The organism is Providencia sp. CIM-Carb-044, assembly GCF_033901115.1.
GTDB classification, from domain to species: Bacteria; Pseudomonadota; Gammaproteobacteria; order Enterobacterales; family Enterobacteriaceae; genus Providencia; species Providencia hangzhouensis.
The window spans coordinates 78,649-193,991 of the sequence record NZ_JAXADV010000004.1 but is presented as its reverse complement, the minus strand read 5'-3'; the positions used below and the strand labels follow the sequence as shown (position 1 = coordinate 193,991).

General features: G+C 38.1%; 109 protein-coding genes, 1 tRNA gene, 1 other RNA gene and 2 pseudogenes (1 of these 113 running past the window's edge). 45 read left to right on the top strand and 68 right to left on the bottom strand.

What is annotated here, in order from left to right:
* The first annotated feature begins 122 nt into the window (after positions 1–122).
* The 7 genes from clpP to SJ312_RS10370 all read left to right on the top strand — a co-directional run bounded on the left by clpP (position 123) and on the right by SJ312_RS10370 (position 8,451).
* Entirely contained in the window at positions 123–743 is a 621-nt protein-coding gene (clpP, locus tag SJ312_RS10400) for an ATP-dependent Clp endopeptidase proteolytic subunit ClpP (RefSeq protein WP_187710541.1), read from the top strand.
* A gap of 115 nt (positions 744–858) precedes the next feature.
* Positions 859–2,136 (top strand): ATP-dependent protease ATP-binding subunit ClpX, encoded by a 1,278-nt coding sequence (clpX, locus tag SJ312_RS10395; protein ID WP_094962144.1) that lies wholly within the window; start codon positions 859–861, stop codon positions 2,134–2,136.
* Between the two features lie 206 nt (positions 2,137–2,342).
* The gene (gene lon / locus SJ312_RS10390; RefSeq protein WP_110592391.1) at positions 2,343–4,781 is read left to right on the top strand and encodes an endopeptidase La; all 2,439 of its coding nucleotides are present in this window, start codon (positions 2,343–2,345) and stop codon (positions 4,779–4,781) included.
* 226 nt (positions 4,782–5,007) lie between these two features.
* On the top strand, positions 5,008–5,283 hold the full coding sequence (gene hupB / locus SJ312_RS10385) for a nucleoid-associated protein HU-beta (protein WP_004914513.1): 276 nt from the start codon (positions 5,008–5,010) through the stop codon (positions 5,281–5,283).
* 175 nt (positions 5,284–5,458) lie between these two features.
* Entirely contained in the window at positions 5,459–7,330 is a 1,872-nt protein-coding gene (gene ppiD / locus SJ312_RS10380; RefSeq protein WP_319867611.1) for a peptidylprolyl isomerase, read from the top strand.
* A gap of 144 nt (positions 7,331–7,474) precedes the next feature.
* Entirely contained in the window at positions 7,475–7,846 is a 372-nt protein-coding gene (locus tag SJ312_RS10375) for a ComEA family DNA-binding protein (protein ID WP_096864789.1), read from the top strand.
* A gap of 176 nt (positions 7,847–8,022) precedes the next feature.
* Positions 8,023–8,451: a thioesterase family protein gene (locus tag SJ312_RS10370; RefSeq protein WP_319867609.1), complete on the top strand. Its 429-nt coding sequence runs from the start codon at positions 8,023–8,025 to the stop codon at positions 8,449–8,451.
* A gap of 60 nt (positions 8,452–8,511) precedes the next feature.
* On the opposite strand, the gene queC is transcribed toward SJ312_RS10370, so the two are convergent.
* Positions 8,512–9,201: a 7-cyano-7-deazaguanine synthase QueC gene (queC, locus tag SJ312_RS10365; RefSeq protein WP_036958550.1), complete on the bottom strand. Its 690-nt coding sequence runs from the start codon at positions 9,199–9,201 to the stop codon at positions 8,512–8,514.
* Positions 9,202–9,478: 277 nt separating this feature from the next.
* Between queC and SJ312_RS10360 the strand changes: the two genes are divergently transcribed.
* The 5 genes from SJ312_RS10360 to amtB all read left to right on the top strand — a co-directional run bounded on the left by SJ312_RS10360 (position 9,479) and on the right by amtB (position 15,350).
* Complete coding sequence (locus SJ312_RS10360; protein ID WP_004905429.1) at positions 9,479–9,940, top strand: Lrp/AsnC family transcriptional regulator; 462 nt, start codon at positions 9,479–9,481, stop codon at positions 9,938–9,940.
* Between the two features lie 75 nt (positions 9,941–10,015).
* A complete protein-coding gene (locus SJ312_RS10355; RefSeq protein WP_004905428.1) occupies positions 10,016–11,761 on the top strand; it encodes a SmdA family multidrug ABC transporter permease/ATP-binding protein in 1,746 nt (581 codons plus the stop codon).
* A complete protein-coding gene (locus SJ312_RS10350) occupies positions 11,758–13,542 on the top strand; it encodes a SmdB family multidrug efflux ABC transporter permease/ATP-binding protein (RefSeq protein ID WP_165879142.1) in 1,785 nt (594 codons plus the stop codon). The genes SJ312_RS10355 and SJ312_RS10350 overlap by 4 nt, the downstream gene beginning before the upstream one ends.
* 172 nt (positions 13,543–13,714) lie before the next feature.
* Complete coding sequence (gene glnK / locus SJ312_RS10345) at positions 13,715–14,053, top strand: P-II family nitrogen regulator (protein ID WP_004905421.1); 339 nt, start codon at positions 13,715–13,717, stop codon at positions 14,051–14,053.
* A 10-nt stretch (positions 14,054–14,063) separates the two neighbouring features.
* Positions 14,064–15,350 (top strand): ammonium transporter AmtB, encoded by a 1,287-nt coding sequence (amtB, locus tag SJ312_RS10340; protein ID WP_004905420.1) that lies wholly within the window; start codon positions 14,064–14,066, stop codon positions 15,348–15,350.
* Positions 15,351–15,488: 138 nt separating this feature from the next.
* Here amtB and tesB read toward each other — a convergent pair whose 3' ends face one another.
* Complete coding sequence (tesB, locus tag SJ312_RS10335) at positions 15,489–16,358, bottom strand: acyl-CoA thioesterase II (RefSeq protein ID WP_036958583.1); 870 nt, start codon at positions 16,356–16,358, stop codon at positions 15,489–15,491.
* Positions 16,359–16,596: 238 nt separating this feature from the next.
* On the opposite strand from tesB, the gene SJ312_RS10330 reads away from it, so the two are divergent.
* Positions 16,597–17,055: a YbaY family lipoprotein gene (locus SJ312_RS10330; protein WP_004905418.1), complete on the top strand. Its 459-nt coding sequence runs from the start codon at positions 16,597–16,599 to the stop codon at positions 17,053–17,055.
* Positions 17,056–17,196: 141 nt separating this feature from the next.
* Positions 17,197–17,293: signal recognition particle sRNA small type (gene ffs, locus SJ312_RS10325), an RNA gene on the top strand.
* A 345-nt stretch (positions 17,294–17,638) separates the two neighbouring features.
* Here ffs and SJ312_RS10320 read toward each other — a convergent pair.
* The 4 genes from SJ312_RS10320 to gloB form a co-directional block, all read right to left on the bottom strand.
* Positions 17,639–17,842, bottom strand: coding sequence for an HHA domain-containing protein (locus SJ312_RS10320; RefSeq protein WP_004905417.1), 204 nt, complete (start codon positions 17,840–17,842; stop codon positions 17,639–17,641).
* Between the two features lie 74 nt (positions 17,843–17,916).
* Positions 17,917–18,285, bottom strand: coding sequence for an Hha toxicity modulator TomB (gene tomB / locus SJ312_RS10315; RefSeq protein WP_004905413.1), 369 nt, complete (start codon positions 18,283–18,285; stop codon positions 17,917–17,919).
* Between the two features lie 523 nt (positions 18,286–18,808).
* Positions 18,809–20,179, bottom strand: coding sequence for a murein transglycosylase D (mltD, locus tag SJ312_RS10310; RefSeq protein ID WP_110592389.1), 1,371 nt, complete (start codon positions 20,177–20,179; stop codon positions 18,809–18,811).
* A gap of 81 nt (positions 20,180–20,260) precedes the next feature.
* Positions 20,261–21,016, bottom strand: a complete 756-nt coding sequence (gene gloB / locus SJ312_RS10305) for a hydroxyacylglutathione hydrolase (protein WP_110592388.1) — start codon at positions 21,014–21,016, stop codon at positions 20,261–20,263.
* A 40-nt stretch (positions 21,017–21,056) separates the two neighbouring features.
* Between gloB and SJ312_RS10300 the strand changes: the two genes are divergently transcribed.
* Entirely contained in the window at positions 21,057–21,791 is a 735-nt protein-coding gene (locus tag SJ312_RS10300) for a class I SAM-dependent methyltransferase (protein WP_110592387.1), read from the top strand.
* On the opposite strand, the gene rnhA is transcribed toward SJ312_RS10300, so the two are convergent.
* Positions 21,788–22,258 (bottom strand): ribonuclease HI, encoded by a 471-nt coding sequence (rnhA, locus tag SJ312_RS10295; RefSeq protein WP_319867601.1) that lies wholly within the window; start codon positions 22,256–22,258, stop codon positions 21,788–21,790. The two genes, SJ312_RS10300 and rnhA, sit on opposite strands and share 4 nt — an antisense overlap.
* Before the next feature lie 54 nt (positions 22,259–22,312).
* Between rnhA and dnaQ the strand changes: the two genes are divergently transcribed.
* Both dnaQ and SJ312_RS10285 read left to right on the top strand, forming a co-directional pair.
* Positions 22,313–23,074 (top strand): DNA polymerase III subunit epsilon, encoded by a 762-nt coding sequence (gene dnaQ / locus SJ312_RS10290; protein WP_094962150.1) that lies wholly within the window; start codon positions 22,313–22,315, stop codon positions 23,072–23,074.
* 153 nt (positions 23,075–23,227) lie between these two features.
* Positions 23,228–23,304, top strand: a tRNA-Asp gene (locus tag SJ312_RS10285).
* A gap of 273 nt (positions 23,305–23,577) precedes the next feature.
* On the opposite strand, the gene SJ312_RS10280 is transcribed toward SJ312_RS10285, so the two are convergent.
* From SJ312_RS10280 to SJ312_RS10240, 9 genes are all read right to left on the bottom strand, one after another.
* Positions 23,578–23,859, bottom strand: coding sequence for a helix-turn-helix domain-containing protein (locus SJ312_RS10280; protein WP_004905402.1), 282 nt, complete (start codon positions 23,857–23,859; stop codon positions 23,578–23,580).
* A 560-nt stretch (positions 23,860–24,419) separates the two neighbouring features.
* A complete protein-coding gene (locus SJ312_RS10275) occupies positions 24,420–24,914 on the bottom strand; it encodes a FidL-like protein (RefSeq protein WP_004905400.1) in 495 nt (164 codons plus the stop codon).
* Positions 24,907–25,632: a helix-turn-helix domain-containing protein gene (locus tag SJ312_RS10270; protein ID WP_319867599.1), complete on the bottom strand. Its 726-nt coding sequence runs from the start codon at positions 25,630–25,632 to the stop codon at positions 24,907–24,909. The genes SJ312_RS10275 and SJ312_RS10270 overlap by 8 nt, the downstream gene beginning before the upstream one ends.
* Positions 25,633–26,157: 525 nt before the next feature.
* Complete coding sequence (locus tag SJ312_RS10265) at positions 26,158–26,835, bottom strand: fimbrial protein (RefSeq protein WP_110592385.1); 678 nt, start codon at positions 26,833–26,835, stop codon at positions 26,158–26,160.
* A gap of 94 nt (positions 26,836–26,929) precedes the next feature.
* Positions 26,930–28,546, bottom strand: coding sequence for a fimbrial protein (locus SJ312_RS10260; RefSeq protein WP_094962153.1), 1,617 nt, complete (start codon positions 28,544–28,546; stop codon positions 26,930–26,932).
* Between the two features lie 25 nt (positions 28,547–28,571).
* Entirely contained in the window at positions 28,572–31,067 is a 2,496-nt protein-coding gene (locus SJ312_RS10255; RefSeq protein ID WP_319867596.1) for a TcfC E-set like domain-containing protein, read from the bottom strand.
* 19 nt (positions 31,068–31,086) lie between these two features.
* Positions 31,087–31,770, bottom strand: a complete 684-nt coding sequence (locus SJ312_RS10250; RefSeq protein ID WP_096864798.1) for a hypothetical protein — start codon at positions 31,768–31,770, stop codon at positions 31,087–31,089.
* 94 nt (positions 31,771–31,864) lie between these two features.
* Positions 31,865–32,473, bottom strand: coding sequence for a common pilus major fimbrillin subunit EcpA (gene ecpA, locus SJ312_RS10245; protein ID WP_004905392.1), 609 nt, complete (start codon positions 32,471–32,473; stop codon positions 31,865–31,867).
* 97 nt (positions 32,474–32,570) lie between these two features.
* Positions 32,571–32,876 carry a helix-turn-helix domain-containing protein gene (locus tag SJ312_RS10240; protein ID WP_004905391.1) on the bottom strand — a complete coding sequence of 102 codons (306 nt, stop codon included), beginning with the start codon at positions 32,874–32,876 and terminating at the stop codon, positions 32,571–32,573.
* A 1,722-nt stretch (positions 32,877–34,598) separates the two neighbouring features.
* Between SJ312_RS10240 and tkt the strand changes: the two genes are divergently transcribed.
* The 4 genes from tkt (at position 34,599) to fbaA (ending at position 40,317) form a co-directional block, all read left to right on the top strand.
* The gene (tkt, locus tag SJ312_RS10235; protein WP_165879144.1) at positions 34,599–36,593 is read left to right on the top strand and encodes a transketolase; all 1,995 of its coding nucleotides are present in this window, start codon (positions 34,599–34,601) and stop codon (positions 36,591–36,593) included.
* A gap of 312 nt (positions 36,594–36,905) precedes the next feature.
* Positions 36,906–37,925: an erythrose-4-phosphate dehydrogenase gene (epd, locus tag SJ312_RS10230; protein ID WP_319867594.1), complete on the top strand. Its 1,020-nt coding sequence runs from the start codon at positions 36,906–36,908 to the stop codon at positions 37,923–37,925.
* Between the two features lie 92 nt (positions 37,926–38,017).
* A complete protein-coding gene (pgk, locus tag SJ312_RS10225) occupies positions 38,018–39,181 on the top strand; it encodes a phosphoglycerate kinase (protein WP_004905385.1) in 1,164 nt (387 codons plus the stop codon).
* 59 nt (positions 39,182–39,240) lie between these two features.
* Complete coding sequence (gene fbaA / locus SJ312_RS10220; RefSeq protein ID WP_094962157.1) at positions 39,241–40,317, top strand: class II fructose-bisphosphate aldolase; 1,077 nt, start codon at positions 39,241–39,243, stop codon at positions 40,315–40,317.
* Between the two features lie 65 nt (positions 40,318–40,382).
* Here fbaA and SJ312_RS10215 read toward each other — a convergent pair whose 3' ends face one another.
* The gene (locus tag SJ312_RS10215; RefSeq protein ID WP_110592383.1) at positions 40,383–41,264 is read right to left on the bottom strand and encodes a LysR family transcriptional regulator; all 882 of its coding nucleotides are present in this window, start codon (positions 41,262–41,264) and stop codon (positions 40,383–40,385) included.
* A 281-nt stretch (positions 41,265–41,545) separates the two neighbouring features.
* Here SJ312_RS10215 and SJ312_RS10210 point away from each other — a divergent pair, with 281 nt between their 5' ends.
* A complete protein-coding gene (locus SJ312_RS10210) occupies positions 41,546–42,766 on the top strand; it encodes a sodium/glutamate symporter (protein ID WP_262960661.1) in 1,221 nt (406 codons plus the stop codon).
* A gap of 54 nt (positions 42,767–42,820) precedes the next feature.
* Positions 42,821–43,786: an agmatinase gene (locus SJ312_RS10205; protein ID WP_094962160.1), complete on the top strand. Its 966-nt coding sequence runs from the start codon at positions 42,821–42,823 to the stop codon at positions 43,784–43,786.
* Positions 43,787–43,843: 57 nt separating this feature from the next.
* On the opposite strand, the gene SJ312_RS10200 is transcribed toward SJ312_RS10205, so the two are convergent.
* Positions 43,844–44,194 (bottom strand): DUF4440 domain-containing protein, encoded by a 351-nt coding sequence (locus SJ312_RS10200; protein ID WP_165879170.1) that lies wholly within the window; start codon positions 44,192–44,194, stop codon positions 43,844–43,846.
* Positions 44,194–45,051: a LysR substrate-binding domain-containing protein gene (locus tag SJ312_RS10195; RefSeq protein WP_272574843.1), complete on the bottom strand. Its 858-nt coding sequence runs from the start codon at positions 45,049–45,051 to the stop codon at positions 44,194–44,196. The genes SJ312_RS10200 and SJ312_RS10195 overlap by 1 nt, the downstream gene beginning before the upstream one ends.
* An 84-nt stretch (positions 45,052–45,135) precedes the next feature.
* Between SJ312_RS10195 and SJ312_RS10190 the strand changes: the two genes are divergently transcribed.
* Genes SJ312_RS10190 through SJ312_RS10180 form a run of 3 tightly spaced genes read left to right on the top strand, consistent with a single transcriptional unit; the run spans position 45,136 to position 47,467 of the window.
* A complete protein-coding gene (locus SJ312_RS10190) occupies positions 45,136–45,822 on the top strand; it encodes an ankyrin repeat domain-containing protein (protein WP_153673733.1) in 687 nt (228 codons plus the stop codon).
* Positions 45,822–46,289 carry a nucleoside deaminase gene (locus SJ312_RS10185; RefSeq protein WP_004905373.1) on the top strand — a complete coding sequence of 156 codons (468 nt, stop codon included), beginning with the start codon at positions 45,822–45,824 and terminating at the stop codon, positions 46,287–46,289. The genes SJ312_RS10190 and SJ312_RS10185 overlap by 1 nt, the downstream gene beginning before the upstream one ends.
* A complete protein-coding gene (locus SJ312_RS10180) occupies positions 46,286–47,467 on the top strand; it encodes a cyanate transporter (protein WP_319867591.1) in 1,182 nt (393 codons plus the stop codon). Before SJ312_RS10185 ends, SJ312_RS10180 begins: the two co-directional genes overlap by 4 nt.
* 290 nt (positions 47,468–47,757) lie before the next feature.
* On the opposite strand, the gene SJ312_RS10175 is transcribed toward SJ312_RS10180, so the two are convergent.
* The 31 genes from SJ312_RS10175 to SJ312_RS10025 all read right to left on the bottom strand — a co-directional run bounded on the left by SJ312_RS10175 (position 47,758) and on the right by SJ312_RS10025 (position 75,439).
* The gene (locus SJ312_RS10175) at positions 47,758–48,150 is read right to left on the bottom strand and encodes a hypothetical protein (RefSeq protein ID WP_004905366.1); all 393 of its coding nucleotides are present in this window, start codon (positions 48,148–48,150) and stop codon (positions 47,758–47,760) included.
* Entirely contained in the window at positions 48,147–48,689 is a 543-nt protein-coding gene (locus tag SJ312_RS10170) for a LemA family protein (RefSeq protein WP_153673735.1), read from the bottom strand. Before SJ312_RS10170 ends, SJ312_RS10175 begins: the two co-directional genes overlap by 4 nt.
* 1 nt (position 48,690) lies before the next feature.
* Complete coding sequence (locus SJ312_RS10165; protein WP_319867590.1) at positions 48,691–49,011, bottom strand: hypothetical protein; 321 nt, start codon at positions 49,009–49,011, stop codon at positions 48,691–48,693.
* A gap of 27 nt (positions 49,012–49,038) precedes the next feature.
* Positions 49,039–49,737: a hypothetical protein gene (locus SJ312_RS10160; RefSeq protein WP_319867588.1), complete on the bottom strand. Its 699-nt coding sequence runs from the start codon at positions 49,735–49,737 to the stop codon at positions 49,039–49,041.
* Positions 49,738–49,760: 23 nt separating this feature from the next.
* Positions 49,761–50,318, bottom strand: a complete 558-nt coding sequence (locus SJ312_RS10155) for a LemA family protein (protein WP_094962168.1) — start codon at positions 50,316–50,318, stop codon at positions 49,761–49,763.
* A 151-nt stretch (positions 50,319–50,469) separates the two neighbouring features.
* Positions 50,470–50,733: a helix-turn-helix domain-containing protein gene (locus tag SJ312_RS10150; RefSeq protein ID WP_004905357.1), complete on the bottom strand. Its 264-nt coding sequence runs from the start codon at positions 50,731–50,733 to the stop codon at positions 50,470–50,472.
* Positions 50,734–50,782: 49 nt separating this feature from the next.
* Positions 50,783–51,781: an O-antigen ligase family protein gene (locus tag SJ312_RS10145; RefSeq protein WP_319867586.1), complete on the bottom strand. Its 999-nt coding sequence runs from the start codon at positions 51,779–51,781 to the stop codon at positions 50,783–50,785.
* Positions 51,782–51,888: 107 nt separating this feature from the next.
* Complete coding sequence (locus tag SJ312_RS10140; RefSeq protein ID WP_319867584.1) at positions 51,889–52,242, bottom strand: hypothetical protein; 354 nt, start codon at positions 52,240–52,242, stop codon at positions 51,889–51,891.
* Positions 52,243–52,260: 18 nt separating this feature from the next.
* Positions 52,261–53,313, bottom strand: coding sequence for an adhesin (locus tag SJ312_RS10135; RefSeq protein ID WP_153673736.1), 1,053 nt, complete (start codon positions 53,311–53,313; stop codon positions 52,261–52,263).
* 15 nt (positions 53,314–53,328) lie between these two features.
* Positions 53,329–53,838 (bottom strand): fimbrial protein, encoded by a 510-nt coding sequence (locus SJ312_RS10130; RefSeq protein ID WP_319867582.1) that lies wholly within the window; start codon positions 53,836–53,838, stop codon positions 53,329–53,331.
* A gap of 11 nt (positions 53,839–53,849) precedes the next feature.
* On the bottom strand, positions 53,850–54,377 hold the full coding sequence (locus tag SJ312_RS10125) for a fimbrial protein (RefSeq protein WP_096864809.1): 528 nt from the start codon (positions 54,375–54,377) through the stop codon (positions 53,850–53,852).
* Positions 54,370–54,720 carry a hypothetical protein gene (locus tag SJ312_RS10120; RefSeq protein ID WP_004905343.1) on the bottom strand — a complete coding sequence of 117 codons (351 nt, stop codon included), beginning with the start codon at positions 54,718–54,720 and terminating at the stop codon, positions 54,370–54,372. The genes SJ312_RS10125 and SJ312_RS10120 overlap by 8 nt, the downstream gene beginning before the upstream one ends.
* A 28-nt stretch (positions 54,721–54,748) precedes the next feature.
* Entirely contained in the window at positions 54,749–55,477 is a 729-nt protein-coding gene (locus SJ312_RS10115; RefSeq protein WP_096864810.1) for a fimbria/pilus periplasmic chaperone, read from the bottom strand.
* A gap of 13 nt (positions 55,478–55,490) precedes the next feature.
* Positions 55,491–57,980: a fimbria/pilus outer membrane usher protein gene (locus tag SJ312_RS10110; protein ID WP_272574844.1), complete on the bottom strand. Its 2,490-nt coding sequence runs from the start codon at positions 57,978–57,980 to the stop codon at positions 55,491–55,493.
* Between the two features lie 34 nt (positions 57,981–58,014).
* The gene (locus SJ312_RS10105; RefSeq protein WP_319867580.1) at positions 58,015–58,584 is read right to left on the bottom strand and encodes a fimbrial protein; all 570 of its coding nucleotides are present in this window, start codon (positions 58,582–58,584) and stop codon (positions 58,015–58,017) included.
* Positions 58,585–58,626: 42 nt separating this feature from the next.
* Complete coding sequence (locus SJ312_RS10100; protein ID WP_004905332.1) at positions 58,627–59,178, bottom strand: fimbrial protein; 552 nt, start codon at positions 59,176–59,178, stop codon at positions 58,627–58,629.
* Positions 59,179–59,578: 400 nt separating this feature from the next.
* Complete coding sequence (locus SJ312_RS10095; RefSeq protein WP_004905330.1) at positions 59,579–60,061, bottom strand: FidL-like protein; 483 nt, start codon at positions 60,059–60,061, stop codon at positions 59,579–59,581.
* Positions 60,051–60,869, bottom strand: a complete 819-nt coding sequence (locus tag SJ312_RS10090; RefSeq protein ID WP_319867579.1) for a winged helix-turn-helix domain-containing protein — start codon at positions 60,867–60,869, stop codon at positions 60,051–60,053. The genes SJ312_RS10095 and SJ312_RS10090 overlap by 11 nt, the downstream gene beginning before the upstream one ends.
* A gap of 363 nt (positions 60,870–61,232) precedes the next feature.
* Positions 61,233–61,751: a 4-hydroxyphenylacetate 3-monooxygenase, reductase component gene (gene hpaC, locus SJ312_RS10085; protein WP_004905327.1), complete on the bottom strand. Its 519-nt coding sequence runs from the start codon at positions 61,749–61,751 to the stop codon at positions 61,233–61,235.
* Between the two features lie 19 nt (positions 61,752–61,770).
* Complete coding sequence (hpaB, locus tag SJ312_RS10080; RefSeq protein WP_004905326.1) at positions 61,771–63,333, bottom strand: 4-hydroxyphenylacetate 3-monooxygenase, oxygenase component; 1,563 nt, start codon at positions 63,331–63,333, stop codon at positions 61,771–61,773.
* Between the two features lie 518 nt (positions 63,334–63,851).
* Entirely contained in the window at positions 63,852–64,742 is an 891-nt protein-coding gene (hpaA, locus tag SJ312_RS10075) for a 4-hydroxyphenylacetate catabolism regulatory protein HpaA (protein WP_004905325.1), read from the bottom strand.
* Positions 64,743–65,050: 308 nt separating this feature from the next.
* On the bottom strand, positions 65,051–66,418 hold the full coding sequence (gene hpaX / locus SJ312_RS10070; protein WP_004905323.1) for a 4-hydroxyphenylacetate permease: 1,368 nt from the start codon (positions 66,416–66,418) through the stop codon (positions 65,051–65,053).
* A gap of 164 nt (positions 66,419–66,582) precedes the next feature.
* A complete protein-coding gene (hpaI, locus tag SJ312_RS10065; protein ID WP_165879147.1) occupies positions 66,583–67,389 on the bottom strand; it encodes a 4-hydroxy-2-oxoheptanedioate aldolase in 807 nt (268 codons plus the stop codon).
* A 10-nt stretch (positions 67,390–67,399) separates the two neighbouring features.
* On the bottom strand, positions 67,400–68,203 hold the full coding sequence (gene hpaH / locus SJ312_RS10060; RefSeq protein WP_004914311.1) for a 2-oxo-hept-4-ene-1,7-dioate hydratase: 804 nt from the start codon (positions 68,201–68,203) through the stop codon (positions 67,400–67,402).
* 120 nt (positions 68,204–68,323) lie between these two features.
* On the bottom strand, positions 68,324–69,787 hold the full coding sequence (locus SJ312_RS10055; RefSeq protein ID WP_187710539.1) for an NAD-dependent succinate-semialdehyde dehydrogenase: 1,464 nt from the start codon (positions 69,785–69,787) through the stop codon (positions 68,324–68,326).
* Complete coding sequence (locus SJ312_RS10050; RefSeq protein WP_004905316.1) at positions 69,784–71,010, bottom strand: Bcr/CflA family multidrug efflux MFS transporter; 1,227 nt, start codon at positions 71,008–71,010, stop codon at positions 69,784–69,786. Before SJ312_RS10050 ends, SJ312_RS10055 begins: the two co-directional genes overlap by 4 nt.
* 40 nt (positions 71,011–71,050) lie before the next feature.
* Positions 71,051–71,434 carry a 5-carboxymethyl-2-hydroxymuconate Delta-isomerase gene (locus SJ312_RS10045; protein ID WP_004905302.1) on the bottom strand — a complete coding sequence of 128 codons (384 nt, stop codon included), beginning with the start codon at positions 71,432–71,434 and terminating at the stop codon, positions 71,051–71,053.
* A gap of 9 nt (positions 71,435–71,443) precedes the next feature.
* The gene (gene hpaD, locus SJ312_RS10040) at positions 71,444–72,325 is read right to left on the bottom strand and encodes a 3,4-dihydroxyphenylacetate 2,3-dioxygenase (RefSeq protein ID WP_004905296.1); all 882 of its coding nucleotides are present in this window, start codon (positions 72,323–72,325) and stop codon (positions 71,444–71,446) included.
* Between the two features lie 239 nt (positions 72,326–72,564).
* Positions 72,565–74,031: a 5-carboxymethyl-2-hydroxymuconate semialdehyde dehydrogenase gene (hpaE, locus tag SJ312_RS10035; RefSeq protein WP_096864816.1), complete on the bottom strand. Its 1,467-nt coding sequence runs from the start codon at positions 74,029–74,031 to the stop codon at positions 72,565–72,567.
* Positions 74,031–74,810: a fumarylacetoacetate hydrolase family protein gene (locus SJ312_RS10030; protein ID WP_094962175.1), complete on the bottom strand. Its 780-nt coding sequence runs from the start codon at positions 74,808–74,810 to the stop codon at positions 74,031–74,033. Before SJ312_RS10030 ends, hpaE begins: the two co-directional genes overlap by 1 nt.
* Positions 74,810–75,439: a fumarylacetoacetate hydrolase family protein gene (locus SJ312_RS10025; protein ID WP_096864818.1), complete on the bottom strand. Its 630-nt coding sequence runs from the start codon at positions 75,437–75,439 to the stop codon at positions 74,810–74,812. Before SJ312_RS10025 ends, SJ312_RS10030 begins: the two co-directional genes overlap by 1 nt.
* 430 nt (positions 75,440–75,869) lie before the next feature.
* Between SJ312_RS10025 and hpaR the strand changes: the two genes are divergently transcribed.
* The 4 genes from hpaR (at position 75,870) to cdiI (ending at position 84,267) form a co-directional block, all read left to right on the top strand.
* On the top strand, positions 75,870–76,319 hold the full coding sequence (gene hpaR, locus SJ312_RS10020) for a homoprotocatechuate degradation operon regulator HpaR (RefSeq protein ID WP_110592370.1): 450 nt from the start codon (positions 75,870–75,872) through the stop codon (positions 76,317–76,319).
* A 542-nt stretch (positions 76,320–76,861) separates the two neighbouring features.
* On the top strand, positions 76,862–78,622 hold the full coding sequence (locus SJ312_RS10015; protein ID WP_319867574.1) for a ShlB/FhaC/HecB family hemolysin secretion/activation protein: 1,761 nt from the start codon (positions 76,862–76,864) through the stop codon (positions 78,620–78,622).
* Between the two features lie 24 nt (positions 78,623–78,646).
* Positions 78,647–83,842 carry a DUF637 domain-containing protein gene (locus SJ312_RS10010; protein WP_319867573.1) on the top strand — a complete coding sequence of 1,732 codons (5,196 nt, stop codon included), beginning with the start codon at positions 78,647–78,649 and terminating at the stop codon, positions 83,840–83,842.
* A gap of 11 nt (positions 83,843–83,853) precedes the next feature.
* Positions 83,854–84,267, top strand: a complete 414-nt coding sequence (cdiI, locus tag SJ312_RS10005) for a ribonuclease toxin immunity protein CdiI (protein ID WP_136134808.1) — start codon at positions 83,854–83,856, stop codon at positions 84,265–84,267.
* 109 nt (positions 84,268–84,376) lie between these two features.
* Here the strand turns inward: cdiI and SJ312_RS10000 are convergent.
* Positions 84,377–84,634, bottom strand: a pseudogene (locus SJ312_RS10000) (choline transporter); the annotation flags it as partial.
* On the opposite strand from SJ312_RS10000, the gene SJ312_RS09995 reads away from it, so the two are divergent.
* Positions 84,615–84,893 (top strand): hypothetical protein, encoded by a 279-nt coding sequence (locus tag SJ312_RS09995; RefSeq protein WP_110592367.1) that lies wholly within the window; start codon positions 84,615–84,617, stop codon positions 84,891–84,893. The pseudogene SJ312_RS10000 and the gene SJ312_RS09995 sit on opposite strands and share 20 nt — an antisense overlap.
* Positions 84,894–85,189: 296 nt before the next feature.
* On the opposite strand, the gene SJ312_RS09990 is transcribed toward SJ312_RS09995, so the two are convergent.
* Positions 85,190–86,113 carry a tetratricopeptide repeat protein gene (locus SJ312_RS09990; protein ID WP_165879152.1) on the bottom strand — a complete coding sequence of 308 codons (924 nt, stop codon included), beginning with the start codon at positions 86,111–86,113 and terminating at the stop codon, positions 85,190–85,192.
* A gap of 13 nt (positions 86,114–86,126) precedes the next feature.
* Complete coding sequence (locus SJ312_RS09985) at positions 86,127–86,432, bottom strand: hypothetical protein (RefSeq protein WP_004905280.1); 306 nt, start codon at positions 86,430–86,432, stop codon at positions 86,127–86,129.
* Between the two features lie 720 nt (positions 86,433–87,152).
* On the opposite strand from SJ312_RS09985, the gene SJ312_RS09980 reads away from it, so the two are divergent.
* Both SJ312_RS09980 and SJ312_RS09975 read left to right on the top strand, forming a co-directional pair.
* Positions 87,153–87,368: a hypothetical protein gene (locus SJ312_RS09980; RefSeq protein WP_004905277.1), complete on the top strand. Its 216-nt coding sequence runs from the start codon at positions 87,153–87,155 to the stop codon at positions 87,366–87,368.
* Positions 87,369–87,377: 9 nt separating this feature from the next.
* Complete coding sequence (locus tag SJ312_RS09975; RefSeq protein ID WP_094962181.1) at positions 87,378–87,686, top strand: hypothetical protein; 309 nt, start codon at positions 87,378–87,380, stop codon at positions 87,684–87,686.
* Positions 87,687–88,149: 463 nt separating this feature from the next.
* Here the strand turns inward: SJ312_RS09975 and SJ312_RS09970 are convergent, their stop codons facing one another.
* Both SJ312_RS09970 and SJ312_RS09965 read right to left on the bottom strand, forming a co-directional pair.
* Complete coding sequence (locus SJ312_RS09970) at positions 88,150–89,109, bottom strand: hypothetical protein (protein ID WP_036958546.1); 960 nt, start codon at positions 89,107–89,109, stop codon at positions 88,150–88,152.
* Positions 89,109–89,588 (bottom strand): Hcp family type VI secretion system effector, encoded by a 480-nt coding sequence (locus tag SJ312_RS09965; protein ID WP_153673744.1) that lies wholly within the window; start codon positions 89,586–89,588, stop codon positions 89,109–89,111. Before SJ312_RS09965 ends, SJ312_RS09970 begins: the two co-directional genes overlap by 1 nt.
* 514 nt (positions 89,589–90,102) lie before the next feature.
* Between SJ312_RS09965 and SJ312_RS09960 the strand changes: the two are divergent.
* Positions 90,103–90,195, top strand: a pseudogene (locus SJ312_RS09960) (hypothetical protein); the annotation flags it as partial.
* A gap of 115 nt (positions 90,196–90,310) precedes the next feature.
* On the opposite strand, the gene SJ312_RS09955 reads toward SJ312_RS09960, so the two are convergent.
* From SJ312_RS09955 to SJ312_RS09940, 4 genes are all read right to left on the bottom strand, one after another.
* Positions 90,311–92,317: a BCCT family transporter gene (locus SJ312_RS09955; protein WP_004905267.1), complete on the bottom strand. Its 2,007-nt coding sequence runs from the start codon at positions 92,315–92,317 to the stop codon at positions 90,311–90,313.
* A 423-nt stretch (positions 92,318–92,740) separates the two neighbouring features.
* Positions 92,741–93,007 carry a DksA/TraR family C4-type zinc finger protein gene (locus SJ312_RS09950; protein ID WP_096864748.1) on the bottom strand — a complete coding sequence of 89 codons (267 nt, stop codon included), beginning with the start codon at positions 93,005–93,007 and terminating at the stop codon, positions 92,741–92,743.
* Positions 93,008–93,082: 75 nt separating this feature from the next.
* Positions 93,083–93,520 carry a GNAT family N-acetyltransferase gene (locus SJ312_RS09945; protein WP_004905264.1) on the bottom strand — a complete coding sequence of 146 codons (438 nt, stop codon included), beginning with the start codon at positions 93,518–93,520 and terminating at the stop codon, positions 93,083–93,085.
* 143 nt (positions 93,521–93,663) lie between these two features.
* Positions 93,664–93,987 carry a hypothetical protein gene (locus SJ312_RS09940; protein WP_036958543.1) on the bottom strand — a complete coding sequence of 108 codons (324 nt, stop codon included), beginning with the start codon at positions 93,985–93,987 and terminating at the stop codon, positions 93,664–93,666.
* 299 nt (positions 93,988–94,286) lie between these two features.
* Here SJ312_RS09940 and SJ312_RS09935 point away from each other — a divergent pair, with 299 nt between their 5' ends.
* Entirely contained in the window at positions 94,287–94,973 is a 687-nt protein-coding gene (locus SJ312_RS09935) for a DUF421 domain-containing protein (RefSeq protein WP_004905262.1), read from the top strand.
* Positions 94,974–95,022: 49 nt separating this feature from the next.
* Here SJ312_RS09935 and cptA read toward each other — a convergent pair whose 3' ends face one another.
* Positions 95,023–96,732 carry a phosphoethanolamine transferase CptA gene (cptA, locus tag SJ312_RS09930; protein WP_153673745.1) on the bottom strand — a complete coding sequence of 570 codons (1,710 nt, stop codon included), beginning with the start codon at positions 96,730–96,732 and terminating at the stop codon, positions 95,023–95,025.
* A gap of 360 nt (positions 96,733–97,092) precedes the next feature.
* On the opposite strand from cptA, the gene SJ312_RS09925 reads away from it, so the two are divergent.
* The 7 genes from SJ312_RS09925 (at position 97,093) to SJ312_RS09895 (ending at position 103,114) form a co-directional block, all read left to right on the top strand.
* Positions 97,093–98,271 carry an ion channel gene (locus tag SJ312_RS09925; protein ID WP_096864750.1) on the top strand — a complete coding sequence of 393 codons (1,179 nt, stop codon included), beginning with the start codon at positions 97,093–97,095 and terminating at the stop codon, positions 98,269–98,271.
* Between the two features lie 32 nt (positions 98,272–98,303).
* Positions 98,304–98,936 (top strand): cytochrome c biogenesis heme-transporting ATPase CcmA, encoded by a 633-nt coding sequence (ccmA, locus tag SJ312_RS09920; RefSeq protein WP_004914240.1) that lies wholly within the window; start codon positions 98,304–98,306, stop codon positions 98,934–98,936.
* A complete protein-coding gene (gene ccmB, locus SJ312_RS09915; protein WP_004905254.1) occupies positions 98,921–99,586 on the top strand; it encodes a heme exporter protein CcmB in 666 nt (221 codons plus the stop codon). The genes ccmA and ccmB overlap by 16 nt, the downstream gene beginning before the upstream one ends.
* Before the next feature lie 447 nt (positions 99,587–100,033).
* Complete coding sequence (locus SJ312_RS09910) at positions 100,034–100,318, top strand: hypothetical protein (protein WP_004905253.1); 285 nt, start codon at positions 100,034–100,036, stop codon at positions 100,316–100,318.
* Between the two features lie 381 nt (positions 100,319–100,699).
* On the top strand, positions 100,700–101,047 hold the full coding sequence (locus SJ312_RS09905) for a thioredoxin family protein (protein WP_096864752.1): 348 nt from the start codon (positions 100,700–100,702) through the stop codon (positions 101,045–101,047).
* Between the two features lie 42 nt (positions 101,048–101,089).
* Complete coding sequence (locus SJ312_RS09900) at positions 101,090–101,884, top strand: sulfite exporter TauE/SafE family protein (protein WP_319867568.1); 795 nt, start codon at positions 101,090–101,092, stop codon at positions 101,882–101,884.
* Between the two features lie 222 nt (positions 101,885–102,106).
* Positions 102,107–103,114 carry a LacI family DNA-binding transcriptional regulator gene (locus SJ312_RS09895; RefSeq protein WP_004905247.1) on the top strand — a complete coding sequence of 336 codons (1,008 nt, stop codon included), beginning with the start codon at positions 102,107–102,109 and terminating at the stop codon, positions 103,112–103,114.
* 156 nt (positions 103,115–103,270) lie between these two features.
* On the opposite strand, the gene SJ312_RS09890 is transcribed toward SJ312_RS09895, so the two are convergent.
* The 6 genes from SJ312_RS09890 to SJ312_RS09865 form a co-directional block, all read right to left on the bottom strand.
* The gene (locus SJ312_RS09890; RefSeq protein WP_004905244.1) at positions 103,271–104,242 is read right to left on the bottom strand and encodes an ABC transporter permease; all 972 of its coding nucleotides are present in this window, start codon (positions 104,240–104,242) and stop codon (positions 103,271–103,273) included.
* Between the two features lie 10 nt (positions 104,243–104,252).
* Positions 104,253–105,737, bottom strand: coding sequence for a sugar ABC transporter ATP-binding protein (locus SJ312_RS09885; RefSeq protein WP_094963062.1), 1,485 nt, complete (start codon positions 105,735–105,737; stop codon positions 104,253–104,255).
* 156 nt (positions 105,738–105,893) lie between these two features.
* The gene (locus SJ312_RS09880) at positions 105,894–106,754 is read right to left on the bottom strand and encodes an ABC transporter substrate-binding protein (RefSeq protein WP_370661211.1); all 861 of its coding nucleotides are present in this window, start codon (positions 106,752–106,754) and stop codon (positions 105,894–105,896) included.
* A 151-nt stretch (positions 106,755–106,905) separates the two neighbouring features.
* Complete coding sequence (locus SJ312_RS09875) at positions 106,906–107,979, bottom strand: erythritol/L-threitol dehydrogenase (RefSeq protein WP_004905239.1); 1,074 nt, start codon at positions 107,977–107,979, stop codon at positions 106,906–106,908.
* A gap of 733 nt (positions 107,980–108,712) precedes the next feature.
* On the bottom strand, positions 108,713–110,014 hold the full coding sequence (locus tag SJ312_RS09870; protein WP_110592362.1) for an anaerobic C4-dicarboxylate transporter: 1,302 nt from the start codon (positions 110,012–110,014) through the stop codon (positions 108,713–108,715).
* A 70-nt stretch (positions 110,015–110,084) separates the two neighbouring features.
* On the bottom strand, positions 110,085–110,813 hold the full coding sequence (locus tag SJ312_RS09865) for an aspartate/glutamate racemase family protein (RefSeq protein ID WP_110592361.1): 729 nt from the start codon (positions 110,811–110,813) through the stop codon (positions 110,085–110,087).
* A 460-nt stretch (positions 110,814–111,273) separates the two neighbouring features.
* Between SJ312_RS09865 and hypT the strand changes: the two genes are divergently transcribed.
* Positions 111,274–112,182 (top strand): hypochlorite stress DNA-binding transcriptional regulator HypT, encoded by a 909-nt coding sequence (gene hypT, locus SJ312_RS09860; RefSeq protein ID WP_004905229.1) that lies wholly within the window; start codon positions 111,274–111,276, stop codon positions 112,180–112,182.
* 104 nt (positions 112,183–112,286) lie between these two features.
* On the opposite strand, the gene SJ312_RS09855 is transcribed toward hypT, so the two are convergent.
* Together SJ312_RS09855 and SJ312_RS09850 are read right to left on the bottom strand one after the other, a co-directional pair.
* Positions 112,287–112,535 (bottom strand): hypothetical protein, encoded by a 249-nt coding sequence (locus SJ312_RS09855; protein ID WP_240704980.1) that lies wholly within the window; start codon positions 112,533–112,535, stop codon positions 112,287–112,289.
* Between the two features lie 56 nt (positions 112,536–112,591).
* Entirely contained in the window at positions 112,592–113,110 is a 519-nt protein-coding gene (locus SJ312_RS09850) for a ClbS/DfsB family four-helix bundle protein (RefSeq protein ID WP_319867566.1), read from the bottom strand.
* A gap of 621 nt (positions 113,111–113,731) precedes the next feature.
* On the opposite strand from SJ312_RS09850, the gene melR reads away from it, so the two are divergent.
* Together melR and nhaC are read left to right on the top strand one after the other, a co-directional pair.
* Positions 113,732–114,694 (top strand): transcriptional regulator MelR, encoded by a 963-nt coding sequence (melR, locus tag SJ312_RS09845; protein ID WP_110592359.1) that lies wholly within the window; start codon positions 113,732–113,734, stop codon positions 114,692–114,694.
* A gap of 59 nt (positions 114,695–114,753) precedes the next feature.
* A protein-coding gene (gene nhaC / locus SJ312_RS09840; RefSeq protein WP_110592358.1) for a Na+/H+ antiporter NhaC crosses the window boundary here: on the top strand, positions 114,754–115,343 show its 5' end (the start). The gene runs 859 nt beyond the window's last position; only the first 590 of its 1,449 coding nucleotides appear in the window; its start codon is at positions 114,754–114,756; its stop codon lies beyond the right edge, outside the window.

Here is a 115,343-nt window from a genome sequence, read left to right as displayed (position 1 = left end):
GAAAGAGCCTGCAGACACAGGAATTTTTTAAAACCGTTGTTTGTGGCATGATCTCTGCTCAAAATAGCAGGCAGACAGCAAATTAGGCGCAAGCACCGGAACGTTTTTAATAGGAGATTTCGATGTCACATTTTGGCAGTCAGGAACAATTAGCATCTCAAATGGCCCTTGTGCCTATGGTCATAGAGCAAACTTCTCGTGGTGAGCGCTCGTATGATATTTACTCACGTCTATTAAAAGAACGTATTATCTTCCTGACTGGTCAAGTGGAAGACCATATGGCGAATTTAATCGTCGCTCAGATGTTATTCCTTGAAGCAGAAAACCCTGAAAAAGATATTCATTTGTATATTAATTCACCGGGTGGCGTTATTACCGCAGGAATGTCAATTTACGATACGATGCAGTTTATCAAGCCTGATGTAAGTACTATTTGTATGGGACAAGCTTGTTCCATGGGGGCTTTTTTATTGACGGCGGGCACCAAAGGTAAACGTTTCTGCTTACCAAATTCACGCGTGATGATCCACCAACCATTAGGGGGTTATCAAGGCCAAGCGTCAGATATCGAAATTCATGCTCAAGAAATTCTTAAAGTGAAATCTCGAATGAACGAGTTAATGGCTCTACATACTGGTAAATCCATCGAAGAAATTACTCGAGACACAGAGCGTGACCGCTTCTTATCTGCAACTGAAGCAAAAGAGTATGGTTTAGTCGACCAAATTTATAGTAGCCGTTAATGGCTTAACTTTTGGTATAATTGGTTCATACCATAAACTATTTTAAAGAAAATCGTTGTTTTGTTTTCTTAACTGAATGAAAACAAAACAATATGGATAAAAGTGAGGTCAACTGATGACAGATAAACGCAAAGAGGGAACAGGAAAACTGCTTTACTGCTCTTTCTGCGGAAAAAGTCAGCATGAAGTGCGTAAGCTGATTGCCGGTCCGTCAGTCTATATTTGTGATGAATGCGTAGATTTATGTCTCGATATCATCCGTGAAGAAATAAAAGAACTTACGCCGCATCGCGAGCGTAGTGAGCTGCCTACGCCACATGAAATCCGACAGCATCTTGACGATTATGTCATCGGTCAAGAAAAAGCGAAGAAAGTTTTAGCGGTTGCGGTATATAACCATTACAAGCGCTTGCGTAATGGTGATAAAACCAGTGATGGTGTTGAATTAGGCAAAAGTAATATTTTGCTAATTGGCCCAACCGGTAGTGGTAAAACGCTTTTAGCTGAAACTTTAGCACGTTATTTGGATGTACCATTTACAATGGCTGATGCAACGACATTAACTGAAGCTGGTTATGTCGGTGAAGACGTTGAAAATATTATTCAAAAATTACTACAAAAGTGCGATTACGATGTTGAAAAAGCTCAGCGTGGTATCGTATATATTGATGAAATTGATAAAATTTCACGTAAATCAGATAACCCATCAATTACCCGTGACGTTTCTGGTGAAGGTGTGCAACAAGCCCTTCTGAAACTAATCGAGGGAACGGTTGCAGCAGTGCCGCCACAAGGGGGGCGTAAACACCCTCAGCAAGAGTTCTTGCAGGTTGATACCTCAAAAATCCTCTTTATTTGTGGTGGGGCATTTGCAGGGCTCGATAAAGTAATTGGCCAGCGTTTAAATACCCGTTCAGGTATCGGTTTTGCTGCCGAAGTGAAAGGTGAATCAGATAAAGCAACGGAAGGTGAGTTATTAACTCAGGCAGAGCCAGAAGATTTAATTAAATTTGGTTTAATTCCTGAATTTATTGGCCGTTTACCTGTTGTTGCAACATTAACTGAATTAAGTGAAGAAGCATTAATTCAGATTCTGCAAGAGCCTAAAAACGCTTTAACTAAACAATATCAAGCCTTATTTAGCCTTGAAAATACTGAACTCGAATTCCGTGAAGAAGCACTAAAAGCAATAGCTAAGAAAGCTATGGCACGTAAAACCGGAGCTCGTGGTTTACGCTCTATTGTTGAAGCTGCATTGTTAAATACGATGTATGACCTTCCTTCAATGAGTGATGTTGAAAAAGTTGTCGTTGATGAAAACGTCATTAACGAACAATCAGAACCGCTATTGATATATAGCAAACCTGATGCTCAAGCTTCTGGCGATAACTAATCCCATATAAAACGTTCAATAGTTAATCAAACGAAATGAGGGGTTTCCCTCATTTTGTTTTTTATGTTCAACTAGCCATTGAATGCTAAAATCTTGTCCCCATATAGTTTATATTCTGAGGTGTGGTTTCCTTGTTCTAAAAAGTAATTTTAAAACAAGAGATAGAAACCCTTAAACTAGCGTGAGCTAAACGAAGAGAGAGCTTTATGAATCCTGAGCGTTCCGAACGCATTGAAATACCAGTATTGCCTCTGCGTGATGTAGTGGTATACCCACATATGGTGATCCCACTGTTTGTTGGACGTGAAAAATCCATTCACAGTCTGGAAGCAGCGATGGATCATGACAAGCAGGTAATGCTGGTTGCGCAAAAAGAAGCCTCGACTGATGAGCCAGGGGTGAATGATTTATTTGCTGTCGGTACAGTCGCATCCGTTATTCAGATGCTAAAACTGCCTGATGGCACCGTTAAAGTCCTCGTTGAAGGTCTACGACGCGCACGTATTACCAGTTTGACAGATAATGGCGAATATTTCTTAGCGCAAGCAGAATATTTAGCTGCAGAGCAAAATAATGAATCTGAACACGCAGCGTATGATGAAGCGACAGCGGGTTCTCAATCATCAGACGCACTTGATGAAAAAGAAAACGAAGTGTTGTACCGCACTATCGTTAGTCAGTTCGAAAGTTATATAAAACTGAATAAAAAGATTCCACCTGAAGTATTAACCGCGTTACATGCGATTGAACAAGATCAGCTAGACAAATTGGCAGATACCATTGCCTCTCACATGCCACTAAAATTAGCGGATAAACAACGCGTTTTAGAAATGGCAAATATCGCAGAGCGTGTAGAGTTTTTGATGGCCATGATGGAGTCAGAAACTGAGCTGCTGCAAGTGGAAAAACGTATCCGCAATCGTGTTAAAAAACAGATGGAAAAAAGCCAGCGTGAGTATTATCTGAATGAGCAAATGAAAGCCATTCAGAAAGAGCTGGGTGAAATGGACGATGCGCCAGACGAATATGAATCGCTAAAACGTAAAATCGAAGAAGCGAAAATGCCAAAAGAGGCACAAGAGAAAGCAGAAGCAGAATTGCAGAAGCTGAAAATGATGTCGCCAATGTCAGCAGAAGCTACTGTTGTCCGTAGCTATATTGATTGGATGGTGCAGGTACCATGGCATAAACGTAGTAAAGTCAAAAAAGACTTAGTTAAAGCTCAAGAAGTGTTAGATACCGATCACTACGGTTTAGAGCGTGTGAAAGACCGTATTTTAGAGTATCTGGCAGTGCAAAGCCGCGTCAGTAAAATTAAAGGGCCAATCCTCTGTCTGGTTGGGCCTCCGGGCGTGGGTAAAACCTCTTTGGGGCAATCTATTGCCAAGGCTACTGGTCGTCAATACACTCGTATGGCATTAGGTGGGGTGCGTGATGAAGCTGAAATTCGCGGTCACCGTCGTACCTATATCGGTTCAATGCCAGGTAAGCTGATTCAAAAGATGGCAAAAGTAGGGGTCAAAAACCCACTATTTTTATTGGATGAAATTGATAAAATGTCATCTGATATGCGTGGTGACCCAGCCTCTGCATTATTAGAGGTGCTTGATCCAGAACAAAATATTGCCTTTAACGATCACTACTTGGAAGTGGATTACGATTTGTCTGATGTGATGTTTGTTGCAACATCCAACTCGATGAATATTCCAGCACCATTGTTAGATCGTATGGAAGTCATCCGTCTTTCTGGCTATACAGAAGATGAAAAACTGAATATTGCGAAAAAACATTTGCTGTCTAAGCAGATTGAACGTAACGCATTGAAAAAGAATGAGTTAGCTATCGATGATAGTGCTTTAATGAGCATTATTCGTTATTACACTCGTGAAGCTGGAGTTCGTGGTTTAGAGCGTGAAATCTCTAAATTGTGTCGTAAAGCGGTTAAAGCGCTGCTCATGGACAAAAAGCTTAAGCACATTGAAATCAACGCTGATAACCTGAAAGATTATCTGGGTGTTCGCCGTTTTGATTATGGCCAAGCAGACACAGAAAACCGTGTTGGGCAAGTTACAGGCCTTGCTTGGACTGAAGTTGGTGGTGACTTACTGACTATTGAAACTGCATGTGTGCCAGGCAAAGGCAAACTAACTTATACCGGTTCTTTAGGTGAAGTCATGCAGGAGTCTATCCAAACGGCATTAACGGTTGTTAGAGCTCGAGCAGAAAAACTGGGTATAAATAGTGATTTCTATGAAAAACGTGATATTCATGTTCACGTACCAGAAGGCGCTACACCAAAAGATGGCCCGAGTGCGGGTATTGCGATGTCAACCGCTTTAGTCTCTTGCTTAACGGGTAATCCAGTTAGAGCTGATGTAGCAATGACAGGTGAAATTACTTTAAGAGGTTTAGTTTTCCCGATAGGCGGCCTGAAAGAAAAATTATTGGCTGCACACCGCGGAGGGATTAAAACCGTATTAATCCCTAAAGAAAACGAACGTGATTTAGAGGAAATTCCTCAAAATGTGATCGCGGATCTCGAAATTCATCCGGTGAAAACAATTGAAGAAGTTCTTTCTTTAGCTTTAGTTAACCCTCCTTTTGGGGCAGAAGTAGTTAAAAAGAAAGCTAAAAGAGTGAGCTGAATCAAGAAGTTTGTATAAAATTAAGACTGACAGCTAATTTAGGGCTTGTCAGTCTTTTTTTTCATCGCTAATTTAACGATGATTCTGATAATTGTTTGTATGCAATCTGTTCTCTTGCCATTGGTAATCAGGATTGATATAACGGCTGCATCATTAATTAACTATACTAATAACTGCTATAGTTAATTAAGAGATTTATAGTCCAACTAATATGGGGATGATAAGAGTGAATAAAGCTCAACTGATTGATCAAATCGCTTCTGATGCGAATATTTCTAAAGCTGCAGCAGGTCGTGTTGTTGACGCGTTCGTTGCTACTGTAACAGGTTCTCTGAGTAAAGGGGATGATGTTGCTCTAGTTGGCTTTGGGACTTTCTCTGTTCGTGAGCGTGCAGCACGTACAGGCCGTAACCCTCAAACGGGTAAAGAAATTAAAATAGCTGCGGCGAAAGTTCCTGCTTTCCGTCCAGGCAAGGGTCTTAAAGACGCTGTAAATAGCTAATTAGGTATTTAAGTTTGTCTTTCTCGTAATTTTGCGAAAACTCAAACTGACGGAATGTCTTTAATCAGCTAATATATAAGCGCACCATTGAAATGGTGCGCTTTTTTTTCTTTCTGAGTTAAGATTAGCGTATTATCAGGAAATTGAATTCAACAAAGCGGAGTTAAGCCTTTTTATGATGGAAAATTTACGCACAAAGGCGAATAGTCCTTTGCTCAAAATAATACTGGCGCTGATTATCCTTTCATTCGTGTTGGGTGGCGTTATGATGGGGGGCCTCGGTGGCAACAATGCAAATAATGCAGCTGAAGTTAACGGGCAATCAATAAGCCGCGAACAGCTACAGCAGGCTTTTCAACAAGAACGCCAATCATTACAAGAGTACCTAGGGGATAAATTCTCAGAAGTCGCTAGTAATGAAGAAAGTATGAATTTACTGCGTCGTCAAGCTCTTGATAACTTGATTAACAATGAACTGATTAATCAGTATGCTAATGAATTACAGCTCTCAGCAAGTGACCAGCAAATTGAGCAATATATTTTCTCAATGCCTGTTTTCCAGACAGATGGCCGGTTTGATAGCGAAAAATATCGTGAGATCTTAAGTCGTAACAACATTAACGCGGATAGCCTTGCGGCTCAAATTCGCCAAGACCTTACACGAGCTCAGTTAGGAAAAACCTTTACTGGAACGGATTTCGCTTTACCATCAGAAGTTAAAGCATATGCTGAATTATTTATGCAAGAACGTGAAATTCGTACTGCAATCTTAGATTTAGCAGAGGTTCAAGCAAAACAAACAGCTTCTGAAGAAGAATTAAAAGCCTACTATGATGCCAACCAAAATAGCTTTATCTCACCTGAGAAAGTACAAGTAAGCTATGTTGAAATGGATGCAGCATCAATGCCGCCAGCGACAGTGTCAGCTGAAGAAGTAAAAGCGTATTATGATCAAAACCTGAAAAATTATACTCAGGCAGAGCAAAAACAGTACAGCATGATTCAGGTAGCTTCAGAAAAAGAAGCAAATGATATTCTGAATGAATTAAAACAAGGTGCGGACTTTGCAACACTGGCAACTGAAAAATCAACGGATAAATTCAGTGCAGGACAAAAAGGCTTGATTGGTTGGATGGAAGCGGCATCAACGCCAAGCGAAATTGTGGACGCAAAATTAACAGAAAAAGGGCAACTTTCGGCACCTGTTAAATCACAAAATAGTTATGTTATCTTTCGCTTAGATGATATTAAACCTGAATCTATTAAACCGTTTGAGCAAGTTGAAGAAAGTATTAAAACTAGCTTACTTCAAGATAAAAACATTAAACAATTCTATGACTTGCAGCAGAAGGTTAGTGAGGCTGCCACGAGTGATATGGAATCATTAGTTTCGGTTGAATCTGTATCTGGTTTGAAAGCTGTGACAACGGATTGGTTTGATAGAACAAATCCGCCTGCCGCACTTAATTTCCCTAAAGTGGTCAGTGAAGTATTTAGCGACCGTTTAGTGGATAAAAATGGTTCTAAAGGGATCAACTCAGATGTTATTAACGTTGAAGGGGACCGTGCATTTGTTGTGCGTGTAACAGAGTACAAACCTGAAAGCGTTGAACCTTTTGATAAGGTTAAGTCCGAAATTGAAACTCTGGTTAAGCGCCAAAAAGCGGATGCAGAGTTGAAAGCTACGAGTGATAAACTTCTTGCTGAGTTAAATGCGGGTAAAGGAACTGAAGCTCTAAATGCGGCGGGTGTTAAATTTTCCGATACTCAAACTGTTTCTCGTTTAATGCCACAAACAGCGCTTATTAATGCAACGATGGAAATGCCGCAACCTGCTGATGGTAAACCAAGTTATGCACTTGCGCGTGATGAGTCCGATAACTATGTGCTTATTCAACTAGATAAAGTTACGCTAGGCCAACCGACGGATGATGAGTTAAAGCAACTGACTCGTGAATACCAAGGTGCTATGAGTTCTGCGGTCAATGAAGCTCTGATGCTTAACTTACGTGAGAATGCAAAAATTGAAGTGCTGAATATTGAGTAATTGCGAGCAGCTTCGCAAGTAAAATTGTAACTTCATGAATAGAAGGCCACCTTTGGGTGGCCTTTCGTATTTTCAGTATTATTGAAAAGTGTTCCGTATTTTTCTATGGCATCGTTGTGTCTCAACATACACAGGAGAACAAATATGTTATGGAATTCAGTCAATAAATGCAGATTAGGTATTGTTCTGCTCCTTTCTTTATTATGCTCACTCTCTTCTTTTTCTTTGGCTAAGAAAATTGAGCCAGAAAAAGCCACTGCGGCTGTCATTCAAGAAAAACAAGTAAGTAATAACTCACCATCAACGAGCCATGGCCCGTCTGACAAAGTGAATATCAACTTAGCGGGTGAAGAAGAACTTGCAGAAAAACTTACTGGTATAGGTAGGCAAAAAGCGAAAGCAATCGTTGAATATAGGCAAAAATATGGTGCTTTTAATTCCATTGAAAATATTTTAGAAGTTCAGGGGATAGGTCCTGCATTTTTAGAAAAGAATAAAGATAAGTTAACTTTGTAACTAAAATCCCCCATACAGAGTATGGGGGTAATATATTAAAGGTTAATAATTAAGCAGAAAACTAAACTTTTTATAAATAATTTGCGAGCTAAGTCTTATTATTGATAATCATTCAGCACATTTTCCGTGCATTTGTTATTTTTATGTTATTAAAAAATAAACTGGTCGGAGTAGTTATGACAAGACACATTAAAGTTCATGGTTATCATATAGATATTTTTCAACATGTTAATAATGCACGTTACTTAGAATTCTACGAAGCGGACCGCTGGGAATGGATGAATAAGCGTAATTTCATTAGTTGGGCGATAAAAAACAATTTAACAATGGCTGCGGTGAATATTAATGTAAATTATATCCAAGGCGTCTTGCTTGGTGATGAGCTGACAGTAGTGACTCGAATGGATAAAATCGGCACTAAAAGCGCAGTCTGTTATCAACAAATAATTCGCAATAAAGCAGGGGCTCAAGAGGTAGTTTCTGATGCTTATGTGACATTTGTATTTATCGATAACATAGAGAATAAAGCGATTGTTATTGATGAACAATTGCGTGAGAAACTAGAGTCATTCAAAGTAGGTTCTGAAGACTTTATTCAAAATTAGCCTACCTAGCTTGAATCGTTATGAATAAGCTAATGGCAGGCTATGTGTTTGACTAATTAATTATAACTTTTGCTTTAGTGAGAGCATGATAGCTTCTTTATCACTTAAATATTCATTTAAGCCCTTGCTCCTTAAATGGCAGGCAGCACATTCACCGCAACCATCACCTTGAATACCATTATAACAAGTCAGTGTTTGCTGCCTGATCGTTTCAAGGTGACCATAGCTGTCGGCAAGTGCCCAGGTTTGGGCTTTATTCAGCCACATTAACGGGGTTTCAAAGCGAATATTTTTGGCAAGACCGAGGTCTACAGCATGGTTGAGAGCTTTGACAAACTCATCTCGGCAGTCCGGGTAACCTGAAAAGTCGGTTTCACAAACCCCCGTTATCACTGCTTCTGCCTGTACTTGGTAAGCATAAATTGCAGCTAATGTGAGGAATAAAATGTTACGCCCTGGAACAAAAGTACTAGGTAACGCACTTGACTCACTTTCAGCGAAATCAGGGACTGGTATGTTGTCTCGGGTTAAGCTGCTGATTGCCAATTCATTGAGTAATGTGACATCTAACACTTTATGTGCTGCAGCACCTAAAGATACGCTTAATTTCTGTGCGACTTCGATTTCAAAACGGTGGCGCTGGCCGTAATCAAAAGTAACACAGTGAACTTCATCATAGTTTTGCAAAGCTTGAATAAGACAGGTTGTTGAGTCTTGGCCCCCGCTAAAAACCACAACTGCGCGTTTCATAGGTACTCCTTGGTGATATATCATTTTCAATATGTAATAAGAAGAGAGCGAAACATGTTAGCGATACTAGGATGCAATTAATAGTTCTATTTTTATCAAGCGAGTTTGATTGAGGTACTATTTATATGTCAATTTGGTTATTTGTGTAAAAATATTCTATAATCGTGGTGTTTGGTGACATTTTTATTGTTTTTTAATTATTCAATTTTGCATAATATGTTTATGCAGCTAATAAAATAACGACAAAAGTACTTACACCTAGATCAAGAGAGCATTCATGTTAGATAAAATAGACAAAAAACTGCTTTGTTTATTGCAAAATGACAGTAGCCTATCCTTAAATACCCTTGCTGAAGCTGTTAATTTAACATCTACTCCGTGCTGGAAAAGATTAAAAAGGCTTGAAGATGAAGGCTATATTCGAGGGCGAGTGACCTTACTCGATGGTGAGAAGCTAGGTTTAGGTTTAACGGTAATTGTGACAATTAAAACACAGCATCATAATAGTGAGTGGTATGAGCAATTTGTTTCTTTTGTTAGTCAACTTCCTGAGGTGCTAATGTTTTATCGCATGGCTGGTGAGTATGATTATCTTATGCAAGTCGAAGTGCATGATATGAAATCATATGATTTGTTTTATAAAAAGCTAGTCAATGGTGTCCATGGTCTAATAGATGTAACCTCAAGCTTTGCAATGGAAAAAATCAAATATACGACAGTATTGCCTATCCCTGACTAACCTTGTAATAGCTTAGATAATTACGGTCTCTCATTCTTAGGCATCAATAAATCAATATATTCAAGGCAGTATTACGTGCGATTATTTTCACAACTAGGTTGGTATTTTTTGAGTGAATGGCGGCGCTATCTCGGCGCTGTTTGCTTTTTAATTATCATTGCTATTTTACAATTAGTTCCTCCACGCATTGTTGGTGTTGTCGTTGATGGAATAAGTAAAGGAGCAATGCCGACAAAGCAATTAATCACTTATGTTTTAATCATGCTGTTGATTGCATTGGTTGTGTATGGGTTGCGGTATATTTGGCGTTTATGGTTATTTGGTGCTTCTTATAAGTTAGCTGTACAGCTACGACAAAAGTTTTATCGGCAATTAAGTCTGCAGAATCAAGCGTTTTACCATAAGTATCGAACGGGAGACCTAATTGCACGTACAACGAATGATGTTGACCGAGTCGTGTTCGCAGCTGGTGAAGGTGTTTTAACATTAGTTGACTCATTGGTGATGGGGTGTGCGGTGCTCATCATGATGAGTGTTGAAATTAGTTGGCAGCTTACTTTACTAGCACTTATTCCAATGCCAATTATGGCATTAATCATTAAACGGTATGGAGACCAGCTTCATCAGCGTTTCAAGCATGCTCAAGGGGCATTTTCGTCTTTAAATAATCATGCGCAAGAAAGTTTAACAAGTATTCGTATGATTAAAGCTTTTGGCCTTGAAGATCATCAATCAAATCAATTTGAACAGGTAGCTACTGAGGCAGGGCGTCGCAATATGCATGTTGCTAAAGTTGATGCGCGTTTTGACCCCACCATTTTTATGGCGATTGGTATGGCAAATTTACTCGCTATTGCAGGTGGAAGCTGGATGGTATTAAACGATACATTGACGTTAGGTGAATTAACGAGCTTTGTAATGTATCTAGGGTTAATGATTTGGCCGATGTTAGCGCTTGCTTGGATGTTTAATATCGTTGAACGAGGTAGTGCGGCTTATAGCCGTATTCTAAGTTTACTCAATGAACCGCTAGTCATTCAGGATGGTTCGCATTCATTACAGCCTGAAAAGGGAAACTTGAATGTGAATATTATCAACTTTAGTTATCCAGAAACTAAGCGAATAGCATTACATGATATTAAGTTTGATTTAAAACCTGGGCAATTTTTGGGGCTTTGTGGGCCGACGGGGTCTGGAAAATCAACGTTGTTGACGTTATTACAGCGTCAATTTGATGTGACGGAAGGGGCGATTTGCTATCAAGGCTTATCACTACCCGAAATCCGTTTAGATGAATGGCGTGCTCGGTTATCTATCGTAAATCAGTCCCCATTTTTATTTTCAGATACAGTTGCTGGCAATATCGCGCTTGGGCGGCCTAATGCCACTCAAGATGAAATTGAACAGGCTGCGCGTATAGCTTGTGTACATGATGATATTTTACGTTTACCTGAAGGCTATTCTACTCAGGTTGGTGAGCGCGGTGTCATGTTATCTGGCGGGCAGAAACAACGAATTTCTATTGCAAGGGCTATCTTGCAAAATGCAGAAATCTTGGTGTTAGATGATGCGCTTTCTGCCGTTGATGGGCAGACCGAGTTTACAATTTTACAAAATTTAAGCCATTGGCGGCAGGGTAGGACTATGATAATTAGCGCCCATCGTCTATCTGCATTGGTAGAGGCAGACAATATTATTGTGTTATCTCAAGGTGCTATTGTTAGTCGAGGTAAACATGAAGCGCTTATTGAGCAATCGGGTTGGTATAAAGATATGTATCAGTATCAACAGATTGAAGCTGCTCTGGATGGTGAGCTATGAGCCAAAAGAAACCGCTATGGCCAGCACTCAAGCGTTTGCTTGGTTATGGAAAAGCATACCGAGGAACCATGAGTATTGCCATTGCAATGCTATGGTTAGCCGCTATTGCAGAAGTTAGTGGGCCTCTGCTAATCAGTTATTTTATTGATAACATGATAGCGAAAAAACAAATCATCATGCCACTTGCTTTATATATGGCAGTTGGTTTTATATTGCTCCAAGTTATTGCAGCGTTATTACATTACTATCAAATTATTTTATTTAATAAAGCCTCTGTGGGGGTAGTGCAAACATTACGTACAGATGTGATGAATGCAGCCCTTCGACAGCCCCTAAGTGCATTCGATAAGCAACCTGTTGGCCAATTAATTTCACGAGTTACAAATGATACTGAAGTTATTAAAGATCTATTTGTGATGGTTGTGCCGACAGTATTTCGTAGTTTAGCCCTGATTTGTGCCATGTTAGTTGCTATGTTTTCATTGGAATGGCGTATGGCATCAATTGCAGTGATGATTTTTCCTGCAGTATTTGTGGTAATGCTTGTTTATCAGCGTTTAAGTACGCCCATTGTGCGCCGTGTGAGATCTTATCTTGCAGATATTAATAACGGTTTTAACGAAGTCATTAATGGAATGACAGTTATTCAGCAATTTATCCAACAGGCTAGGTTTGGCGAAAAAATGCAAAGTATTAGCCAAGACCATTATTTTGCAAGAATGAAAGCATTAAAACTTGATGGCTTACTATTAAGGCCATTACTAAGTTTACTTTCAGCTTCAGTATTGTGTGGCTTGCTATTGCTATTTGGGTTCGAAGGAACGACTACCATTGGTGTTGGTGTCTTATATGCATTTATTAACTATTTAGGTCGCTTGAATGAGCCGCTTATTGAGTTAACTTCTCAGCAATCAATGCTTCAACAAGCTGTTGTTTCTGGTGAGCGTGTATTTGAATTAATGGATAGTCCGCAGCAAGGTTATGGTGAAAGTATTGAGCCATTACAAGGAGGTTCAATCTCAATTAACCATTTATCTTTCGCTTACCGTGATAACAAAATGGTACTTAAAGATATTAATTTACAAGTGCCTGATAATAACTTCGTTGCATTAGTCGGTCATACAGGCAGCGGTAAAAGTACCATAGCAAATTTAATTATGGGGTATTACCCGTGGCAGGAGGGAGATATTTTATTAGATGGACGTAATTTGAGTTCACTATCCCACCAAGTATTACGTAATGGTATTGCAATGGTACAACAAGACCCTGTTGTCCTCGCTGCTTCTTTTTTTGACAACGTCGCATTAGGACGTGAGATTAGCCAAGACAAAGTTTGGGAAGTTCTTGAAACTGTTCAGCTTGCTGGGTTGGTTCGTGGTTTACCTGATGGGCTAGATACCGTGCTTGGTGAACAGGGAAATACCTTGTCTGTAGGGCAAAGACAGTTATTAGCGATGGCCCGAGTCCTTGTGGTGACACCCAAAATTTTAATTTTGGATGAAGCAACTGCGAATATTGACTCAGGGACAGAGCAAGCGATACAAAAAGCGTTACGAGTGATTCGCCAACATACTACGTTAGTTGTGATCGCCCACCGTTTATCGACAATTGTCGACGCTGACCAAGTCGTTGTGTTACATCGTGGTGCAATTGTTGAGCAAGGTAAACATTTACAGCTTTTGCAACAAAAAGGACGTTATTATCAAATGTACCAGTTGCAGCAAGTTGGAGAATCATTAAATGCCCATAGTGATGCTGAAATTGAGGCTATACCTAGTTAATTATTCTGCACTCTTATAATGCATACCTTAAAGCCACTCATTCGAGTGGTTTTTTATTTTGTTCTTTCCTATTGAATTTTATGGATAAATATATTTTGGCACACGGTTTGCTATAAAGTCAGTGCTGTCCGAAGTATTAAGTAGCTTATTCATATGACTTATAGGAGTGAACATGAAATATATCATCGCGATCATTAAGCCATTTAAATTAGATGAAGTTCGAGAGGCACTATCAGATATTGGGGTTCAAGGGCTTACGATTACTGAAGTTCGAGGGTTTGGGCGGCAAAAAGGACATGCCGAATTATATAGAGGAGCTGAATATACCGTCGATTTTTTACCTAAAGTACGTATGGAAATAGCGGTTTCTGATGAGTTGGTAGAGCAGGTGATTGAAACAATTGAAAAAAAAGCTTATACGGGCCAAGTCGGGGATGGAAAAATATTTATTTTGTCATTAGAGCAAGCAGTACGTATTCGTACAGGTGAAAAACAAGACGAAGCACTGTAGGAGAGCAAATATGAGCAAAGGGTTCCAATACTTATTTTTATTGATATCAATGGGTGGTTTTCCAATAACCGTGTTTGCAGCAGAGGAAACCCTAGATAAAGCTGATAACGCATTTATGATGATAGCGACTGCTTTAGTTATTTTTATGATACTGCCAGGTATCGCATTATTTTATGGTGGGTTACTAAGAAGTAAAAATGTTCTTTCTTTAATGGCTCAAACTGCGGTTATTTTCGCTTTAGTGTCTGTTATTTGGATTGTTTATGGATACAGTTTAGCTTTTAGTGAGGGGAATGATTTTATAGGTGGTTTTAGTCAGATTATGTTGAAAAACATCACTGTAGATAGCTTATCAGGGCCGATCCCTCAATTTATTCACGTTGTATTCCAAGGTGCATTTGCATGCTTAACAGTTGCATTAGTGATAGGTGCACTAGGGGAGCGCATTAAATTTTCTGCAATTTTAATATTTACCGTTATCTGGACTACATTTGCTTATTTACCAATGGCACACATGGTATGGGGCGGCGGTATTTTATCCCAAGATGGTGCACTAGATTTTGCAGGGGGGACGGTTGTTCATATTAATGCGGCTGTTGCAGGTTTAGTTGGTGCTTACTTACTTGGACATCGTACCGGATTAGGGAAAGAAGCCATTAAGCCTCACAACTTACCTATGGTATTTATGGGAACCTCCATATTATTTATTGGCTGGTTTGGTTTCAATGCAGGTTCGGCAGGAAGTGCAAATAGTATTGCAGCCTTAGCGTTTGTGAACACTATTGCAGCGGCGGCTGGTGCTATTTTATCATGGACTTTAGCAGAGTGGATTTTCAGGGAAAAACCTTCATTATTAGGTGCTTGCTCTGGGTGCTTGGCCGGGTTAGTCGGTGTTACGCCAGCGGCGGGCACTGTGGGTGTCGGCGGGGCATTAATCATTGGGCTGCTTTCTGGGCTAGCGGGTTTATGGGGGGTTGTGATTTTAAAACGTCGGTTAAAAGTTGATGATGTGTGCGATGTTTTTGGGGTTCATGGTGTCTGCGGAATTTTAGGTTGTTTACTAACGGGAGTGTTCACCTCAACTGCATTAGGTGGAAGTGGCTATGCAGAAGGTATTACGATGATGAAACAAGTGGGAATTCAAGCTATTAGTATTCTAGTTTGTGTTGTTTGGACTGCAATTGTTGCTTATATTGCATTTAAAATCGCAGAGAAAACGTCTGGCTTACGCATTAATGTTGAAAAAGAAAGGGAAGGTTTAGATATTACTTCTCATGGTGAAAGTGCCTACAATTAACCTTAATGTAATGATAATGACAGGATAATACTGTGTTTTATGTAAATTGATAATGGCAGCTTATTGCTGGCTGCCATTACCTTTTTAAACTGACAATTTTATTTTTCTAAGTAAGTAATCACTTACTTGAAGTCCCTTCTATTTTTGAGGTTGCCTATGGCGGATTACGCCCTCTTGGACAGCCGTTGCAACAAGATCACCTTGTAAATTATAGATTTGTCCTTTCACAAAACCCCTCCCTCCTGATGCTGAAGGGCTTTCTACGGCATACAGTAACCAATCATCAATTTTAAATGGACGATGGAACCACATTGAATGGTCAATCGTTGCAACCTGTAAGTCGCGTTCCATAAAGCCTCTACCATGCGGTTGTAATGCGGCTGGAAGGAAATTGTAATCAGAAGCATAACCTAATAAATAGTGATGAAGTGAAGGTAGGTCAGGTAGCTGCCCTTTTGCTTTGAACCAAATATAGCGAAATGGTTCTTGAGGGGCGGAATCGAATGGGCTGTAAAACTCAACAGGGCGAAACTCAAAGGGAGTTGGCCTAAGAGCGTATTTTTTAACTGCTTCCGGTAATTTATCAGCCAAACTTTGAACAATATCATCTTGAGAAATTAATTTTGTCGGTGGTGGCACATCCGGCATTAAGTTTTGATGGCTATAACCTTCTTCTTGAGATTGAAATGATGCGGTCATAAAGAAGATAGGCTTGCCATTTTGAATGGCACTTACTCGGCGTGCACTAAAGCTTCCACCATCGCGCAAAATTTCAACGTCATAAACAATAGGACGAGAGCTGTCACCGGGGCGCAAAAAATAACTATGAAAAGAATTAATCGCTCTTTCTTCAGGTATGGTTTGTTTCGCAGCATACATGGCTTGCCCAACAACCTGCCCGCCAAAAACTTGAGGCAATCCAAGGTCTTCACTTTGTCCTCGAAAAATCCCTTCTTCAATTTTTTCGAGTTCAATTAGGCTAATTAAATTCTGTAATTCTGGGCTCATAGTCATCTTAGTTCTGTTATATGTAAATGAGATACAGGTATTTTCCCATTATTTACCCTGAATAGGTAGATTAATTGCTATCGAATAAATTGGGGTTACGTATTGTTACATTTAGAAATATAAATGTATTATTCTACCAATATTAGTTATACTTTTTATCATTCCTTGTCAGAAAATGATTTGTCTATTCCGATTATTTAAAAATGTTTTAGTAAACATTGTATTATAGGTAATAACTATGAAGTTTTTTCGCTACATTGTTAGCTTATTAGTGCTTTTAACGTTGGTTGGCTGTGAAGGGAATAGCACAAAGCCCAGTGAAAAAACACTTAATGCTAAAAATAGCAATAATAACCAGACGGTAGATTCAGGGAAAATTGAGGGCCGTGTGGTAATCTTACAGGATACTGTTTTACCCGAAGGTGCGGTTGTTACAATCACTTTGGCAGATACAACCGTTGCGGACTTACCTGCTCTAATATTATCTCAAAAATATTATAATTCGGTGAACAATCGGCCGACAATTCCTTTTGAACTAACTTACCAAAAAAGTGAAGTTAGGCAAGAAGGCACGCTAGTTGTGAATGCAACTATAAGCGCAAACGGAAAACTATTGTATATCAGTGATAGTGTTGTAGAGGTTATCAACAACGGTATTACAAAAAATGTTGAATTATTGATGGTCTCTGCGAATTAGCCAATGTACCGGCTCTTAGTTGAGTCTCTATTTTTATAGGTGTTTGTGTGATAAATCGCCACTTAGCCATGGGTTTCTTGCTATTTCAATGACTATCAAGCATAATGCCCCTGCTTTGAAAGAAGCAATCAATGGGGGCTCTGTTGGTTCTCCCGCAACGCTAACTTGTTAACTTGGTCAGGTCCGGAAGGAAGCAGCCATAGCAGGGGTCGTGTGTGCCGGGATGTCGCTGGCAGGGCTCCCACCCAATTCTAAGACCTTTCCTTGTATATCAGTCTCCCTATTCCAATTTATTATAAATATAATTTTTAATTGTTTTTTCTGTTTATTCTTTTTTATTTTTATAAATGTAAATTAAACTTTAAGGTTTAAATGAATTCAAAAGTTAAAAAGAAAAGTTAAGAATACAACATTAATTGTTGAGTATTGTGATAAGAAAAAGTTGGCAGGCTAAAATTTAAAGTAAGAAAATCCTATTAGCATAATAATTATGCCAATAATAAAATGATAAATACATTGCGTTCAGCCGATAAGTGGATTTACCGGCTATAACCATTCACTATCTGTGCGTGTTAATAAGATATTATCTAACAAACTTCCAAACAGACGCTGGGATTTTATCATAAAGCTTATTCATTGTGAGTTCAGCTAAGCGGTGATCTGCTGCTGAATAGAATAGCTCTAGCTCATCATCAGATAATTCATACTTATTTTTTTCAATGACACGCTCAAGTGTTTCAATTGTGGTGCATTTTCTTAAACGCATCAGATAATCAGATTTGGTCATAATACCCTTTCTTTTATGCAAAATTACTTATTAATATACGGTTTTATAGTCTGAACTAAAGGTAAATAATACCTTTAAGTTTTGCTGGTTAGGCACTTTAGGTCATCATCCAGCACAGCGACAAGGCTGTGATTCATTGCTTCCCAGTCTATAATTTCACTAAGTGTGATAACTGGGCTGCCGAATAAATCATAGGTCTCATCGAGGTATTCTTCGATAAGTGATATAACAAGATTTTCTTTTGGGTATTTGATTTTAAACCGCCATACAAATGCAGCGATATGTTCAATGAGTTCATTCAAGGCTGCGCTTTGCGGGGAGCTTAAATCATTAATCCAGTGTGTATTTGTTTTTTGTAAGCTTAAAATAGCGTCTCTATTGAGACTATTACATAAGTATTTTAGTTCTGCTATATCATGTCTTTTGGGTGAGTATTCATCCATAATCACCTCCGCAGGCGAATCTGACTTTTGCTGTGTGTATTTTTTATCAATAATGTCATGTTAACTAATTAAAGCACCTATGTTCAATATAAAAGTTTGCACGTTAGTATATTGAAAAATATAAGATTATTGCTAGTTCGTTAAACTTTCGAAAATTATTAATATAATACATAAGCGATGTTCGAATACGGACTGGCTGCTCGGACTAAACTAGCCGCGATATAATAATAGCATTATTACCACATATGTCACCACCAATAAACGACTTTTTTCTAATTTATTAGTGAGTAGTTGAGGTTTGAGTTACGTATGTTCTGTTTAAACTCAATTTTATGAAGTATTTAAACTATAGTTTAACCATCGGTTATTCTAGTACAGCGAATATGAAACGTTTATACAAAAGATGTTATAAAAATTATTATCCTATTTAATTCATTCAAATAATTAATTTTTACTAATAAGAGAATTCAAAATAAAAAAGCTTTTATCTGAAATAGACAAAAGCTTTTTTGTTGAGATTAACTTAAAGGTAGAGGTTTAAGGTCACCCCTGGTTTCAGGTCGGCCATTTTAACACCTGAATTCCAAGTCATTAAATCATTGAGCTTTATGCCATGACGCTTAGCAATGCTATAGTAGGAATCGCCTTTTCTTACCTTATAGGTTTTTGCCTTACGGCTACTTGCTGTAGACGCTGGGCTAGCAACTTTTAATACTTGCCCAGGTTTGATAACGCTTGCGGTTTTTAATCCATTTAGCTTTTGAATATCTTTCGCAGTAGTATTGAATTTTTTTGCAATACTTGCGACGGATTCGCCTTTGCGTACTTTATATGTTGCTATTTTAGCTCGATTTTGACGTGCGCTAGAAATTGCAGTAGGTTGTGCTGTTTTTATCTGCTGATTTTGTTGCGCTGCTAAGCGAATCGTGTTTAAAACGTCTTGGTCTGAAAGAGATGTTTTGAATTGTTCGGCTTTAGCCGTAGGTAGCATAATATAATGAGGGCCACTTGGTGATGTTATACCGCGAGTGTAACCAGAATTATATGTTTTTACCGATTCAACTGTTAACCCAGCCAACTCAGCAGCTTGAGATAACGTGATTTGTTGGCCAACATCAATTTGAGTGAGTGCTCTATTTTTATTACTTGTTGGCAAATTAACTTGATACCTTTCAGGATTTTTTAATACTTGGCTAAGCGCTAAGATTTTTGGTACATATTGTTTGGTTTCTTTCGGTAAAGAGAGTGACCAGAAATCAGTTGGTAACCCGGCAGCTTCATTTTTCTTGATAGCATTTTGTACACAGCCTTCACCACAGTTATAGGCAGCTAGAGTGAGCTCCCAGTCATGGCCGAACATAACATTTAAGTTTTCGAGAAGATCGAAGGCCGCTTTAGTTGAAGAAACGACATCTCTGCGTTCATCAACCCATTGTGTTTGTTTTAGGCCATATGAGCGAGCCGTGATAGGGACGATTTGCCATAGGCCTGCAGCTTGTGCTGGAGAAGTTGCTTTAGGATTAAACGAGCTTTCAATAATAGGAATTAAAGCTAACTCCATTGGTAAATTGCGCTCATTAATTTCGTCTACGATGAGGTACATGTATGGCTCAGCTCTTAATGCCACATCGTAGACAAAACGTTGTTTATTTAAATAACTATTTGCTAACTCCCTAATTTGAGGTTTATCAGGGACATCCATTTTTAGTTCATCACTAATATAACCCCATAGGTCATAATCAGATTTAGGTAATTGTCTACTGGCGGCTTGGTTATGTGATGCAACAGTTTCAATTGTATGATTACTAGGAGTTTTGTTCTGCTTAATTTTTTTCGGGGCAGTTTGGCATCCGGCCAACAGAACAATGGCGATAAGCGTCGCGATTATCTTCATTCTTTTCTATTGTTCTTCATTTTAATGTTTAAAAGTCGAACAATAATACTTATCCCACCCCGATATGACAATCATTAAACTTTAATATTGGTCTTTTAATTGACGTAGTAGGGTAAAAATTGCTCTTAAAGGTGGGTTTTGTAGATTAATATTGAGTTTTTTCTGTAGTTGAGGGTTGTCACATTGCAGAAAAATATTTATTTTTTTCTCTATTTTCAATGTGGTAGGTACTGTTGGTTGATGTTTGTCACGTATTTGCGTTATTTTTTGTAAATATTGTGTAATCGCTTCATTTTCAGGCCATATATGGTGTGAAAATTTGAGGTTAGATAAAGTATATTCATGAGCACAACAAATTAAGGTTTCATCAGGGAGTGCTGCAATTTTTTGGATAGATTCAAACATTTGCTCGGGCGTTCCTTCAAATATCCGCCCACAGCCCGCAGAGAATAGGGTGTCACCACAGAATAAATAAGGTGCTTGGTAAAAGCCAATATGCTCAGATGTATGGCCTGATAATGAAATAACCTGTAGGTTGAACTCGTCAATTATGACTTTATCACCATTTTCGACTATTTCTGTTGCTCCTTTAGATTGAGTTTCTTTTGGGCCAAAAACGGGAAGAGTTGTAAATTTGCTTAAAATCCCTTTTACGCCACCCGTATGGTCATTATGGTGGTGAGTTAATAGGATTGCGACTGGGGTCAATCGCTTGGCTGTAATTATTTCAAGCACAGGCTCTGCCTCTGCAGGGTCAACGATGATACACTGTTGGTGGCTATCAGCTAAAACCCAAATGTAGTTATCGTTTAAGGCTGGTACTCGAATTAACTCCATAATGACCTCGATACTTGTTAATAGTTAATAGGGGAATTTCATGAAGCCTGCGCGTATTGATAAAAAAATTCAAATGCCTGTTAGTTGGTCTGACATTCCTTTTGGAGAACAATACCGTCAAGCCATAGAAAATCAACTTAGCCCTTGGTGGCCAAAGATATTTGGCTTTCATCTGCTTAAGTTAGGTCATTTAAGTACTGAAATCCAGACCAAAGGCTGTCTTATCTCTCACCAATTTAATGTTGGTACCGGCGATCCGCGTTTTAACCTTGTTGCCAAACCCGAAGCTTTACCATTAACCCAAAAATCTATAGATGCCTGCCTAATGACTCACTGTTTGGCTTATAGCCATGATCCTCATTGGCTCTTACGGGAGGTTGACCGGGTATTAATCGACGATGGCTGGTTAATTATTTCAGGTTTTAACCCTTTCAGTCTTCTTGGAATGGCGAAACTCGTGCCTGTTTTACGTAAACGGCAGCCTTATTGTAGCCGTTTTTTTCCATCCGTTAGGGTATTTGATTGGCTCAGCTTATTAAATTATGAAGTTTTGTATCATCGCAATTGCCAAATAATCCCTTGGCTGGGGGCGAATAGACGAGTGAATAAAAGCTGTGGGGGCGTTGGTGTTTTAAGCGTGATTGTGGCGCGGAAACGGACTTACCCACTAACTCCGACACCACTAAAATTTAAGCAACCAAAAGTTAAGATTGGAACAGCACTCGGTACAGCAAAGGAGATCAGTAAATCAATGAAGGTAAACGACCCTTCTTAGTTTTGTGCGGGTTGGTAACCCGTGTCTTCTTTAGTTGGTGCTGAAGCCGCAGCTCGAGCTAATTCATCACATTTCTCGTTTTCGGGGTGGCCAGCATGGCCTTTAACCCAACGCCAATCAATAGTATGTCGTTGGATGGCATCATCGAGGCGTTTCCATAAATCGACATTAACGACAGGGGATTTATCTGCTTTTCGCCATTGTTTACGCTTCCAGCCGTGGATCCATTGTGTTATTCCTTGTCGTACGTACTGGCTATCAGTGGTTAAAATAATATCACAAGGTCTTGTTAGCGATTCTAATGCTTTGATGGCTGCAAGTAGTTCCATTCGGTTATTTGTGGTTAAAAAATAACCTTCACTCAACGTTTTTTCATGCTGTTGGTAGCGAAAAACAACGCCATATCCACCAGGGCCAGGATTGCCCAAACAGGAACCATCCGTGAAAATTTCTACCTGCTTTGTCATTTCTGTTACACTCTATATTATTCGTTCCCCTCTAGTTTGACACAAAAAAACATTATGAGCACGGTGATAACCAGACAAATTGTCCTTGATACTGAAACAACCGGTATGAATAAACTCGGTGTTCATTATGAAGGGCACAACATTATAGAGATTGGTGCGGTTGAAGTGATTAACCGCCGACTAACAGGGCGTAATTTTCATGTGTACATTAAACCTGACCGTTTAGTGGATCCTGAAGCATTCGAAGTGCATGGGATAAGTGATGAATTTTTACAAGATAAACCTGTTTTTGCAGAAATTGCAGATGAGTTCCTTGAATTTATTCGAGGTGCAGAGCTTGTTATTCATAATGCTCCCTTTGATATCGGTTTTATGGATTATGAATTCCGTAAACTCAATAAAGGAATTCCACCCACGCAAGATTTTTGTACCATCACTGATAGCTTAGTATTGGCTCGCAAACTTTTCCCGGGTAAACGGAATAACTTGGATGCGCTATGTGACCGCTATTTAATTGATAACTCTAAGCGAACACTGCACGGGGCTTTACTCGATGCTGAGATTCTGTCAGATGTCTATTTGGCAATGACAGGTGGACAAACTTCATTATCATTTTCGATGGATTCGGAATCGGCTAATAATGAGCAAGAGTATGAAATTCAAAGAATTGAACGTCCCCAAACTGGCCTTAGGGTGATTTTTGCTTCCGATGAAGAGCTTATTGCTCATGAAGCACGGCTGGATATTGTTGATAAGAAGGGTGGCAAACCCTGCCTTTGGCGGCAATCTTCCGATGAGGCTGAAAATTTACACTAATAATTGGTGTTATCATTAATGGTTGCTTAGGAAAATGCATAGAAAAGCCTCTCAAGGCTAAAAACTGTTCAACTGCGCGATTTAACAAGAAAAAGTGTTGACGGGGTCCTTAAGTATTCGTAATATGCATGGCGTTCCCAGTAGGGAACATCAGGAGCGGTAGTTCAGTTGGTTAGAATACCTGCCTGTCACGCAGGGGGTCGCGGGTTCGAGTCCCGTCCGTTCCGCCAAATTATAACGCCACGCTAATTTATTAGCGTGGCGTTTTTTTTATCATGACTGTATTTAACTGCATTAAGAGTTCCTTTCTTTTTGTATCACTTTTTTGTTGAATAATACATTTTTTGCTTCTAATGACTTCTTTGAGTTAATTTTTGATATAATGAAATCTATAAATAATAGATTTATGAGAATAATTCACATTCTTTTTAATCATATTAACTATTCTTAGGTTTTGTCGCGATTTTATCGAAATGTATAAGTTTGAGTTTTTTATGACTGTATTAATAATAATTCGCATGAACTCTAACTAAGATAACAGATCTGAAATAATCTAACCAATCTTTACCTAATGCTTTAAGGTATATATGAAGGCTATCAATAGAAATAGCAGATTGGCCATTCTCATACCTTGATATTTGTTGTTGGCTCAAATTTAATAATTTTCCTAATTCTGTTCCTGTTAATGATTTTTCAATACGTGCGGATTTCAAGTATTTTGCGGTAGCCATAACAATATCTAGGTCATTACTTTTATTCAATTCTTTAGTATTGATATATTTCATTTCATATTCTCTCTATTAGGAACTTATTATTTTAAAGTTAGCTATTAAAGATGGCATTACTTTAAATTTTTTGATTTTCTCTATGAGGAATAGATTATATTTTTTAGTTACCAATGTGAAATTGTTTTAATGAATCAAAAATAGTTTATTTGATAGCTTTGGCCTATTGATATAAGTATAAATAATGAATATAGACTATTGAATCAAAATATAGGTTTTTATAATTCAATAAAAACAATGCGTTATGTCAATCTTAGGGATTGGCTTAAAAGTGAGAATATAATAAATAATAAATGAAAAAAATGCATTTATAGTCATATAAAAGTAAGTATTTATATTTTTACATAAAATTACAAAAAAATATTTATAGATTAAGTTGAAATAGTGATTTATTTAGGGTTGATTTGGTACTTATCGGTAGGTAGCATATAAATTTAATTATAGGTAAAAGTATAATCAAGCCTGCTTAGTTGGAGAAAAAATGAAAAGGTTAATAGGAATCAGAGATGTAATATTAGCGATTACCTGAGCGAACTACTTTATAAGTAGAACGCTATGTGTTAAATTGTATTTAATTTATCTTGCCTGCTACAGACAAAATAAGGGCCAAACGAACTGGAAAAAAGGTACCAATCAGAAGTTATCTCATCAATTTCTACATATGCAATTGAGTTTAGATTGAATGCTTTAAAATATTTTTCGAATATATCATCAGGAACATTGTCATTTGAAGATTTTCTATCATAACTTATGGTTAACTTTAAATCTTTTATATACTTTCTTGATGATTGATTGAAATGAACAACTCGATTAACAGTATATGTCTTATCAGTTGTAATTGTTCCTAATAATTTAATATATCCACTGTTATCATTGTTTTTTACTAATTTCATATTTAGTGTATATGATGATTTATTATTAGCTAATATGAAATTAGAGGAAACAGTTGCTTCACAATATTGTGTTTTACTTTTTTCTAAATTCAAGTTAAATAACAAGAAAACGATAATTAATGAAAATAATAGTATCAATGAATATAGTGTTTTATTAGTCATTTTTATCCTGCCAATTTACTCTTGTTGAAATGCATTCTTTATTTTTTTTGCATTTTACTAATAAGCTATGTTTGTTTTTCCCTAAGTTTTGTATATTGTTATAATAATAAAAAACATCAGAATCTTCACAGGTTAAGTTAAAATCAATTGCTTGTTTGCTTATTGTGTCACTCATGTTTTTTTCATAGTTATCTTTGAACCCATAAACAGGGCAATCTCCAATTGTGCTAATTTTGTATGACTGTATTGATGCATATGGAAATTTTATTGCATGAATTTGATTTATAAGGTAAATAATCACCAAAAGTAAAAAAACACTAATTATCAATAATGTTTTTTTAATAATATGATTTTTATCACTAAGTAATAGTGATTTGTTAGATTTATTGCTTGAAGTGGGAGGGGGGGCTAGGCTTTTCTCTATTTTATTATTGAATTTGGCAATCGATTCTTCAATTTGAATTTCAGAAGAGATAACAAGGCCTTTTTTTGATATGCTTAGAATTGCATTTTCAACTAAAAGCTGTTGATGTAATACTTTTCTTAATGTACTAATGTATTGGTTAAGGGTGTTTATCGAAACTTTTAGGTCATATTTATTTAGTATTTTTTTTAGTATCTCTTCACGAGTGATAGTCGCTTTATTATTCTGAATTAGTATTATAAAAATATAATTCAACACGGGTGTTAATTTCATTACACTGAGTTCTGTGTCCACCCTAAATATTTCACCTAAGTCAGAGTTATATTTTATTATGTTGTTCAGTATATATATCATACATGACTCTTATTTAGTTATTAAAATATGTGCTTAGTTTGATCACTTTAGCTAACATGATAGTCATTGATTTTAAAGTAATTATATCAGTGTAATATACTACTCTTTTTTTGAGAAGAAAATATGAAAATAAATTTTTTTTTATAACGATTGGTTATATATGTAATGACAAAAATTTCAGTGTATTGTATTAATGAAACTGACATTTTTTGTTTTGATGTTTTATATACAGATAAAAAGCAGTATTAACCACTATTTCAAGTCATGGAAACCTAAATTAATTTGCTATTTTTAATAGGCGGAAATGATTTTTTAGAACTGAATTTTATGAATTTGTAATGCTTTAAGGTAATTATAGATACAGAGTACCTGTCGAATTATGATTAGGTAATTCAATGTTTATTTTAATAGTAGTATAGCCAAATTTGTCATTTTATTTTTTTAATTAATTGATATGATTGAATTTTAGGTGCAGTTGCCAATTGGGTAATATTTATCAAATATTACAATATATTTACGGCTTTTCTTTTTAAGACGCTCATCTTTAGATTCTTGGCCGGGTAATAAGTAAAATAGATAAGGCTCGGAATCATCATTAGCATCACAGTTTTCATGTAAGAGCACTCTAAAATAGGTATTACCCGTATTTTTTAGAATACTAGTGCTTGGATTAAGCTCATATTTAAAATCTGGTTTTTTAGGTCTCACAACAAAATAGGTTTCTAGGCTAACCGTTGGATAAAATAAAGGTCGCTTTTTTTGTTCATTATCACTACGCATATCAAGAGGGGTTTCGCTAATGATAATCTTATAATAGCGCTCGGTCTCATCGGCTTCTCCTCGATAAAAAATCTTAAAAAATTCTTGTTCCCCAGGTAATAAAATTTTCTTCAATGGAGTAAAAATAATCTCGCCGTTATGGAGAGGTGCCCCATGTTCTTGGTTACCTGGTTTATCAATTTTGTAGGCACTAAAATTATATAAATTAGTTTTATCTGTGTCGTTGATGTATGGCTTAGAAAAAAACTCTTGCCCTGACTCCATCGAAGAAATATCTGCATTGATATATAAAGCAATAGCATTATTGCAAGACACTGATAGCAAAATCAATAATAGGATTTTAAGTAAATAAAATGGTTTCATATTAAAAAATCCAACTAAAATTTAAGAGTATATGGGGTTCAATAAAAGGGCCACTTGAACTTTTACAAGTAGCCCCAAAAGTAGTTATTAGATATTATTGAATATCGGGCCCGGTCCAAATTGCTTTGACAGTTATTGTGCCACTTGCAGAAACGGTTCCTAACCAATCAATACCATCCAATGTAAAAAATGATTCAGAGTCATTCATTGGGAATGATAAATCTAAGTTAGTTCGATAAAAAGATCCTAAATCCTCATTAGGTCTATCCCATGGTGTTTCAGACCATAATGCATTTTTTAATGAAATTTCATTATTATCACAACTTGCTCGGTGTGATTCTTTAGTACCATTTTCATTTTTAAATGAAAGATAAGCGGAAAAAGGGACATTAAGTTTATTATCGCTCGAGGTAAATAAGCAGTATGACTGTCCTTTTAATGTTGTGTTTGGTCCTTCAACTTTTGCTGTAATAGAATCCGCTTGCCTTGGCCCGCTAGTCGTGACGATATAATTAAATTCTATCGGTGGTTCATCATTGCCGACTTTTCCTGTTTTGGATTGGTTTGGATTAAAATCTGCAGGAATAATGCTAATTCCATAATCTCTCGGCTTAATTATTAAGAAATTTGAAGGTGTAAATTCGTAAAATCCAGATTGAGGAAGTGGTGATTGAAAACCAAAAGTATATACACTATCAGCAAGTGTGACTGTTGAATTAGGTGAAGCGTCAACAATTGATTTTAAATATTCATTTGAGAGAAAAACTTCAATATTTTGTGAACCATTATTAAAGATCTCTGACATGTTTGTTGTTGATGACCAATTTGTCCAGCGCGTGCTGTTACTTCCTTTATATTGAATAAGTGCAGCACGGGGGTCCCTAGCTAAACCTAACTTTGCACTATCAATATACATACGAACTGTAAATGTTCCGCCGATAGATTGTCCTTGGGTTTCTAATTCAACCAACTTACAAATAATTCCAGAAGTATTTCCAACAATCCCTGTCGAGCAAAAATTAGAACCGAGTCCAATAGTTGGATTGCCATTGCTATCCACAAAGACTTCTTGTAAGGCGCCCGTTCCTTTTAGAATAATATTGCCTTTTTTATTGGTTGGAATGTAGTGTTGTTGTGTTGTCGTTCTTCCTCCACTCGTCATACAGGTCGTATTACTTAAATCATAATCGTCGCGGCTTGTGCAGGTTCTTAAATCAAAAGTATATTCTGTTCCTGGTGGTATTTCGGCTAACCAGCGATAAAAAGATTCAGAAAATATCGGTCTTGAATATCCAGACTCACCCGGTGTTCCTGTTTGTTGGATTTTATATGCACCATTATCTCGTAACTGCTGAGCTGACCAATAAGACGTTGCCGGGCAATTTCGGTTATTTGTCATGCAACGATTTCCGATAAAAGGTTGGCTTACGGGAGAATTTTCTAACCAGATATCACCTGTATTATATGTTGAGCTAAAAGGTGTTCCTGTATATCCCATATAGCCTAAACTATATTGTCTATTGCGCTGGTATTTTGTGAATACATTTGAGCCCGAGAAGCGAGGGTCAACTCTATTAGCAACAATAAAGAATTCGTTATCAACTTGGTTTTCAACAATGACATACTCTTGTAATGGTGCAGTTGCAGAAAACGAATTCGGTATTAGAACCGAAAATGAAATAAAAAGTGCTGTTATCGATAATAATCGCATATTAAATTAGCCTTTAAAGTGATAATTAACGTTTAGCAAATGCTTCTTGAGGTTCACATGTCACCTCACCGACCCACAATGCACCACGTGCACCTTGAAGGTTTAAATCTGCTTCGCAAATTGTTTGCTGATCATCTTGTAATAACGATATCACTGGATATCGGACGTCAACATCCATGGAAAACTCACCATTTTGGTCCGTTTTTGTTCGACCAATATGATTTCGAATTGAGGCATATTTTATATATTCACCATTTGGTGATTTCAGACGACCAAATACCGTGACTAGTTGCCTTACCTCAGGTTGATAAAGAGCAATGTTTCCTGGGTATAATGTGACGGATTTATTTCGCCCTGAAACAATATCAAAACTGTCTTTTGATTTTCCGTCATTCATTAGTTGAATGTCATAATCCGAATAAGGGGATAATGGAATAAAGGTATTTTTTCCACTAATTGGGTAATTCTGCCCATTTACTTTTGCGACCATGCTGCCGCTACCTTTTATATCGGAATTAATAATGACGCCTGATTTACCTTGCTGCCCACTTGGCATGATCATGCCGTTGCTATATGCCACAGAGCCACGAGAGGTTAAATTGCCATTAAGTCTGTTATTATCGGGGCGATTAATCGTTACGGTACCTGAATTATATTTAGTATCATAAGAAGCATAGCCTAATGTTGAAAAATTGGATTCACCATTATCTTTATCTCGGACTAATTTGGAGACAGAAACCCCTGCATTGGTAATCACCGAATTTTCAAAATTTTTATTCGCATAAATATTTGCTTTCACATTACCATTTGTTGAGGAAACACCCGTACTCAACCATGTTGATAAAGGTAAGGAAAAATCGAGGTTAATATATTTTTCGTTGGTACTATTTTGGTTATCATAATGATAGCGCTGTACACCCGCTCTTAGCCCCACCGTTCCATAACGGCCAGAGAATAATGTATTCGCATATTCATAGTTAATTGAATCACTGCCAATACGGCGATCTTTAGTATTACTAATAGTCAGTGACCCAGTTCTATCAATTATTTTGTCAAAATTAATGGTTCCGCCATAAGAATAACTGTCAGCATCATAAAGTGGTAAATCACCACTCACTACAGTTTTTTCTTTAGATGCCCATAAAGAACCGTAACCTTCAGGTATATTGATAGAAAGAGTCGCAATGTTCCGATAACTACCATGGTTTTCTAGCATCCCTTGCCAGTTAACTGAGATATAGTTATTTAAAGCCGCGTTGATACTCGTTTCTTGTACAACAAATTTATCAAACCCATAATTTGACATTTGAAAACGCACGCCAGACAACACTGGGAAGTTATAAGCGAAAGAGGCTCCGATTAAATGGCTTTTACTCGGAGTTTGACTCGTTGAGCCTTCATTTCTTACATAATGGCGCTTATCAAAGTCAATATAACCACCATAAATTTCCCAATTGAGTTTATCAAAACCGCCCGTTATCGCACCGAAGGATTTATTAATTGTTTGGTGCTGTGTTGTGACAATTTTGCCATCGATAACTGTCTCAATAGTGACGTCGTAAATACCATAGGGTAGTACACTGGTATCAACTTCAAAATTACCCATTGGAAAATTTTGAATATTTAATAATTTACCTTGCCGATAAATGCGTACTTCGCCTGGGCTATTTAAAAAAGCATAAATCGGCGTAAGTGATTGCTGCTTATTTGTCACCATACTTGAGGAATTGTTTCCTATTGATGCCGCATAAATTTTACTGCTGCTAAGGGTAGTTAAGCTGGCAATAGACTGTAAATTCCACGTACTCATGAGCCCAAGTGCAAAACGAAATCCGTTGAAATCACGCTCATACATTGCACGATACAGCTCAAAATTAGAATTAGATTTTCCAATGCTATATGCTGATGCATTTACATTAAAGTGATGTTCCGCAGCTGCGAATAATGTATCTAAATTGAAATAGCTGCTGGATGTATCTTTTGAATCTTTAACACGGCTCTGGAATACCCCTAAATCATAGTTAGCTACCGCTGAAAATGAATTAACTGAAGAATTTCCTAGTACAGATTGCCGCGCATGTTCTTTTGGCGAAAAAGCAGCTTTATCAACATCTAATGATAAATTAAAAGAAGAAATGTTTAATTGAAGGGTTGCATTATTATCAATAATAATACCATTACTTTCATTAAAAATGGCATCCTTTTTTTCTTCAAGTTTATCAACTAGTAAATTATTTAATTTCGCACCTTGCTCATTTTCAATGAGATGAATACTTGATAATTTAATATTACCATGATCGATTACAATAACTGCATCTGCAATTTTACTTTCGCTCTGATTGGTTGCTGCATCATCATTTAGTCGTAAAAAAACAGGTACAGACATTCCTTCTTCCAATGCACTAACAAATGCAGGAGGAATAATATATCCACCGATCTTAACGCTTTTCATTTCATTGGCATTAATTGTATTCGAAAAAATAATACTTAATATTGATAAAGCAATAGCACTCTTACGCATAATTTAAGTCCATTCTTAATTATTTGACAACAATGAACTCTCCTTTGTGCCAAATACCTACGCTTGATTTTTTATTTGTGACATCGACAAATTGTAATTTGACGGCTAAGTTTGGCATGAGGTAATAACGCTCGCGACAAATACCATCCACTCCATATTTTTGTTTTTCTGCTAAACAAGGGCCTGAAGCCACTACACGGAAGGTGCTATTTCCAGTATTTGAAACTTGGGCATTAGTATATTTATAATTAAAGTTTTCAATTCTTGGTGCGACAACAAGAATTGTGCTAATTGTTGCTGATGTTGTTGCTGATGCCGATTTCGCACTTTGTGTAACACCACTCTCGCCAATAGGATCATCTTTCCAATTTAATCGATAGTAACGTTCTTTATTATCTTTTGGGCCTTGATAAATTATCTTAAATATATCTTTTGCATGCCCTGGAAGAATTAAATTAGCGGGTGTTGATAATATTTCATTAGGATCAGTAACTGTAATTACTTTTCCAGTATCAAGTGGTGAATCTATTTTTTCTATCGTTAAATTTACCAATCTTGCTGTATCTACTGTGTTTTCAATTTCTTTAGATAAGGTGTCTTCATTCGATGATATTATTTCAGTAATATTTCCCACGTTGACAGCAAAACTGCTTTTTAATGGTAACCATGATAATAAAATTAATGCTAATGTTATCTTTTTCATAATCGTAAATTTCAAAAATGAATGACGATAAAGATATTATTTCCCTATAGTATCTTTATCGTAATATTTAGTTATCTAATAAGGGGATATTGAATTAAGGAGCTGGCGTGAAATCACCGTCCCAAGTTGCAGTAAATTGAACTTTCACATCACCATCCCATGTACCATCAGTCAGTGCTTTAAAGTCAGTCGCTGCACCATCAGCTTCAGCGCCAGCAATAACAAAGGTGAATTCACCGCGATCTGCTGCACGCTCAGAGCCATTATAGATGCCATCAGCCGCTAAATTGTCTAAACCAGAAGTTAAACCGGTTGATGTATCAATTAATACTAAATCATTATTTTTAGTCAAATCTTCGCCATTCCATTTAACCCCAACAGTTAATTTAGAATCGTCAGTTGTTCTTGCTAATGTATTAGCAATAATTTTTGACGCTAATTTAAAATCTGTTGCACCAGCTTGGCCTTGAATAGCGATATCAAATGCTCCATTCTGTTGGTTAAAGCTTTTTTGGCCTTCGGCATAATTAAAAGTTAAACTTCTTAATGGAGTTACAACTAACATACTTGTCGTGTCTTTAATTGCAGTCGCTTGCCATGTTGCTGTTGCTTGAGCGGTACGTGTATCTGCATTTGCAGCTGTAGCAAAAGAAGCTGCGATAATTGTTGATAACAATACAGAAGCCATTTTTTTATTTAACATACTAATCTCTCTTTTTATATTGATAGAAAACAATAGTAAAATTAGTTATTTAATTTTTACATATTGATATGGTTTTATTGAATTTAAAATAGAATATTTAAATGTCTTTCATGCTGTTTAGTAATATTTCGATTGTTTTTTTACTTAAATTTATATTGTTTCTTTTATTTTCTTCAGAGAAACAATCAATATAGTAAATCATTTCAATCCATCTTTTGTCTAAAACGGTTAATATTTCATTTAATTGATCTAGCGATAATGAACTGCTACCAGTTTCATAGCGAGATACCTGTTGTTGGCTAATGTTAATTAATTCTGCCAACTGTTTTCCTGTCATGTTTTTTTCTTTGCGTGATTTTCGTAAATAATTTCCTACATGACTACTAATTATATTAGCTTTCATTTTTTCAGCCTCTAATATTAATAGATCTATTTATATGATATTCGTTAGCTCACTCACTCGCTTGCTTAATTGAGTGTTATAATAAATACATTAAAAAAAGAGTAAATGGCAGGATTTCTATTAAAGATTTACTTTTAATAGGTTTTTTCTATTAATTCTGTTTTTTTTAGCATTATCTAATTAAAAAATATCTTCTCACCAGTTTAATTGGTTAAAAATACACTTAATAGTGTTGAAATTAGGGAGATCAATAAAAAAATACACCAAATAAGCGTAAAATTATTATAATTGTTAACAAATGTATATTTAATTAAGAAGCATAAAGAATCTACATTGAAAGTTACAATTTATTACAATTAAAGGGTGGGAAGAATTTAGAATAAAGGCAGGAAACCAGTTATATTGGTAAAATTATAATTTGTAATGTGTTTTTAGCCCTCTTATTTATTAATAACTCAACTAACTAGTTTAATGTGTATGATGTTAAAATTACACTTTGCTAACTAGATATATGATATGACATCAGTGTCTAGTAGGTTGATACTATAGTATCAACTTTTTAATATCATGACCCTATTGTGGCACATGGGGTTTAGACCTGAAATTTCGTCTTACAGGCCAATTTATTTTCTATAGTCTCATCAGGTATTTTACCAGTGAAAATAGAATCAGCGATAGGTTACTACGTTCTCTAGTGCCCCTTATTTTAATTTCAGCAATATCAATTATGATGTCTTTATCTGTGGATGTCGTGTGCTATAGAAATAATAATGGGAAAGCTTCCTCTTTGTAATTAGGTCACTAAATGAATATAGGTTTTGTAGTGCCTAATACTATACACGTTTGTTCTAAAAGCAATTCTTCACTTAGAGATTCGCTAATTATTACTTAATAAGTTAGATATACCGATTTACCTAACCGCTAATTAAGATTGCACTGCGGGCTTTTGAAAGCCACTTTTATTCAAAACTATACATATAAGAACTGTGATCTGTATAGGAATTTCTGTTGTAAAAACGTTGGTTGTTAGAAGTGCACGCACTATCTATATATGATGAGCAATCTAGATAAGCTTTGCAGAATAGCTTATCTAGATTATTTTGAACGATTCTTATTTTCTCCTTGTTAGGTGTGGAGATAGACCATTCTATAGGCTATAGGCAACTGCGATTAGCCAGTAATATTTATTGCTACTGTTTTTTCAATTCATGTTACTTCTATTTATTTCTAATCATTGGAAGGGTTGGATATTTGACTTAATCTAAACAAAAATATTCGGGCATATTGAGGCTTTTTTTTGTCTAAAACTTTGCCAATTATCACTAATGTGGCAGCTAAATGCGCTAGATGCATAAATCACCTTGATCCCAGACACTGAACTCAGGTTTAATAAGGTTAGTCACTTGCGCAAAAATGTAAGCATTAAGGGATATTTTGCGCAATGGAATGGATTCAGCTTTGCGGCAGTTCAATTTATTAGCGATCTGCTGCCATGAACATAGCAAATATTGCGGTATGGGTAGAATTGGGTTACTTTCAATCGCTCTATTCGTGAAATGCTCAGTTTGTTGTCGATGTGTTGTGGCTCCTTAGATAAGGAGACCGATGGCGATACCTCGGTAAATTGATACTTTCATGTTGCAGCGAAATTAAAGTAGCACTATCCGTATTGCGTTGTAAAAATTGGTTTAAGTACGTTTTTATCCTACCTGGAGTATACTGATGACGACTCGTAAAACCCTTGCTAATGCTATCCGCTTTCTAAGTATGGATGCGGTTCAAAAAGCAAAATCAGGGCATCCTGGCGCGCCAATGGGCATGGCTGATATTGCTGAAGTACTGTGGCGTGACCATATGAATCATAACCCAGCTGACCCACACTGGGCAGATCGTGACCGTTTTGTACTGTCAAACGGCCATGGCTCAATGTTGATTTATAGCTTACTGCACCTCACTGGTTATGACTTATCTATTGAAGAGTTAAAAAATTTCCGCCAATTACACTCTAAAACACCGGGCCACCCAGAATATGGCTATACTCCAGGTGTTGAAACAACAACCGGTCCTTTAGGTCAAGGCATTGCAAATGCAGTGGGTTTTGCGATTGCAGAACGTACATTAGCAGCGCAATTTAACCGCCCTAACCATCACGTTGTTGACCACCACACTTATGTGTTCATGGGTGATGGTTGTATGATGGAAGGTATCTCGCACGAAGCGTGTTCTTTAGCGGGTACACTGAAATTAAATAAACTGATCGCATTCTATGATGACAACGGTATCTCTATTGATGGTGAAGTTGAAGGTTGGTTTACTGACGATACCGCTGCACGTTTCGAATCTTACGGTTGGCATGTTATCCGTGATATCGACGGCCATGATGCATCACAGATCAACGCGGCAGTGAATGAAGCGAAAAGCCAAACTGATAAACCAACACTGATTATGTGTAAAACTATTATTGGTTTTGGTTCACCAAACAAAGCGGGTTCTGAGTCTGTTCACGGTGCGCCTTTAGGTGATGCTGAAATTGCAGCAACTCGTGAAGCTCTGGGGTGGAGCTACGGCCCATTCGAAATTCCTAAAGATATCTATGAAGCTTGGGATGCTCGTACTGCAGGTAAAGAAAAACAAAGCGCATGGGATAAAAAATTCGCCGCGTATGCAGCGCAATTCCCTGAACTAGCTGCGGAATTCACTCGTCGTATGAATGGTGAATTACCTGCTAACTTTGACGCGGATGCAAAACAATTTGTTGAAAATCTGCAACAAAACCCAGCAAATATCGCAAGCCGTAAAGCATCACAAAATGCATTAGAAGCATTTGGTAAAGTATTACCTGAATTTATGGGCGGTTCTGCGGACTTAGCGCCAAGTAACTTAACCATGTGGTCAGGCTCCAAAGCACTGAACGTAGACCCAGCGGGTAACTACATTCACTATGGTGTTCGTGAATTTGGTATGTCAGCTATCATGAACGGTATTGCGTTACATGGCGGTTTCATTCCTTACGGTGCGACATTCCTGATGTTCGTTGAATACGCACGTAATGCGGTTCGTATGGCAGCACTGATGAAAGTGCGTAGCATCTTTGTTTATACTCACGACTCTATTGGTCTGGGTGAAGATGGCCCAACTCACCAACCGGTTGAGCAACTGGCAAGTCTGCGTGTGACACCAAATGTCAGCACATGGCGCCCTTGTGACCAAGTTGAATCTGCTGTGGCGTGGAAATATGCTATCGAACGTAAAGATGGCCCAAGCGCATTAATCTTCTCTCGTCAAAATTTAGAGCAACAACCTCGTACTGCTGAGCAATTAGCCAATATTGAGAAAGGGGCTTACATTCTGAAAGATTGCGCAGGCACGCCTGAGTTAATCTTTATTGCGACAGGTTCTGAAGTGGAACTGGCCGTTAAAGCGGCTGAGCAATTAACATCAGAAGGCCGTAAGGTCCGTGTTGTTTCTATGCCATCAACCGATGCATTTGATAAACAAGATGCGGCATACCGCGAAGCTGTTTTACCTGCCAATGTGACAGCACGTGTTGCTATCGAAGCGGGTATTGCAGATTACTGGTTCAAGTACACTGGTTTAAACGGTGCCATCATCGGTATGCATACCTTTGGTGAATCTGCTCCAGCCGAAGTTCTGTTTAAAGAATTCGGTATTACAGTAGAGAAAGCGGTTGAAGCTGCGAAATCTTTACTGAAATAAAATAAGAAGGAATGAGCCCCGAATTTTGGTTCTCATTTCTAATTATCTTGCTGAACAACGCCTAGTGATAAGCTAGGCGTTGTTTTTTTGTGCACCAATATAGGATTTTCTATTGCGTTCTGTAAATATATCCCTTAATCTAACCTTAGATAAGCTGAACCGTTTCAGTTGCGTGTTGCTGAATGAAAATATTTTTTAAAAATGTCGGTTGAAGCACACTTTTGATGTTTGACAGCTAAAATGAGCAGTAGAGTTGGTGTGAGTCAGTTATCCTTAGCAACCGTGTGATTTTGCTCAGATACAAGGTGTAGAATGGCAATCAGGGTAGCAATAAACGGCTTTGGCCGCATTGGTCGAAGTGTTCTAAGAGCGTTGTATGAATCTGGCCGTCGGGCAGAGATTATCGTGGTGGCGGTTAACGAGCTTGCTGAACCTGAAGGTATTGCGCATTTGCTGAAGTATGATTCCAGCCATGGGCGTTTTGCTTGGGATGTACGGCTTAACGGAACACTTTTACAAGTTGGTGATGATAATATTCGTTTATTTCATCAACGTGAGCTGCATGAGTTGCCTTGGAAAGAGCTGGGTATTGATGTCGTTTTAGATTGCAGTGGGGCTTATGGCTCACGGGATGATGGGTTACTGCATTTAGCGGCAGGGGCGAAAAAAGTGTTATTTTCTCACCCGGGTACTGACGACCTTGATGCCACTATCGTTTATGGTGTTAACCATGAAAGCCTAACCGCTCAAGACAAGATTGTTTCCAATGCTTCTTGTACCACCAATTGTATTATTCCAATTATTAAATTACTTGATGAGGCATTTTCGATTGAATCGGGGACAGTGACGACGATTCACGCGTCAATGAATGACCAACCCGTTATCGATGCCTATCATAAAGATTTACGCAGAACTCGCGCAGCGAGTCAGTCTATCATTCCTGTTGATACCAAATTAGCCGCAGGAATTACACGAATTTTTCCGAAATTTAAAGACCACTTTGAAGCCATTTCTGTTCGTGTACCGACGACGAATGTGACAGCGATTGATTTGAGTGTTACCGTACATGACGATGTTTGTGTTGAAAAAGTCAACCAACTACTGCGAAGCGCTGCACAAGGGCATTTTCGTGGTATAGTGGACTACACAGAATTACCGCTAGTCTCGATGGATTTCAATCATGATCCACACAGTGCTATTATTGATGGTACACAAACGCGAGTCAGTGGTAAGCATTTAATTAAAACCCTGGTTTGGTGTGATAACGAATGGGGGTTTGCTAACCGGATGCTAGATACAACATTAGCAATGGCAGCGGCAGGTTTAAACTAATTGGCGACTGACAGACAGCAGGGCATGATAACTTTATTGTTTTGCACAGTCGCTGATGGAAACTTTATAGAGAATCAACGAGAGGATTCACCATGTCTGTAATTAAGATGACCGATTTAGACTTAGCGGGTAAACGCGTATTCATCCGTTCTGACTTAAACGTTCCTGTAAAAGATGGCAAAGTTACTTCTGATGCACGTATCCGTGCTTCATTACCAACAATTGAAGCTGCTCTGAAACAAGGCGCTAAAGTCATGGTCACTTCTCACCTTGGTCGCCCGACCGAAGGCGAGTACAACGAAGAGTTTTCACTGCAACCTGTTGTTGACTATCTGGCCGATAAAATGGATTACCCAGTCCGTTTAGTTAAAGACTACCTTAACGGTGTTGACATCGAAGCTGGTGAGTTAGTTGTGCTGGAAAACGTTCGCTTTAATAAAGGCGAGAAAAAAGACGACGAAACGCTGTCAAAACAATATGCGGCATTGTGTGATGTTTATGTGATGGATGCGTTTGGTACGGCTCACCGTGCACAAGCGTCAACACATGGTGTTGCTAAATTCTCTCCAGTGGCTTGTGCTGGCCCACTACTGAGTGGTGAGTTAGAAGCATTAGGTAAAGCATTAGATAACCCAGCTCGCCCAATGGTTGCGATTGTTGGTGGTTCTAAAGTGTCAACTAAACTGACTGTATTAGATTCTCTATCTAAAATTGCAGACCAGTTAATTGTTGGTGGCGGTATTGCGAATACCTTTATCGCAGCGGAAGGCAACAATGTTGGTCGCTCATTATATGAAGCAGACTTAATCCCTGAAGCGAAAAAATTACTGGCAAACTGCCAAATTCCAGTACCGACTGATGTTCGCGTTGCAACTGAGTTCTCCGAAACTGCACCTGCAACTCTGAAAGCAAGTACTGAAATTAAAGACGACGAACAAATTCTGGATTTAGGTGACGAATCTGCACAGCGTTTGGCTGAGATCCTGAAAAATGCCAAAACCATTCTTTGGAATGGCCCAGTAGGCGTGTTTGAGTTCCCTAACTTCCGTAAAGGTACTGAGATCGTTGCAAAAGCGATTGCTGATAGCGACGCATTCTCTATCGCTGGTGGTGGTGACACCCTAGCGGCTATCGATTTATTCGACATTGCTGACAAAATTTCATATATCTCTACTGGTGGCGGTGCTTTCCTTGAGTTCGTTGAAGGCAAAAAGCTCCCTGCCGTTGTGATGCTAGAAGAACGTGCTAAAGCGTAATTAATTGTTCATACACAACAGGCAGCGTAGGCTGCCTGTTTACCACAGGACCTTTTCACATGTCTAAAATTTTTGATTTTGTTAAACCGGGTGTTCTTACTGGTGATGATGTACAGAAAGTTTTCGCAGTTGCTAAAGAAAATAACTTTGCATTGCCAGCGGTGAACTGTGTTGGTACGGATTCAATTAACGCCGTACTTGAAGCGGCCGCTAAAGTTCGTGCTCCAGTTATTGTTCAGTTTTCTAATGGCGGTGCTGCATTTATCGCAGGTAAAGGCCTGAAAGCTGAAGGCCAACAAGCTGCAATTTTAGGTGCGATCTCTGGTGCTTATCATGTACACCAAATGGCTGAGCACTATGGTGTTCCTGTTATTCTGCATACTGACCACTGTGCGAAGAAATTACTGCCATGGATCGATGGCCTGTTAGATGCAGGTGAAAAACACTACGCAAAAACCGGTAAACCACTGTTCTCTTCTCACATGATTGACCTGTCAGAAGAAACACTGGAAGAAAACATCGAAATCTGTGCTAAATATTTAGCGCGTATGGCTAAAATCGATATGACTCTGGAAATCGAACTAGGCTGTACTGGTGGTGAAGAAGACGGTGTTGATAACACAGGTATGGACAGTTCTGAGCTGTATACTCAACCAGAAGATGTTGCATATGCATACGAAAAACTGAATGCAGTAAGCCCGCGTTTCACTATCGCGGCTTCTTTCGGTAACGTTCACGGTGTTTATAAACCAGGTAACGTTCAGTTAACGCCAAAAATCCTGCGTAATTCACAAGACTACGTTTCAGAAAAATATAACCTGCCACACAACAGCTTAGACTTCGTATTCCACGGTGGTTCTGGCTCAAGTGCTGCTGAAATCAAAGAAGCAGTTAGCTACGGTGTTATCAAAATGAACATCGATACTGATACTCAGTGGGCAACTTGGGATGGTATTTTACAGTACTACAAAAAGAACGAAGGCTATCTGCAAGGTCAGTTAGGTAACCCAGAAGGTGCGGATAAACCTAACAAAAAATACTATGACCCACGTGTGTGGCTGCGTAAAGCACAAGATTCAATGGTTGTTCGTTTAGAACAAGCATTCAAAGAACTGAACTGTGTTGATGTACTGTAATTAACGCGCATTAAGTTTTTTGTGATTAATCCCCTAGTAAGGTAACTTGCTGGGGGATTTTTTGATCATGTAGATACTGGTGCTTTACTTAATTGTGAAAGTAGTTTTAAAAACAGCGCTTCACTTTGTGTTAGCGGTTTACTCGCCTCGGTGATTGCACATATGCGGTTATGAAAGACAGGGGAGTCGCTCATTTCTATGAGTGAATGGCGGAAATTAATATGTGAGGCATAGTTTTCCGGTAAAATACCCACATAGTGGCCTGAAGCGATAAAGGTGGCTACAGCCTCAAGGCCGGCGGCTTCAGGGCCTCGGCTAAATTCACCCGATGCTAAAATACTTTCAGTGAATGGGTGTGGCCGATAAACTAATGCTAGATTATGTTTGTTGTTGGCGGTATTGGCAGAAACATAAAGTTTATGGTTTTCTATAAATAAGAATTGATAATTATAACGGTTATTTTCGTGATATTGCCCGCGAATACCGATTTGAATTGTTCTGTCACTAAGCGCTTTATTTAATTGATTATGGTTGAGGATGCTTAGCTCTAATTTAACATTAGGCGCCTCTTGGGTAAATTGAGCAATAGTGGCTGATAGATGACAGAGTGGATCCGTTAATATATGTTCAATAACACCAATAACTAATGTTCCAGATAAAATCCCATGGCGTTCATCGACTTCAGTTTTGATATTATCTAATGCTTTCAAAGCAGTATTGGCTTTTTCGATAACAAATAAACCTGACTCAGTTAGCTTAAAACCAGAAGGGCCTCTTTCACACAATTGGACACCGAGTTTTTCTTCAATTTCACGGATATGGCGGCTTATTGATGCTTTTGACATATTTAGTTTTTTTTCTGCAATGGTAAAGCCACCAGCTTCTGCAACGGAAGTAAAAACACGTAATGATTTTAAGTCTTTTTCAGTTAATTTTTTATTATGCATATTTATACCTATTACGTGAAATCAATCACTAAATGCTAATCTATCTTATTTTTTATTGGGATACAAATAGCATAATTAATACTATTTTATTTTAATTATTAAAATTGTTTTTATTTGTATAAAAGGTTTCATTTTATGAAACCATAGGATCAAAAATATCACTTTTATTCCTAGCGGATACGTATATCTTAAAGTTGTAGTTGTTAATAGATTATTACCAAAGTGGCGCCACAAAATAATAATTAATCCAAATATATATAAATACAAAAGGATTCTAATTTATGGTCACAGATGAATTATTAACAATAAAATTAGATATGATTACATTTACAGCATTAGGGGCCTTATTATTAATTGCTAGTAATGTAATCATAAAGAAATTTCCATTTTTTATGAAATATTCAATTCCTAGTCCGGTGATCGGCGGGTTTATGTTTTCTATTGTAATGTGGTTAGCTTATCAATTTAATATTGTTGAGCTTAATTTTGATAACACATTATATGACTTATCGATGTATATATTTTTCGTCACAATAGGTTTAATGACAGGTGTTAAATTATTAGTGAGTGGTGGAAAAATATTGCTAATTTATATGGTGATTTGCTGGGGGCTGGCATTTATGCAAAATGGCGTCAGCATTGGTTTATCATATGTTTTAGATATTGAGCCACTAGTTGCTATGATGGCAGGCCAAGCCTCGATGCAAGGTGGTCATGGTATGGCGGCATCTTTAGCACCGCTGATTGAGTCCTTTGGTCACGACCAAGCCCTGAATGTTGGGTTAGCGGCTTCGACTTTTGGTTTGATTGCAGGGTCAATTCTAGGAGGGCCTGTTGGGAACTGGTTGATCCAAAGAAATAAATTAAAAATTGAAACTGACCATGTTGATTTGGAAAATTTAGCGGAAAGTAACGATACCGAAGATAAAATTACGGCTCAACAATGTATTATTACAGGAGCAGTTATTTTAAGCATACTCGCTATCGGAATGCCGACAGCAAAATGGATAAGTACAGTAACAGGGTTTACTATTCCTGGACATATTTTTAGTTTGTTTGTTGGTGTTATATTTCATTCAATCAATGAAAGAAAACCAATAATTAAAATATCTCGCAATACAGTAGTATTAATTTCTACTTTATCACTAGAAATGTTTTTAGTGATGGCTATGATGAAATTAAAACTTTGGGAACTATATGAGTTAGCATTACCACTAACGATTATATTAATATCTCAGGTTATTACAACAATATTAGTTGCCATATTTGTTGTTTATCGCGCATTAGGTAAAAACTATGATGCTGCTGTTATGTCCGCTGGTTTTATTGGACATGGTTTAGGTGCAACACCAAATGGCTTAGTGGTTATGGACGCTATTTGTAATAAATATGGTTTATTCTCACGAAAGGCATTCATTATTATACCAATCGCCGGAACAGTATTAACGGATATTGTTGGTGTCCCTCTATTTGTATTCCTAGCTAACACATTTGGTGGCTAAGAAATAAAAAAACAACAGAAGAAAGAAAACTAAATCTAAGAAGGAATAGTTTGTATGAAAAAATTAACGACACCCCCACATGTTGGCCATAAAACATTTTTATATTCAGAATTAGTGACTGAATTGACCAACATTGAAGCGGATATTGCCATACTAGGGATGCCATTTAGTTCAGCTTATAGTGCTCATGCATTTACCAACGACCAATCTCGTGCTCCACAATATTTACGTGATATGAGTGACCGAATTGTTAGGCATCCAGATCATTATGATTTTGATATTGATGGGCCACTACTCCAAGGCCGTAAAGATATTAAATTTGTTGACTGTGGTGATGTTATTCCTGATTTATCAAAGCCTTTGGGGGAGCACCATCAGCGTGCAGCTGAGGCAATTCGACAGTTATTAAGAGCTAAAGCACTTCCCATTGTTTTAGGGGGCGATCATGGGATCACAACGCCTATTTTGCAGGGATTTGATGAAGTAGGACCGATTACACTTGTGCATATTGATGCACATTTAGATTGGCGTGAAGAGGTTAATGGGGTGGATACCGGCCTTTCAAGCCCGATCCGCCGCGCTTCTGAAATGAAGCATATAGGTGAAATTTTCCAAATTGGTTTACGTGCACAAGGTAGCGGACGCCCTGCGGATTACCAAGCGGCTAAAGACCATGGTGCGCATGTTATTCCGGCCTATGAACTGCATGAGGTTGGCATGCAAGCCATTTTAGACCGCATTCCAGATAATTCGAACTACTATATTAGTATTGATGCCGATGGTATTGACCCGAGTATCATGCCTGGAGTTGATGGCCCGGCTCCTGGTGGGGTGACTTATTTGCAAGCTCGTAGCCTAATTCACGGTTTAGTGAAAAAAGGTCGCGTTGTTGGTATGGATATCGTTGAAATTACACCCGCAAAAGATATTCCCTCTAAGCTAACTGGGGTGACTGCTGGGCGTTTTGTTGTGAATTTAATTGGAGCATCCATTCGCGCAGGCTATTTTAATAAGAAATAACGCAGCCAATTAATGTTGTGCTAACAATAAAGTGGGAGATACATTTCCACTTTATTGTTAATTTGCAGGTGTCCCTTGATGAAACCTTAATTGCCATTGGTTTGCTGAATTTTTTAGCCAAATAGATGAGCGGTTAGTTAGCTTGGTTTTATCCCCATCTTGCTGTTCAAAACTGATATAAGTCATCAACACCGTATTATCACTCAATTGCGAACAGTGGAAATTTTCGGCGTAAATCGTTTTAGCTGTTTCATTAGCCAATGACGCTAAGGTATCGAGTTTATCGGTTGAAAAGCCAGAACGACCAAATTCAAAAAAATCCTCATGTAATATCTCGCGAAGAAAATCGCTATTCTGTCGGTTAGTACTGTTATGTAATTTTTTTTCTAATTCAATCAGTTTATTCATCACTCGCGTGCCCCCAATTGTTGTGCCAGTTTCTCAGCGAGTTGAGTCACCGTATCCGAAGTATTTGCTTGGAAATGCATCGCAATTTCCATTTCTTGAGCAGCAGGGAAACCTTCTTCTTCTGTTAAAATTCGATGTTGAGGAAGTTTTGCTCGTAAAGGTAATAAACTAACACCTAACCCATCTGCGATAGCACTTTGAATACCTGCAAGGCTAGAACAAGTATAAGTTATGTGCCAAGGGCGCTGTTCACTATCTAATAATTTGAACATATCATTACGGTAGAGACCGTTTTCAGGAAAAACCACCAAAGGTACTGAATCATTACTTAAACGTTTATATTGGTTGCTTGTTAGCCAGCACAAAGGCTCCGGCCAATGGTAATCACTTTTAAATTCCCCTTTTTTCTGTTTCACAATAATTAAATCTAATTCGCCATGTTGGTAGCGCTGATGAAGTTGTCGGCTTAGGCCACTCGTGACTTCTAACCGCAGATTGGGGTTAGCTTGCATAAATGCGGCCAGTGTCGGCGTGACTTGGTCAGAAGCGAGGTCTTCAGGAAAACCGAGCCGAATAGTTTGAATGACGGCATTGCCAGTGATTTTCATAAAGAAGGTATCATTGAGCGCCAATATATTTTTTGCATAACTCAACAAAACTTCACCAGTTTCGGTTAAGGTTAGTATGCGGTGCCCTCGGACAAATAAAGGCTGACCGACTAAAGCTTCTAGCCGTTGAATTTGCTGGCTCAATGTTGATTGTGTTGAATTTAAATGCTGTGAAGCCACGGTGAAATTCCCTGTTTCAGCAACAGTGACAAAGGTTTTTAACAAAACAAGATTGAGCAATGGATTCATTTTATAAATACCAGTCATTTAGTTATTTAATTTTTAAATAGCATACTTTTTCAGTAGATTAAAGGGTCATAGGGGAGATTAATCATGAAAACATTCTTTTTACGTGCAAAATGGTTGGTTCACTTAGCTAGCATTCTTATGATTTCATTGATATTTATGGGGAAAGGTATGGCAAACCCACAAGCTAACTCTTTGGTATCATTGGCTGAGCAAGGTAACTTACAAGGTGTTAAGTCCTTAGCTGAGCAAGGTGTGGATATTGAACAGCGCGATTCACGCCAACGTACTGCGTTGATGGCGGCAACCCATGAAAACCATCTTGAAGTTGCCCGTTTTTTGATTGAGCAAGGTGCGGACGTTAATGCACGGGATAATATGCAAGATTCCCCTTATTTGTACGCAGGGGCGCGTGGTTTGCAAGAGATACTAATATTGACTCTACAACATGGCGCTGATTTAAAAAGTACCAATCGCTACGGGGGAACTGCTTTGATCCCTGCGGCAGAACGTGGACATGTTGCAACGGTTAAAACCTTGATTGATGCGGGTGTTGATGTCAATCATGTTAATCGATTGGGTTGGACGGCACTAATTGAAGCGATTATTTTGGGTGATGGTAGCGATAAGTATGCACAAATTGTCACTGAATTAATCAAAGGTGGCGCAGATGTTAACTTAGCTGATGGTTCGGGGATATCACCGCTGACGTTGGCAAAAAGTAAAGGTTACCGTAACTTGATTGAAATTCTTGAGAATTCAGGAGCGAAATAATGTCGGATACGCAATTTTTACAACAAGCTATCAACTTAGCAATGGAAAACGTGCGAGCTGGCGGGCGGCCTTTTGGCGCAATTGTTGTCTGTGATGGGCAGGTTGTTGCGAGTGGCGTTAATCAAATGCTTGAGCTCAATGATCCAACCGCCCATGCGGAGCTGATGGCATTGCGTCAAGCAGGGCAAAAATTAAGCCGCGTGAAATTAGATGACTGTGTGGTTTATGCAAGTGGGCAGCCTTGCCCCATGTGCCTTGCAGCCATACGAATGGCAGGCATCTCTCGGGTTGTCTACGCCTATTCAAACGATGATGCCGCACCTTTTGGGCTTTCTACGGATGCGATTGCAAAAGCGCTGAGGGTCATTCCTGAGCAGCAATCAGGTTTACGGTTTGAGCAACTAAAACCCAATGATGAAACGCGCAGTACACTGTACCAACAGTGGTGGGAACGGCAATCTAAATGAGTAAAGCGGCACCATCTTCGCTGGCGTTAGTACTGACCATTGTTTTAGTCGGGGTGAACTTACGCCCCTTTATGACGGGCCCAGGGCCTGTTATCGACAATATCATTCAAACGACAGGGATGAGTTATCAAAGCATTTCGCTTTTAACATTGTTACCCATGTTATTGATGGGGGGTGGCGCATTGGTTGTACCAATGCTAAACCAACGAATAGGTGAACGTGCGGGTATCAGTAGCGCAATGCTATTACTGCTGGTCGGTTCACTCGCTCGTTACTTTGTGGTTGATGGTGCAGCTTTATTATTAACCGCTTTTTTATGTGGAGTGGGTGCGGCTTATATCCAGTCGGTATTTCCTGGGCTCATCAAAGCGAATTTCCCCCAAAAAATGGCGATGATGACAGGATTATATTCAGCCACGTTAATGGCAGGGGGAGCTATTGGCGCACAGATCACGCCTTTGGTTGAAGAAATGACAGGCCATTGGCAGAGTGCCTTAGCATGGCTTGCTTTCCCTGCTTTGTTGGCGCTGTTGGCTATTTGGGCGAATGTACACACGGAGCGGGGCTCAAAAGCAGAGCAGGTCTCAGTGTTGACGTTCTTACGAAGACCGAGAGCATGGTTGTTGATGGCAGGTTTTGGGCTGATTAATGCGGGTTATGGCACTGTAGTGACTTGGCTAGCGCCTTTTTTCCAAGAACAGGGAATGAGTGCTGCACAAAGTGGCACTTTTGTTGCCATATTAACGGTGTTTCAGGCGTTATCTGCACTCATGATCCCCGTGTTTGCTTCGCATAATATTGATCGTCGTTTTTGGCTGATTGTCACGCTCAGTTGCCAAGCTCTTGGTTTTTCTGGGTTGATGCTGTTTGCCAGCGATGTGCCACTTTTATGGGTCGCGTTATTAGGTATGGGGCTAGGCGGCTGCTTTGCATTAAGTATTATTACAGCTTTAGATCATTTGCCTCATCCCGTTAGCGCAGGCGCATTGACTTCGTTGATGCAGGCTGGAGGATTTATTATTGCAGCCTTTGGGCCATTATGCGCCGCGTGGATACAGCAATTGAGCCAAAGTTTTACATGGGTATGGGCAATGCATGTGATTTTTGTATTAGTAACATTGATTCTTTATTTGCGTTTGAACCCTAAAAGCTACAGTCAAATCTTCAATTTAAAATAATTAATTTTCTCTTTATTTATTGCGAATGATAATCATTGTTATCTTGGTGTTTTTTTGTCACTATCACTGTTTATTTATTCGTCTAGGTAAGAGCCCTATGCAGCAGCGTATCGAAGATAAATTCACACAAGCGCATTCAGCCCGTGAAGAGCACTCTGCTGGTGAGTTTATTCTGGCGGTTTTATATTGGGGGCGTTAATTGCCTTTATAGCGTTGCTAATGACATTCTCACATTACCGTTATGTGCAAAGATTAGAAGCAGAGCAAGTTTAATATAAATAGAGTCGGTGCTATTTTTTACGTTTCTTATTTTGTTTTTTTACTTCTTTATTCACTTTCTTTTCAATGGAATTGAAGTAGATATCTAAATAATGTCGGTTGCTTAAAAATGAAATTAAGCAACTGGCAACAATCACCACCCAAACAAGTTGCAACTTAATTGAGTTTTCAATACTGAAAAGTAGTAATAGTGGGATCATGACCATCATGCTTATGAAAATGGAGCACAATAACGCGCCAGCAATATAGAGCGAGTACTTTTTTAACCCGAATATATTGAGGGTGGTAAGCACGACAAAAGTTAACAGTAGCGTACCAAATGTTGCAAACATAATGATAAGCCCTGCCTCTTGCTCAATAAGCCAATCCGTGAAACCAAACCAAGAAAAAGGGATACTTATCATTGTAAGCGCTCCTGTTTACTAAATAGTAGGGGGATATCTTTAAAACGAAATAACCTGGCAAAAATAACATTGGGGAAAACATGAATATCCGTATTGTAGAGTGTGACGGTTTGGTTGAAAAACTCACGTCGGTCTGCAATTTGGTCTTCAATATGTTTTACTTGGGTTTGCAATTCCAGTAACACCCCTTTACTTATCAGCGTTGGATAGTTTTCAGCGATAGCAATCAGCGGCTTTATTTTTGCTGGAAATTGGTTTGCAGTATCGACTTTGGTTTCAATAGCGGTACTGGATAAATAGTGCTGACGGCTGGCAATCAACTCCTTAAATAGCTGTTTTTCATGTGCCATCGCTTTATCTGCAACTTGAGTTAATACAGGAACTAATTCAACTTGCTTCTTTAATAGCACATCTATATTCGCAAATGCTTTATGGCAATTGTTTTTCAAGAATACAATATTGTTATAAATATTAATTATATAGCGTATAAAAATATAGCTAATAACAGCGATAATAATGAAAAAAATCAGCTTTTCCATGTTAGTTATCACCGAATAATGAGATCTGGTCGAAATGCATATTTAGCTGCCCGTTTTGATAATCCATCGGCGTAACTAAAATCACACCAATCAGAAAAAGTGCAATTATGGCGGTAATAGCTAAATTTCGACGTAATGGACCTGTTTTGTTCCAACGAACGACATAGTCTGAGGGGGAGACGCCTAATAGCATATGAGGTGCCTTACGTATAATAATCGATTCGCCTTTTTCATTGGCATCTGCTGTACCAATTAATAAATAACCGCGGTTTGCTTCAAGTAAATATTCTTTGTAACGGCGATTACCGCTTTCAATATCCATATGCGGTTCTAAGCCAGGGTAAACAAATTAATCTGGGTCGCACTCTACTTTTACCGAACCAGTATCATCCGTAAGAGTGAAGCTATGCATGTTGTATTTACTATTTTGTAAGGTATAGCTTTTTTTACCGTCTTTATCTTTTGATATGGAATATTCAAAATAAAATGAGCCGTAACAGGTTTTATTACCTAGTTGGCTTTTAATGGCTGTGCCCGCCGTGATTTTTCCTTCAATTTCCACAAGCCCCATTGCCATTGAGCGGATTTTGGAGGTGGCTAAATTTTTCTGAAATTTTAAAAAGCGCTTGGTTGGCGTATTTTCAATTGCTTTAAATACAAAAGCTAAGACAAATGCGATAAAAAATACACGCATGTCGATAAAGAACCCTGCAAATAGGCAAGTGGCGATCAGCATACCTATAAGGGTTTTAAGAAACGCACTAAACTTTGATGAGCCTTCATTTTGTAAACGTTGATAACGTTGATAGCCAACTTTACTAGCCTTGACAACATTACGGGTAATAAAAAAGGTGATGATGAGAACAACGACGTAATAAATGATACTGCCATAGTCGCCGATAGAAGGAGAGAGCGAGTACCACATACCACAAGCAACACTGATAAAAGGAATGATCCCCCAGTTTACTTTTTTATTTATCGAGAACTTGTTATCAATAAATAAAATTAAAGCACCAATAGCTGCTCCGAGTAAAAAATACATATTCACGCATTAATACCTTTAGGCTGACATTATTTAAACTGGACGCCCTGATATTTTTTTTCATCTTCAGAAATATCAAGTAATGGCAGTGCTGAAAAACGAAAGGCATTGGCAATTAGGCTGTCAGGGAACATTTGTATTGCAGTATTATACTCTGTTGTTGCATCGTTAAAGCCTTCACGTCGTTGGGCTAATTTATTTTCAACATCACTTAAGGCGATTTGTAATTGGGTAAATTGCTCACCAGAAATGAGAGTAGGGTAATTTTCTGCAATGGCAATAAGGTTACCCAGTGCACGGTTCATTTCATTCGATGCTGCGATTTTATCGTTCATGTTTTTGGCATTAAAGTAGTTCTGACGCGCATCACTTAGTGAAGTAAAAAGGCTTTCCTCATGTTCCATAGCCTTTTCTGTAATGGTAACGAGTTGTGGGATCTGATCGGCTCTTTGCTTTAAAATAACATCAATATTGGCAAATTGATTGCTGACTTGATTACGGGTGTTGATCAGGCGGTTATAGATAGAGATCCCCCAACCTATAGCCAATAAGAGTAAAACAAATACAACGATAAGTGTGATGGTCATATTGATGCCTTTTAACCCGTGATAAGTAATTTGGGTTAAAAGTATAAGAGCCTTACCACTTATGCAATCAGAAAAGAATGAAAGTAAGGTGAGAATAAAGAAAATCTGATCTTTTTGAGTGACAAGATCAGATTTTACTTTTGAATAGTGCTTAAAGATTTGTATTTACAAGAGAAAGGTTCTTATAGCTATTTTGTTCAAGAAAATAATCTAGGTCACACTGCAATACATTAGCAAATATACAGAGCCGATGAATCGTAAAATTCTGTGTACCGCGTTCATAACGGGAGATTTGCTGTTGGCTTAATCCCGACTTTTTCCCTAAAGTGTGTGCTGTCCATCCCATCTGTAAACGGCGTTTACGAACTTGTAGTCCTATATAGGCATTTGAAATTTCAGTTTGATATATTCTCATAATATTATCCTGATTAATATCACACTACTTAAGTGTAAATAAGGTTTAGTTATGTGTTCTTATATTGATACGTTGTTTTTTCGAAAGTAATTGAATCTGATAGTCTAATTGCTATGTTTTCATTTCGATAATTACCCTGAGTATAAAAAGATTTCTCTCCATTAAACAGAAATAACCCAATAATAAATACGCCTAATCCAATAATAAATACAATAAAGCTGAATAGATAAGATAGTTGCTTGTTAATATAAAATAGGGATTGTTCCTCTAATGCAAAAGCGGCATCTGAGAATGATAAAAATAATATGACGATCCCCCAGTGTAATACAGAAAGCAAAAAAGGATATTCAACATGATTATGTATAATAATAGGGATTATTGATAGAATGATTGCCAATGGATAACCATTTCCATTAATTTTATATTTTATAAAAGATTGAAATACGACATAGATACCTCCGGTTAATAATAAAGATAAAAATATCAAATTAATGAGTCCTCCAGTCATCAGCCAGAGTAGTATTTCATTGTGTGGGTGAGGAACAATATACATTTTAGGACTAAAAAAAGGAATTGCTGTTCTTTCATAACTATTTTCAAATAAAAATGATTGCTCCCATGCATCATACGGTTTTTCTAAGAATAAAGTAATAGAAAAACGTAGCATTTGTTTTAAATGGAATTGATTCATAACATCAGTTCCAATGTACTGTGGGCATAGTTTTATTAAATAAACTCCAATAAAGATTGCTACAGCAATAATAAAATAACTAGCACTAACACGTAGAGGGTTTTTCTTGTAAAAAAGACAAATGAAAATAAATGCACAAACAGTAAAGCTTAGCCAAGCAATAACAGATTGCAGAACGACTAAAGTTAATGTGAAAAATAAAACGCATGTTCCTAGTAATACAATCCTGATTTTTTCATGGCGTTTAGATAACAACGAAAATTGTGATAATACAAGAGTCATAAGAGATAATAAGCATGCAGTCGCCATGTTAACCGATAATATATTAACTTGCTGTGATAAGCCATTTGAACGCATGCCTGATGCAAGATAAAAAATATCAGCTTCAAATATATATTGATATGCAGTAATAAAGACTTGAGCTACATTAATAATGATATAACAGTAAATACAAAATGATTGTATTAACCATTTTTTTTCACTTGTAACCCTGCAATATATAGTAATACGCCAACGGTAATACCAGAACAATACCAAAAATCAACATTATTATTTTCTCCCTGATGAGATATTAACCCCATCATTAAAATAGCTAAAGAAAAACAGTAGCAAATAGCAGGTAATGTAATGATTATTTTAATTTTCCGATAGAAAACTGTAAATGCTATAATGGATATCGTCAAGGAAATAGATAACCAGCTAATAATGTTTTGTGGTAATGATTGTCTCAAGCTTCCTAGACTGTCAATATAAATAAGACTAGCCAGGTGCCAAACAATAAAGATACCAATAAATAGTGAGCGGGATATTATGATCATAGTACGCTTACCGCTATATTAAATAAATGTTGCTATTAACCAAGCATTGCCTTTGTAGTCTCCAGGTTCGGCGTCATAACCTGAAACTTTACTTTCAATCGTAATGTTTTTTACTTTATCTATTGTTGTTTCCAACGTTTTTCCACTTTGATTATTTTGTTCATCATAAAGTGTAAGCTCAGAATAAATAGTATTATTTCCTGATTTTAAGGGAAGTCGTTTTTGTGGATCACTATCCGTGGCATAATCTAATGCTAATTTTACTTTAACTGACTGTACTCTATCGCATGTATAAGTAACAGTACGCGTTTCTTTACTATTAAATTCATAAGCATCCAATATTTTGTGATCAATGTTTAAATTATCAATATTAGAACGGCAATTTGACGGATAATTGATAACCGATGTAGTGAGATCTAATTTAACGGTGGCTTTATCAATAGGTACATAAATATCTGGTGTTCCATAGTCTTGGAATAATCGTGTGTAACCTGCAATCATTGCATTTGGAATAACAATTTTTCCATCAACAGGGATATCTTTGACATAAACTCTAACGGTAAAAGGAAAATGAACAGTAAAAAATGATGTTGCTAATGGCCCCATTTCTTCATTCGAGCATCCTCTCCCTGAAATATTCCGCCAGCCATTGGTTATTCCATTCTCAGAATAAAGTGTAAAAAATGTATTATTGTTTATTTTAAATGCGGTCAGCCCTCCAATAGTAAAGCCTGCTTCTGGCATATAGGCAAAAACACGGTGGTAGGCATAAGCCGGAACAAGGCCTGCTGAATAATTACCTTGTAAGAAATTCACAGTACAATATACAGACCCATAAGGCTGAGATGTGTTTTCATTAATAACAATACCGGAGCTATTTGCTGGGGCTATTAAAAAATATTTATTGTTATCACTTCCAATTGCTGGTGTATCAGAAACAACAGAATTGTTAGATACTAAACTCATTTTATAGCCACCACCACTTCCTGAATAGCGAGTCGCACTATAGGAATTTAAGTTAACTAATAGTAGTAACAAAAATAATGGTGAATACTTTTTTATATTTTTCATAAAGACTTCCCAATATTACAGATAATCAACCATCACTGATAAAGCGGCACTAAATGGCCCAGCAGTGAGATTTTCAATAGCTTGATTAGTGACTAATTGTGATTGGATAACAACTTTCCCTGTATCACCACTTACGGATGGATCAATCCTTTCCCATTTATTAAGGTTGAGCGCATTACTTTTATTTTCTTCTGAGAAACGAATACCCAATCCATTAATAGAGGTTGCAAGTACGGTTTCATTATTTATTGTCAAAGTGTTCCCTTCTCTAGGAGATAGGTAAACTTGTAAATTTTTTCGAAGTTCACATTGTTTAATGAGAATACCAAAGGACTGTTTTTCTTCAGTTAGTCTGTCTAGCGCTACCTCACGGAAATTAATGACTAATTCTTTTTCACCATTTTCTGCTGTAAGTACACATGGCGGTCGAACCAATTTTGCAGAAAGAGAAATTAGTACATCCGCTTGAGTGCCTAAGGAAACTAATAAACTAATTAAAGGGAATGAAAAACAAATAAATTTCATTTCAATTCTCCTTATTGATAATCAAGATTAAAAGTAACAGTTGAGGAGAACCCCCCTGTTTTTAAAAGAGAACTAAAGGGCTTCTGAGCATAAACACCGAATAAAAGTGTATTAACGGACCCTTTACCTGATTCAGTTACTGTACTGACATCAATTGTTGTATTCAGTTCTAGTTCCTTACCACGACTATCAGTCAGTGCTAATAACACATTAGATTCACCAGTGGTTTTTAAATAATTAATACCATTATGTGTTTCAATATTTTGGGTATTTAACGTTATTTTGATCGTTTTATTCAAAGCCATCGCTGAACAGTCCATGATATCCAATTTAAATGGTTGCATATCTGAACGTCCTAATGTTTCGATTGAAGAAAAACGTAGCCCAGAAAGATATATTTTTTTCTGTGTATCATCATCACTTAGCCGGCAACCAAGCGGTACTAACACTCCTTCTAAGTAAACTGTTAGTGTATTGGCAAAGCTGGTATTCCATGTTAGGAATAAAAAACTAAATAATAATATTGAGCATCTAATCATAATTTATCTCCACACGTTGCATCTTATTACTAGCAGGAATAGAGAATAAAATGGTGTTATTGCGTAGTGGTTGAGTTAGCACATATTGGTTACTGCCTAATTTCAGTCTTAACGGTACCCAAGCTTGCTTTTGTATTGGTTTGCTACAATGAGAAAAATGCATTTCCACACTATAGGTTGCTGCAATTAAAGTACTTTCATTTAATTTTAATGAGATATTAGGTAGACAAGGAGCAGTAACAATACGCGCATTAACATATATCGTGCCTGTTGTCACAGGTACAGCAGACTCAGCAAAAATAGGTATAGTAAAAGCCCATAGTGCTAGGTAATTCAATTTCATTGTTCTGCTCCTATCTATTTTTTACTCATTATTCCGTCACACTGCACGTTGAAGCTTGGCATTTGAAAGCAAGTGAGGGCTTTCCACCATAATCATTGATATATGTCAGGTAAGGTGTTGAAAATTTGGATGATTTAATCAGTTGATTAGATTTTGGCGGTATCATGACTGCGTCAAAATCACTTTCTTCAGATTGTTTTTGGCTGTTCCCTATACCAATTACAGTTAAATAAAATGGTGTTGGGTTATCTAACGTATAACCCGATGATGTTGCTGTTAATGTTATGTATTTCGTCCAATCGGTTTTGCTTTGTGCAACAATGCTTTCAGGGCGATAAAATAGTTTTACACGGCTCTGTAATGCAATTTGCAACACACCCGCTTCTGATGACTTAGGCGGGATTTCACGCAGGTTGTAATAAAACAGGGATTCCCTGTCTTGCGGTAACTTTGCAATGTCGGGTGCGGTGCTTAGGCGAACTAGGCTAGTGGATTTGGGTTCCATGCGCTGAATCGGCGGAGTGGCAATAATAGGGCCTGTTTCCAGTTTTTGTTCTAACGCATTTTCTAACCACGACTGGGCCAAATAAGGCAATTCCGGGTTATCATTACGGATCGTAATATTAATAGACGACTGGTTTCCATCGAAAATTATACGAGTACGATCAAGTGTAACCGCGGCATTCGCAGCTGAAATTACACTTATAGTCAGCGTGAATACGCTAGTAAGTAACAAAAAAGGGGAATTCAATTTCATCTTAGTTCTCTTATTAACGACAAATAATAGTTGGGTAAATTTCTTGAGGATTAATCACGTCAGGCACATCGGCACTACACTGGTGTTTATTTCCCCAGTAGAGATTGAGTAAGTCTTTAGGCTGGATACCAATAATCCACGTAATACCTTGTTCGCCAACAATTCCGAGTTCAATATTGTTGCTATTACGTACGCTGGCGCCAAAAGGCGGATAAGTGTCATCAGCTAGTTTTAAGCGAGCAAACGTTTTTTCACCTTGAATTACGTTGAGGCGACGATATCCGATTGCCCCACGAGTCAGAGTCGTATCAGTGACGGTCTCTAATGCTTCAACATCTTTTGGTAATTTACTGGTATTAATTGATGCGCTGGTTTTCCGATAACTACTCACGTTTGGCAATACAGCGAGTCCAAAGTGATTAGTTTGATAAACGCCACCACTCAGAGGAACGTTAGCTGCACCAGGTGTTTCTATAACGAGTCGAGTACCACCATAAGCGGCTTGGTGCATGGCAATACCTTCTTTAATTAAGGTAATTCCACCATTAATTGATCCCCCAACGCTGTGATACTCGTTCGGGACATAACTCGCATTTCCTGAAATTGAGGCATAAGGAAGATTTTGGTTTAAATAACCACTAAAGCTGGTTTGGTCATTCTGATGACTTCCTGTTTGATAACCGACATTTAAGTTATAATTGCGCTGCTCACTATATCCGCTATAACCGATATTATGTGTTGAACTGCGTTGGCCATTTTGGTTTCGGGTATAACCTTCAGAAAAGCTGACGCTGCTTCCTTGACTTAAAGGAATAGTGAAATACAAGCTGATCGCATCATCTTGATATCCCGCTCTTTTTGAACGAGAAGCAGAAGCTGTCAGGTTAATATTTTTGAGCCCAATAGCCGCCCAATTTAAAAGAGTACTTAGGTATAAGCTGTATTGTTCTTCTGTTTCACTATTCCAATACGTATTGTATTGATAGTTTCCACCCAATGAGAAATCATCAAAATATTTATTAATATTAATTTGATAGCTTTCTTTTTGAGCTTGGCTTTCATTACCTGTACGTCGTTCATCCAACGTTTGTTGCAAAGAGCGATAGGTTTCATCAGAGAAACGATACCCTGCGAATGTAATGTCAGTTCTGGCTTCATCAAATGATTTTGAATAACTAAGTCGATAACTTCGGCCAGTTAACGTTTTATCAAGTAATTGAGCATGTGACTGAGTCGCATCGAACGAAAGGCTACCGAATGAAAACAGGTCACGACCAAAGCCTGCTGAAAATGCCTGATAATTTTTTGATAAAACGGAGCCCCCATAGATAGACCAAAGGTTATTTAACCCGTAAGAGAGTTCTCCCGAAGCAGTTAAATCACCTTCGAGCTGGCGGCCATTAAAACGTGGTTTACCCGCTGCAAATTTATAGCGGATTTGCCCTGGTCTCGTTAAGTAGGGTAATGCTGCTGTGGTAATGCTAAATTGTTGTTCTTCACCATTTTCTTCTCGCACAGTCACATCTAATGTTCCACGAATAGAGCTATCTAGTGTCTGGATACGAAAGGGACCAGCAGGTACGGTTGTTTCTAAAACTATACGGTTATGGCTTTTGACAATAACAGTGGCATTAGTTTGAGCAATACCAATAATCTCTGGTGCATAACCTGTTAATTTAGGGGGCATCATATTTTCATCGGTTTCAAGAGATACCCCGGTGTACTGCCAAGAATCAAAAATAGCAGAGTAAAAGTAGTTCTCACCTAACGTTAAAATAGACGCAATGGATTTTATTGAGCGGTATGCAAATAATCGGCTAAATGTGGCATCACTATATTGATTTTCGAAGCTTCCTGTCGATTTTCGATAGTTTGCTTGGTAATCACCGCGTAAACGCCATGCACCAAAATTAAGCCCTGTTGTTCCGTTAGCAGAAAGGTACGATTCTCGTGAACCTGAATTTTGATGCGTTAAAGAACCTGTTAGGTTGTAATCTAATAAAAATCCATTTACACCTTCCTCCCAACGTGAAGGAGGAACCCAACTTGGATCTGTATATTCTAAATAGCTTTGTGGGATTAAAATGGATAGCGTTAATGTCGATAAATCTACACTTAATGAAGCACCTTCAAGCGGAGATAAATCAAGGCATTTACCCTCATCACGATATTTAATTAATTTAATTGCGTCCGGAGTAAGCCCTAAACGATCAAGAATATTAACGGGAACACAAACGGTATCGAATAAATTATTGTTTTGGGATTGTGGCGCTATCACAGTGATATCTTGCGTACTACCCATGCCCTCATTATTGACTTTGAGATTTAAATGATAAATACCAGGCATAATAAATCCAGCCTGAGAAAATTGGCTAAAGTCAATATTTTGAGTGTCTTCTGTATCTAACATATCGGTATTGAATTCGACAGCATAGGCTAACGAAGAGATTGAAGATAAAAAAGAAGTCACAATGATGTAAGAGTAAATATTAAATTTAACCATGATTTTTTCATCAAATTAATTATGAGTTTATTTACTAGTCGTAAGTAACGTTGAATTTAATTGTGGTAAAGTAATCACCAGGTGTAATTTCGTTATTACTTGTGCCTAATTCTGTTTCATATTTTAAAAAGCTCTCTTTACTTTTGTTATCAAAATAAACGTAATTATTAGAAATAGAGTAGAGCTTATTTGGTATTAATAAATTATTGTTAATGTCGTATATATATAGAACAACTCCAGGCTTAGGGCCTGATAGTTTTATTGCATTAGTATACGTATCTTGCAGCGCAAAAAAACGAATTTTAATACCTTTATGATTACTACTGTCATATTCACTAATACAGTTATTTAATTTTATATAGAAAGGTATTCGCATTAATTTTTCATCATCTATATTATTTATACTGTAATTAGAAATGTAATCATAGTTTATATATTGATACTGACTATCAGTTTCAATTGAACAAGGTGCCGCAACGATATAACCTTGCATTACTGTTTCGCCTCGGAGGCCATCTTGAATATGTCCAAGGTTAGAGCTAGTCGCATTAGAGTTAATAGGGTTAAATAATAAGGCAATCCATAGATAAGTATTTTTTTTCATAATGAGCCTTTTATGGGGAGAGAATTCTCTCCCCTAAAAAAATTACTCGTATGTGATTTTAAAGTCAGCGATAGAACTAAATTCACCTTCAGTAACTGGTGTTGCACCATCAACACGTTTAGCTAATGCAGTAAATTCTAAAACGTTTTCACCTTGGCGGTTACGAATTTGGCTTAGGATAGATTTAGCTTCATCAAATTTAAAATCTTTGATTTGAATACCGATATTCGAAGCGGTACCAGTAGTACCTAAGAATTCTTTATCAGTACCGACATAGTTTTTACCACCAAAGGTAATTTTAATATCTTTAACAGCAACCCACTTACCTTCAGTGTCTTTGCTAAACTCATCAAAATTACATTCTTTTAATTTGATAGCGATATCTTTTTCTGCTGCATTACCCGCTTCTAAAGATGCACGAGAAAGTTGACCAAATGGAACTTCTTGTTTTGTACTTTCTGATTCAATATTACATGGAGCATTAACAACTTGGCCGCTGAAATGTAATTCACCGCTATTACCACTAGCAAAGATAGAAGTTGAAATAGCAGAAGACGCGAATAAAACAGCAATAGAAAGTTTATTTAATTTCATATCTTACATCCTTAAAAATAAGTAAATATTTGATCCCTAGTGAGCCTTTATATAAGTACTGCCATAGGAATAAAGTTCAGTATCCATAAATGGATTTTCAAATGTCCTAATCACAGAACGCTTAACGTAATCGTTTTTAGCGTGGGTCATTTCGACGGAAGGAATCTTATCCCTATCAGGTGTAAAATGGAATAAAACTCTTTTATTTTAATTAAATTTGAATTATTTAACTTATATTTAGTTTTTTTTAATATGTATCAATGTTTTTATGCTAATTTAATTGTCTGTGAAATGTTTAATGTTTGTGCTTTTAAGGTGTTTTAAGGTTGGGGGTGTTTAGAAATAAAAAAAATGCATCAAAATATCAATATTTGATGCATTTCTTATGATTTTTTTGGTGCTACAGAGTGCAAATAAAAAGTGGAGAGAAATTTTCTTCAAAAATATAACTTGTGTCGGTTAATTTTTTTATTTTTAAAAAATAAAGTTGGTTAATTTCAGGAACACCTCGAATATTGATTTTGTCTTGAGCCTGATCAGCTGGGTCTATAAATATATTTTCAACGCGTAAAAAAAAATGGTCACCTAAGTATTCATGTTTCATCAGAAATTTTCGTGAAATAGTATAGTTTTTACCATTATCACTAATGCTTCCATTCATGATGAATGTGTGTTGGTCAGGTTTATTTTCGTTAGGGATAACACTTAGCAGGTAAAATCCTTTTAAGGTAGAACGATGGTCAGAGATATTTATTTTTAAGGTTGTTTGGCAATCAGGAATAATAGGAGTGTTAATTATGTGATGAACATATAAGCTAATGAAAACCAAAATTATAGATATAATGGACAAAAAAAACATTCTTGTTGATATTTTATTTGACATAAAAATTCTCACAGCTCACAGTTGCACTTTCTTTCGGTACTGTTGGGCAATAGGACAAAAATAGGAAGTTGTCATATAAATTTTTATCATTTGCTACGATACCAACATTATAATAAAAAACAGTTGCTGGCTTTTTACAATCTAGGTTTAATTTCGTGAGTTCATTTTGAATTGTCGCAAAGCTGATGGTTGTTGTATCGGGTTTATGGTAACTATTAATGTAGCGGATACTGCATTGATCGATACGACCAACTTCAGGGTATTCTGTTCGGCTTGCAAAGAAATAACTTTTAAAAAGGTATAATAAGCAAAAAATAATGAGTCCAATAAGTGAAATTTCAACATATCGGTTATTCAACATGTAGCTTTTTTTATTTTCGACTGCTTGGGGGGAAGTCCCTTCGGGTACTTTTGATGAAGAGTCTAGTTCTTCCTCACTAGTGAATAAAGCTTTGTGATTATTATCACTAATTTCCTGTTGCTCATTTTCAATTTTCAGATCAGCAGAAAATTTAATCCCAACTTTAGGTACAGTCGTGATAATTTCATCATCAGAAAAAGATGATAAATGGCGTCTGAGTACAGAGACACTACTATTAAGGTTATTATCGGAGACAACTTGGTTATGTTCCTCCCAAACCCGACGTAATATGGTTTCTCGGTCAACAATATCATGATTATTTTGCACTAAGACTAATAACAAACGGTTTAAGGTGGTTGTTAGTTTTAATACATTATTAACATCGTCGATATATAACAGCCCCTGATGACTGTCATAATTAATATGATTATTAATCAAATAGTTCATTTTTAGATTGATTTTATTTATAGGAAAAATATTTATATTATTTGAGTTTATACCTGTTATTTATGTTATGTCAATTAAGCATATTTGGTGTAATTTTGAAAGTTATTGAAAATCATATGGTTAGATTTTTATTTACGCATGTTATGTTTAAGGCGGGAGGTTGAAGAGGTATTTATTTTTTTTAGAAAAACACTATTTTTTTAACATTATACAAAATAACTAATAGTTATTATGCGTAAAAAATTTTAGGCTGAAACATTTTATGAGGAGTAAGTCTGTTGCTAGCTATTATTTTGGCTAAACGATGATATATAAAAAATAGCCTCAAATATAAGAGGCTATTTCATATAAATACTTTACCAATTAAGCCGTTGGCTCAAGGATTTGGTGCATAACAGGATGGAATTTACGTTTAAAGTAAACGAGACCATGCCCAGTATCGTTAACAATGATTTGTTTCATTTCAACCATGTAGACAGAGTGCGTACCGATATCTTGAACTTGAGTTATTTCACCTTCAAGGTTGGCAAGCGCGTTTTTTAACATTGGTTGCTGTAAAATACCGCTTTCCCATACACTCCAGCCAAAACGTTCTTCCATCGTTGAACCTTTCATACCTGCGAAATGGCATGCAAGTTCTTCTTGTTCATGGCTTAGCACGTTGACACACAGGCGGCCATTCTTTTGAAATACCGCATTCATAGCGCTATTGCGGTTAACACAGACCATCAAAGTGGGTGGCGTATCTGTAACTGAACAGACTGCAGTGGCTGTAATTCCACAGCGACCCTCAGTCCCATCCGTGGTGACGATATTGACTGCTGCACCAAGACTTGCCATCGCATCTCTGAAACGCAGGCGATGTTCATTTTCTAAAGACATTTTGACCTCCTGCTGCCGACTATTTCAGCAGCGAATCTAACTGATTAATATCATTGTTGTTATGCAGGTGTGGACGTTTCCATCCGTGTTGATCGTAGTCTGATAAACAGCGATCAACCATATCTGTCATGGCTTTCATATTGCCAGAACCGTATGCATGACGCAGACATTGCAGACGAATTTCATCTTGGCTTCCTGCGTAGTTAATTTCATACAGTTCATGGCGGCCACCAAATTCACTACCGATTGCATCCCACATGAGTTTAAGGATCTTAATACGTTCAACGTGATCCATACCATTAGAGCCGCGAACATATTTAGCTAAATACTTATCAATTTCTGGATTATTCATATCACGAACGCTTGATGGTAGGTAAATCAGGCCACTTGTCACGTTACTTTCAATGATATTCTTGATTTTGGTGTAAGCCATTGGTGCCATAACACGGTAAGTTTGTATAGCTTGAGTATCGGGTAGATAAGCGCCGCCTTCCCATGCTTGTGCTTCAGAGGTCATTGCATCGGTTAATGACCAGAACAGATTACGCCACGCAACCACTTCACCCAGATCAGCTTGTACACCACGGAAATCAATAACACCTGTACATTCTAAACTTTTTTGTAACAATCCGGTAATGAAGTCTAATTTAACGGCTAAGCGGACACAAGCTTGTAATGGGAATAAACGTGCAAAACCACCTTGAACTGCCCAATTACGTGCACGGTCGAAATCACGATAAATTAATACGTTTTCCCATGGAATTAACACATGGTCCATCACCAAAATGGCATCATTTTCATCGAAACGGCTTGATAATGGGTAATCAAATGGTGCGCCAGTTGCACCAGCAACTAATTCATAAGATGCACGTGAGATTAATTTCACGCCATCTGCGTCCATTGGTGCAACAAACATCAATGCGAAATCAGGGTTATCGCCCATGACTTGTGCGGAACCAAAACCAATAAAGTTATAGTGTGTTAACGCTGAGTTGGTCGCAACAACTTTAGCACCACTGACGATAATCCCAGCATCTGTTTCTTTTTCGAGTTTGATATAAACATCTTTAACTTCATCAGCTGGCTTGTGACGGTCGATTGGTGGGTTAACAATGGCATGGTTAAAGTACAGGCCACTTTCTTGAATACGTTTATACCAGTGACGTGCGTTGTCTGCAAACTGACCATAATATTCTGGGTTAGCGCCTAAACAGCTGGCGAATGCCGCCTTATAGTCTGGAGTGCGTCCCATCCATCCGTAGCTCTGACGTGACCAATCTGCGATAGCGTCACGCTGTTGGCGTAGTTCATCGGCACTTTTAGCGAAACGGAAGAATTTGTGAGTGTATCCGCCGTTTCCTGTGTCGGTGTTCCAGCAAAGTTGGTCATGAGTCGTTTTATCATGAAGCGCATCATATAATTGTCCTATAGAAGCGGCTGAATTACGAAAAGCGGGGTGAGTGGTGACGTCTTTTACACGCTCGCCATAAATATAGATTTCGCGGCCATCTTGTAAGCTTTTTAAATATTCTTGGCCATTAAAAGGGCGTTTAGCATCTGAACGAAAATCTTCTGGTTTCATGTCTACCTCGTTATCTCACAATGAGGGCTTGCATTGATAGGGTACAAAGGTTGCAAGCGAAATATGTTAATTTTATGTTTGTTTTGTGTTTCTTAATTGAATCGCTTTACGAGGGAGTTTTAAAGAGACTTTCTAAAGGTTTGCTGGTACTTTTCGTTGGGAGCTGTGTTTTGTGAAAGAAATGTGATCATCTCGATGTTTTGATATTAATATAAATTTTTATTTATCTTACAGTGCATTGATTATTAATCATTAATTAAATGGTTATTATATTAATATTAATATTTTTCCTTGGGTTGTTTGTTCTTTTTTTAATCTTCACATTCACTTTTTGTTAAGCATTATTAGCATCTTTATAAAGTTAAAACAAAATTTATAAGATATCAAAAATGTTTTTAAAATGTAAAATTATTTGAAGAGTGGTTTGTAGAGATAGGTTAGAAGTAGGTATGATATACCGTTCAGGAGGCATTGATGATTTTTACCTAAAAATACGGATAAAATCACTAAGCCTCTCTTTAATGAATGTTTTGTTCTCGCCATAGGCTAGGAGAGCACCCGACTAACCGGTTAAAAAATCGCGCAAAATAGGCGGGGTCTTTGAAACCGAGCTGGTAGGCAATTTCTGAAACGGGGCTGTCGGAAAACAGTAACATCCGCTTAGCTTCACGCAATATTCGGTCAAAAATCAACCTTTTCGGTGGCCGGTTAGCAAACCGCCGGCACATATCTTTAAGGCGTGACTCTGTGACATCAAGTTTTTTGGCATATTCAGGTACCGCAAGGTGTTCATGATAATGTAAGTCAATGAGCTGATTAAAACGTTGGAATAGGCGGTGTTCGCCTCTAACCCCCGTTGTAGGGTGCTCATCAAGTGGAATAGAGCGCAGTAGAAAGGTAAACAGCGCTTGGGCTAAAGAGGCGAGGGCTTGGTCTTTGCCAATATAGTTATTCGCCGATTCGCGAGCCATCAATGCCCAATAATGATTAAAGGTATCGATATCATCAGGCTTATCGGCAACAGATAAGCAAATAGCAGGGATATCGACCAAATCTGGATTCGCTGGGTACAATGAGCTAAGAAGAGGCGTGATCAGGTCTTGCCGTACGGTGAGTACGTGGCCATCAGTGTCTTCTTGAGTGAAAAATGCATGTGCAACCGAAGGGGGCGTAAGAATAAAGAGCGGCGCTTGAACAGAATAGCGCGACTCATCGAGCTGCAAAGTAATATGGCCCGTAACCAAATAGTGCAACTGGAAGAAACCATCATGGCGATGAGCTTGCATGTCGCGACCAAAGAAGGCGGCCATGTTGCCGAAGGTTTGGTAGTGGACGTCGTCGGTGCCTTGGGTTTCGTCGTAGTCTGTGCTGATGTCAATATTCGTAATTAAAGTTGAGTTACCCTTCATTCTTCGGCTCGCAGCGTTGTTGGCCTCACAAGCCAACCCTAGTCACATACTTCAGTATGCTCCCCGAGATTAACTCGCTTGCCGCCTAGCTGCAACTCGAATTGTTCTTCATTCTTCAAGCCGCAGCGTTGTTGGCTGCACTCCGCTACTCGAGTCACATACTCATGTATGCTCCCCGAGATATCGTCGCTTGCCGCCTAGCTGCAACTTGAATTATTTTGAACAATATTTAGGGGACGGATTAAATAAATTCAACTTTTCCAATCTGTTGCAGCACTTAATTTATTAAAACTCAACAGTTTTACCGTTTAAGGTGTTGCCCTTGGCCTTGAGTTTTTCATTGGGATAGCAATGACTAACAGCGCACCGACCACCAATAGGCCTGCAACAAAATAGAGGCCAGAGTTAAAGCTACCGGTTTGGTCTTTCAGCCAACCGATAAGGAGTGGGCTGACAGCGGAACCTATATTACCTGTTGCGTTGATAACCGCAATACCGATGGCACGAGCACGTAAACTGATTGATTGGTCTGGGGTTGTCCAGAACACTGCCATCGCAGTAAATGAACCTGTTGAGGCCATAATAATACCAATCAACTGAATGACGGGATGGCTTGTCATCGCAGCGAGAACCCATCCTGCGGCCGCAAATAAATACGGTAGTGCAGTATGCATTTTCCGTTCTTGTAACCTATCAGAACGGCGACTCCAATAGATCATCCCTAAGATAGTACAAAACTGTGGGATTGCAGTTAATAGCCCAATCATGGCATTACTACTGCCTTCATTGAAGCTTTGCATGATCTGTGGGGTCCAAATATTAATCGCACTTAACGTATTGGTTAAACAGAAATAAGCGACGGTATACATTAAGATCACAGGGGTGAAAATTTCTTTCCATAAGCTTTTGTTCTGCAATGCGGTATGGCTTTTGGAACCATGCGGCTGGACGAGTTCCAGCTGGTCTTGGTCCATCATTTCTTGCAGTGTGTCTTTGTCTTCTTGGGTCAACCACTTAGCTTTTTTCGGCGAATCATCAAGATAGAACCAAACTAGCACACCGAGGATCACGGATGGGAAACCTTCTAGCAGGAACAGCCATTGCCAACCTTTTAGGTTTAAAATGCCATCCATACCTAGAATATAACCGGATGCGAGTGAACCGAATGCCATGGTGACTGGCATCGCAATCATAAATAAGGCATTAGCACGAGCGCGGAAATAGGCAGGGAACCAGTAAGTCAAATAAACTAAAATCCCAGGTAAGAAGCCCGCTTCAGCGATACCCACTAACATCCGTAGGACGTATAAACTGGTTGGCCCTGTGGCAAACATGGTGGCTGTAGAAGCAATACCCCAAAGCACCATGATGGTAGCTATCCAGCGGCGAGCACCAACAATTCCTAACATGATGTTACTTGGAATACCAAAAATTACGTAAGTGGCATAGAACAAGGTGGCGGCTAAGCCGAACATGGTGGAAGTTAGGCCGATATCTTTCCCCATGGTTAGACCTGCAAAGCCAATATTAATACGGTCTAAGAAGGAAAAAACGAATAGCACAAATAAAAATACAATGAGACGTTTAAATAACTTATTAATCACCCGCTGCTGCGGTTCGGTTAAATTTTTATGTTGTTCAGCAGGGTTAGTGCTTGCAAGTTGTTGATTACTCATATTGTAGGGCCCTCAATTCTTTCTTTTACAGATTATTATAGGTACAAGGGACGAGTAGGCAGTCATGGTGCTGTCTGCCCAATGTTGCGATATTGATTTCTTAATTTATCTAATTAAGTTATTTGTCTGTAGGGTTAAAATTAACTTATTTAGAGATAGTTTAATTAATAAACGCTTGGTGCACTCGAGGCCACCTCTGAGACGGTTTTACCAAATTTTGCTGCTAGCGCTTCTGCGGTACGTGCTAGTAGCGTGGTATCAACCCCGACGGCAACAAATAGTGCGCCGAGTTTAAGATAATGTTCAGCGACATCTGGGGCTGCCATTAAAATACCAGGTGCCAAACCGGCCTCACGAATTTGTACAATCGCTTTTTCGATTGCGGCTTTGACTTCAGGGTGGTTAGGGTTCCCTGAAAAGCCCATATCCGCACTAAGATCCGCAGGGCCGATAAACACACCGTCGACACCTTCAACTTTTAGGATGTCGGGAAGGTTATTCATGGCTTCACGGGTTTCAACCTGTACTATCACGCACATTTCATCATTGGCACGGGTTAAATAATTAGGTACTCGGTTCCAACGAGAAGCACGTGCCAAAGCACTGCCGACACCGCGTATCCCAGCTGGCGGGTAACGTGTTGCGCGCACAGCTTGCTTGGCTTGCTCTGCATTTTGTACCATCGGTAGCAAAAGGGTTTGTGCGCCAATATCCAGTAATTGCTTAATGATCACCGGATCATTCCACGGTGGCCGTACCACGGGCTGTGACGGATAAGGGGCGATCGCTTGTAATTGAGATAATGTCGTTTGCACATTATTTGGTGCATGTTCACCATCAATTAATAACCAGTCGAAGCCTGCACCAGCAAGTAATTCAGCACTATATGGGCTGCACAAGCCAAGCCATAAACCGATTTGCGGTTGACCACTTTTTAGTGCTTTCTTAAATTTATTTTCTAAAATATCCATGCCATTTTCCTTACACGAAGCGGCAGCTAATTGAACCCATATTGCCGTAATCAACGTGGAACACATCACCTTTACGAGCCGGAACAGGGCGTGTAAATGAGCCACCTAAGATAATTTGACCAGGCTCAAGTTGCACATTATGCGGTGCTAATTTATTTGCTAACCATGCCACGCCATTTGCTGGGTGGTTGAGTACAGCGGCTGCCACGCCAGATTCTTCAATGACGCCATTACGATATAAAAGGGCGCTAATCCAACGCATATCCAAATCGCGTGGTTTGATTGGGCGACCACCTAAAATTACCGCGCCATTTGCTGCGTTATCTGAAATGGTGTCGAACACTTTGCGTGGGCGGTTGGTTTCAGGGTCAACGTTATGACAACGCGCATCGATCAGCTCAAGGGCTGGGATCACATAATCAGTCGCGTTATACACATCAAAGATGGTGCAATTTGGCCCACGTAATGGTTTCGCCAATACGAATGCTAATTCAACCTCAATACGCGGTACGATAAAGCGGTCTGTTGGAATATCACAGCCGTCATCAAAAAACATATCGTCAAGAAGCGCACCGTAATCAGGTTCATCAATTTGTGAACTTGCCTGCATGGCTTTGGATGTTAGCCCAATTTTATGGCCTTTTAGCACACGTCCTTCAGCAATTTTCACGCCAACCCACTCTTTTTGGATAGCGTAAGCATCGTCGATCGTCATTTCTGGGTGATCGAGTGAGATCTGTCGGATTTGCTCACGTGATTTTTCAGCCTGATTTAGGCGCTGCGCGATTTGTGATATGACATCTTTTTGTAACATGCTGTTAATACTCCTATTCACCTATTCTATTTCGAGAGCAGCGCTGCACTAAAGCGCTTTGCTGCCACTCGGACTATTCAAGGTGTAAATTGAATGCGTACCCAGCGGTACTCAATTTAACTAATTGGAAATACCACCAAAGCAGAGGTATTTCACTTCCAAGTAATCTTCGATTCCGTAGCGTGAACCTTCACGCCCCAGACCTGACTGCTTAATGCCACCAAATGGGGCCACTTCATTTGAAATAATGCCTTCATTAATACCCACCATGCCGCTTTCCAAAGCCTCCGCGACGCGGTAGATACGACCGATATCTTTTGAATAGAAATAAGATGCCAAGCCAAATTCAGTATCATTGGCAAGATCAATCGCTTCTTGTTCATCACGGAATTTAAATAAAGGTGCCAGTGGGCCGAATGTTTCTTCTTTAGCGACTTTCATGGCTTCAGTGACGCCAGTGATAACGGTCGGTTCAAAGAACAAGCCACCTAATTCTGCCGATTTACCACCAGCGATGACTTTTGCACCGTGGGAAACGGCATCCGCAATATGTTCAGTGACTTTATCGACTGCGGCTTGATTAATCAGAGGACCCTGCTGTGAGTCTGCTTGTGTGGCAGGGCCGATTTTCAGTTCATTCACGGCTTTTGCTAAACGAGTCGCAAATTCATCGTAAACGCCTTCTTGGACTAAAATGCGATTAGCACACACACAAGTTTGCCCACTATTGCGGAATTTAGCCGCTAAAGCACCTTGTACTGCTGCATCTAAATCGGCATCATCAAACACGATAAATGGCGCGTTACCACCGAGTTCCAGAGACATTTTTTTCACGGTGTTAGCGCACTGTTCCATCAGCAATTTACCAACTCGTGTTGAACCCGTGAACGTGAGCTTACGAACGATAGGGCTAGAGGTCATCACGCCGCCAATGGCTTTAGCATCCGTACCTGGGACAATGTTAAATACACCAGCAGGAATACCGGCTTCTTCCCCTAATGCTGCCAACGCTAATGCAGATAATGGTGTTTCTGCCGCGGGTTTTAATACCATCGTACAGCCTGCTGCTAGCGCAGGGCCGACTTTACGGGTGATCATGGCGTTTGGGAAGTTCCACGGTGTGATAGCCGCAACCACCCCCACGGGTTGTTTTATCGTCACAAGGCGACGCCCCGGTAAAGGTGATGGAATGGTTTCCCCATACACACGTTTACCTTCTTCAGCAAACCACTCAATAAAGCTGGCACCGTAGGCAATTTCTCCCATCGATTCAGTGATCGACTTACCTTGCTCAGCACTGAGTAACTCAGCCAGTTCTTTTTGGTTATCCATCATTAAACGGAACCATTTATTTAAAATTTGGCTGCGCTCTTTGGCGGTTTTAGCACGCCATGCAGGCAGGGCTTTTTCTGCGGCTTCGATAGCTTGTTGGGTTTCTAAAGCACCGACATTGCTGACTTTAGCGATAATCTCATTATTTGCTGGGTTAGTGACCTCAAACACACCTTTATTTTGGGCATCAACCCATTGGCCGTTGATATAAGCTTGTTGGCGAAATAACGTAGAATTGGTATTTATGCTCATTTTTCGTTGTTCTCCGAAGACACTGATTGGACTTGTGGGCGGATATTTTTAGCTGATAGCTGTTGGCTAACAAAACTTAACCCGGCACACAGCGCCATAACAAGTGCCATAGCGAATGGGGATTCATCTTGTAATACAGAAACTGCAACGCTGGCGACAGCCGCTAAGGCAAACTGAATAGAAATAGCAAGTGCACTGGCACTTCCTGCAATTTTCCCGCGATGTTGCAGTAATAGTGACAAACTGTTGGTGCCGATAGCATTGACCATCGATAAGAACAGCACGACTAGAATAACAATTATGGGCAAACTTTGTTGGTAAAATATGAGTAACAGCAGACCAAATGCTAATTGAAACCCACTTTGCATAGTCAGTATGCGCGTTAAACTATAGGTTTTTAGCAGTTTAACGTTCAACAACAACATGACAATCATCCCCAAGATGTTACAACCGAACAGCAAACCATAATGTTGTTCAGAAACACCGAAATAATTGATGTACACAAACGGTGAACCACTGATAAAGGCAAACATACCGGCAAAAGAGAATGCCATGGTGCCAATAATACTCAGTGCTTCTCGGTCTGTGAGCACCTGTGCATAATTCTTAAAAGCGACACAAAGTATATTTTCAGAACCGCGCTGGTGGGTTAACGTTTCAGGGAGCAAGAAAAAAATCGCACACACCGAAGCCAAGCCAATTACTGCCAGCAAATAGAAAATTACTTGCCACTGAAAATGAACGAGTAAAAAACCACCTAAAAGTGGTGCCAGTAATGGCGCTATCATGGTCACAAGTGTCATTAATGACAGCACTTTAGGTAGTTCATGAGCAGGGTAAACATCCCTTGCAATCGCCCTCGCCATGACAATGGCCGCTCCACTACCAAAAGCTTGCAGCGCTCGGAATACAATCAAGGTATTTGCGTTGGTGGCTTGTGCGCATAACAAACTGGCAATAGTGAAAATGGCAAGGCCACTTAACAACATTTTCCGCCGGCCAAGAAGGTCACTTAATGGGCCATAAAACAGCATTCCCACGCAGAAACCAGCAAAAAAAGCCCCAAGGGTGTACTGCATTTGCCCTTGAGTGGCCTGTAATGCAATTCCCATTTGAGGGAGGGCTGGGAGGTACATATCGATAGACAATGGACCGAATGCCACTAATGACCCCAGTAATGGAATCAAGTAGTGCGGTATGTGTTTATCGAAATTTTTAACCATCTTGCCCTCTCAATAAAACGAAGAATAAAGCTTTAAACTCTTAGCCCTTAAACAAGGCATGAACATTGTTCTGTTTATAATTTAAAACAGGATCAAGCTCTTCCATGGTAAAAGACAGTGCGAGGTAGCGTTTTGCCATTAAATCGGCAAAGTGGGTTTTGATCAGGTCGAAAATCATTTCCCCCGTTTTTTGTCTATCTTCAAGAGAGCGCCCAGCACCGATCTTCAACGTCATATGGACAAAAGCATAATCGTGCTTGCCATCGGCCATTTGCCAAGTATCCAGCCAAATAGCACGACTACGAATGCCACCTAATGGGAAGATACCGGTTCCCGCGAGGGCTTCATTCACTTTGGCGAAGAGCTCAGGTAGTTGAGCTTCATCACGAATATTTTCTGTACATTCTGCATAAAAATGAGGCATAACAATTCCTTATGCGGTGACAGCTTGTTTATCAGTAATATAGCTTGGCAGTGGGAACACGGCATTGATTTGCCCTGTGCCTGAGCTGGCAAACAAGTCAGTTAAAACTTCCACTTTCTCAGCGTATTTATCCCAACCTAACATACCTAGCAGCATCACAGTGTCGTGCATATGGCCTTCTCCATAGCAGTAATCTGCGTACTCAGGCAACATTTTGCAGAACTCTTCAAAACGACCTTCACGCCAAAGTTTGACGACACGTTTATCCATTTGCTCATCAAATTCACGCGTGTAGCTGTTCATGCCATCTTCGGCTTTTTGGTCATCAATAAAGCGGTGTGATAATGAACCACTCGCTAATACAGCGACGGTGCCATCGTATTTTTCAATCGCGGTTAGTACGGCTTCACCTAATTTGCGGCTGTCTTCAAAACTATGGGAAGTACAGAATGCTGAAATTGAGATAACTTTAAAGTGACGGTCACTATTCATATAGCGCATAGGAACTAATGTCGCATACTCAAGGGTTAAGCTTGGGATTTCATGAGCTTGAGCACGAACACCTAACTTACGCGCTTCCTCACCAATCATTTGGCCTAATACCGAGTTCCCATCGTATTCATATTCCATATCGCGAATAAAATGTGGAAGTTCATTACTGGTGTAAATACCTTTAAAGTGGTCAGCACAGTTAATGTGATAGGCGCTGTTGACTAACCAGTGCGTATCAAAAACGATGATGGTATCAACGCCTAATTCACGGCAGCGGCGGCTGATTTCTTTATGCCCATCGATAGCGGCTTGGCGGCATCCAAAGTTTTTACCTGGTAGTTCTGATAGGTACATGGATGGGACGTGTGTTATTTTTGCGGCGAGTGCCAACTTACCCATTTCATCCTCTCTTACCCGTTATATTTTGAGCTGTAGCGGTGTTGGCCGCACAAAACCACCCTAATCACATACTCATGTATGCTCATAGGGATGATTTCGCTTGCCGCCTAGCTACAACTCAAACTATTTAGGGTAAGGAACGAGTTTACCCATATTTGTTGTAGCTATTATTTATCATGAATCATTTACAGTTCAAATTTTCATGGGTATCTAATTGATAAATAAAATAAATTTATGAATCACACACCCCAGCGTGGGATGTTGTGGTCTCCGTAGGAGATACACACGTTCTTCATTTCTGCGAACACTTCGAAGCTGTACTCGCCACCTTCACGGCCTACACCGGAGGCTTTGACACCACCGAATGGTTGGCGCAGGTCACGCACGTTTTGGGTGTTAACAAACACCATTCCAGCTTCAATACTGCGTGATAAACGTAAAATCTTGCTGACATCTTGCGTCCAAATATACGAAGCAAGGCCGTACTCGATATCATTTGCCATGCGTAAACCGTCTTCTTCAGATTTAAACGGAATTAAACAAGCCACAGGCCCAAAGATCTCTTCTTGTGCAACACGCATGCGGTTATCGACATCAGCCAGTACGGTAGGACGTAAGAAATTACCGCCTTTGAGGTGGTCAGGTAGATCAGTCGGTTTGTCTGGGCCACCCGCTAACAAGGTTGCGCCTTCTTCCATACCTAAGCGAATATAACCCGAAACTTTGTTCCAGTGCTGCTGGCTGATCAATGCACCCACTTGGGTTTTCGGATCGTTCGGGTCACCGACGATCAAGCGGTTTGCACGTTCCGCAAAGCGTTTAACAAACTCAGGATAGATACTTTCTTGGATGAAAATACGTGAGCCAGCCGTACAGCGTTCGCCATTAATGGAGAAAATCGTAAACAGGGCAGCGTCTAGTGCACGCTCAATATCCGCGTCTTCAAAGACCAGTACCGGTGATTTACCCCCTAATTCCATGGAATACTTTTTCAAGCCTGCATTTTGCATAATAGTGCGGCCAGTAGCCGTGCCCCCAGTAAAGGAAACCGCACGGACATCATGGTGTTTGACTAAAGCATCTCCCGCAGTGCTACCATAGCCTTGAACCACGTTCAAAACGCCCGCTGGAATACCGGCTTCCAGAGCCAGTTCACCAAGGCGATTCGCTGATAATGGTGATAACTCAGACATTTTCAGAACCGCAGTATTACCCAGCGCTAAACAAGGGGCGGTTTTCCATGTTGCGGTCATAAATGGCACGTTCCATGGGGAAATCAGCGCACAGACACCCACAGGTTGAACTAAGGTGTAGTTCATCATCTTGTCATCAACAGGGTAAGTACGGCCATTCATTTGCTGGCAAATTTCGGCAAAGAATTCAAAGTTATGTGAAGCGCGTGGGATCAACACATTTTTAGTTTGGTGAATAGGCAAACCAGTGTCTTTGGTTTCCATTTCTGCAATTTGCGGGACATTTTCGTCGATTAATTCACCAAGGCGACGCATTAAGCGAGCGCGCTCTTTCATTGGGGTATTGGCCCATTTCGGAAATGCGTCTTTCGCTGCGGCAACGGCTTGGTTGATTTCGTCTTGTCCACCCGCTGCGACTTCAGCGAGTACTTCACCCGTTGCAGGGTTGGTGGTTTCAAAATAGTCTTTGCTAGCAACGTTTTTACCGTTGATCCAATGATTAATCTGAGTCATTACACACGTTCCTCATAGTCTTTTTCGCTGATAATGGTGTTGACCAGTTTGCCAACACCTTCAACTTCAACAATGACTTCGTCACCCGGCACGACATCAGACAACCCTTTTGGTGTCCCTGTCGCAATCATGTCTCCCGGTTGCAGTGTCATAAAGTCACTGAGGTAAGCAATTAAAAATGGAATATCGAAAATTAGATCGGCAGTGGTGCCTTTTTGACGTAATTCACCATTAACATAGGTGTATAAAGCCAAGTTATGGGGATCTTTAATGGCGTCTTTATCGACGATCCAAGGGCCGATCGGCGTTAAGGTATCGCGGCTCTTAACACGTAAATTTGGGCGATAATAGTTCTCTAAATAGTCACGGATCGCATAGTCATTACACACGGTATAACCTGCGACATAATCCATGGCATCTTCTCTTGAGACCTTGTGAGCCGTTTTTCCAATCACCACTACTAACTCAGACTCATAATGCATATATTCAACATTATCAGGGCGAACAGAAACTTGGCGGTGGCCCGTTAAGCTGCTTTCTGCTTTTAAGAAAATTAAAGGTTCTTCAGGTGGCTTAAATTCTAATTCGGCAGCATGGTCCGCATAGTTCAAACCAAGGGCAAATAACGTTCCTTGAGCAGGGGGTAACCATTCAACATCAGGAGAATCACCCGCGATCACATCCCCATTAGGTAATGTAATGGCTTCGTTATCACCAACAGTGACGGAATATTCAGTGCCTTTAAAAAGGATTTTGGCGCGTTTTGTTATCGTAGACATTATTTTCCTCCTGCTGCCACAACGGTATTTTTCAGGCTAGGAAAGCCTTCCGCTTGGATAACCACGTCATCACCGGGTTTGATGGTGACACGTTGCTGTGGCGTTCCGAGCAGGATCACATCCCCTTGCTTTAAGGTGGCGAAGTCACTTAATGCAGCAACTAACTCACTCGCATCACGGATCAGATCTTTTGTTGACCAGCGATCCACTTCTTTGCCATTCACTAGGGTGATGATATCGACAGGCGTATTTAGCGAAGTAGCCACCATTTCACCGATTGGGCAGAAAGTATCACGGCATTTTGCTTTAATTGCAGGGCGATAGAAGGTGTCTTCTGGCAAGCTCACTTCATTTGCCAGCGCAAACCCAGCAATAAATTGATGAGCATCCTCTTTACTGACTTTGCGTGCATTTTTACCGATCACCAAAGCAAGCGTAGCGCCACTTTGCACTTCTTCACCTACAGGGTGCAAAATTTGCTCGCCTGAATTGATACGCGTATTACGCGGCTTAATAAACCACACAGGGGTTTTTGGTGGGGTCTTATAAGGGGCTTGCTGGAATGCCTCAAGCCAATGGCTAAGCTGGCTTTGATGATTGAGGGCAACGGCAAATACAGTGCCTTTCATTGACAACTCCTTAATGAAAAGAATTCAACTTTCGAGTAATTATTAATATATTAATAAAGTATAATTTTTAAATTAGCAATAGGTTTATGGAAATGTTAATTTTAATTGTGATCTCATTAACATAATTGAGTTATCTTTTTGTAAGATGCTGTTATAAATGAATTTATTATTTTTTCAATTTTTTTTGATTTACAAAAAATTAACTTTAAAGTTGGATTTTAAATTATTTACTCATTAATATTTTAGGGTTTTTCTTTGAGATTGTTATTTGACCGTGCTACTCTTGAATAAGGCAAATTGGCGATGTAGAAATTCATGGTGATAACCAAAGGTTTCACTAAAGCATTGTGTCAATAAAGCACTGTGGCAGCCGCCATAAAATACCTAAATTAGGCTAAATAACGTTAATTAAGTGGTGAGTTTTAAGCTTATGCATGAATCATTGACAATTGCATTACTGCAGGCAAGGGAAACCGCAATGGGTTTTTTCCGGCCGATATTAAAGTCGTATAATTTGACTGAACAGCAATGGCGTATCATTCGCGTTTTAGCTGATAAGCGTTCAATTGATTTTCATGAATTATCAGTCCAAACCTGTATTCTGCGCCCAAGTTTAACGGGGATCCTAACCCGTATGGAGCGCGAAGGTTTAATTTTCCGCTTAAAACCGTTGAATGATCAGCGCAAATTATATGTCTCTTTGACACCAGCAGGGCAAGAGCTGTATGACAAAGCACGGCAGGAAGTGGAAGAAGGTTATCAAAAAATCGAGCTGGCATTTTCGCCAGAGAAAATGCAGCAATTGACCGCACTGTTGGATGAGCTAATCGCTTTAGAGAGCCCAGACTACAGTGAGATGAATAAGCGGAAAAGCGCCTAAATTTTCGTCATATTTCGAGCTCTAGCTGTGTTGGCTTTTTTCGGCTATTTGGGTCACATACTGATGTATGCTCCCCAAACTATCCTCAATTGCCGCCTTGCTAGAGTTCGAACTATTTAGAAAATTAATTTGTCTTCGTCATATTTCGCATTGTGACATTGTTGCTGGCGCTGGCTACTGGGTCACATATTGGTGTGTTTTCATCGGACTTTCTTCAATTGTCGCCTTCTTATAATTCGAATTATTTAGAACATAGTTATTACTTAAATAATTCACTTTTCCGTTTAGATTCACTGAAGTTGAACTTCATTTATACTTTTAGTTGAGTAGCCAATCCCTCACTGTCATATCTTATTTGTAATTGTGAAATTACCTATAGGTTACTTGTGACAAATTCTTCAGAAAAATCATTCCTAATAAAATCAAATGATTGATTTTCAGTATATAACGTTAGATTTTATCGTTAATTGCAATTTGGTTAAATTAATATAGTGAAATGGCGCAAAAAACAATATTAAGAATGAAAGCATTAATTTTTAGTCATGGTGGATTTTTTTTATCTAAAAGCAGTTAATGAGAATAAGTTACATTACGGTAAATTTACTGTTCGTAACGAAAATTTAGATAACATGACAAAATATCAAATTATGTGGCGTTTATTATGCTTATCGTTGTTTATGATTTCTCCTTATGGCTACACGGAAAATCAATTATTCCCTTCCACGAATGAAAGTATTCAATTTGAACAGAAACAACGGTTAGAATCGGAGTTAATCCAACGTAACCTATTGGAAAAACACAATGTAATCACCGTTGATGATACTTTTTCCAAACACGGTCAAGATGAAATCTGTTTCCCGGTCGATAAGATCCAATTTGTCGGTGCCACACAACTCACCAGTAAAACTCAGACTCAGTTAACCTCACCTTACTTAAAACGCTGCCTCACGCTAGGTGAAATACATAAGCTCACTAAGCATGTGACTAATTACTATATAGAACAGGGGTTTATTACCTCTCAAGCCATCATTCCTGAGCAAGATTTATCGTCACATCATCTCGCCTTACAAATGATTGAAGGAAAGATTGAAACTATCGAGATTGATAACTCCCCAGAGCGCCTAGTTCATCAAATATTTCCTTATCAACAAGGTAAAATATTAAATCTACGGGATATTGAACAAGGGTTGGAGCAACTCAACCGGTTATCGTCCGCTAAGTACACTATCGATATCCAGCCAGGAAGCCAAAATAGCTACTCTCGGATTATTATTCATCAGCAAGGGAAAAAATGGCCTATTACGGGCCAATTGAACTTCGATAATTCAGGGATTAAAGCAACAGGAAAACAGCTGATTACAGGCGGTTTGACGGTAGATTCCCCATTAGGGTTTGGTGAGCAGTGGTCAGTCTCGGCCAATACCGATATGGATGGAAGTACATCCCATCATAATCGTTATATCGTTGCGAATGTGAATGTGCCTTATGGTTATTGGTCTTACCGTTATCAGTTTTATCGTAATAATACATTACAGCTGTTTTATACATTGGATCAGCAATACCGTTATGAAGGCAAAAATACCAACCAACAATTTGATGTCAGCAACTTAATTTATCGCGATGGCAAACAGCGTCTAACCTTACAAGGCAGTTTCAAACATAAAAATGCCCGCACTCAGCTAGCTTCCCAAACCCTGAGTATCAGCAGCCCAACTTTAACCTCGCTCTCATTTACCCCGCAGTACAGCACTACCCTCGGGCAAGGTTACTTCACGTTTAACCTTGCTGCTGAATGGGGAATATCCGCCTTTGGCGCCTCACCGGACACCCTCGCGAAAGACTCACCGCGCAGCCATTACCGCAAATTCAGTCTAAGCAGCAGTTATCAGTATTTTTTCGCTAATGGCATGACCTATTTAACGTCATTTTACGGTCAATACTCCCCCGATAATTTATACGGTATTGAACGCATCAGCATCGGCGGTCAGTACTCTGTCCGTGGCTACCATGAGCAGTCTTTGAGTGGTAACCGAGGTGGCTATTGGCGTAATGAAATCAATAAAGGCATCGCTAATACGGCAATTGGGCAACTGCGTTTTATCGGAGCGCTAGATTACGGGTTTATTGCCTCAGATAAATACCACGTTGAACATGACACTTTAGCCGGCGGAGCCGTTGGCCTCTCTTTTACAGGCAATAGCCTAATTTATTCTCAGTTTCTACTCAGTAAACCTTTGCATTATCCCTCACAACTTAAACCAGACAATTGGTCGGCTTATTGGTCGGTCTCATTCTCTCTGTAGCTTTACGTTTTTAAAGGATTATTTATGCTAAATGAACAATTACCTTCTCGCTCTAAGCGGATATTAAGTTACACCATTATTTTCTTAACCGCAGTCTACCCCTTACATCCCGCTTGGGGAGCAGCCATGACGGCGGCAGATAAAAACACCCAAATCAGCCAACAAAATAACGTCCCGATTATTAATATCGCCACGCCGAATGGGGCAGGAATATCCCACAATAAATTCCAACAATTTAATGTCGATAAACAAGGTGCGGTACTCAACAACGCCACCACTAATGTGAATTCCCAAATTGCAGGGCAAATCAAAGCCAATACGAATTTAAAGGGAAATGCTGCTAATCTGATTATCAACGAAGTTACCGGCAGTAACCGCTCAGAATTACAAGGTAAGTTGGAAGTGGCAGGTAAAGGCGCAAATGTCTTAATTGCCAACCCGAATGGCATTACCTGCAATGGCTGTAGTTTTGTGAATACCCCTGCGATTACCTTAACCACGGGAAAACCTATTCTGGATAACAAGGGGGCTTTGTCTGCGGTTGAGGTGAAAAAAGGCAGTGTGGTTATCGGCGCCAATGGCATGAATACCGAAGTGCAAACGTATGCCGATATTATCAGCCGCGCCACCGAACTAAATGGGCAAATCAAAGCCAAGAACCTGACCCTGATGCAAGGCACCAACCGTGTTGACTTTCAAAAAGGCACCGTGACACCGATTGCGGGTGAAGGAGCAAAACCCAGTATTTCGGTAGATACCAAAGCACTGGGTGGAATGTATGCCAATCAAGTGAAATTGGTCAGTACGGAATCAGGGGTTGGGATTAACCTCAGCAATGTGCAAGCCAACCAACATGACCTGACGTTAACCGTCGATGGCAAAATTACCCTTGCAGGCAATATTCAAGGGAAAAAAGACATCAATATCAGCACCAAAAACCTGCACATTAACGCTAATGTCAACGTGAATGCCGCCAAAGACATCACATTGGCCACCAATACTCTTATCAACAATGGTCAAGTTACCGCAGGCAAAGATATGCGTGTCTTTGCTGATTCAATAAGCAATACGGGCAATAGTGCGCTTATTCAAGCACAAGATAATCTGTGGATGCAAAAAAATGCCAAAGGGGATTTGAGTACCCTGATTGAGAATAAATCAGGAACGATAAAGACCAATACGGGGGATTTGGTGGTTCGGACGAAGAAACTGACAAATACGGCGAATGCATCTCCCATAAAAACTTCTAATATCAATGCAACAACTAACTATAGTGAAGATTTTGTCTCATCTTACTTTGGAAAAAGGCAAGGTGTTGTCTCGATTATTTCACTCTATCCTCGATTAGAGAGCTTCTCCTATAAAAAATGGTTCGGAAAAATTGATTTAATCAACAGTGACAGCATTAATGTTGAGCGGAAACAATATCTAAATCAAGGGGGGATTGGCGTTATAGCATCAGGGAAAAACGCCTATATTAATGCAAATGATTTAGTGAGTGATTTTGGACAAATCACTGCAAAAAATAATGTGATATTGACGGGACAAAATGCATCTATTTCCGTGTTTAATTCAGGTAAATTAGACCATTGGTATAAATACGATACCTCTTATAAAGATTTAGGGAAATTTGCAGATGAAAGCGATGATGATGGAACTTATGATATTTTTTATGTTAGTGAGCCGGTAGATTTTAAATTAATCGATAAACTTTATTCTTGGGCTCCCGAAGCCTTAAATTATAAAACGATATCTGCTGGAAATAATGTTGTTCTTGATTTTAAAAACGCCATTAATCTAGAAAGTAAACTTCCTAATACTGAAAAGACCATAGCAAAAATAGTACAAGTAGGTAATCCATCTTTTTCCATTACTGCAAAAAATATTGTCTTAAATTCTAATAATATAAATATTTCTACCAACTTACAGTCTGAAAACGATCTGTCTATCATTACAGGTCAAAACATTAATATTAATCATGCACAGCTCGTTGCAAAACAATCACAAAGCCTAATTGCCAATAACGACCTTAACCTTAAACAGGTTAATTTAACGGCTAAAGACAGCACCTTAATTGCGAAAAATGGCGATCTTCAATACAGTTTAAACCCCGTTTCTGCCTTTAAAGACAATGTATTATCTCCTCCAGTAATCAATGCTGCAAATTCATTACATATCCAAGCGGGTAAAAACATCACTTTTGATAATGCGCAGTTAGCCAAAACGAATAAACTTACCCTCAGTGCTAATGACAATATTGTTGTTCGTCGCGATGAATCCAATTTAATAAAACTCGCGGTTTCAGAGTCTGTCACCAATATTAATGCGTTACTCACAAAAATAGGAAATTGGACAAGTTCAGGGGAAATGAACCTCACCGCAGGTAAAAATATTGAAGCGTGTGGCATTGCTTTCAACAGTGGAAAATCACTGACGTTCAATGCAGGCCAAGATATTTTGTTAGGCTCAAAAGCGATTAAAGATGTCGATAATGTATTCAAGACCAATCGCTACCCAGGGCTACGCTCTCAACTCATCGCAAATGGCAATATCACGTTAAATGCCGCTCGTGATATTGACTTGCAGTCGGCCAACCTTCAATCCAAAGACAAGGTCATAGCGCTTTCAGGTCGTGATATTAAATTAACGGCTACCGCTTACTCTGCGATTCCCAACCCCAGTGAAGATAACCAAGATGTGCGTTATGTGACCTCGACACTTTCCGGAGATAAAGGCGTCACTCTGGCCTCCAATGGCGCACTCACTGCACAAGGTAGCACAATCAAATCCCTAAGTGACATCACACTCTCAAGTGGGGGAAATGTACGCTTAGAGTCAGTTAAAACGAACTATCGAAAACAGTCAGGGAAAAAATTTGAAGAGTTATATCGTCAAATTGGCACTGAAATTAACAGCGGTAAAACGCTGACCATTTTGTCAGAGGGGAGCATTCTTTTCCAAGCCTCACGTCTCGTTGCCAAAGGTGCGATGGATATTGCGGCAAAAGGCGGGTATCTCTACGCCCAAGCCATGGAAGAAAGCAGTTACTTCGAAGAGTATAAAAAGAAATGCAATAGATGGACGCTTTGTATTACGAAAAAGGAAGTGAGAAAAACACGCAGTGATAAAACCAATAAAGTCACTGAGTTTACTGCTGGTGGCGATATTAATCTGTATGCCAAGGATGATGTCACATTAGAAGCGACCAAAATTAATGCGGGCAAGAATGCCAAAATCACCAGCCAAACGGGTAAGGTGAATTTTAAAGCGGTCAAAAACTCGCAATTTGAACAGGTGATTACAAATTCTAACGGTTTTTATATCACCCAACGTAATAAAGGCTATACCTCAGATAAATGGGTTTTACCTGCATTGCATATTGGTGGAAAACTGACTGTTGATGCGAATAAAGGGATCACTGCAGATGTTAAAACTAAAGAAGGGCAGTCATTCGAACAGGCATTAGCAATATTAAGTCGTACTCCTGGGTATGAGTGGCTCGGGGACATTAAAAATAATAAAAACGTCAATTGGGCTGTTGTAAAAGATGCTTATAGCCAGTGGGATGTAAAAACTGAAAGCCTTAATCCAGTCGTAGGTGCTGTGATTGCCATTGCTGTCGCGGCTGCTACTTATGGAACCTCTACAGCCGCCAGTATTGGTGGGTTAGCGAGCTCTACTGCTACAACCATGGGTGCTTCAGCGACAACAGCGTCAATGGCTTCTGCTGCGGCACAGGCGGGGTTTGCCTCACTCGTTTCTCAAGCTTCCGTCGCATTAGTCGAGAACAAAGGAAACCTGTCAAAAACCTTATCCAGTCTAGGGGAAAGTGATACCGTAAAATCAATTGTGACCAGCATCATTATTGCGGGTTCACTTGAAGGATTTGATATTGCGTTATATGGCAAAGCGACAGATCCGGCCAAAGTGACTTTACCAAAACTCAGTGATGGAAATTGGACTCAAGTCGCACAGCGTGTGGCAGGGCAAAGTGCTATCAGCTCAACCATCGGAACAGCGATCCAAGGTGGGAGCTTTAGTGAAAACTTTAAAACAGCCCTACTCAGTAATGTGGCAGGGCAAATTCAAGCTGAAGGGGCTAACCTGATAGGCGATAAATTCCAGTATTTATATGTAGATAAACAGGGAAATATTCTAGGGCATACAGGAAAAGCTCTTAGTCATGCGGGTTTGGCTGCGCTAAGTGCAGAAATTAGTGGTGGCAATGTAAAAGGAGCCGTTGTTGGTGCATTAGCCGCTGAATTGGCTGCACTATCTCTTGATAACAAAAGCAAAAATAATTTAGAAGGTAATACACAGAAAATTAAAGTTTTAGGAGCTATAGCTGGGGCTATTGTAACCGGTGAGTCGAATGGCGTACACAGTGCTGCAGGTGCAGCTGAGAATGTATTTCTTTATAACCACTATTTGCATAATTTCTATGGTTCAGCTGGTGATAAGTATTTTGGTGGCGCATTTTCGTTAGAAAAAGCACTTGAAAGTGATAGTAGTTTGACAGCTCAGGAAAAACAAAAAATAAGATCCCAATATTCAAAAGGGGATGGTAAAGAAGATCCTATAAAGGCTATTTTAGAAACTTTACCAGTATCTGATACCATGATGGCATTAATGCAGGCTAAAGATACCAAAGACTATGCAGCGGCAGTATTAACCTCATTACCGATGGAAAGAGCTGTTGTTGTTTTGGGTAAATTAGCCAAAGTTACGAAAGTTAATAATGTTTTCTTTCCGAAAAGATCAATTAAAACTCCTGAAGGTATAAGTATCAATATTGATTTGCCAATGCATTTAGCGACGATGGATAAATTTACTCAAAGAGCGGGGGTTTCTGGAGCCCATAATGCAGATGCGTTTTATGGTGCAGTTAGAGAAAAAGGTTTACAGATTATTAGTGAAACTGCAACAGGCGTGAAAGGTATCACCCAAATTGAATATAAGATACCAACAAAAGATGCAGCAGGAAAATTAACAGGTAACTATAAAGGTAATGGTGCGGAACCATTTAAAAAAACAGTTTATGACCCGAAAGTTTATACAGACCAAAAAATATTAGATTTAGGGCAACAGGCAGCCGCTAATGGATATAAGGATGCTATAGTAAAAGGATTACAATCTTATAATGCTAAAGCAGGTGGAGTTACCTTTAGAGTTTATTTAGATCCCAAAACTAAAGGTGTTAGTAATTTTCATCCTCAATAGGAATAATTTATATGAATGAGTCTTTTGATGAATTAAATCATTTATTGTTTGGATTACCTTATAATTATGAGGATAAAAACAATTATGATCATCACGATTGGGTCATCAAAACTTATTTTGATCGGATGTATAATGATCACCGTTTCTTAGATGTTGTAGACCACATAGTTCATAAGAGAGGCTATAGTACTGATGGTGCATATTGTCATTTTGCTTGTGAGTATGATGGATTTTTAGATGATATGATTTTTAAAGAGGGGGTTTTTTTTGCAATAGGTTATCCTCCAGAAAAAGAAGATGAAATAGTCGTCAGTGAAGAAACTTGCTTCCACTATGTCAGATTAGCTTGTGAAAAATATTTAAAAGTTCATCCTGAAGACTTAGCTAGCGTAAGTAATTTATTATCAAAAATGCAAATGTCATAAAATAGGATTCTATTGCATTAATAGACAATTGAATAAACACGGGCGGCTATAATTTTAGCCGCCCGTGAATTCTTATCGACACATTTTAGGTAATGTTTCTTTTTTGGGACTACTTACCCAGTAAGTGCAAGAAATGAATATGTTTTTCATATTGGTCTAGGATATCGTGAATGATCTGCTCTTTTGCCCAGCCGTAGTCTTGCCGACCTTCTTTTAAGTGAATCTCAGCACGATAGGAGCGTTGCTCCTCGCTCTTTTCATCATCACTTTCTGTCCCCATACCTGCTAAAGCAAAGGCTGGTTGAATGTAGTAACAGGGGAGAAATTCATAGAAAAAGTTTATATCTTTGCCTAAATCGACTTCAAAGCTAAATTACCAGTCCTTCCCACATGATTTAAATAACAGAGCAGTCGGTTTCTATATCTCAATTAGCAACAACGGCAATAATGCGAAGCTCAAGTTGTGTTTTAAATTCATCGCAAATGGCAATATCACGTTAAATGCCGCTCGTGATATTGACTTGCAGTCGGCCAACCTTAAATCCACAGACAAGGTCATAGCGCTTTCAGGTCGTGATACTAAACTATCCTCAATTGCCGCCGTGCTAGAGCTCGAATTATTTTGAATACCAATTTGTTTTCGTCATATTTCGCATTGTGGCATTGTTGCTGGCACTGGCGTGCGGATATACTTAATCGTTATGCAGCCATTTTGGTCGGCAGGCGTTGGTCTATCACATCTTGAATCACATTTAGCCGTTTCACATCTTCCAATGTAAAAAATTCCGCTCTATAAGCAGTCATGTGCCCCCCTTAATAGTTAGCTTACGTGACGGACACCTTAACTTAGCCCAGAGCGGACATTACAATTTTGCTATTACAGCGTTTGATCGCTTAAGCTCCTTTATGTTAACACTATGTATTAATTACTTTTTTTATGCATTTTTTTATCTAAGTAGTCAATCCGTGATTGAATATCGGTGTAACCTAGTTGATAAGCTCTCTTGTATAAGTTGATCGCCTTCTCATAACTTTGTGGAACACCTAGTCCCTCCTCATACATTAAGCCCAAATTAATTAACCCGCCAAGCCCTTCTTTATTTGAAGCATCTTGGTAGAGCTTTACCGCTTTATTGATATCGGTTTGAACACCAAAGCCATGCTGATAAAGCAACCCCATTGAATTCATTGCTGCGGGATCCCCGTTTGCAATGCCTATTTCATAGCATTTTATTGCCTCATCATAATTTTCTAAATCACCGTACAAATAACCTAATCGAGTAATCGCAAAATCATTACCGAATTTTATCGATTCTTTATACCATTTTTCAGCCAACTTAGTGTTTTTCTCTCCTCCTCGACCATCTCTATATAAATCACCTAAACTCATCATGGCGCTGCTTGATTTATGCTTTTTAATTGCTATTTCAAACATTTCTTTAGCTTTGATGTAGTTATTTTCGTATTTATATAATATACCTAAATTGTAGTCTGCGGAGGATGACCCAAGTTCAGCGGCTTTTTGATAAAGTAAAATGGCCTCATCTTTTCTCCCTTGGTCTTCTGTTAGCATTGCTAAACGATTCATCCCGTTTGCATCATTCTTATCTGACAGTCTCTGATAAATTTCCTCTGCCTTTTCGAGATTTTTTGCGACACCAGTACCCGTTTCATAAAAACGCCCGACGATTAATAAAGCCTCATCATCCCCTTGTTTTGCTAAAGCCTCACACGCAAGAAAATTATTCTCTTCAGGAATACATTTAATCGCAGGTTCAGAATAAGACAATACGGGATTGCATAAGAGTAGGAATACTGTGACTATTGTAATTTTATTGTTTAACATAATCAAAATTCACCTAAGAAAAGTTTTCATAGGGGTCATAAACAAACCGCAGTAAATAGATAACCTCAACATTTTCTTGCATGACACGAGGATTTCGAGATACCCGAGATTTTAGAATAAAATCCATCCCTCGTAGAGTCGGAGGGATTACACCAAGTTCTGCTGCTGTATCTATTGTTCGTTTAACACCTTTTACTGATGTTACGCCAAAATCCTCTGTTCCTTTTACCCAGGGATTACTGAGTGCCGTTTTAACCGAAGGTTCATCACCATCACACCGATAATAAATTGATTCATCTAACCCGTTAGGGGTAAACATTCATTGGAGCGATTATGTGCGCTTTTAAGGTTTTTCAAAATTCGACGATAAATAGCCAACCTTTTTTCCATAGCTTCATTAGCATCCATGATTTCACCGTTTTTGCAGTAAAACCACTCTAAATCCCCACACTGCATACAATCCCCCACCTTATCCTTAAGTTAAACTTAAATCATAAATGAAAGAGAATTAAATGAATACATTTAACTTTGTGTTTATTGATTACCATAAGACCCATTATGCTAAACGAGCAAGTTTAGAGAATAAAACAGCCCGTTAGACATCATAAAACCGCCTCAGCGCGTTTTTAGCAACGTTGAGATTGAATGCGAAAACACACTGAAATCGTCGAAAAACATAAACCTGTTTTGTGGTGATTAACGATTTAACCAACCGAGTCAACGAGGGTCGTAGCCGAATCAATTAGGAAAAAGACACGTGGTCATGTCTGTCTATTTGAGGGATAAAACTTTCTTCTACTACGCCAGATTAGCTTGTGAAAAATATTTAAAAGTTCATTCGGAAGACTTAGCTAGCGTAAGTACTTTATTATCAAAAATGCAAATGTCATAAAATAGGATTCTATTGCATTAATAGACAATTGAATAAACATAGTCGGCTAACTTACTATCAAAAGGTAAGATCATTACGCTTTCAGACCATGATATTAAATTAGGCTTAATATCTCAAAATTAACCCCCCATCATAGAAAAAGAGCAGTTGCATGCCTCTGCGACTAACAAATTGGTTGAGGAAATTAATAAATTAAATTCTAAATCACAAGCCGAGAAGTTTGCAGTTGGGATTGGTGCTTATGATCCTTCTATGGAGAAAACAGCATTTGGGTTTAGTAATGGTAAAGTCAGTGCGGAACTCGTTATGTTTTTATTGCTTTATGTGAAAAAAAATGGCTTACTAAAGCCAAATGCTACATAAGGAAATCGCATGAAACACCAAATAATCATGAGAATAATTGGATCTGAACAGGGGTTAATCACGAAAGACCTTTCAAATTCAAAAAATGATGCGATCCTAATTAATTCAATTAGTTATTCTAGAGAAAAAGATGAAAAAATAGATATCACTCTTAAATATTTTATTGATGGGGAAGAACCTTCTATTATCAATTATAACAATGTCATTATTGACAGTATACAATCGTTATTTTGTGCTGAAGGATTCAATTTCGATGATAACCTTGCGATAAGACAAGGTAAACCGTATGAATTAATTCAAGTGATTTCATATAATTAAGTATTATAACCTTGATGGTGATTATTATAAATCACCACTATCAAAATGAAAAACAAGACTATTTACACCAATTAAGATAAACAGCTATATATTAGTATCAGAGGTCATAGTGAAAATAAGAAATATAGATAAGTTAAATAAAAATGACTTTATCAAACTTAGTTCAATTCATTCATCCATTGGAAAAGGGGATAATTTTGATTCATGGTTTGAAGAATCAGTATCAAGTAAAAAGATCCCCAAAATATTGTATTTGATTTATATTATTAACTATTTAACTCTTGTTTTTTTTATGGGGGCACCATTAATTCTATCACTAATACCTTTAACAATCGCATATTTAATCCCTGTGTTAATGGTTTTATTTATAGACTCAGTAAATAGTAAAATACCTTTTTTATTTTATCTATCCATAAAATTTAAACTTTTAATTCACTAATGAAAATAAAAAAATTATAAAATACTAATTTTCGTCACTATGTAATTCAAGAATCAATTTCAATTTTATTGCTGATGCTGTTAATGAATATAATAACATTGGCTTATTTCCTATAGCTAATTTTCTTTTATAATTTTCACTAGTCCATCTTTCTATTCTAAACCCGACGTTATCTGGAAAATAGCGTTCAAAAAAACCTAATTTTCTTAATCCTTTAGAAGTTTTTGTTGGTAATTGTCTTATTTCAGTTCTTTTCTTTGGATCAATAATTTTAAATGCTCCAAAACCGATATAAAGATTATTTACAAAATCAACATCATAATAAATTTTCTTAGCTGTGATGCTATCTCCACCTAATGCTATAGTACCTTGTTCTATTAAAAATTTAACTGGATCTTGTCTAAAGTTTATTTCACCATCAGTTAACTCATACGTAATATCAGAAATACCTTGATATACACGACCTCCACCATAGGCCATGCTTATCGCACCGGACGTTTTCATTCCGTGACTTCCAATTGTTTTACCTATTCTATAACTAAAAATACCAACTGCTGTTTGAATTGCACCACCTAATATATCAAGGCTCTTGTCACCATAAAAAAGCCAGCCTTCACCAAAATAAGACCTAGTTGCATTATATAGTTCTTTACTTGCCTTTCTTAATTGGGAATACGCTAATTTTTCTGATTCATATTCGAGTTTAATTTCCTCAGTGTATTTATATATATCGGGCCAATTCCCCGTTGAACCTATGTTCTCTCTAAACCAATCCCGAGTGCTATCTACTCGTTGATGCCTAGCATTATTATTATACAGTGCTATATTAAAATCAGCTCGGATCAACCTTATAACTTCATTTATTTCACTTCTGTAACCTTGTTTACAGTAGGGGTCGTCAAGAAAATACCTTGCAGATAACTCAGATATTTTTCTTAATTCATTTGCATACCATTCAAAGGTCTCTTCTGGGCTAGAGAACATTAAAAGCTCCTTTCTTCCCATATACTGTATGTACTAGTACCAGCAATAACATGCTCCCAGGTAACCGATTTAAATCGAAACGATACAGACTCTTCTGGTTGGGCTTGATTGTGAGTAACAGAATTAGGATAAAAACAATTTAGGTCAACAATTGAGGCATCTGTCAGTTTTATTTTATAATACAGCTCTAACCCACCATTCATTGATGTTCTATAAAAAGCAAAGTCGCACGTTAATATCTCACTCGATGTTAATGCTTGAGAAAGTAATGGAGAAGACTTATCAATTGGCTTACGAATACTAATAGGCTGAAAACTGACATTTTGATGCATCGATAAATTAGAAGACAACTCATTAATAAGAATTTCGTTTTCATGTCCCTTTTGATACTTATTCCCGATAGAATCTATCGATGAGCATCCTTTCGAGATTAAACCTTGTTTATTTCCTTTTAGCGTAAGATAAATTATATTCGCCATTTTAAGCATTCCCTTTGTCATTAAAAACCAATATAGATAGTTCACAATACCATATACATTACTTAAGTTAAATATTATGATTTAGCATAGATTGCGTTTACCTTGATTTTAAAATTTCCATAAGACCTATTATGTTAAACTGGCGAACTTAGTGTCTAAAACACCCGTTAGGCATCATAAAACCGCCTCAGCGCGTTTTTAGCAACGTTGAGATTGAATGCGAAAACACACTGAAATCGTCGAAAAACATAAACCTGTTTTGTGGTGATAGACGATTTAACCAACCAAGTTAACGAGGGTCGTAGCCGAATCAATTAGGAAAAAGACACGTGGTCATGTCTGTCTATTTGAGGGATAAAACTTACATGAGGGGAGAAAATAAGAGTGCTAATTTTGCTTGTGAGTATGATGGATTTTTAGATGATATGATTTTTAAAGAGGGTGTTTTTTTGCAATAAGTTATCCTCCAGAAAAAGAAGATGAAATAGTCGTCAGTGAATAAACTTGCTTTTACTATGCCAGATTAGCTTGTGAAAAATATTTAAAAGTTCATCCTGAAGACTTAGCTAGCGTAAGTACTTTATTATCAAAAATTCAAATGTCATAAAATAGGATTCTATTGCATTAATAGATAATCGAATAAACACAGGCGGAGGCGGCTATAATTTTAGCCGCCTGTGAATTCTTATCGACACATTTTAGGTAATGTTTCTTTTTTGGGGCTACTTACCCAGTAAGTGTAAGAAATGGATATGTTTTTCGTATTGGTCTAGGATATCGTGAATGATTTGCTCTTTTGCCCAGCCCATCACATCGTAGTCTTGCCCACCTTCTTTTAAGTGAATTTCAGCGCGATAGTAGCGTTGCTCTTCGCTCTTTTCTTCATCACTTTCTGTCCCCATACCCGATAACGCAAATGACGGTTGAATATAGTAACGTAGGCGAACTTCGTATAAAAAGTTCATATCTTCGCCTAAATCCACTTCAAAACCTATTCGGTCATCTTTATCAGTATGGATATGGCATACAGTACCTTGCTTAGCCAGTTCTTCAGATACCATTTCCATTGATGGCTTCACAGATTCTTCCATAAAGCGTTTAACATGCGCGCGTTTAGGGAAATATACGATGTTACGCAAGCGTCGCTGCCACGGAATAGGGTTACGGCTGGCAGTTGGTGCAATGGTCGCTAACTGTTGGCTATCGCGCTTATAGGCATCGACTCTTAAGGCTTTGAACAAGCCATAAATGGAGGCGAGCAAAACGACAGCAAAGGGAAGAGCACTCGCAATTGTCAGTGTTTGTAACGCTTGGAGACCACCTGCGAGTAACATTGTTATCGCAACGATACCCATTAAACCCGCCCAAAAGATACGTTGCCAAACAGGGGTATTAGAATCGCCGCCTGAAGCTAAAGTATCAACCACCATTGCTCCTGAATCCGCTGAAGTCACGAAAAACACAATGACCATTAGCATAGCAAAGAAAGATAAAACCGAAGAGAATGGAAAATAATTAAGGAATTCAAACAAAGCGAGAGATACGTCTGCCTGAACAGTTTCGGCTAATAAGGTTGCGCCTTTATTTTTAATTAAATCAATCGCTGTGTTACCGAAGAATGTCATCCACATTAAAGTGAAGCCAGCTGGGACAAATAATACCCCCATGACAAATTCACGAATACTACGACCGCGAGAGATACGGGCAATAAACATACCGACAAATGGCGACCAAGATAACCACCATCCCCAGTACAGTAGTGTCCAGCCGCCTAACCAATTACTTGATTTGGGTTCATAGGCATAGAGATTGAAGGTTTTATTGACGATCTCTGAAAGGTAGCCACCTGTATTCTCAACGAAAGATTTTAAAAGAAGCACAGTTGGCCCTAAAGCAACGATTAATACGAGCAATAGAAATGCGAGGCCAAGATTGAGTTCCGATAAGATACGGATACCTTTATCTAGTCCTGAAACAACGGAAATTGTTGCAAGCCCTGTAAAAATGATGATCAAAGCCACCTGTACGGTTTCGCTGACTGGTAAACCAAATAAATGGTTCATCCCAGCGTTAACTTGCAGTACACCGAAGCCTAAAGATGTTGCAACACCAAATACCGTCCCTACTACTGCAAATACATCAACTGCATGGCCTATTGGGCCATAAATACGCTCACCAATAATGGGGTAAAGGGCAGAGCGTAATGTGAGAGGGAGGCCGTGGCGATAGCTAAAAAACGCTAAAATTAATGCGACAATGGCATAGATAGCCCAAGCATGTAATCCCCAGTGGAAGAACGTTAAGCGCATGGCTTCTTTTGCGGCTTCAACGGTTTGCGGTTCACCTACAGGTGGGTTGAGGTAGTGCATTACGGGTTCTGCAACCCCAAAAAACATTAGCCCAATTCCCATACCTGCTGAGAAAAGCATGGCAAACCACGAGACATAGCTAAAATTGGGTTGGGCGTGGTCCGGGCCTAATTTTATTTGCCCATAACGGGAGAGTCCCAGATAAGTCACACTCAAAAGAATAATAGCGACGGCTAGAATGTAAAACCAGCTAGCATTATTGAATAAGTTTTGCTGAAGATGACTTAGATGAGATTCTGCGACTTCTGGCATCAAAGCGGCAAAGCCCACGATAACCAAAATAATAACGGCAGAGCTATAAAATACAGGGGGACTAATTTTAGAACGAATTTTTTTAGAATCAGTATCAATTTGACTCATAACAACCTTCTTTTGTTTTGTTTTATTTTATTTTTGGCATACCGATATCGACAAATATGCAGCGAGCTGTCCTTCTTAATGAAACAATGAATAATTGCGAAAAATTTCCCCTAAGGAAACGAGATAGAAAGAACAATAATATGGTGTTGAGGGCAGGCTAAACTGCCAAAAATAGCGATGAAACCCGAGTCTTTATCACCTTCATAAGTTAAAAAATAGGCGGTTATACTGCCATGATACGAGTGAATGATCAACAAGATCGGGAAATAACATTAAATAGAGGATAAAAATATCATGTTAATTATCATTAAATTAATAATTAACAGTGCAGTATTTACATGTTTTACCAATAAGTTAACGCAAATGAGTGAAAGTAAGTACTAGATAAGTAAAAACCTTAGATAAATGGAGGTGGAAATGTGATTAGCGTAATTGGCTATCCTTACTGCCACGCCGATTATAGCCACTAAATGTAGATTGTTTTTTATCTAATTCATTTTGGCAGTTGATACAGAATTTTACGCCGAGTAATGCTAAACGGCGAGCCTCAGGAATTGCCTCACCACACTCTTCACAAAACTCGGCACTTTCACCTGAGTGCAATTGGCGACGAGCTTTCGCTACCGCATCATCAAGAGTGGCATCAATTTGTTCTTGAACAGCATCTTCATTTGCCCAACCATTTGCCATCATTCACCTCTGCTTGATTAAATATTGACCTATATACCAATATAGAGGCGAGAAAATTTAATTCAAGGGCAATTATTACTCTAAAGATAATGTCATATAAATGTGGTCCATTCCCTCTTCATCATACATTTCTCCCTCAGTTTGGTACCCCAGAGTATGGTAAAAATCAATGGCAGTATATTGCGCTGAAAGAGCGATTTTATGGTAATGATGAGAACGGCCATATTGCTCTACAAATTTCATTAATTCACGTCCTAACCCTTTACTTCGGTGTGATTTTTGTACTGCGACACGGCCAACTTTGATAAGATTGTCTTCAAGTAGTACACAACGTAATACCGCAGCTGGCTGCCCATCTAAATACAAAACGACATGTAATGCGGACTCATCATATTCATCGACATCGATATCAGCGGGAAACCCCTGTTCTTGAGTAAAAACTTGTTGGCGCAGGTTGAAAGCATCAGTAAGGAGTTCTGGGTTTGTGTACCCCATGCTATGTTTAATTTGCATTAGTTTTCCTGGTAGCTAGCGAATAAGAAACATAATTATATCGTGGAATGGCGGAAGAGTTAGGTGGGTTTTGTTGTCTTTTTGCACCAAATAAGAATGCAGGCATTTAAAGCCCACATTCTTGAAGGGAACTGAGCGGAAAATTATTTTTTATTGGTTTCTGCGTCATTTTCTGCTTTGAGTGATTCCGTTTTTTCTTTCATATCGGTTGCGACTTCGTCAGCTTTATTAATCGCATCCGTTTTAACTTCTTGGCTCAGTTCTGACGCATTTTGTTTTAACTCTTCAGCTTTATTTTGTGCATCTTTCGTTAATTCATCAGCTTTTTGTTCACCATCTTCTTTTAATTGCTGGGCTTTTTCTTCAGCTTGTTTAACGGTGTCACTTGGTTTGGATGAGTCATCACAACCTACGATAACTGTAACAATTCCCGCGAAAAGAAGTGAAGTGATGAGTTTTATATTCATAAACATATCCTTAGCACGATGCTGGTAAAAATGTTATTAAAGCTCAATATTGGCATAATCGCCAATGTGTATATTTAACTATAGTTGAAATTAAGTGAGTTATAAAATAATTAGGTAACAAACTGAAATCGTTATTTTTTTTGATTGTAAACTCAAGTGAATGCTTTTTTTTGGAAAGTCATCTCTTGTTCCATGCTATAGAGTTATAAAATATAGAAAATCAAGCTAAACTGATCGAACTTATTATTAAATAAATAATGAAAACAAATGTATGGCTTAGATAACAAAGGAATAGCATTATGGCGTACTATTATTCGTTGATTATTTTAAAATTTATTATCGGTTTTGCCATTGTTATCACTCATATGAATCTATCGGGAAAAACGCAGCTTTCCCAAATGACTCCTATTGATTTTATTGGTAATTTTGTTTTAGGAGGTATTATTGGAGGGGTGATTTACAGTGATACTATCCCATTGTACCAGTATGTGACTATTTTAATTATTGGTGTTTTGTTTATAAGCTTTTTGAACTTTTTAACAAAAAGATTTAATTTTTTTCGTAATGTGGCCATTGGTAATCCCATACCTATCATTAAAAAAGGCCAATTTATAATGGAAAACATCTTAGAAAAAGCCAATAAGATAGACCTCATCAATATTTCATCTCGAATTCATGCACAAGGCATTCATTCCTTTCAAGAAATTTATTATGCACAAATAGAACCTGATGGGCAGCTAACCATTATTTGTGATGAAAAAAATATGCCATCAGTGATCCTGATAAAAGAAGGGGTTATTAGAAGCTATGGTTTGGAATCTATCGAAAGAGATGAAGCTTGGTTAATGCAGCAAATTGAATTACAAGATATTGAATCAATAAACGATATTTTCTTAGCTGAATTTTGGCGTGGTGAAGTCACGTTTATTTTGCGGGATGGTAAAATAAACCGCAAGGGAGCACAGCATCTGAAAGTTATAGCTTAAATGAATAGGTCGGTGAAATGCAGATAACATTTCACCGACAGAGACCTAATTATTGTTTTAAATCATCATAAAGCATTAATGAGGATTTATTATCTGGGTCACCAATATAACGAGGTTGAGGTTTAAATGCCTCATTAAACAGGCTTTTTTCGGGCTCAAACCCAGTATAGTTTAAACCTGCTAAATCAGACCACGCGTAGATAAAGTCCATGTTACTGAATGGTCGGGTTGTTTTATCATTCAAATCAAATTGATGAGTTGATAGCCACTCAGGTGATTGCCAAACTAGGAAAGGCACATTATAAATGACCTTACTTGGCTTACCTTCACTACGCCCTAACATTTCATGAGGCGGGGTATCATAAACATCTTCACCATGGTCTGAGAAAAACACCAGAAAACCATTTTCTTTTGAAGAATCAAAGTCCTTGATTAATGTTGAAACAACATAATCGTTATAATGTTGTGCGTTATCATAAGCATTATAATCTTTCACTTCGTCATCATTTAGGTTAGCGGGAACCACGCTGTCTTTATCTTTGAAAATGGCTTTATCTTCTGGGTAGCGGAATTCATAGCGCATATGCGTTCCTAACAGATGGACAACGATAAATTTCTTTTCTGCTGGGTCTGCAAGCGCTTCTTTGAATGGTGCAAAAACCACGTCATCATAGATACGTGAGCTTTGAGCCATATCATTATTCAAATAATATTGCTTATCTGTTTGGCGAGAGAATGCCGTTAATAAGGTGTTGCGTTCAGTCATCGTCTGCTGGTTAGTGATCCAAAACGTTTTAAAGCCCGCTTGCTTCATCATGTTCATCATAGAAGGGTGCGAATTGAACAGTTCAGGCTCAGTTTGTGTCGCAAACGTCAGAATTTGTTGTAGTGCTTCAATAGTATAAGGTCGCGACGTCACAACATCATTGAATACGGATAAATTAGCAGGATAATCCCTTGCAAGTTCATCTAACTCAGGTGTCGTTGGGCGTGAATAGCCATATAGGCTCATTCTATCGCGGCTGGTGGACTCACCTATTACTAATACAAATGTGCGGGGTGTATCACCGTTTGCATCGACAAAGTTTTCTAATGGTGGAATTTTACTGTTGTCGCGGATTAATTCTTCCATGTTTGCTAGCTGGTTTTTATATAAAAAGTAACCACTCACAAACTGCCATGGCGCAGCGTAGGCGAGTTTACTATTTAAATATGATGCGACATTGGCCATTGGTCGGTCTTGTTTAATGCCTTTGTTATAATAAGGAATACCGAACAAAATAACTAAAATTAACAATGAAATACCGATTCGCCCTGACTTTGGCAGTGTTACCGGTTTTAGACGTGTCCATAGAAAAATTGCGACTACAGTATAGGCGAGTATGACACCTAAGACTTTGAAGCTAAAATATTGTTTAAGGAATTCGCCTGCTTCATTAGTATTGGTTTCAAACATCACAAACATGACACTTTGGGATATTTGATGCCCATAAACCACAAAGTAGGCGAGGGCAACTACCGAAGAAAGCCATAAAACAATACCAATTAGTCCCGCAACTAACTTAACTTTTTTAGGGAACAGTAGGGCAGGAACCAGCCAAAGAGAGCTATAGAGTAGTGAATCTCTTAGGCCAATAGAATTGCTTTGCCCTGTTACGAGCACATATAGTTGTAATAGTGATGAAAAATACCAAAAGTAGGTTAGTAACCAGAACAGTGAGGTCCAGCTAAATTTTTCCGAGTGTGTAGTGTTACTCATAGGTTTTTAAACTCTTGTTTTCTATTATTGTTAAATCGAATTGAAAAATAATTGAGAAATCGGTTTTTAGATATAAAGACGTAGTTTAAGTTCCAAAATATATTATCTATAAATAATATTTCCTTAATAATCATATAACCGTTTGTTTACTAGTGTTTTTTAAAAGCCGTTTTGTTCGCTTGGAATTGGGCAGCTATCGTGATATTCAATTATAGACGATGTTTTGCTAGCCATTGTTAAAATAGTAAAATGTCCAATTAGCATTTGTCATCGTCTTTACGCCATTGGTACTATCCTTTGATATATTTATGGTATATAAGAAAATTTGACGAATGCATCAATGAAGGGTGAGAGCAATACATGTTAGATAATTCATTTGTGGCTTTTTTAAAATCACCCCTATCAATCAGGGTGTTGCTTTCATTGCTAATTATTATTGATGGCGCAATGATTTTAAAGCCTGTATTAAGTGCTTATACCGACTACATTGATTGGCGCGAGTCAGGGCTAACACAGTGGTTAAAATCACTCGGCTTTATGAAGTTACTGGATATTCCTCGTTTTTTATTGGGAATTTCACTGATTTTCCTATCGCTATTTATGGTTAACGGAGCCCGTATTGCTTGGGTGTTCTCCTTATTTTTACTTGGGATTATTTCATTTGTTGACCTGCGGTTAACACAAGAAAACATACATCAAGGTTATTTTTCCCTCTTTTTATTGGTTGCTTTGTGCCTTTTTTGGAAGTTGTATCATCACCATAGCTTAACCAGTGCCGGGTTTGTGGCAATAACCTGTATTATTGCATTATTGCTGTATTCTATTTTTGGTACTTTATATATTGGTGATGAATTTTCACCAGTGGTTAAAGACGGCACAACGGCCTTTTATTTTGCTTTAGTTTGCATGACAACGGTCGGGTTTGGTGACATTGTTCCGGTTACAGTGGATGCGCGTGTATTCACGGTGACGGTGATTATTTTAGGAATTACAATTTTTACCACTTCAGTGGTTTATATTGTTGGGGTGTTAGCGAAAGGTACGAAAGAAATTGTGCGTAAGAGGTTTTCTTATATGAAAAATCATTATGTGGTGATTGGTAGCACACCAATGGCTGTCAATGTCTATCAAGGGCTGAAAAAACGAGAGCTGCCGGTGGCTGTGATTTGCCAAGAGAACCATCGCAGTCATTATCCCGAAAAAGATAATATTGTGACCGGTGACCCAACCAGTTCCGAATTGCTCGCCGCTGCTAATGTTAAACACGCAAAGTGTGTGTTAGTGATGACAGATAGCGATTCGCTCAGTACTTTCGCTTTATTGGGAGTGAAAGAGCAAGCAGGGGAAGGTAGCTCGGTAAAAACAGTGGTGCTAATTAACCAAGAAAGCAATATGGATAAAGTTCGCTTACTTAAACCTGATATGTTGTTTTCATTATCTACGCTAGGTTCAGAGGTTTTGATGCAAGTGCTTTGCGGTGAAGCAATATCGAGCGACTCTATTAGTGATATGCTGTTGAACAAAGTTGCAAAAAGCTAACCTTAAAATAAAAATAACGGGAATTGTGCTTCATGCTAAGTGCTCAACAAGTGAGTTGCCATCGGCAAAATAGGGTGTTATTCCATCAACTTGATTTTATAGTGCAACCTAGTGAAATCTTGCAAGTTGAAGGGCCAAATGGAGCAGGAAAAACGACCTTGCTACGAATGATGGCTGGGTTATTAAAACCTGATGAAGGGGCGGTCTGTTGGAATAATCAATCGATTGATAAACTAAAAGAAGAATTTACTCGTCATTTACTTTATTTAGGCCACAAACCAGCGGTTAAATCATTATTAACACCTTATGAAAACCTCAAATTTTATTACCAAATGCACCATAAAGGGCATGAAGGTGAGCGTATTTGGTCTGCTTTAGAGGAAGTTTCGTTAATTGGTTATGAAGATATTCCTGTTAGCCAACTTTCTGCTGGGCAACAACGGCGTGTTAATTTAGCGAGGTTATGGCTAAGCGAAGCCCCTCTGTGGATACTTGATGAGCCTTTTACCGCAATTGACGTGGCGGGGGTTGCTCGTTTAACAGAACGTTTTCATCAGCATGCAGAGCAAGGGGGGATTATTTTGTTTACCTCCCACCAAGCGATGTCAGGGCAATTTGGTTCACTAAAACTGACGGGCGGGGTTGAATCATGTTTTGGTTATTAATTAAAAGAGAGCTTAAAATTGCGTTCCGAGGTTTTTCTGAGCTCGTTAATCCGCTATGGTTTTTCTTAATTGTTATCACACTATTTCCCTTGAGTATTGGTCCTGAACCTCAATTATTAGCGCGCATTGCGGTTGGGGTGTTTTGGGTTGCGGCCATTTTGTCTTCACTATTATCACTAGAGCGTTTATTTAAGGATGACTACCTTGATGGCTCCCTTGAGCAACTGTTACTCGCACCGCATCCTTTATTTATCACTGTATTTGCGAAGGTGATTGCCCATTGGTTAGTCACAGGGCTGCCCTTGATCTTGTTATCCCCTGTTGCGGCATTAATGTTGTCTTTTAGCGCAGACACACTATTTGTATTAGCAGGGACATTATTATTGGGCACACCTGTATTGAGTTTTATTGGGGCGATTGGTGCAGCATTAACCGTTTCCTTAAAAAAAGGCGGTGTCTTGGTGAGCTTGCTTGTTTTACCGCTATATATTCCTGTGCTGATTTATGCAACAGGTACGATGGAAGCCCACAGTTTTAAAATGCCTCTCGATGGTTATTTTGCCATTCTTGCCGCGTTATTTGCCGCCAGTATTACTTTTTCTCCTCTCGCTATTGCAGCTGCGTTGAAGCTTAATATTAGCAATAGCTAATTATTTTTCTCTCGTCAAAATAGATAACAAGAGCAAATTAATTTTTGCCTTGTTATCTATTGTCGATTCAGAATTGAAATATAATAATTACTTATACATTTAACGGGTGTTTTTTCTTAAGACTTTATTTTATTCAACTAGTTAATGGGCTTTATTTGTGTTTTTGATACAAATAAAGGTAAGTTTTATAAAAAATCGCATTGAACTCAAATAATTTATTTAAATTGCTACCGTTTTATATTGTTTATTACAAAAAATATTTTTATGTTAAATTATAATCATAATATATGAAGTTAGATGAGTTATAAAAAAGCTTAAATGAGTGTGATTGTAATTTGACTTAAGGTGTGTGATGTTTCGTATATTACTTTATCTCAAACCAATACAATTAATAATTCTAATGATTTTAAAACGTAATTTTAGCTATAGATCGATTTTGCTTACCTTTTGTCTCCCTATGGTAGCCAAGCGGGCGGTGGTTCACTGAGTCTCAATGCCAGCAAAACCGAGATGCACAGCGATTACCAATCGGTGGATAAACAAACTGGCATCAATGCAGGCAAAGCCAGCAACACCACTCATACAGCGGTATCGGAAGGTGAGATTGTTATTTGCGATAAGGCAAATCAGAAACAAGATGTTACTGATTTAAGTCGATATACAGACAATGCCCATGAGAAGCTGAATATGATTTTTGATAAAGAAAAAGAACAGAAACGGATACCCATCTAAATGGGTTAAAATTGAAAAGCTAATAATGAATAAGAGTAAAAATATAGTTTATTATTTAATAATAAACATCTTTAAATAATCTAGGCTCATCAATGCTGATAATATTCAGGAATAAAAATCCAATGTATAATAAAAAGCTAAAAGTGGTTTATATATCGTATGATTTTTTAAAGTTAATATAGCGAGTTTGTTTTTACTATTTATTATGAATCATATTTTTATGCTTTATTGTGATAAAATGTTAAATTGGTTTATTGTTCTTAAATGAAAGTAATCAAATGCCAAATAATACTAAATAATTAATGGACAAAAGGTGACTTATTATCTAGTGTATTGTTCCAATATGTTAGTTTAGGAAAAAATCACAAAAGGTAGCATATAATGTCGAATATTTTATCATTAGATAGTGATAATTTCTCGAGTACACTTTACCCCCTAGAGCAAGATGAGCAACAAACTGTAGTTGTTTATTTTTCGGCTTCTTGGTGTTTACCGTGTAAAAATATGTATCCTATTTTTACTAAGCTTTCTGAGTGTTTTCAAGAAAATAACATCGATTTTGGTATTGTTGATATTGCTCAATCGCCCACTTTAGCTCCTCGATATGGTATAAAATCAGTGCCGACAATTGCGGTTTTCCAAGATACTCGGTTAATCGATATTATTGCAGGAGAAGTACCATTTAATAGGGCATTAATGGTATTGGAGAAAACGCTCGGTAAGCGTTAATATTCAGCGAATATATTTAATAATAATGATAAGACATTCATAATGTTAATACTGATATTAGAAGGGCTATTGATAGGCTGTCTACTAGGTTTAACGGGAGCGGGAGGTGGAATTCTTGCTGTTCCTGCTTTAATGGCAAGCCAAAATTGGAGTGTAGCATTAGCAGCACCTGTAGGGCTTTTAGCTATTACAATAGCGGCTTTTATTAGTGTTATTCAAGGGCTTATAAAAAAGAATATTCGCTATAAAGCAGCTATTTGGATAGCGCTATTGAGTATTCCTTCTGCTAAGTATGGTATTTACCTTGCCCATATTGTTCCTCCAGTTTGGTTAACGCTTATTTTTAGCCTTGTTATGCTTTATGTCGGGGGACGTATATTTTTCAATCGGGGTGATGAGCAAAATGATCCACATTGTTTAATTAATACAGAAACTGGGAAATTTATTTGGAACACTAAAACAGCGTTAATCTTTGGGGGAATTGGTGTCATTACAGGATTACTTACTGGCATGTTAGGTGTCGGTGGTGGTTTTATTATTGTTCCTGCATTGCGAAAATTCACTAATTTGAATATGAAGAGTATTATCGCAACATCATTAATGGTTATCTTCTGTATTGGTAGTATTAGTATTTTTATTAATGTCTGGAATGGGTTTCAATATCCTAAAGAAATTAGCATCGTTTTCATTGCTTCATGTGTTGTTGGCTTATTAATTGGTCGATTAATAATGCATTATATTTCTAATAAAGCCATTCAAATACTATTTTCAAGTGCTGTTATCTTTGTTGCCTTAGGGTTGATTTCATCAGTATTGATTGAATTTAATGTCATTTGAAATAGGTTTTAAATATCACTTATTAAATAAATTTTTATAATTCATGCAGTGTGTCACTATTTTAAATGTTCAATCATTTATTCTTCTTTAAAAAAGTAAATTTGATTTATCTTCAAGCTCAAAAAGGTATAATGAACCATCGCATTTTTCTACCCTGATAATAGTGAAATGGATTGCTAATATACTCTTCTGGGTAATCATTAAAGGTTGACTAGTATAATTATGACAAAACAAGATAGTTCAACAACGATAATTGATATAGCTAAACGTGCTAATGTAACTGATATTACAGTCTCTAGAGCATTTAATCATCCTGAGATGGTAAAGAAGGAAACTCGAGATAAAATATTAGCGATAGCACAAGAGCTCAATTATGTGCCAAATCTTTTTGCACGTAATCTGAAAAACAAAAATAGCCGCATAATAGGTGTGGTTACTGATAGCACATTTAACCCATTTTATATCGTACTGATTCAAACAGTCTCACGCTTAGCGAAAGAAAAAGGCTATCAAGTCATGATTTTTGATTCAGATAGTGATGAAAAAGCAGAAAAAACAGCAATCGAAACATTAGTCAGCTACAAAGCGAGTGGGATCCTACTATCGCCAGTTCGTGATGATAAAGACTATCAACCAAGTTACTTATCATTAATTGATCAACATAATGTGCCTTTAGTTTTTGTTGACCGTTCAATTTATGGTTATCAAAATAAGTATTCAGGGCTGTTTTTGAAAAACTTTGAAATTGGCGCTTTAACAGGAAAATTTCTTAACCAGCAGAATAGTGAAAACACACTGATTGTTTCAGGGCCAGAAGGATCTGAAATTAGTTTGTCTCGTTTAGCGGGTATATATGAAAATTTTCCAAATAGAAAAAATATTAATGTCTTATACAGCAGTTATATGTTTAATAAGAATGATGAAGATTATCTAAGAAAAAAAGTTCAAGAGCTTTATACACCAAATATGTATATTGTTGGGTTGAATGGAATTATCACGGCAGGGATGTATAAAATTATTTTAGAGCTAGGCCTTTCTTGCCGTTATTTTTCTGTAGATTTACCACCCTATGCAGATACTTACCATTTATCTATTTCTGGTGTACACCACGATTCAGTATATCTTGGTGAATTAACAACTGAGTTATTGTTTTCTGAAATAGAGCGAGATTCACATAAAGATCATAAAACAAAACAAATATTTGTTGATGGGAAACTTGTTGTTTATTAATAAGAGTTAGAAAGAAAATCCGTTATGATTTATATACTCTAAAGAATTCGAGTCATATATGAACACAGTCAACACCCATGCAACTTGAAGTATGGCAATTATAGATAGGCAGGTAATGATACCTGCCTATCTTAATGGCGATGAGGTATTATTAATTTAGCGTTTCATTGAGCTAATTAAGGTAGCGCCCCAAATAATTAAACCTTTTACAATATATTGAACATAAGGTGAAATACCTAATAAATTTAAACCATTATTAAGTACGCCTAAGATCATTGCGCCAATCAGTGTGCCAATGATCATACCACGGCCTCCTGCAATTGAAGCGCCGCCGAGTACGACCGCAGCAATAGCATCTAACTCAAATCCTACCCCTGCATTGGGTTGCCCACTCATTACTCGAGAGGTAAATATTAACCCAGCGAATGCAGCAGTAAAACCGCTAATGACGTAAACTAACATTTTATAACGTTCAACGCGGATACCACTCAGGCGTGCAGCTTCTTCATTACCGCCAATGGCGTAAATATAACGGCCAAAAGAGACATGATTTAGTACAACATAGAAAATAAGATAAAGGCCAAGCATTAATAAAATAGGAACTTGAATTCCCATTAATTCTTCGCGTCCCCAAAAAGCAAATTCTTGAGGTAACCCTGACACTGGGTAGCCACCGGTATAAATTAAGGCTAGCCCTTTAGCAATAATCATGGCGCCTAAAGTGACAATGATTGGTGGCATTTTACCATAAGCGGCTAAAATTCCATTAATGAAGCCAAAAGCAACACCGGATAATAAGCCCAGAGCAATTGCGGCGTAAGGGTCCATTCCATAATATTTCATTAAGCCAGCCATCAAGGTTCCAGAAAGCGCCATAACAGCACCAACGGACAAGTCAATTCCACCTGTTAAGATAGCAAATGTCATACCAATAGCGATGATGGCATTAATAGAAACCTGACGAGCAATGGTCGAAAGGTTATTTACAGTTAAAAAATGTTCATTAAAAATGGACATGCAGACAAATAAAAGAATTAAACCAACAAGTGGTAAAAATGCAGGTATTTTTGTTAGCTTAGAAAAACTAAATTTATTTTTAGTTAATGGAATTGCACTTTGATTAGACATAGTCGTTATCCTATATAATATTGCCGGCCGCATGTACCATGATCTGAGTTGAGTTTATTTCGTCTCCAGTTAACTCAGCAGCAATTTCACCATCTCGAAAAACCAAAACTCTATCACTGACACCAATAACTTCTGGTAGCTCCGATGAAATCATAATAATGGAAATTCCTTTTTCAGTTAGAGAGCGCATTAACTGATAAATTTCTGATTTTGCCCCAACATCAATACCTCGGGTGGGTTCGTCGAAAATAAGAATTTTGGCTTGTTTATTTAGCCAGCGAGCAATAACAACCTTTTGCTGATTTCCACCACTTAAAGTAGAAACCGCGGTGTGAGGTTCTGGTGTTTTAACTTTTACTTGGGAAATTAAATCAATAGATAAAGTGAGTTCTTTTTTATTTTGAATTAAAAATAATTTTTGAGCATGATTGTTTAACCATATATTTTCTTTAACGGAAAAGGGCAATACAAGGCCTTGAGTTTTTCGGCTTTCTGGTAATAAACCGATACCTAATTGCAATGCAGCCGCAGCCGATTTAACTTTAACTTCTTTGCCTTCTAAAATAACTTTCTTCTTATATGCTTTATCAGCACCGATCATGGCAAGAATAGTTTCTGTGCGACCCGATCCCACCAACCCCGCAAGCCCTAAAATTTCACCTCTCTTTAATTGAAGGTGGTTAGTTGGGCTATATGAGAAACGCTGAACTTCTGCATCTAAGATGACTTCTTGCTCGTTGAATTGGCGTTTATGAGGATAAATATTCTCAACTTCACGACCAACCATCATTTCGATAATAACGTCTAAATCTGTTTCATCGACCTTACGCGACCCTATATATTGTCCGTCACGTAGTACACTGATGGTGTCACAGATTTCATAAATTTCTTCTAGATGGTGGGAAATAAAAAACATTCCAACCCCTTTAGCTTTTAAATCACGCATTACATCGAATAAATGGTTTGCTTCATTGGGGGTTAATGTCGCAGTTGGCTCATCTAACACTAAAATTTTAGCATCCAAAGACAGAGCCTTTGCGATTTCAACAAACTGTTGCTCTGCGATACTTAAATGGCTAATAGGTTCATCAATATTGATGTTTACACCCAGCTCAGCTAGGATTTCCTGCGATTTTTTTCGCATTAATTTTCTATCTAATAAACCAAACTTATTTTTTAACTCTCGATTTAAAAATATATTTTCAAAAGCGTTTAAATAAGGAATAAGAGAAAATTCTTGGAAAATAATACCTACGCCAGCTTTAATGGCATCTCTGTAGTTATGAAAGGTGTGTTCTTTGCCTTCAATCAGAATTTGTCCGCTATCAGGTTTATGTATTCCACATAACACTTTCATTAGCGTTGATTTACCTGCGCCGTTTTCACCTAATAATGCGTGAACCTCCCCTTTTTCTAGGGAGAGATTAATATTATCTAACGCCTTAACCCCAGGGAAAGTTTTACTGACATCTTTTAATGCTAATAATTGCATCATATTGCTTCCCTATATTTCTCAACTGCCTAAAAATGGGTAACAAAGCCATTTGGAATTTTTATTCCAATATGCATTTAATAATTAATATTTATGAAAATGTATTGCACCGAACATCAGAAATACAGGTGCAATACATTGGTTATTGATAACTAACTATTACCAGTGAAAATCTTTAGCATTGGTTTTGTCGATCAATTTAACATCAATTGGGACTTCTTTAGGGACATTGGCACCCCAGTATTTTGCTAAGCCCATAGCTAAACCAATACGAACTTGGTCACGAGGGAATTGCGCTGAAGTAGCAATAAATGGAGAGTTACCTTTGGCAATTTCAGCAACCGCTTCAGGAGAACCGTCAACACTCACTAATTTGACATCACGACCAGAGGACTCAATCGCTGCTAACGCACCTAAAGAACCGACATCGTTAACACTGAAAATCCCATTTAGCGTTGGGTTTGCTTGCAACATATTTTCTGTAACGTTCATTGCAGTATCACGTTCTTGTTTACCGTTCAATTTAGTTACGATTTTGATATTTGGATATTCTTTCATCGCTGCTTCAAAACCACGAACACGCTCAAGAATTGGCACAACAGGAATACCATCTAAAATTGCCACTTCGCCTTTGCCGCCTAATGCTTCACCTAAACGTTTACCTGCCATTAAGCCAGCATCATAGTTTTTAGAACCAACAAAAGAGTCAATTGGGCCATTTGCTTGAGCATCAATGGCGATAACTACAACTCCCGCTTTTTTCGCTGCCAGTACAGCCGTTTCCGCACCAACGCTATCTGCCGGGTTTATTAACAGAATATCGATTTTTTTCTGTAACATATCTTCGATATCACTGGTTTGTTTTGATACATCATGAGCCGCATCAGAAATGTATAGTTGTGCGCCCATATCACCCGTTGCGCTCTCTAAGGCTTCCTTCATGGTGACAAAATATTCATTGTTTAATTCTTGAAATGACATGCCCACTGAAACTGGCTTAGCGGTAGCGTTAAATGCCATACCTAAAGTCAGTACACTTGCAGCGACAGCTAACTTTTTAAATTTACTCAGCATAAGATGTTCTCCTAAAAGAGCGTTTAATTATATGTAGGGTTTTTACTTATTTAGTGTTTATTTGAATTATCAATTATTACTGCCAGTTAAAACATGTTTATGGCTTGATGACGACTTTAATTGAGTCTGCCGATTTCGCCATGACAAAGGCTTCTTCCCAATCATCGATGGAATAGAAGTGAGTAACGATATCATCAGCACTAACTAAGCCACGGCTAAATAGGTCAATAGCGACTTCATAACTATATGGCCCTAAGTGAGCACCGCGGATATCGAGTTCTTTGCGGTCACCAATGATTGACCAGTCAACTGTTGTTTCTTTACCAAACACGCTGAATTCCACGAAACGGCCAAGTTTGCGGATCATTTCTAGCCCTTGAGTAACACCGATTGGTGCACCCGTTGCTTCAATATAAACGTCACAGCCATAGCCTTCAGTCATATCTTTGACTAATTTAATCGCATCTTCTTTCAGTGGATTGATAACGACATCTGCACCAAATTTTTTTGCTAATTCAAGGCGCTCATCAATCGCATCAATGACAACCAATTTTTTCGGCGTTTTTAATTTTGCGACTTGGATCATGCACAGCCCTAGTGGGCCTGCACCTGCAATGACGACGACGTCATTTAAATCAATATCACCACGGCGTACAGTGTGGATAGCACAAGCCATTGGCTCAATTAATGCGGCATCTTTATCAGATAGTTCATCAGGGATTTTATGAATAATGGCGCGTTCTGAAAAACGCATATATTCAGCCATACCACCGTCGGCAACTTCTTTTTGGAAACCGTAAATATCATGGGTTTCACACATCCAGTATTTGCCAGACTTACAGAAACGGCACTCCCAGCAAGGGACTATCTGTTCTGCTAAGATGCGGTCGCCGATTTTCAGTTTGAATTTTTCAGCGGAGCCTTCACCGAGCTCTGCAACGCGGCCATAAAACTCATGGCCAGGAACTACTGGGGCTTTGATCCATGGGTCATCTCCCCAAAACATTTGAGCACCATCGTTGGCTTTACAGTCGCCAGCACAGATCCCGCACCCATCAACTTTGATGACAACTTCTCTAAATCCTGGCGTTGGTCTTTTAATATTTTCAAAGCGATAATCATGTGGGCCATGACAAACAACTGCTTTCATTTTTTCAGGTAGGTTACTCATGTTCTAAGACCTCTTTCTAGTTGTTAACCCTAATGTTGACGTCAACATTAAGCGTTTTTTTATAACGCATTTGCTTTAGTTTTTTAACGCTTAACTATCAATATTGATATGTATGTAAGAAAAATGGTTGTTTAATGTTATAGATAAAATAAATTTTTTTTAATATGACGACGTCGTCATTTTTGAAAGTAAGTATCTTAAAAACTAAAATTTGTGATTTAAGCCCTAATTTTAGTCACTTAATTGAGTACTTTCATTGGGAAATGAGACTGCCGAAACTGACTTTGTAACATGATGAAAATCATAATAAAAATCTTAATTCATTCCTTACTCTGTTTTTTTAAGAAATGAATATGAAGCCGAGTATAATTATTTTAACTATTTTCAGAAGTGAATATTTCATGCAAAAACATTTCAGCTCACACTTTTGAATGAAAACAAATTTAAACTACATTTAATAAAGAGATATTGAGTGGTTAACAGGACATTATTTTTAATTTATAAAATTTAATTTAAAAAATTAAATAGAGTAATGAGTCATTTTGATACGTTGCTATAATATTTTCTTTGCAGATATATCTATAGGTATTAAAAAAATAGCTTTATACCTTGTAATTGTATTTTGCCAATTAAGCAAAGTATAAAGCTAAATAGAGCCAAAGTTTAACTTCATTTTGTCAATAAAATCATTTCGTTATATTCTAAAGGGGTGAGGAGACCTCACATCCTAGTGTTAGACAATCATTGGTGCAATGATAAAACCGAAGGCGACACCTGCAATAATTCCACCTAGCCCTGGTAGCATAAAAGGGTGATTTAAAATATATTTTCCAACCCGAGTAGACCCTGTAGAGTCGAATTCAATGGCTGCTAATGATGTTGGGTAAGTGGGTAAGACAAATACCCCGGTGACGGCGACAAAAGAGGCCAATATTGCCCATGTCGGAACATCTAAGGCAATGGCTAATGGAATAATTAACGGTGTTGTGGCACCTTGTGAATATAGCAAGGCACAGGTTAAGAACAGAACTAAAGCCAATAAAATAGGATATGCAGATAACACATCTCCTGCGATGGCCTTAATTTGGTCCATATGGGCATCAACAAAAGTAGTGCCTAATGTCACGATTCCGAGGATCACCGCAAGAGAACTCATTCCTGAGCGGAATGTTGGTGCTAGTACAATGGAATCCGGTGATGTTTTACAGAAAACTACCATCAAACATGCTGCACTTAGCATACAAATGATGATGATATCTCGTGTTCCCATCGGCTTACCGATATCAAAACCAGGACGTAATTGTGGGAATGCAGCGAGGATCACGATAGCAATAGTGGCAATAATGAATAGAACAACAGAGAATTTTTCTCTCGTTGTGCTCTCGCCTTTTTTCTCTTCGTACTTATGCACTAAGCCTTTTTGTAAACGTTCTAAATAGACCTCATCGTTTTCAAGTTCGCAGCCTTGACGCGATGCAATAAAGGCAGCAACCATAGCAGCAACAAAAGAGGCGGGTAAACATACTGACATGACAACGATAAAAGTGATGCCGTTACCTTCCATAATTGTCAACATCGCAGCCATTGCTGCACTGATTGGAGAGCCAGAAATAGCAATTTGTGAGGCAACCACTGAGCCTGCTAATGTTCTTGATGGCCGGATACCCGAATCTTTCGCAATTTCCGCTATCACAGGCAGCATAGAAAACACAATGAAACCTGTACCAGCCATGATAGTCATCACCCAAGTGGTGATTGGTGCGATTATATTTAAATACTTAGGATTTTTACGCATAAATTTACTGGCTAGGCGTACTAGATAATCCATCCCACCAGCAGCTTGTAATGCAGAAGCTGCTACCACGACCGTCATAATAATTAAAATAACATCAACAGGGGGTGATCCAATGGGTAAACCAAACCCGATGGTTAATACAGTTAATCCTAATCCACCACAGAGTCCTATACCTATTCCGCCCATGCGAATGCCAAAGAATATTGCACCTAATACAACAATGATTTCTAGCCAAACCATAATCGTCTCCAATAGACAATATATTGTCATTAGTAATATTGAAAAATTAATTTTTGATAATTGATATAAGTTAAATATTTTTATTTATCATTAAATTTTGTTTTCCGACTCTGTTTTCATACCAGTGAATACTTGCTCTGACTAATGAGCTGGTTGAGTCGATATATTTATCTGGATAATTATTTATTTCATTTGCAAGAATGACGGGGACTTCAGTACAGCCAAGAACAATAACTTCAGCTCCTCGAGAAAATAATATCTCAGCTTGTTTTTTCATAATGGACTCAGCCATCTTTTTATTTCCTGACTTTAATAAATAAATGCTTTCCATTACATTTTCTTGGCTTTTTTTATCAGGAGTAATGCAATTTAAATAATTTCTCTCTATATTTTTTTGGTATAACCCCATATACATGGTGGCATTTGTTGCAAGTAATCCGATATTTTTTTTCTTAGTTGCTAGTACCTCTTTCATTGTCGTTTCAACGATACTTAGCATATCGACGTGGCAAACCTCTTTCAGTTCACTAAACCAAAAATGTGCGGTATTACAAGGTATAACAATGCATTCGGCACCTGCATTTTCTAGCTTTCTCAAATAGTCAGTCATTAAAGGTAGAGGAGATTCACCATGGTTTAATAGTGCGTCCGTTCGGTCTGGTATATCAGGAATAGATGATATAATTAAAGGAATATGCTCTTGGTCTCTATTTACCACGGTATAATTTACGAATTTATTAAATAAATCGACAGTAGCGGCAGGCCCCATACCACCTAATACACCAATTAAGCCTTTCATTTTAATACCCCTGCATTTCATTAGTCTTTTTATAAAATAAAAAACAATAAGCACTTATCTTTATTAATTTATTTAACATATACTTTAATGTTAAAATGATTATTAACTTATTTATAACTGCCTAGCCTGTGGTTAATATTTATCAATGTTTATCTAAAATGAGAAATGCAAGTAAGTATGGTTTGATGCAAGATATGCATTAAGAGTTTTTATTCAAAATAAAAGCATTTTTATAAATGGCTCTGAAAGCCTGAATAGACTGGGCTCTATGGATTAAAAAAATCAAATGAAATTAATTTTTGATTTTTGTTAATGTTTTAAATGGTAGGGCTATGCATAATACAAATAACGCCACTACAAATTTAGTTTGATTATTTAACCAGTCATTAACTTAAAATATCAATAAAAATACTTTTGATTTTTTATATTTTAACAGCAAGTCAATTTAAGGCTTAATAAGATGAAAAATATAGAAACAAAATGGCTATATGATTTTTTAACACTAGAATCGTGCCGACATTTTTCTCATGCAGCAGAACAGCGAAGTATTTCTCAGCCCGCATTTAGCCGTCGTATTAAAGCTTTAGAGGAAGCCATTGGCGTTGAATTATTTGATAGAACGACGTCCCCTTTACAGTTGTCTGAAGAGGGCAAAATTTTTCATTCTCAAGCGCGTAGTTTATTACAACAACTGGAATGTAACTTAAATGAATTATCCGGCCATAATGTATTGAGCCTACCGAATATTAAAATTGCTGCTGCTCATTCGTTGTCGTTAACATTGCTCCCAAAATTAGTTCACGGGCTGTCTGGTTACGGTGGAGAATTTGTTTACCATGTTGAGGCTATTGATGTCGTACAAGTTGTGAACACATTGAGAGAAGGGAAAAGTGATTTTATTATCTCATTTTATGATGAAGATTTAATGCAATCACCATTTTCCTCATTGAATGTATTTGAATCTGAATTATACCCAATTTGTGCAGCGGATGAGCAGGGTAAGCCGCTATTTGATATCTATCAACCTCAAGTGCCATTGTTGAATTACACCAGTGCTTCATATATGGGAAGATTAGTTAATCGTCGGTTAAGTGAGTTTGGTGCGATCAATTCAAAAACACTTTTTATGTCATCAATGAGTGAGTTACTAAAAAATATGGCTTTGGATGGCCATGGTATAGCATGGTTACCCATTTATTCTGTAGTGAATGAATTGAAAGAAAAAAAACTCGTTTGTTTGGATACACCTGAATTAACGATACCTATCCAAGCGTATATTTACCGCATGGATACACGACTAAATAAAACTGCAGAGGATTTTTGGCGTATTTTGAAAAAAAATATTCCAGAGGATTTACGGAATTTATAGTGGGGAAAGGTAATTTATAAGTAAATAACCTGCGAATATAAGCAGGTTATTTAAGTAATTCGCCTTTTATTTAGCGGAAATATAACACCTTAAAAGTGAGAAAATTAATGATCTAGAGAAACAGAATGCACATATTCCAACTGTTTTAAAGAACAGTAAAATTCAGGTAAAGTGATTTTTTGGCGTACTAATAGCTTTAAATTTACCTCGACGCGCTCTTTCTTGATATCTCTGATAGTGAGATTCTCAATTAAGTCCTTATGGTTTTTTAGATACTCAATAAGTAAAGGTACACCTTTTTCATGAGTAAATAGCATACGAACTTTAATTTTTCCTAGTTTTTGGTTTTTCATCTGAAAAATACGTGGGGATAGAGCGAATTTTCGTCCATATAATTTGACGCTGACGCTTATTTTAAATTGATATTATTATTTTTTGCCCACTTTTTTAATCTTCCATTAGCGTTAGCGTAAGGCGAAGAAGTATTAAATGAGATCATCCGGCCCATTGTCCATTTTGAGTACCATGGTTTACCATATAAAACATCATCAGTTAGCTCATCAATAAGCTTCACAATTTCATTTTTTACAGTCTGAAGTTCAGCTACTAACGAGTTATAATTTAACTCACTGTAATCTGAATAAAATTTTTGGGCAAGAAGACCTAGCTGGTTCCATTTAAAACCAGTGTCTGGAAAATCGACTGGCAGACCTTTGGCATCAGAGGTGATCCATTTTACAACAAGAGAATTCCATCCGAGCAAATACGAAACAAGATCACGAACACTCATTTCCGTTTCTTTGGCATGCCCATCCATTGAGTGATCTGAGATAACTTCTGGCGGGATTGCATTAAGGTAACTAATTAATTTACTGAAATTTTTATTAATAGCTAAAAGTAGTTCAGCTTTTGTTTGGGGTACGCTCATAAGGAGTTCTCTCTTATTAAAATAGATACACCATAAAAGCACTGTGTGGTGCTTGAAAATGAATCAATTATGTATTACCAACCTCAACAGAGGAAGAGCCAATCATTAACTAGCTCCTTCTATCAAGTTCTGATGACCAGTTGAACTTTTGATAAGTTCAGTAATTAAGCAGCTTTGTTCCCATTTTTTCTAATTTTTTAGGGCGCTACATATAATATCGTGGCTGCACCACAGGCCTTATTTTGTAGTATTTGGCGCATTACTGGCGCTAGCATTTTCTCTACTAGCTTTCATTGATGCTCTGTCCCCAACAACTGATGCCAGAAAAGCTCTCTCAAATAGCTGAACGATTGGATAATCTGGCGCAATACAGTTTTATAGGCCACCAATTTAGGCTTTCAACTGAGAGGTATAGGATGAAGCTTAACAAAAGTTACTGCTTAACATGGAATGTAAACTTACAAAAGATTATTCCCATAAAGTCAGATTGATGATCTGCTACATCGTAATCTGACTTTATGGGATTAAATCCAATGAAATGTAGGTAAATTTGGGAAGTATCTACGCTAAGATACAAATGCAGTAGATACCTTTTCAATCAGTTGGCTCGGAGTAAGTGCTATGGCAGATAAAAACTATCCACGGTTACCGAATGATCCATATATGTGCCGTAGTTATGATAAGCAGACCAAAAGCCCACTGGCTCTATATTCAGAGTCGCAAAGAATGGACATAGAACTCCGGGCGCCTCTAGCAATGTCTTACAGTCACTGGCATGGACAGGTAGAAATAAATATTCCATTCGATGGTAATGTTAATTACCTGATAAATAATGAGACCGTGCAGTTCCAGCAGGGGCATGTGACATTATTCTGGGCATGCACTCCCCATCAGTTAATAGATCCGGGGTACTGCCAGCAAATGGCTATTATAAACCTACCTATGCATTTGTTTTTATCGTGGCCTTTGGAACGGGAGTTAATAAATCATGTTACGCACGGGAGGGTGATACAATCTTTGAGCGTACAGCCGTTGAGCATTATTGAGGTTCAGCGCTGGCAGAATGAACTCAACAGTCCTAATCCACATATTCGACAATTGGCAATTGATGAAGTTGCTCTGATGCTTAAGCGCTTTAGTATGTTGGGATGGTCCCCTGTATCTGCACATAAAACATCTTCTTCAACCCAGAATTCTACCTCTCGTCACGCGCAGTTTTATGTCAGTCAGATGCTTGAATTTATTGCCGTAAATAGTGATCAACACCTTACTGTTAATGATATCGCTGAACATGTGAAATTAAATACTCACTACGCCATGGGTATTTTTAAGAAGTCTATGCAGATGTCGATAAAGCAATACATCATGTCACTACGTATTAACCATGTCCGAGCACTGCTAAGCGATACTGATAAACCGATTATGGATATCGCCATGCTGGCTGGTTTTACATCTAGCAGCCGATTCTACAGTATTTTCAAAAACCATGTTGGTATACCTCCTAAAGAGTACCGAAGGTTGAGTCATGAACATAGTCTACATGTTTCCTCACCAGGGAAAGGTATTAAACATATAAATAAGTAAGTGTAAATAATAATGAAATATAAGCCTGTTCCATAATATAAAAATCAGGGATATATAAAATGAAAAACATTCCACATCCAGGTAAGCAGCGACCTTCTTTCTTCTGGTCACTGTTCCCTATGCTTATTATGTTAGCTGCAATTAGTATTGGATATTTTGTATTTAATATACGCGCTGAACCCATGATCCTTTTAGGAACAGCGACAGCTTCTTTTGTTGCTATTGCCCATGGTTATACGTGGGATGATATTTTGAAATCTATTTGTTTGAAAATATCAGAGGCCTTACCCGTTATCTTAATTGTAGCTAGTATTGGTTTTCTTATTGGTGCATGGATGGTATCTGGCACTATTCCTATGATGATATATTATGGCCTTAAGATTATAAATCCGCAGTATTTTTATATTTCGGCATTCTTTCTTGGAGCTCTTATTTCTGTTTGTACGGGAACGTCATGGGGATCAATAGGAACAATAGGAATTGCAATGATAGGAGTTGCTATCGGATTGAATATTCCCTTAGCTATTGCCGCTGGAGCCATTGTTTCTGGTTGCTGGTTTGGAGATAAGCTTTCTCCTGTTTCCGATTCGACAAATATGGCAGCTTTAGCAGCAGGTGTGAATTTATATTCACATATAGGCCATCTGCT

Excerpts from the sequence above, each read along its gene's own strand:
- clpP (WP_187710541.1), top strand. The coding sequence starts at position 123 with ATGTCACATTTTGGCAGTCAGGAACAATTAGCATCTCAAATGGCCCTT.
- clpX (WP_094962144.1), top strand. The coding sequence starts at position 859 with ATGACAGATAAACGCAAAGAGGGAACAGGAAAACTGCTTTACTGCTCT.
- lon (WP_110592391.1), top strand. The coding sequence starts at position 2,343 with ATGAATCCTGAGCGTTCCGAACGCATTGAAATACCAGTATTGCCTCTG.
- ppiD (WP_319867611.1), top strand. The coding sequence starts at position 5,459 with ATGATGGAAAATTTACGCACAAAGGCGAATAGTCCTTTGCTCAAAATA.
- SJ312_RS10375 (WP_096864789.1), top strand. The coding sequence starts at position 7,475 with ATGTTATGGAATTCAGTCAATAAATGCAGATTAGGTATTGTTCTGCTC.
- SJ312_RS10370 (WP_319867609.1), top strand. The coding sequence starts at position 8,023 with ATGACAAGACACATTAAAGTTCATGGTTATCATATAGATATTTTTCAA.
- queC (WP_036958550.1), bottom strand. The coding sequence starts at position 9,201 with ATGAAACGCGCAGTTGTGGTTTTTAGCGGGGGCCAAGACTCAACAACC.
- SJ312_RS10360 (WP_004905429.1), top strand. The coding sequence starts at position 9,479 with ATGTTAGATAAAATAGACAAAAAACTGCTTTGTTTATTGCAAAATGAC.
- SJ312_RS10350 (WP_165879142.1), top strand. The coding sequence starts at position 11,758 with ATGAGCCAAAAGAAACCGCTATGGCCAGCACTCAAGCGTTTGCTTGGT.
- glnK (WP_004905421.1), top strand. The coding sequence starts at position 13,715 with ATGAAATATATCATCGCGATCATTAAGCCATTTAAATTAGATGAAGTT.
- amtB (WP_004905420.1), top strand. The coding sequence starts at position 14,064 with ATGAGCAAAGGGTTCCAATACTTATTTTTATTGATATCAATGGGTGGT.
- tesB (WP_036958583.1), bottom strand. The coding sequence starts at position 16,358 with ATGAGCCCAGAATTACAGAATTTAATTAGCCTAATTGAACTCGAAAAA.
- SJ312_RS10330 (WP_004905418.1), top strand. The coding sequence starts at position 16,597 with ATGAAGTTTTTTCGCTACATTGTTAGCTTATTAGTGCTTTTAACGTTG.
- SJ312_RS10320 (WP_004905417.1), bottom strand. The coding sequence starts at position 17,842 with ATGACCAAATCTGATTATCTGATGCGTTTAAGAAAATGCACCACAATT.
- tomB (WP_004905413.1), bottom strand. The coding sequence starts at position 18,285 with ATGGATGAATACTCACCCAAAAGACATGATATAGCAGAACTAAAATAC.
- mltD (WP_110592389.1), bottom strand. The coding sequence starts at position 20,179 with ATGAAGATAATCGCGACGCTTATCGCCATTGTTCTGTTGGCCGGATGC.
- gloB (WP_110592388.1), bottom strand. The coding sequence starts at position 21,016 with ATGGAGTTAATTCGAGTACCAGCCTTAAACGATAACTACATTTGGGTT.
- SJ312_RS10300 (WP_110592387.1), top strand. The coding sequence starts at position 21,057 with ATGAAGCCTGCGCGTATTGATAAAAAAATTCAAATGCCTGTTAGTTGG.
- rnhA (WP_319867601.1), bottom strand. The coding sequence starts at position 22,258 with ATGACAAAGCAGGTAGAAATTTTCACGGATGGTTCCTGTTTGGGCAAT.
- dnaQ (WP_094962150.1), top strand. The coding sequence starts at position 22,313 with ATGAGCACGGTGATAACCAGACAAATTGTCCTTGATACTGAAACAACC.
- SJ312_RS10280 (WP_004905402.1), bottom strand. The coding sequence starts at position 23,859 with ATGAAATATATCAATACTAAAGAATTGAATAAAAGTAATGACCTAGAT.
- SJ312_RS10275 (WP_004905400.1), bottom strand. The coding sequence starts at position 24,914 with ATGACTAATAAAACACTATATTCATTGATACTATTATTTTCATTAATT.
- SJ312_RS10265 (WP_110592385.1), bottom strand. The coding sequence starts at position 26,835 with ATGAAACCATTTTATTTACTTAAAATCCTATTATTGATTTTGCTATCA.
- SJ312_RS10260 (WP_094962153.1), bottom strand. The coding sequence starts at position 28,546 with ATGCGATTATTATCGATAACAGCACTTTTTATTTCATTTTCGGTTCTA.
- SJ312_RS10255 (WP_319867596.1), bottom strand. The coding sequence starts at position 31,067 with ATGCGTAAGAGTGCTATTGCTTTATCAATATTAAGTATTATTTTTTCG.
- SJ312_RS10250 (WP_096864798.1), bottom strand. The coding sequence starts at position 31,770 with ATGAAAAAGATAACATTAGCATTAATTTTATTATCATGGTTACCATTA.
- ecpA (WP_004905392.1), bottom strand. The coding sequence starts at position 32,473 with ATGTTAAATAAAAAAATGGCTTCTGTATTGTTATCAACAATTATCGCA.
- SJ312_RS10240 (WP_004905391.1), bottom strand. The coding sequence starts at position 32,876 with ATGAAAGCTAATATAATTAGTAGTCATGTAGGAAATTATTTACGAAAA.
- tkt (WP_165879144.1), top strand. The coding sequence starts at position 34,599 with ATGACGACTCGTAAAACCCTTGCTAATGCTATCCGCTTTCTAAGTATG.
- epd (WP_319867594.1), top strand. The coding sequence starts at position 36,906 with ATGGCAATCAGGGTAGCAATAAACGGCTTTGGCCGCATTGGTCGAAGT.
- pgk (WP_004905385.1), top strand. The coding sequence starts at position 38,018 with ATGTCTGTAATTAAGATGACCGATTTAGACTTAGCGGGTAAACGCGTA.
- fbaA (WP_094962157.1), top strand. The coding sequence starts at position 39,241 with ATGTCTAAAATTTTTGATTTTGTTAAACCGGGTGTTCTTACTGGTGAT.
- SJ312_RS10215 (WP_110592383.1), bottom strand. The coding sequence starts at position 41,264 with ATGCATAATAAAAAATTAACTGAAAAAGACTTAAAATCATTACGTGTT.
- SJ312_RS10210 (WP_262960661.1), top strand. The coding sequence starts at position 41,546 with ATGGTCACAGATGAATTATTAACAATAAAATTAGATATGATTACATTT.
- SJ312_RS10205 (WP_094962160.1), top strand. The coding sequence starts at position 42,821 with ATGAAAAAATTAACGACACCCCCACATGTTGGCCATAAAACATTTTTA.
- SJ312_RS10200 (WP_165879170.1), bottom strand. The coding sequence starts at position 44,194 with ATGAATAAACTGATTGAATTAGAAAAAAAATTACATAACAGTACTAAC.
- SJ312_RS10195 (WP_272574843.1), bottom strand. The coding sequence starts at position 45,051 with ATGAATCCATTGCTCAATCTTGTTTTGTTAAAAACCTTTGTCACTGTT.
- SJ312_RS10190 (WP_153673733.1), top strand. The coding sequence starts at position 45,136 with ATGAAAACATTCTTTTTACGTGCAAAATGGTTGGTTCACTTAGCTAGC.
- SJ312_RS10185 (WP_004905373.1), top strand. The coding sequence starts at position 45,822 with ATGTCGGATACGCAATTTTTACAACAAGCTATCAACTTAGCAATGGAA.
- SJ312_RS10180 (WP_319867591.1), top strand. The coding sequence starts at position 46,286 with ATGAGTAAAGCGGCACCATCTTCGCTGGCGTTAGTACTGACCATTGTT.
- SJ312_RS10175 (WP_004905366.1), bottom strand. The coding sequence starts at position 48,150 with ATGATAAGTATCCCTTTTTCTTGGTTTGGTTTCACGGATTGGCTTATT.
- SJ312_RS10170 (WP_153673735.1), bottom strand. The coding sequence starts at position 48,689 with ATGGAAAAGCTGATTTTTTTCATTATTATCGCTGTTATTAGCTATATT.
- SJ312_RS10165 (WP_319867590.1), bottom strand. The coding sequence starts at position 49,011 with ATGGATATTGAAAGCGGTAATCGCCGTTACAAAGAATATTTACTTGAA.
- SJ312_RS10155 (WP_094962168.1), bottom strand. The coding sequence starts at position 50,318 with ATGACCATCACACTTATCGTTGTATTTGTTTTACTCTTATTGGCTATA.
- SJ312_RS10150 (WP_004905357.1), bottom strand. The coding sequence starts at position 50,733 with ATGAGAATATATCAAACTGAAATTTCAAATGCCTATATAGGACTACAA.
- SJ312_RS10145 (WP_319867586.1), bottom strand. The coding sequence starts at position 51,781 with ATGCGTTCAAATGGCTTATCACAGCAAGTTAATATATTATCGGTTAAC.
- SJ312_RS10140 (WP_319867584.1), bottom strand. The coding sequence starts at position 52,242 with ATGATCATAATATCCCGCTCACTATTTATTGGTATCTTTATTGTTTGG.
- SJ312_RS10135 (WP_153673736.1), bottom strand. The coding sequence starts at position 53,313 with ATGAAAAATATAAAAAAGTATTCACCATTATTTTTGTTACTACTATTA.
- SJ312_RS10130 (WP_319867582.1), bottom strand. The coding sequence starts at position 53,838 with ATGAAATTTATTTGTTTTTCATTCCCTTTAATTAGTTTATTAGTTTCC.
- SJ312_RS10125 (WP_096864809.1), bottom strand. The coding sequence starts at position 54,377 with ATGATTAGATGCTCAATATTATTATTTAGTTTTTTATTCCTAACATGG.
- SJ312_RS10120 (WP_004905343.1), bottom strand. The coding sequence starts at position 54,720 with ATGAAATTGAATTACCTAGCACTATGGGCTTTTACTATACCTATTTTT.
- SJ312_RS10115 (WP_096864810.1), bottom strand. The coding sequence starts at position 55,477 with ATGAAATTGAATTCCCCTTTTTTGTTACTTACTAGCGTATTCACGCTG.
- SJ312_RS10110 (WP_272574844.1), bottom strand. The coding sequence starts at position 57,980 with ATGGTTAAATTTAATATTTACTCTTACATCATTGTGACTTCTTTTTTA.
- SJ312_RS10105 (WP_319867580.1), bottom strand. The coding sequence starts at position 58,584 with ATGAAAAAAAATACTTATCTATGGATTGCCTTATTATTTAACCCTATT.
- SJ312_RS10100 (WP_004905332.1), bottom strand. The coding sequence starts at position 59,178 with ATGAAATTAAATAAACTTTCTATTGCTGTTTTATTCGCGTCTTCTGCT.
- SJ312_RS10095 (WP_004905330.1), bottom strand. The coding sequence starts at position 60,061 with ATGTCAAATAAAATATCAACAAGAATGTTTTTTTTGTCCATTATATCT.
- SJ312_RS10090 (WP_319867579.1), bottom strand. The coding sequence starts at position 60,869 with ATGAACTATTTGATTAATAATCATATTAATTATGACAGTCATCAGGGG.
- hpaC (WP_004905327.1), bottom strand. The coding sequence starts at position 61,751 with ATGTCTTTAGAAAATGAACATCGCCTGCGTTTCAGAGATGCGATGGCA.
- hpaB (WP_004905326.1), bottom strand. The coding sequence starts at position 63,333 with ATGAAACCAGAAGATTTTCGTTCAGATGCTAAACGCCCTTTTAATGGC.
- hpaA (WP_004905325.1), bottom strand. The coding sequence starts at position 64,742 with ATGAAGGGTAACTCAACTTTAATTACGAATATTGACATCAGCACAGAC.
- hpaX (WP_004905323.1), bottom strand. The coding sequence starts at position 66,418 with ATGAGTAATCAACAACTTGCAAGCACTAACCCTGCTGAACAACATAAA.
- hpaI (WP_165879147.1), bottom strand. The coding sequence starts at position 67,389 with ATGGATATTTTAGAAAATAAATTTAAGAAAGCACTAAAAAGTGGTCAA.
- hpaH (WP_004914311.1), bottom strand. The coding sequence starts at position 68,203 with ATGTTACAAAAAGATGTCATATCACAAATCGCGCAGCGCCTAAATCAG.
- SJ312_RS10055 (WP_187710539.1), bottom strand. The coding sequence starts at position 69,787 with ATGAGCATAAATACCAATTCTACGTTATTTCGCCAACAAGCTTATATC.
- SJ312_RS10050 (WP_004905316.1), bottom strand. The coding sequence starts at position 71,010 with ATGGTTAAAAATTTCGATAAACACATACCGCACTACTTGATTCCATTA.
- SJ312_RS10045 (WP_004905302.1), bottom strand. The coding sequence starts at position 71,434 with ATGCCTCATTTTTATGCAGAATGTACAGAAAATATTCGTGATGAAGCT.
- hpaD (WP_004905296.1), bottom strand. The coding sequence starts at position 72,325 with ATGGGTAAGTTGGCACTCGCCGCAAAAATAACACACGTCCCATCCATG.
- hpaE (WP_096864816.1), bottom strand. The coding sequence starts at position 74,031 with ATGACTCAGATTAATCATTGGATCAACGGTAAAAACGTTGCTAGCAAA.
- SJ312_RS10030 (WP_094962175.1), bottom strand. The coding sequence starts at position 74,810 with ATGTCTACGATAACAAAACGCGCCAAAATCCTTTTTAAAGGCACTGAA.
- SJ312_RS10025 (WP_096864818.1), bottom strand. The coding sequence starts at position 75,439 with ATGAAAGGCACTGTATTTGCCGTTGCCCTCAATCATCAAAGCCAGCTT.
- hpaR (WP_110592370.1), top strand. The coding sequence starts at position 75,870 with ATGCATGAATCATTGACAATTGCATTACTGCAGGCAAGGGAAACCGCA.
- SJ312_RS10015 (WP_319867574.1), top strand. The coding sequence starts at position 76,862 with ATGGTGGATTTTTTTTATCTAAAAGCAGTTAATGAGAATAAGTTACAT.
- SJ312_RS10010 (WP_319867573.1), top strand. The coding sequence starts at position 78,647 with ATGCTAAATGAACAATTACCTTCTCGCTCTAAGCGGATATTAAGTTAC.
- cdiI (WP_136134808.1), top strand. The coding sequence starts at position 83,854 with ATGAATGAGTCTTTTGATGAATTAAATCATTTATTGTTTGGATTACCT.
- SJ312_RS09990 (WP_165879152.1), bottom strand. The coding sequence starts at position 86,113 with ATGTTAAACAATAAAATTACAATAGTCACAGTATTCCTACTCTTATGC.
- SJ312_RS09985 (WP_004905280.1), bottom strand. The coding sequence starts at position 86,432 with ATGTTTACCCCTAACGGGTTAGATGAATCAATTTATTATCGGTGTGAT.
- SJ312_RS09975 (WP_094962181.1), top strand. The coding sequence starts at position 87,378 with ATGAAACACCAAATAATCATGAGAATAATTGGATCTGAACAGGGGTTA.
- SJ312_RS09970 (WP_036958546.1), bottom strand. The coding sequence starts at position 89,109 with ATGTTCTCTAGCCCAGAAGAGACCTTTGAATGGTATGCAAATGAATTA.
- SJ312_RS09965 (WP_153673744.1), bottom strand. The coding sequence starts at position 89,588 with ATGGCGAATATAATTTATCTTACGCTAAAAGGAAATAAACAAGGTTTA.
- SJ312_RS09955 (WP_004905267.1), bottom strand. The coding sequence starts at position 92,317 with ATGAGTCAAATTGATACTGATTCTAAAAAAATTCGTTCTAAAATTAGT.
- SJ312_RS09950 (WP_096864748.1), bottom strand. The coding sequence starts at position 93,007 with ATGGCAAATGGTTGGGCAAATGAAGATGCTGTTCAAGAACAAATTGAT.
- SJ312_RS09945 (WP_004905264.1), bottom strand. The coding sequence starts at position 93,520 with ATGCAAATTAAACATAGCATGGGGTACACAAACCCAGAACTCCTTACT.
- SJ312_RS09940 (WP_036958543.1), bottom strand. The coding sequence starts at position 93,987 with ATGAATATAAAACTCATCACTTCACTTCTTTTCGCGGGAATTGTTACA.
- SJ312_RS09935 (WP_004905262.1), top strand. The coding sequence starts at position 94,287 with ATGGCGTACTATTATTCGTTGATTATTTTAAAATTTATTATCGGTTTT.
- cptA (WP_153673745.1), bottom strand. The coding sequence starts at position 96,732 with ATGAGTAACACTACACACTCGGAAAAATTTAGCTGGACCTCACTGTTC.
- SJ312_RS09925 (WP_096864750.1), top strand. The coding sequence starts at position 97,093 with ATGTTAGATAATTCATTTGTGGCTTTTTTAAAATCACCCCTATCAATC.
- ccmA (WP_004914240.1), top strand. The coding sequence starts at position 98,304 with ATGCTAAGTGCTCAACAAGTGAGTTGCCATCGGCAAAATAGGGTGTTA.
- ccmB (WP_004905254.1), top strand. The coding sequence starts at position 98,921 with ATGTTTTGGTTATTAATTAAAAGAGAGCTTAAAATTGCGTTCCGAGGT.
- SJ312_RS09905 (WP_096864752.1), top strand. The coding sequence starts at position 100,700 with ATGTCGAATATTTTATCATTAGATAGTGATAATTTCTCGAGTACACTT.
- SJ312_RS09900 (WP_319867568.1), top strand. The coding sequence starts at position 101,090 with ATGTTAATACTGATATTAGAAGGGCTATTGATAGGCTGTCTACTAGGT.
- SJ312_RS09895 (WP_004905247.1), top strand. The coding sequence starts at position 102,107 with ATGACAAAACAAGATAGTTCAACAACGATAATTGATATAGCTAAACGT.
- SJ312_RS09890 (WP_004905244.1), bottom strand. The coding sequence starts at position 104,242 with ATGTCTAATCAAAGTGCAATTCCATTAACTAAAAATAAATTTAGTTTT.
- SJ312_RS09885 (WP_094963062.1), bottom strand. The coding sequence starts at position 105,737 with ATGATGCAATTATTAGCATTAAAAGATGTCAGTAAAACTTTCCCTGGG.
- SJ312_RS09880 (WP_370661211.1), bottom strand. The coding sequence starts at position 106,754 with ATGGCATTTAACGCTACCGCTAAGCCAGTTTCAGTGGGCATGTCATTT.
- SJ312_RS09875 (WP_004905239.1), bottom strand. The coding sequence starts at position 107,979 with ATGAGTAACCTACCTGAAAAAATGAAAGCAGTTGTTTGTCATGGCCCA.
- SJ312_RS09870 (WP_110592362.1), bottom strand. The coding sequence starts at position 110,014 with ATGGTTTGGCTAGAAATCATTGTTGTATTAGGTGCAATATTCTTTGGC.
- SJ312_RS09865 (WP_110592361.1), bottom strand. The coding sequence starts at position 110,813 with ATGAAAGGCTTAATTGGTGTATTAGGTGGTATGGGGCCTGCCGCTACT.
- hypT (WP_004905229.1), top strand. The coding sequence starts at position 111,274 with ATGAAAAATATAGAAACAAAATGGCTATATGATTTTTTAACACTAGAA.
- SJ312_RS09855 (WP_240704980.1), bottom strand. The coding sequence starts at position 112,535 with ATGAAAAACCAAAAACTAGGAAAAATTAAAGTTCGTATGCTATTTACT.
- SJ312_RS09850 (WP_319867566.1), bottom strand. The coding sequence starts at position 113,110 with ATGAGCGTACCCCAAACAAAAGCTGAACTACTTTTAGCTATTAATAAA.
- melR (WP_110592359.1), top strand. The coding sequence starts at position 113,732 with ATGGCAGATAAAAACTATCCACGGTTACCGAATGATCCATATATGTGC.